Source organism: Streptomyces sp. NPDC005494, assembly GCF_042872025.1.
GTDB lineage: Bacteria > Actinomycetota > Actinomycetes > Streptomycetales > Streptomycetaceae > Streptomyces.
This window is the reverse complement of sequence record NZ_JBIAJR010000004.1, coordinates 122510-237852: the sequence shown is the minus strand read 5'-3', so window position 1 is coordinate 237852 and position 115343 is coordinate 122510. Positions and strand designations below refer to the sequence as shown.

Annotated in this window: 92 protein-coding genes (1 of these 92 cut by a window edge); 43 read left to right on the top strand and 49 right to left on the bottom strand. The window is 71.1% G+C overall.

What is annotated here, in order from left to right; genetic code table 11:
• On the top strand, positions 1-1026 hold the 3' portion of the coding sequence (locus ACFYQ6_RS14840; protein ID WP_388763183.1) for an activator-dependent family glycosyltransferase. 255 nt of this gene lie to the left of the window's left edge; the window shows 1026 of its 1281 coding nt (coding positions 256-1281); its start codon lies off the left edge, out of view; the stop codon is at positions 1024-1026.
• A gap of 5 nt (positions 1027-1031) precedes the next feature.
• Positions 1032-2000 carry an SRPBCC family protein gene (locus tag ACFYQ6_RS14835; RefSeq protein WP_361576297.1) on the top strand — a complete coding sequence of 323 codons (969 nt, stop codon included), beginning with the start codon at positions 1032-1034 and terminating at the stop codon, positions 1998-2000.
• Here the strand turns inward: ACFYQ6_RS14835 and ACFYQ6_RS14830 are convergent.
• Positions 1990-2313, bottom strand: a complete 324-nt coding sequence (locus ACFYQ6_RS14830; protein WP_361576300.1) for a muconolactone Delta-isomerase family protein — start codon at positions 2311-2313, stop codon at positions 1990-1992. The two genes, ACFYQ6_RS14835 and ACFYQ6_RS14830, sit on opposite strands and share 11 nt — an antisense overlap.
• Before the next feature lie 143 nt (positions 2314-2456).
• On the opposite strand from ACFYQ6_RS14830, the gene rfbB reads away from it, so the two are divergent.
• Both rfbB and rfbD read left to right on the top strand, forming a co-directional pair.
• Positions 2457-3452, top strand: coding sequence for a dTDP-glucose 4,6-dehydratase (gene rfbB / locus ACFYQ6_RS14825; protein ID WP_361576303.1), 996 nt, complete (start codon positions 2457-2459; stop codon positions 3450-3452).
• Positions 3449-4300 (top strand): dTDP-4-dehydrorhamnose reductase, encoded by an 852-nt coding sequence (gene rfbD, locus ACFYQ6_RS14820; protein ID WP_361576306.1) that lies wholly within the window; start codon positions 3449-3451, stop codon positions 4298-4300. Before rfbB ends, rfbD begins: the two co-directional genes overlap by 4 nt.
• A 64-nt stretch (positions 4301-4364) precedes the next feature.
• Here rfbD and ACFYQ6_RS14815 read toward each other — a convergent pair whose 3' ends face one another.
• The 7 genes from ACFYQ6_RS14815 to ACFYQ6_RS14785 all read right to left on the bottom strand — a co-directional run bounded on the left by ACFYQ6_RS14815 (position 4365) and on the right by ACFYQ6_RS14785 (position 11943).
• The gene (locus ACFYQ6_RS14815; protein WP_361576309.1) at positions 4365-5666 is read right to left on the bottom strand and encodes an activator-dependent family glycosyltransferase; all 1302 of its coding nucleotides are present in this window, start codon (positions 5664-5666) and stop codon (positions 4365-4367) included.
• A gap of 67 nt (positions 5667-5733) precedes the next feature.
• Positions 5734-6171, bottom strand: coding sequence for a MarR family transcriptional regulator (locus ACFYQ6_RS14810; RefSeq protein ID WP_361576312.1), 438 nt, complete (start codon positions 6169-6171; stop codon positions 5734-5736).
• Positions 6172-6223: 52 nt separating this feature from the next.
• Positions 6224-7537 carry an activator-dependent family glycosyltransferase gene (locus ACFYQ6_RS14805; RefSeq protein WP_361576315.1) on the bottom strand — a complete coding sequence of 438 codons (1314 nt, stop codon included), beginning with the start codon at positions 7535-7537 and terminating at the stop codon, positions 6224-6226.
• A gap of 100 nt (positions 7538-7637) precedes the next feature.
• Positions 7638-8432, bottom strand: coding sequence for an SDR family oxidoreductase (locus ACFYQ6_RS14800; protein ID WP_361576318.1), 795 nt, complete (start codon positions 8430-8432; stop codon positions 7638-7640).
• 91 nt (positions 8433-8523) lie between these two features.
• Positions 8524-9747, bottom strand: a complete 1224-nt coding sequence (locus ACFYQ6_RS14795; protein WP_361576321.1) for a nucleotide disphospho-sugar-binding domain-containing protein — start codon at positions 9745-9747, stop codon at positions 8524-8526.
• A gap of 89 nt (positions 9748-9836) precedes the next feature.
• Positions 9837-11021 (bottom strand): class I SAM-dependent methyltransferase, encoded by a 1185-nt coding sequence (locus ACFYQ6_RS14790; RefSeq protein ID WP_361576324.1) that lies wholly within the window; start codon positions 11019-11021, stop codon positions 9837-9839.
• A gap of 103 nt (positions 11022-11124) precedes the next feature.
• Complete coding sequence (locus ACFYQ6_RS14785) at positions 11125-11943, bottom strand: NAD(P)H-binding protein (protein WP_388763178.1); 819 nt, start codon at positions 11941-11943, stop codon at positions 11125-11127.
• 198 nt (positions 11944-12141) lie between these two features.
• Here ACFYQ6_RS14785 and ACFYQ6_RS14780 point away from each other — a divergent pair, with 198 nt between their 5' ends.
• Positions 12142-12927 carry an SDR family NAD(P)-dependent oxidoreductase gene (locus ACFYQ6_RS14780; RefSeq protein ID WP_361576329.1) on the top strand — a complete coding sequence of 262 codons (786 nt, stop codon included), beginning with the start codon at positions 12142-12144 and terminating at the stop codon, positions 12925-12927.
• Positions 12928-12986: 59 nt separating this feature from the next.
• On the opposite strand, the gene ACFYQ6_RS14775 is transcribed toward ACFYQ6_RS14780, so the two are convergent.
• The 3 genes from ACFYQ6_RS14775 to ACFYQ6_RS14765 all read right to left on the bottom strand — a co-directional run bounded on the left by ACFYQ6_RS14775 (position 12987) and on the right by ACFYQ6_RS14765 (position 15514).
• Complete coding sequence (locus ACFYQ6_RS14775; RefSeq protein WP_361576332.1) at positions 12987-13682, bottom strand: DsbA family protein; 696 nt, start codon at positions 13680-13682, stop codon at positions 12987-12989.
• Between the two features lie 66 nt (positions 13683-13748).
• Complete coding sequence (locus tag ACFYQ6_RS14770) at positions 13749-14522, bottom strand: ABC transporter permease (RefSeq protein ID WP_361576335.1); 774 nt, start codon at positions 14520-14522, stop codon at positions 13749-13751.
• A 2-nt stretch (positions 14523-14524) separates the two neighbouring features.
• Positions 14525-15514: an ATP-binding cassette domain-containing protein gene (locus ACFYQ6_RS14765; RefSeq protein ID WP_361576338.1), complete on the bottom strand. Its 990-nt coding sequence runs from the start codon at positions 15512-15514 to the stop codon at positions 14525-14527.
• 614 nt (positions 15515-16128) lie between these two features.
• Between ACFYQ6_RS14765 and ACFYQ6_RS14760 the strand changes: the two genes are divergently transcribed.
• On the top strand, positions 16129-17082 hold the full coding sequence (locus tag ACFYQ6_RS14760; RefSeq protein WP_388763173.1) for an aromatase/cyclase: 954 nt from the start codon (positions 16129-16131) through the stop codon (positions 17080-17082).
• 120 nt (positions 17083-17202) lie between these two features.
• Here ACFYQ6_RS14760 and ACFYQ6_RS14755 read toward each other — a convergent pair whose 3' ends face one another.
• Both ACFYQ6_RS14755 and ACFYQ6_RS14750 read right to left on the bottom strand, forming a co-directional pair.
• Positions 17203-18426, bottom strand: coding sequence for an acyl-CoA dehydrogenase family protein (locus ACFYQ6_RS14755; RefSeq protein WP_361576344.1), 1224 nt, complete (start codon positions 18424-18426; stop codon positions 17203-17205).
• A gap of 117 nt (positions 18427-18543) precedes the next feature.
• Positions 18544-19287, bottom strand: a complete 744-nt coding sequence (locus tag ACFYQ6_RS14750) for an NAD-dependent epimerase/dehydratase family protein (RefSeq protein WP_361576347.1) — start codon at positions 19285-19287, stop codon at positions 18544-18546.
• A 132-nt stretch (positions 19288-19419) separates the two neighbouring features.
• On the opposite strand from ACFYQ6_RS14750, the gene ACFYQ6_RS14745 reads away from it, so the two are divergent.
• The 6 genes from ACFYQ6_RS14745 to ACFYQ6_RS14720 are packed head-to-tail and all read left to right on the top strand — an operon-like array spanning position 19420 to position 26344.
• Entirely contained in the window at positions 19420-20760 is a 1341-nt protein-coding gene (locus tag ACFYQ6_RS14745) for a P450-derived glycosyltransferase activator (protein ID WP_361576350.1), read from the top strand.
• Positions 20761-20797: 37 nt separating this feature from the next.
• Positions 20798-22009: a class I SAM-dependent methyltransferase gene (locus ACFYQ6_RS14740; protein ID WP_361576353.1), complete on the top strand. Its 1212-nt coding sequence runs from the start codon at positions 20798-20800 to the stop codon at positions 22007-22009.
• 48 nt (positions 22010-22057) lie between these two features.
• Complete coding sequence (locus tag ACFYQ6_RS14735; protein ID WP_361576356.1) at positions 22058-22672, top strand: dTDP-4-dehydrorhamnose 3,5-epimerase family protein; 615 nt, start codon at positions 22058-22060, stop codon at positions 22670-22672.
• Entirely contained in the window at positions 22627-23616 is a 990-nt protein-coding gene (locus ACFYQ6_RS14730) for an NAD(P)-dependent oxidoreductase (protein WP_361576359.1), read from the top strand. The genes ACFYQ6_RS14735 and ACFYQ6_RS14730 overlap by 46 nt, the downstream gene beginning before the upstream one ends.
• Positions 23613-25082, top strand: coding sequence for an NDP-hexose 2,3-dehydratase family protein (locus ACFYQ6_RS14725; protein WP_361576362.1), 1470 nt, complete (start codon positions 23613-23615; stop codon positions 25080-25082). Before ACFYQ6_RS14730 ends, ACFYQ6_RS14725 begins: the two co-directional genes overlap by 4 nt.
• The gene (locus tag ACFYQ6_RS14720; RefSeq protein WP_361576365.1) at positions 25079-26344 is read left to right on the top strand and encodes a class I SAM-dependent methyltransferase; all 1266 of its coding nucleotides are present in this window, start codon (positions 25079-25081) and stop codon (positions 26342-26344) included. Before ACFYQ6_RS14725 ends, ACFYQ6_RS14720 begins: the two co-directional genes overlap by 4 nt.
• 76 nt (positions 26345-26420) lie before the next feature.
• Here the strand turns inward: ACFYQ6_RS14720 and ACFYQ6_RS14715 are convergent, their stop codons facing one another.
• Entirely contained in the window at positions 26421-26858 is a 438-nt protein-coding gene (locus tag ACFYQ6_RS14715) for a nuclear transport factor 2 family protein (RefSeq protein ID WP_361576368.1), read from the bottom strand.
• A gap of 175 nt (positions 26859-27033) precedes the next feature.
• Here ACFYQ6_RS14715 and ACFYQ6_RS14710 point away from each other — a divergent pair, with 175 nt between their 5' ends.
• Positions 27034-27810 carry a cyclase family protein gene (locus tag ACFYQ6_RS14710; RefSeq protein ID WP_388763169.1) on the top strand — a complete coding sequence of 259 codons (777 nt, stop codon included), beginning with the start codon at positions 27034-27036 and terminating at the stop codon, positions 27808-27810.
• Positions 27811-27869: 59 nt separating this feature from the next.
• Positions 27870-28592, top strand: a complete 723-nt coding sequence (locus tag ACFYQ6_RS14705) for a class I SAM-dependent methyltransferase (protein ID WP_361576374.1) — start codon at positions 27870-27872, stop codon at positions 28590-28592.
• A gap of 19 nt (positions 28593-28611) precedes the next feature.
• On the opposite strand, the gene rfbA is transcribed toward ACFYQ6_RS14705, so the two are convergent.
• The gene (gene rfbA / locus ACFYQ6_RS14700) at positions 28612-29493 is read right to left on the bottom strand and encodes a glucose-1-phosphate thymidylyltransferase RfbA (RefSeq protein WP_361576377.1); all 882 of its coding nucleotides are present in this window, start codon (positions 29491-29493) and stop codon (positions 28612-28614) included.
• Positions 29494-29622: 129 nt separating this feature from the next.
• On the opposite strand from rfbA, the gene ACFYQ6_RS14695 reads away from it, so the two are divergent.
• Positions 29623-30732, top strand: a complete 1110-nt coding sequence (locus ACFYQ6_RS14695) for a DegT/DnrJ/EryC1/StrS family aminotransferase (protein ID WP_361576380.1) — start codon at positions 29623-29625, stop codon at positions 30730-30732.
• 44 nt (positions 30733-30776) lie between these two features.
• Here ACFYQ6_RS14695 and ACFYQ6_RS14690 read toward each other — a convergent pair whose 3' ends face one another.
• Entirely contained in the window at positions 30777-31151 is a 375-nt protein-coding gene (locus ACFYQ6_RS14690) for an antibiotic biosynthesis monooxygenase family protein (protein WP_361576487.1), read from the bottom strand.
• 121 nt (positions 31152-31272) lie between these two features.
• Complete coding sequence (locus ACFYQ6_RS14685) at positions 31273-33336, bottom strand: transcriptional regulator (RefSeq protein WP_361576383.1); 2064 nt, start codon at positions 33334-33336, stop codon at positions 31273-31275.
• 762 nt (positions 33337-34098) lie between these two features.
• Here ACFYQ6_RS14685 and ACFYQ6_RS14680 point away from each other — a divergent pair.
• The 3 genes from ACFYQ6_RS14680 to ACFYQ6_RS14670 are packed head-to-tail and all read left to right on the top strand — an operon-like array spanning position 34099 to position 36929.
• Positions 34099-35391 carry a beta-ketoacyl-[acyl-carrier-protein] synthase family protein gene (locus tag ACFYQ6_RS14680; RefSeq protein ID WP_361576386.1) on the top strand — a complete coding sequence of 431 codons (1293 nt, stop codon included), beginning with the start codon at positions 34099-34101 and terminating at the stop codon, positions 35389-35391.
• Between the two features lie 41 nt (positions 35392-35432).
• Complete coding sequence (locus ACFYQ6_RS14675) at positions 35433-36623, top strand: ketosynthase chain-length factor (RefSeq protein ID WP_361576490.1); 1191 nt, start codon at positions 35433-35435, stop codon at positions 36621-36623.
• A 45-nt stretch (positions 36624-36668) separates the two neighbouring features.
• Positions 36669-36929: an acyl carrier protein gene (locus ACFYQ6_RS14670; protein WP_361576389.1), complete on the top strand. Its 261-nt coding sequence runs from the start codon at positions 36669-36671 to the stop codon at positions 36927-36929.
• A gap of 323 nt (positions 36930-37252) precedes the next feature.
• Here the strand turns inward: ACFYQ6_RS14670 and ACFYQ6_RS14665 are convergent, their stop codons facing one another.
• The gene (locus ACFYQ6_RS14665; protein WP_361576392.1) at positions 37253-38086 is read right to left on the bottom strand and encodes a DUF4397 domain-containing protein; all 834 of its coding nucleotides are present in this window, start codon (positions 38084-38086) and stop codon (positions 37253-37255) included.
• A gap of 106 nt (positions 38087-38192) precedes the next feature.
• A complete protein-coding gene (locus tag ACFYQ6_RS14660) occupies positions 38193-38801 on the bottom strand; it encodes a sigma-70 family RNA polymerase sigma factor (RefSeq protein ID WP_361576395.1) in 609 nt (202 codons plus the stop codon).
• 159 nt (positions 38802-38960) lie between these two features.
• Here ACFYQ6_RS14660 and ACFYQ6_RS14655 point away from each other — a divergent pair, with 159 nt between their 5' ends.
• On the top strand, positions 38961-39950 hold the full coding sequence (locus ACFYQ6_RS14655) for a MerR family transcriptional regulator (RefSeq protein WP_361576398.1): 990 nt from the start codon (positions 38961-38963) through the stop codon (positions 39948-39950).
• Between the two features lie 115 nt (positions 39951-40065).
• Here the strand turns inward: ACFYQ6_RS14655 and ACFYQ6_RS14650 are convergent, their stop codons facing one another.
• A complete protein-coding gene (locus ACFYQ6_RS14650) occupies positions 40066-41562 on the bottom strand; it encodes a cryptochrome/photolyase family protein (protein WP_388763165.1) in 1497 nt (498 codons plus the stop codon).
• A 183-nt stretch (positions 41563-41745) separates the two neighbouring features.
• Positions 41746-42642 carry an SDR family oxidoreductase gene (locus ACFYQ6_RS14645; RefSeq protein WP_388763163.1) on the bottom strand — a complete coding sequence of 299 codons (897 nt, stop codon included), beginning with the start codon at positions 42640-42642 and terminating at the stop codon, positions 41746-41748.
• 166 nt (positions 42643-42808) lie between these two features.
• Between ACFYQ6_RS14645 and ACFYQ6_RS14640 the strand changes: the two genes are divergently transcribed.
• Positions 42809-43459, top strand: a complete 651-nt coding sequence (locus tag ACFYQ6_RS14640) for a DUF4383 domain-containing protein (protein WP_361576407.1) — start codon at positions 42809-42811, stop codon at positions 43457-43459.
• A 177-nt stretch (positions 43460-43636) separates the two neighbouring features.
• Here ACFYQ6_RS14640 and ACFYQ6_RS14635 read toward each other — a convergent pair whose 3' ends face one another.
• Positions 43637-44242 carry a lytic polysaccharide monooxygenase gene (locus ACFYQ6_RS14635; protein WP_361576493.1) on the bottom strand — a complete coding sequence of 202 codons (606 nt, stop codon included), beginning with the start codon at positions 44240-44242 and terminating at the stop codon, positions 43637-43639.
• Between the two features lie 403 nt (positions 44243-44645).
• On the opposite strand from ACFYQ6_RS14635, the gene ACFYQ6_RS14630 reads away from it, so the two are divergent.
• The 7 genes from ACFYQ6_RS14630 (at position 44646) to ACFYQ6_RS14600 (ending at position 62889) form a co-directional block, all read left to right on the top strand.
• Positions 44646-45455, top strand: a complete 810-nt coding sequence (locus tag ACFYQ6_RS14630; protein ID WP_388763161.1) for a calcium-binding protein — start codon at positions 44646-44648, stop codon at positions 45453-45455.
• 828 nt (positions 45456-46283) lie between these two features.
• Entirely contained in the window at positions 46284-47810 is a 1527-nt protein-coding gene (locus ACFYQ6_RS14625; protein ID WP_388763159.1) for an FG-GAP repeat domain-containing protein, read from the top strand.
• Positions 47811-48153: 343 nt separating this feature from the next.
• Positions 48154-49671 carry a VCBS repeat-containing protein gene (locus ACFYQ6_RS14620; RefSeq protein ID WP_361576416.1) on the top strand — a complete coding sequence of 506 codons (1518 nt, stop codon included), beginning with the start codon at positions 48154-48156 and terminating at the stop codon, positions 49669-49671.
• A gap of 23 nt (positions 49672-49694) precedes the next feature.
• Positions 49695-53342 carry a LamG domain-containing protein gene (locus ACFYQ6_RS14615; RefSeq protein ID WP_388763157.1) on the top strand — a complete coding sequence of 1216 codons (3648 nt, stop codon included), beginning with the start codon at positions 49695-49697 and terminating at the stop codon, positions 53340-53342.
• Between the two features lie 138 nt (positions 53343-53480).
• Positions 53481-60344, top strand: a complete 6864-nt coding sequence (locus ACFYQ6_RS14610; RefSeq protein ID WP_388763155.1) for a polymorphic toxin-type HINT domain-containing protein — start codon at positions 53481-53483, stop codon at positions 60342-60344.
• Complete coding sequence (locus ACFYQ6_RS14605; protein WP_388763153.1) at positions 60341-60817, top strand: hypothetical protein; 477 nt, start codon at positions 60341-60343, stop codon at positions 60815-60817. The genes ACFYQ6_RS14610 and ACFYQ6_RS14605 overlap by 4 nt, the downstream gene beginning before the upstream one ends.
• Before the next feature lie 794 nt (positions 60818-61611).
• Complete coding sequence (locus ACFYQ6_RS14600; protein ID WP_388763151.1) at positions 61612-62889, top strand: prolyl oligopeptidase family serine peptidase; 1278 nt, start codon at positions 61612-61614, stop codon at positions 62887-62889.
• A gap of 343 nt (positions 62890-63232) precedes the next feature.
• Here the strand turns inward: ACFYQ6_RS14600 and ACFYQ6_RS14595 are convergent, their stop codons facing one another.
• From ACFYQ6_RS14595 to ACFYQ6_RS14550, 10 genes are all read right to left on the bottom strand, one after another.
• On the bottom strand, positions 63233-64024 hold the full coding sequence (locus ACFYQ6_RS14595) for an alpha/beta fold hydrolase (RefSeq protein ID WP_388763149.1): 792 nt from the start codon (positions 64022-64024) through the stop codon (positions 63233-63235).
• 460 nt (positions 64025-64484) lie between these two features.
• A complete protein-coding gene (gene dmpG, locus ACFYQ6_RS14590; RefSeq protein WP_203183079.1) occupies positions 64485-65498 on the bottom strand; it encodes a 4-hydroxy-2-oxovalerate aldolase in 1014 nt (337 codons plus the stop codon).
• Positions 65495-66439: an acetaldehyde dehydrogenase (acetylating) gene (locus ACFYQ6_RS14585; protein ID WP_203183080.1), complete on the bottom strand. Its 945-nt coding sequence runs from the start codon at positions 66437-66439 to the stop codon at positions 65495-65497. Before ACFYQ6_RS14585 ends, dmpG begins: the two co-directional genes overlap by 4 nt.
• Positions 66436-67242 (bottom strand): 2-keto-4-pentenoate hydratase, encoded by an 807-nt coding sequence (locus tag ACFYQ6_RS14580; RefSeq protein WP_388763146.1) that lies wholly within the window; start codon positions 67240-67242, stop codon positions 66436-66438. The genes ACFYQ6_RS14585 and ACFYQ6_RS14580 overlap by 4 nt, the downstream gene beginning before the upstream one ends.
• Entirely contained in the window at positions 67239-67559 is a 321-nt protein-coding gene (fdxA, locus tag ACFYQ6_RS14575; RefSeq protein ID WP_069737871.1) for a ferredoxin, read from the bottom strand. Before fdxA ends, ACFYQ6_RS14580 begins: the two co-directional genes overlap by 4 nt.
• 7 nt (positions 67560-67566) lie before the next feature.
• The gene (locus ACFYQ6_RS14570) at positions 67567-68571 is read right to left on the bottom strand and encodes an NAD(P)/FAD-dependent oxidoreductase (protein WP_203183082.1); all 1005 of its coding nucleotides are present in this window, start codon (positions 68569-68571) and stop codon (positions 67567-67569) included.
• A gap of 186 nt (positions 68572-68757) precedes the next feature.
• Positions 68758-69606 carry an IclR family transcriptional regulator gene (locus ACFYQ6_RS14565; RefSeq protein WP_176735262.1) on the bottom strand — a complete coding sequence of 283 codons (849 nt, stop codon included), beginning with the start codon at positions 69604-69606 and terminating at the stop codon, positions 68758-68760.
• A 20-nt stretch (positions 69607-69626) separates the two neighbouring features.
• A complete protein-coding gene (locus ACFYQ6_RS14560) occupies positions 69627-70586 on the bottom strand; it encodes a catechol 1,2-dioxygenase (protein WP_086672932.1) in 960 nt (319 codons plus the stop codon).
• Positions 70583-71968 (bottom strand): M20 family metallopeptidase, encoded by a 1386-nt coding sequence (locus ACFYQ6_RS14555; protein ID WP_388763144.1) that lies wholly within the window; start codon positions 71966-71968, stop codon positions 70583-70585. Before ACFYQ6_RS14555 ends, ACFYQ6_RS14560 begins: the two co-directional genes overlap by 4 nt.
• Positions 71969-72083: 115 nt before the next feature.
• A complete protein-coding gene (locus ACFYQ6_RS14550) occupies positions 72084-73331 on the bottom strand; it encodes a Rieske 2Fe-2S domain-containing protein (RefSeq protein ID WP_202591917.1) in 1248 nt (415 codons plus the stop codon).
• A 161-nt stretch (positions 73332-73492) separates the two neighbouring features.
• Here ACFYQ6_RS14550 and ACFYQ6_RS14545 point away from each other — a divergent pair, with 161 nt between their 5' ends.
• Positions 73493-74986 (top strand): AMP-binding protein, encoded by a 1494-nt coding sequence (locus ACFYQ6_RS14545; protein WP_388763142.1) that lies wholly within the window; start codon positions 73493-73495, stop codon positions 74984-74986.
• A 106-nt stretch (positions 74987-75092) separates the two neighbouring features.
• On the opposite strand, the gene ACFYQ6_RS14540 is transcribed toward ACFYQ6_RS14545, so the two are convergent.
• The 7 genes from ACFYQ6_RS14540 to ACFYQ6_RS14510 all read right to left on the bottom strand — a co-directional run bounded on the left by ACFYQ6_RS14540 (position 75093) and on the right by ACFYQ6_RS14510 (position 82830).
• The gene (locus ACFYQ6_RS14540) at positions 75093-76040 is read right to left on the bottom strand and encodes an alcohol dehydrogenase catalytic domain-containing protein (protein ID WP_388763140.1); all 948 of its coding nucleotides are present in this window, start codon (positions 76038-76040) and stop codon (positions 75093-75095) included.
• The gene (locus tag ACFYQ6_RS14535; protein WP_069737878.1) at positions 76040-76894 is read right to left on the bottom strand and encodes an alpha/beta fold hydrolase; all 855 of its coding nucleotides are present in this window, start codon (positions 76892-76894) and stop codon (positions 76040-76042) included. Before ACFYQ6_RS14535 ends, ACFYQ6_RS14540 begins: the two co-directional genes overlap by 1 nt.
• Before the next feature lie 38 nt (positions 76895-76932).
• Positions 76933-77781 (bottom strand): alpha/beta fold hydrolase, encoded by an 849-nt coding sequence (locus ACFYQ6_RS14530; protein WP_069737879.1) that lies wholly within the window; start codon positions 77779-77781, stop codon positions 76933-76935.
• A gap of 106 nt (positions 77782-77887) precedes the next feature.
• Complete coding sequence (locus tag ACFYQ6_RS14525) at positions 77888-78667, bottom strand: SDR family NAD(P)-dependent oxidoreductase (RefSeq protein ID WP_086672556.1); 780 nt, start codon at positions 78665-78667, stop codon at positions 77888-77890.
• 78 nt (positions 78668-78745) lie between these two features.
• Complete coding sequence (locus tag ACFYQ6_RS14520; protein WP_069737881.1) at positions 78746-79528, bottom strand: enoyl-CoA hydratase/isomerase family protein; 783 nt, start codon at positions 79526-79528, stop codon at positions 78746-78748.
• Positions 79529-79539: 11 nt separating this feature from the next.
• Complete coding sequence (locus ACFYQ6_RS14515; RefSeq protein ID WP_158100828.1) at positions 79540-81855, bottom strand: CoA transferase; 2316 nt, start codon at positions 81853-81855, stop codon at positions 79540-79542.
• Between the two features lie 111 nt (positions 81856-81966).
• Positions 81967-82830 carry an IclR family transcriptional regulator gene (locus ACFYQ6_RS14510; RefSeq protein WP_176735259.1) on the bottom strand — a complete coding sequence of 288 codons (864 nt, stop codon included), beginning with the start codon at positions 82828-82830 and terminating at the stop codon, positions 81967-81969.
• 452 nt (positions 82831-83282) lie between these two features.
• Between ACFYQ6_RS14510 and ACFYQ6_RS14505 the strand changes: the two genes are divergently transcribed.
• The 6 genes from ACFYQ6_RS14505 (at position 83283) to ACFYQ6_RS14480 (ending at position 88916) form a co-directional block, all read left to right on the top strand.
• Complete coding sequence (locus ACFYQ6_RS14505; RefSeq protein ID WP_069737884.1) at positions 83283-84269, top strand: ABC transporter substrate-binding protein; 987 nt, start codon at positions 83283-83285, stop codon at positions 84267-84269.
• A gap of 143 nt (positions 84270-84412) precedes the next feature.
• Positions 84413-85426: an ABC transporter substrate-binding protein gene (locus ACFYQ6_RS14500; protein WP_069737885.1), complete on the top strand. Its 1014-nt coding sequence runs from the start codon at positions 84413-84415 to the stop codon at positions 85424-85426.
• The gene (locus ACFYQ6_RS14495) at positions 85423-86328 is read left to right on the top strand and encodes an ABC transporter ATP-binding protein (RefSeq protein ID WP_079149589.1); all 906 of its coding nucleotides are present in this window, start codon (positions 85423-85425) and stop codon (positions 86326-86328) included. The genes ACFYQ6_RS14500 and ACFYQ6_RS14495 overlap by 4 nt, the downstream gene beginning before the upstream one ends.
• The gene (locus ACFYQ6_RS14490) at positions 86325-87158 is read left to right on the top strand and encodes an ABC transporter permease (protein ID WP_388763135.1); all 834 of its coding nucleotides are present in this window, start codon (positions 86325-86327) and stop codon (positions 87156-87158) included. The genes ACFYQ6_RS14495 and ACFYQ6_RS14490 overlap by 4 nt, the downstream gene beginning before the upstream one ends.
• Before the next feature lie 65 nt (positions 87159-87223).
• On the top strand, positions 87224-88195 hold the full coding sequence (locus ACFYQ6_RS14485) for a zinc-binding alcohol dehydrogenase family protein (protein WP_388763133.1): 972 nt from the start codon (positions 87224-87226) through the stop codon (positions 88193-88195).
• Positions 88110-88916 carry a helix-turn-helix domain-containing protein gene (locus tag ACFYQ6_RS14480; RefSeq protein WP_388763132.1) on the top strand — a complete coding sequence of 269 codons (807 nt, stop codon included), beginning with the start codon at positions 88110-88112 and terminating at the stop codon, positions 88914-88916. Before ACFYQ6_RS14485 ends, ACFYQ6_RS14480 begins: the two co-directional genes overlap by 86 nt.
• A gap of 161 nt (positions 88917-89077) precedes the next feature.
• Here the strand turns inward: ACFYQ6_RS14480 and ACFYQ6_RS14475 are convergent, their stop codons facing one another.
• The 5 genes from ACFYQ6_RS14475 to ACFYQ6_RS14455 all read right to left on the bottom strand — a co-directional run bounded on the left by ACFYQ6_RS14475 (position 89078) and on the right by ACFYQ6_RS14455 (position 95763).
• Entirely contained in the window at positions 89078-90613 is a 1536-nt protein-coding gene (locus ACFYQ6_RS14475) for a carboxylesterase/lipase family protein (protein WP_388763130.1), read from the bottom strand.
• Positions 90614-91220: 607 nt separating this feature from the next.
• Positions 91221-92750 (bottom strand): UDP-N-acetylglucosamine 1-carboxyvinyltransferase, encoded by a 1530-nt coding sequence (locus tag ACFYQ6_RS14470; RefSeq protein ID WP_361576428.1) that lies wholly within the window; start codon positions 92748-92750, stop codon positions 91221-91223.
• Positions 92751-92900: 150 nt separating this feature from the next.
• Positions 92901-93101 (bottom strand): DUF4236 domain-containing protein, encoded by a 201-nt coding sequence (locus tag ACFYQ6_RS14465; protein WP_145808341.1) that lies wholly within the window; start codon positions 93099-93101, stop codon positions 92901-92903.
• Positions 93102-93338: 237 nt separating this feature from the next.
• On the bottom strand, positions 93339-94004 hold the full coding sequence (locus tag ACFYQ6_RS14460; protein WP_388763128.1) for a GNAT family N-acetyltransferase: 666 nt from the start codon (positions 94002-94004) through the stop codon (positions 93339-93341).
• A gap of 130 nt (positions 94005-94134) precedes the next feature.
• Positions 94135-95763, bottom strand: a complete 1629-nt coding sequence (locus ACFYQ6_RS14455; RefSeq protein WP_388763126.1) for a PucR family transcriptional regulator ligand-binding domain-containing protein — start codon at positions 95761-95763, stop codon at positions 94135-94137.
• A 573-nt stretch (positions 95764-96336) separates the two neighbouring features.
• Here ACFYQ6_RS14455 and ACFYQ6_RS14450 point away from each other — a divergent pair.
• The 5 genes from ACFYQ6_RS14450 (at position 96337) to ACFYQ6_RS14430 (ending at position 104146) form a co-directional block, all read left to right on the top strand.
• A complete protein-coding gene (locus tag ACFYQ6_RS14450; RefSeq protein ID WP_388763124.1) occupies positions 96337-97797 on the top strand; it encodes a purine-cytosine permease family protein in 1461 nt (486 codons plus the stop codon).
• A 143-nt stretch (positions 97798-97940) separates the two neighbouring features.
• Complete coding sequence (locus ACFYQ6_RS14445) at positions 97941-98447, top strand: nucleoside deaminase (RefSeq protein ID WP_388763122.1); 507 nt, start codon at positions 97941-97943, stop codon at positions 98445-98447.
• Positions 98444-99787: an amidohydrolase gene (locus ACFYQ6_RS14440; protein ID WP_361576443.1), complete on the top strand. Its 1344-nt coding sequence runs from the start codon at positions 98444-98446 to the stop codon at positions 99785-99787. Before ACFYQ6_RS14445 ends, ACFYQ6_RS14440 begins: the two co-directional genes overlap by 4 nt.
• Before the next feature lie 304 nt (positions 99788-100091).
• A complete protein-coding gene (gene acnA, locus ACFYQ6_RS14435) occupies positions 100092-102809 on the top strand; it encodes an aconitate hydratase AcnA (RefSeq protein WP_361576445.1) in 2718 nt (905 codons plus the stop codon).
• 107 nt (positions 102810-102916) lie between these two features.
• On the top strand, positions 102917-104146 hold the full coding sequence (locus ACFYQ6_RS14430) for an ROK family protein (protein ID WP_361576448.1): 1230 nt from the start codon (positions 102917-102919) through the stop codon (positions 104144-104146).
• A 195-nt stretch (positions 104147-104341) separates the two neighbouring features.
• On the opposite strand, the gene ACFYQ6_RS14425 is transcribed toward ACFYQ6_RS14430, so the two are convergent.
• The 5 genes from ACFYQ6_RS14425 to xylA form a co-directional block, all read right to left on the bottom strand.
• Complete coding sequence (locus ACFYQ6_RS14425; RefSeq protein WP_361576451.1) at positions 104342-105721, bottom strand: GH1 family beta-glucosidase; 1380 nt, start codon at positions 105719-105721, stop codon at positions 104342-104344.
• An 8-nt stretch (positions 105722-105729) separates the two neighbouring features.
• Positions 105730-106587 (bottom strand): carbohydrate ABC transporter permease, encoded by an 858-nt coding sequence (locus ACFYQ6_RS14420; protein WP_361576454.1) that lies wholly within the window; start codon positions 106585-106587, stop codon positions 105730-105732.
• 5 nt (positions 106588-106592) lie between these two features.
• Positions 106593-107564: a sugar ABC transporter permease gene (locus ACFYQ6_RS14415; RefSeq protein WP_361576457.1), complete on the bottom strand. Its 972-nt coding sequence runs from the start codon at positions 107562-107564 to the stop codon at positions 106593-106595.
• Between the two features lie 11 nt (positions 107565-107575).
• Complete coding sequence (locus tag ACFYQ6_RS14410) at positions 107576-108838, bottom strand: ABC transporter substrate-binding protein (RefSeq protein ID WP_388763119.1); 1263 nt, start codon at positions 108836-108838, stop codon at positions 107576-107578.
• Between the two features lie 147 nt (positions 108839-108985).
• Entirely contained in the window at positions 108986-110155 is a 1170-nt protein-coding gene (gene xylA / locus ACFYQ6_RS14405; RefSeq protein ID WP_388763117.1) for a xylose isomerase, read from the bottom strand.
• A gap of 268 nt (positions 110156-110423) precedes the next feature.
• On the opposite strand from xylA, the gene yicI reads away from it, so the two are divergent.
• The 4 genes from yicI to ACFYQ6_RS14385 all read left to right on the top strand — a co-directional run.
• Positions 110424-112658 carry an alpha-xylosidase gene (gene yicI, locus ACFYQ6_RS14400; RefSeq protein ID WP_361583765.1) on the top strand — a complete coding sequence of 745 codons (2235 nt, stop codon included), beginning with the start codon at positions 110424-110426 and terminating at the stop codon, positions 112656-112658.
• Positions 112659-113114: 456 nt separating this feature from the next.
• The gene (locus ACFYQ6_RS14395; protein ID WP_388763115.1) at positions 113115-113504 is read left to right on the top strand and encodes a DUF4189 domain-containing protein; all 390 of its coding nucleotides are present in this window, start codon (positions 113115-113117) and stop codon (positions 113502-113504) included.
• Positions 113505-113645: 141 nt separating this feature from the next.
• Positions 113646-114269 carry a histidine phosphatase family protein gene (locus tag ACFYQ6_RS14390; RefSeq protein WP_361583771.1) on the top strand — a complete coding sequence of 208 codons (624 nt, stop codon included), beginning with the start codon at positions 113646-113648 and terminating at the stop codon, positions 114267-114269.
• A gap of 715 nt (positions 114270-114984) precedes the next feature.
• The coding region (locus ACFYQ6_RS14385; RefSeq protein ID WP_388763113.1) for a tachylectin-related carbohydrate-binding protein at positions 114985-115343 on the top strand (359 nt) is incomplete at its 3' end.

Below are 115343 nucleotides of genomic sequence, written 5' to 3'. Positions count from 1 at the left end.
TCCTGGGAGGAGCAGCTCGGCTACGAGAGCGTCATCGTCCCCGCCCTCAACTCCCGGCTCAATTCCGACACGCTGATCGATGAGCTGGTGGCCCTCGCCCGGCACTGGCGGCCCGACCTCGTCATCTGGGAGACGCTCTGCCTGGCGGGCCCGGTCGCGGCCCTCACCGTCGGCGCGGCCCACGCCCGGCTGGTCTCGGGACCCGAACTGGCCATGCAGCTGGGCACCCGGCGCACCTTCCTGCGGCTCGCCGCGGAGCAGGAGCCCGAGCACCGAGAGGACCCCACCGCGGAGTGGCTGAACTGGACCCTGGAACGCCACGGCGCCGAGGCCCGGTTCGACGAGTCCGTGCTCACCGGCCAGTGGACCGTCGACACCCGGCCCGCGAGCCTCCGCGAGGCCCTGGGCGTGCCCACCGTCCCGGCCCGCTACATCCCGTACAACGGACGGGCCGTCGTGCCCCGCTGGCTCCGCGAACAGCCGCTGCGTACCCGGGTCTGCCTCACCCTCGGGGTGAGCATCGACAGCGGCTACGGCCTCTGGGACCTCGACACGGTCCTCATCGGCATGCTGGGCGCGCTCGGCGAACTGGACATCGAGGTCGTCGCCGCCCTCTCCGACCGGCAGCGCGCGCATCTGCCGCCGCTCCCCGACACCGTACGGGTGGTGGACCGCGTCCCCATGCACGACCTGCTGCCGACCTGCGCGGTGGTGGTGCACCACGGCGGCTACCAGACCAAGGCGACCGCCGAGTTCCACGGCGTCCCGCAGGTCCTGCTCACAGGCTGGGAGTGGGTGACCGAGTCCATGGGCGCCGACTACGAGAAACAGGGCAACCTCCTCTCCCTCCCGCTGCGGGAGTTCACCGCCGACCGCTTCCGCGAGAAGGTCGCACGGGTCCTGTCGGAACCGTCGTTCGCGGCGCACGCCCGGCGGCTGCGGCGGGAGATCGAGGAGATGCCGACACCCAACGAGGCCGTCGCCGCGATCGAGCGGCTCACGGCCCGGCACCGGAAGGAACGGTGAAGAGCATGACGCCCACGGACCTGATGACGGAACTGGCGGGGTACCTGGAAGCCGACGCACCCGAACTGAGCCTGTCCCCGGCGGCCTTCACCTCCCCCGAGCTGTGGCGGTGGGAACAGGAACGGGTCTTCGCCCGCTCCTGGCTCCTCGTGGCCCACTCCGGTGAACTCGCCGCGCCCGGGTCGTCGGTGACCCTCGCGCCCGCCGGCCGGCCGTTCACGGTGTCCCGCGCCGACGACGGGAAGCTGCGCGCCCGGTCGGCCCTCGGCCCGCACCGGCCGGACCCGGCGGTCGAGGAGTGGCAGGGGTTCGTCTTCGTCAACCCTGATCCGGACGCCGAGCCGCTCGCCCCGCACCTGAGGCGGACCGGCGAGGAACTCGACGCCTATCGGCTGCCCGAGATGGTCCCGGTCGCGAGCTGGACCGAGGAATGGCGGTGCAACTGGAAGATCGCCGTGCAGAACGCCCACGAGAACTACCACGCCATGGGGCTCCACCCCACCACCGTCGCGCTCATCACTCCACCCGGCGGGGCGATGGAGGTGCGCACCGAGTCCCGCTGGGTGACCCGGCTCCTCAGCCCTTTCCGTGAACCGCTCCCGGCCACCGCGCTGCCGCTCTCCGCCGAACAGCGCGCCACCATGTACAACTGTGCCGTCTTCCCGTGCGGCAGTCTCGCCGCCTTCGGGGACTCCGTCATCTGGATCACGATGATTCCGCTGGCCATCGACCGCATCGAGGTCCGCGGCGGGGTGCTCGTGCATCCGGCCGCCCTGGAGAGCCAGGACCGCGACGCGCTCCGCGAGCAGAACGAGGAGAGCGCCGCAGTGGTCAACCGGGAGGACCGGCTGGGAATGGAGGCCGTGCAGCGGGTCGTGGGCTCCCGGTTCGCCGGGCGCGGCCATCTCTCCCCGAAGGAACCCGGCGTCCTGGCCTTCTACCGCAGTCTCGCCCGCGCGCTCGTCACCCGCTGACGTCCCCCGATGCGGCGGCCGCATCCTCGAAAGCCCTCGGGTCGAAGCCGCCCACCCCCGCCAGCGGGATCACCTCGAACCGGAGGTGCGGGCTCAGAGGGTTGCCGTACAGCAGGGAGTTGAGCTCCTCGTGCGACTCCACCTCGTAGATCAGCAGGCCGCCCGAGGCCCCGACACGGATCCAGTTGTGCACGATGACCCCCTTGTCGACCAAGCTCCTGACGTACGCGAACCCCTCCGGCAGTCGGCGGCGGAACTCGTCGGCTGTGATTCCGGTGGGCGACTGGGTGGCGAGGACAGCGAACAGCGCCATTGTTCCTCCGGCGACTCGGGATCTCGACGCTCGAGTCTCGGCCGCCCCGGTCACCGACGGGTCGACTCCCGGTGGAGCCGACGGCGGACCGCGACCAGGGAGCGTCGTCGCAACCTCCACCCGCACCGGCCAGGCTCCCACCCGTGAATCTCCTGGTCACCGGAGCGGCCGGCTTCATCGGCTCGGCCTACGTCCGCACCCTGCTGTCCGAGGATCCGGCCGTCCACGTCACCGTGCTGGACCGCCTGACCTACGCGAGTAACCTCGACAACCTCGACACCCGCCACCCCCGGCTGCGGTTCGTCCACGGCGACATCTGCGACCCCGACCTCGTCGACCGGTTGACGGCGCGGGCCGACCAGGTCGTGCACTTCGCCGCGGAATCGCACGTGGACCGCTCCATCGCCGGAGCGGAACCCTTCGTCCGCACCAACGTCCTCGGAACCCAGACGCTGCTCGACGCGGCCGTCCGCCACGACGTCGGCCCCTTCGTACACGTCTCCACCGACGAGGTCTACGGCTCCATCCCCGAGGGATCCTGGACCGAGGACTCCCCGCTCAGCCCCAACTCCCCCTACGCGGCCTCCAAGGCCGCCTCCGACGTCCTCGCCCTCGCCCAGCACCGCACGCACGGGCTCGACGTACGGATCACTCGCTGCTCCAACAACTACGGTCCGCGCCAGTTCCCTGAGAAGCTGATCCCGCTCTTCGTCACCCGCCTCCTGGACGGAGAGCAGGTCCCGCTCTACGGCGAGGGCACCCACGTCCGCGAATGGGTGCACGTCGAGGATCACTGCGCCGGCGTCGACCTGGTCCGCACCCGGGGCCGGGCCGGGGAGGTCTACCACCTCGGCGGCGGCACCGAGCTCACCAACCGGGAGCTGACCGGACTGCTCCTCGACGCCTGCGGCGCCGGTCCGGACCGCATCCGGCGGGTGCCGGACCGCAAGGGACACGACCTGCGCTACGCCCTCGATGACACCAAGGCACGCGCCGAACTCGGCTACCGGCCCCGGCATGCCTTCGCCGACGGCCTCGCGGCCACCGTCGCCTGGTACCGGGACCATCGCGGCTGGTGGGAAGCGCTCGCCCACCGGCTGCGCGGCCCGCTGGACGGTGCGGCCCGGGCCCGGGGATGAGATGGCTGGTCACCGGCGCGACCGGCCTCCTCGGCCACGAGGTGACGGCGGCCCTCGCGGCCCGGGGAGCGGACGCCGTCGGCCTCGGCCGACGCGACCTCGACGTCACCGACCCCGCCGCGCTCGCCGCCGCCTTCACCCGGCACCGCCCCGGAATCGTCGTCAACTGCGCCGCATACACGGCCGTGGAGGCAGCCGAGACAGCAGCGGACCTCGCCTACCGCGTCAACGCCGACGCCCCCCGGCACCTGGCCGGCCTCTGCGCCCGCCACGGTGCGCGGCTCCTGCACGTCTCCACCGACTACGTCTTCCCCGGGGACACCGACACCCCGTACCCCGAGGACCATCCCACCGCCCCCCGCAACGTCTACGGACGCAGCAAACGCGCGGGCGAACGAGCCGTCCTCGACCTGCTGCCGCGGCACGGAGCAGTAGTCCGTACCGCCTGGCTCCACGGAGAGCACGGACCCAGCTTCGTCCGCGCCATGACCGGACGGGCAAGCGGCCGGGGGCCCGTGGACGTGGTGGCCGACCTGGTGGGCCAGCCGACCTGGGCGGCCGACGTCGCCCGGGCCCTGATCGCCCTCGGGGAGGCCCCGGGGGCGAGCGGCGTCTTCCACGCCACCAACGCGGGCCGCGCCAACTGGTACGAGCTGGCCCGCGAGGTGTTCCGGCTGACCGGCGCCGACCCCGACCGGGTACGGCCGGTCTCCGCCGAGGCCTTCGGCGGGCGTGCGCCCCGGCCCCGGTGCACGGTCCTCGGCCACGACCGCTGGCACGAGGCGGGCATCCCGGCGCCCCGGCCGTGGCGCGAGGCACTCGCCGAGGCGCTGGGACGGACCGGCTGACTCCGGACGGCCGGGGCACCCGTGCCGGGCCGCGCCGGGGACCCGGACGAGGCCCGGCCGCGGCTCAGTCCCGCGCGCGGTGCAGTGCCGTCAGCCTCTCCAGCTCCGGCACCAGTTGGGCGGGTGTGGGCGCGGCCCGCATCTCGTCCCTGAGCCGGGCCGCGTTCCTCGCGTACGAGGGATCGTCCAGCACCCGGACCACCAACTCGCGCAGCTCCGCCGGGCGCAGCGGCCCCGTCCCGGCCGTCCGCACCCCGGCCCCGGAGCGCTCGATCAGCTCCGCACGCGGGTGGATGTCCCACAGGTCGTTGGGGACGACGACCTGAGGTACCCCGTGTGCCAGCGCGTTCTGCGCGGTGCCGAAGCCACCCTGGTGCACGATCGCCGAGCACGACGGGAGCAGCGCGTCGAGCGGGACGAAGTCCACCACCCGCACGTTCCCGGGGAGCCGCCCGGCCTCGGCCAGCTGCCCGGCGTCGAGGGTCGCCACCACGTCCGCGTCCAGCTCGCCGAGGGCCGCGAGCAGATCCGGAACGGAGGCCTGGTCGCCACCCATCACCTCGCGGAAGGACAGCCCGAGGGTGAGGCAGACCCGGCGGCGGGACGGGGGTTCGCGCAACCACTCCGGCACCGTGGACCGTCCGTTGTAGGCGACGTGCCGAACGGGGAGCCACGCCAGTGCGGTGGGCGAGCGGAGAGAGGCGGGGGCCGGGTCGACGGTCCACTGGCCGGTGACCAGGTCCTCGGTGAAGGCGCCGCCGTGACGCGCCGCCGTCCACCCCAGCCATTCGGCGAGCGGATCCTCCCGCAGCTCCGGGGCCCGCCGGGAGAGCGAGGCGAGGTGCCGCTCGCGCATCGTCCCCACCAGGTCGAGCCCGTACAGCAGGCGGGCGTGGGCCGCCCCGGAGGCGCGGGCAGCGATCGCCCCGCCCATCATCAGGGTGTCCCAGACCACCAGGTCGGGGCGCCACCGCCGGGCCAGCCCCACCAGGTCGTCGACGGTCTCGTCGGCCGAGAAGTTCTGGAAGATGGCCGAGGTCATCACGGTGAACAGACCGTCGAGGAAGTCCGGCGTCAACTGCTCCGGGCTGTTCTCGGCCATCCGCATCAGTTCCTGGGCGTCCGGCGGCTCCGCGAGGCGCTCGGCGGCCTTCTCCTGGCGTCGCCGCAGCTCCTCCACGGACTCGTCCTGGGCCAGCCGCGGCCCGACGGGGGTCGCGGGCAGCCCGGCGGCGGTGATCGTGTCCATGAGGTCGGGCTGGCTGGCGACGCGCACCTCGTGTCCGGCGGCGCGCAGCGCCCAGGCCAGCGGAACCTGAACGAAGAAGTGAGGTGAGGCGGCCAGGGTTACGAACAGCACACGCATGGCGGCGATGCTAGGAGCCGGGGCTCGACAAGGCCTCGACTCCCGTTGGTACGCGGCCGGGTGGCGGTCAGCGGGCCGGCAGCCAGGCCTCGTCGTCGGTGGCGTGTGCCAGGACCCGCTGGAGGAGACCGCGCAGGGCCTCCGCCTCCTCAGGGGCGAGGTCGCCGAGGAGTTCCGCCTCGATCCGCTCCAGGGGCCCGTCGATCCGGGTCAGCAGATACTGCGCGGTGTCGGTGATCTCCAGTCGGCGCGAGCGGTCGTCGGCGCCCGGCCGGCGCCGCACGTGCCCCGCTTCCACGAGGCCGTCGACCACCTTGTGCACCGACTGCCGGGCTATGCCCAACTGCCGTGCCAGCTCCGCCATCGTCAGCTCGGGTTCCAGGGAGAGCAGCGTCAGCAGTCCGTACTGGCGCACCGTCAGGTCGTAGGGGGCCAGCCGCTCGTCCACCCTGCGGGTGGCGACGGTGCTCGCCACGGCCAGGAGATAGGGGATGTGTGCCCGCAAGGAGGTGTCACCTCGGCCGTCGGAGAACGGATCCTGTCGGTCCGACGGTATGTCACGCACCGCGGGGAGGGCCGGTCCGACGTTCGCCGGCCAGCCGTTCCAGCACCGGGACCACCTCCGCGGGGGACGGCGTCCGCTGCATCTCGCCGCGGACCCGGGTCGCTGCCCTGGCGAACGACGGGTCGTCCAGCACCCGACGCACCATCGCCCGCAGCCCGGAGGGTGTCAGCTCCTCGGGTGGGCACGTCAGGGCCACCCCCGCCGACCGGGCCCGCTCCGCGCGCGGGGTGTTGCACCACATCCGGGAGGGGACGACGACCTGCGGCACGCCGTGGGCGAGGGCGGTCAGGAAGGTGCCCGCCCCGCCGTGGTGGATGATCGCCGCACAGCTCGGCAGCAGTTCGTCCAACGGGACGAAGTCCACCACCCGGACGTTCGGAGGGAGCGGGCCCACGGCGGCCAGCTGCTCGGCGTTGAGCGTGGCCACCACCTCCACGTCGAGATCGGCCACGGCCTCCAGCAGCCCGCCGACCGAGGCCTGGTCCTCGCCCACGACCTCCCGGAAGGAGACGCCGAGGGTGAGGCAGATCCGGCGCCGCCCGGCGGGCTCGTCCAGCCGCCAGGGCACTCGGGTCGTGCCGTTGTACGGGACGTACCGGACCGGGACGCGGGGGAGCAGTACGGGCAGGGCGAGGGAGGAGGGCACCGGGTCGATCGTCCACTGGCCCACCACCATCTCCTCGTCGAACCCCCGGCCCGGACCCTCCAGGCCGTGCCGTTCGAGGACGTGCCCCAGCCACTCCTCCAGCGGGTCGTCCCGCAGCTCCGGCGGCAGCCGGTCGAGCACGGACCGGTACCGGTCGCGCAGCAGCCCGACCAGGTCGAGCCCGAACATCAGCCGGGCGTGCGCGGCGCCGACGGCCCGGGCGGCGACCGGGCCCGCGTAGGTCATGGTGTCCCAGACCACCAGGTCCGGTCTCCAGTCCCGGGCGAGGGCCACCAGGTCGTCGATCATTCGGTCCGGCACCGTGTTCCGGTGGACCAGGGGCGTCCAGGCGGCGAAGACCCCGTGCAGGTGATCGGGGGTCAGCCGCTCGGGCCGGACGTCGCCCGGATCGAGGGTCCGCAGCCAGGCGTCGTCGCGCAGCTCCTCGGCCAGACCCGTGTCGTCCGGGTTCATCCTGGCCGCGACGTGCAGTGGTTCTCCGACCGGTACCGCCGTCAGACCGGCCCCGGTGATGTCATCGGTCACGTCCGGCTGGGTCGCGACCCGCACCTCGTGGCCGGCCGCGCGCAGCGCCCAGGCGAGCGGGACCTGGGCGGCCACATGGGTGGCGGCGGCGAAGGGCTGGAACAGGACGCGCATCGGCGCTCCCCTCTCGGATCCGGCGGACGGCCGGACGGGCGGGCGTGGGACGGGTCGGGCGGGACCGGGCGCCGTCACGCGACGGGCGGGACCGGAGCCGTCACGTCAGCGAAAGGCCCCCGTCCACCGGCACCACCGTCCCGTTGGCGAAGGCGGCCTCCGGCCGGGTGAGCTGCACGATCCACCAGGCCATCTCCTCGGGGCGGCCGACCCGCCCGCCAGGTGTCCGGGCGGCGATCCCCTTCAGGAAGTCCGCGTACGCCGGGTCGGTCCCGTCCGGATCCTGGCCGCCGCTGACATCCGTCACTCCAGGGGCGAGCCCGACGACCCGGACGCCCCGCGGGGCCAGTTCGACGGCCCATGTGCGGGTGAGGAAGTCGAGCCCGGCCTTGGCGGCGCCGTACAGGCCGTTGTCGGGCCAGGAGCGCAGGCCCAGGGCGCCGGACGAGCCGATGTTCACCACCGTCCCGGACCGTTCCGCCAAGGGCTCCAGGGCGGCCCGGGTGAGCAGGACCGGGGCCAGCAGGTTGGTGTGGATCTGCCGTTCGGCCTCGGCCCGGTCCAGCGCGGACAGCGGGCGGTACCCCATCGCCGCCGCGTTGTTCACCAGGACGTCGACCCCGTCGAGGAGGTCCACGGCCGTCTCGACGATTCGCTCGGGGGCGCCCGGCTCGGTGACGTCGGCGACCAGGCACAGGATGCCCGGATGGCCCTCGGCGGTCGCGTCGAGGGTCTCCCCGGTGCGTCCGACGACGAGCACCCGGTCCCCGCGCGTGGCGAACGCGCGGGCCGTGGCCCGGCCGATGCCGGTGCCGCCTCCGGTGATGACGATTCCGCGTGCGGCACCGGCGCCGGGCCGGTCCTCGCGGTCGATTCCTTCGGTACGCGTGGTCATGCCCTGCAGGATCGGAGGCGGACCTCGCAGGCGTCTCGACCCTCGCGCACCGGGAACCAACGGCGGGCTCCCGCCGGTGAGTGACCGGTCCTCAGCCGCCTTCCGCCAGCTCCTCCAGCCGGGTGGCGAGCTCGGCGGGCGGCGGGGTCTCCGCGACCTCCTCGCGGATCCGTCCCGCCGCGGCCCGGAAGGAACCGTCTGTGACGAGCCGTTCCACGGCGGCCCGGATCGCGCCCTCGTCCGCGAGGTGGCCCGGGACGTGGAGCGCGGTCCCGGTGGCGGCCACGCGCTCCCCGGTCACCCGCTGCTCCGACGCGAAGGTCGCGATGAACTGCGGCACCCCTGCCCACAGGGCCGTCAGTGTGCTGCCGCTGCCCCCGTGGTGCACGACGGCGGCGGAGCCCGGCAGCAGCGCTGCCAGCGGCACGTTCTCCACCACGCGCACGGGGGACGGCACCGGGCCGAGCGCGGCCACGTCCCGCGGGGTCGCGGTGAGGACGACCTCGCAGTCGAGCCCGTCCAGGGCGGTGACGATCCGCGGCAGCAGGTAGGAGTCGGGCCCCGAGACGGTGGACAGCGCCGTGGACCAGGTGACGCAGACCCGAGGTGCGGCCGGCGGCCGGGCGGTCCACCCGGGGGCGGGCCCGGCCCCGTTGTAGGGGACGTAGCGTACGGGGAGCCGCTCGGCGCCGACCGGCACCTTCAGGGACGGCGGGTTGGGGTCGACGACCCGCTCGATCATGTCCAGGCTGAACGGACCCAGGCCGTAGCGGTCGAAGGAGCCGCTGTGGTCGGTGGGGACGATCCGCATGTGCTCGGGGTCGTGGGGGCTCGCCGGGCCCCAGAGACAGAGCGCTGAGGGGACGCCCACGACGCCGGCCGCCAGCAGCCCCTCCAGGCTCCCCGGGTCGTGCAGGACCAGATCGGGCCGCCAGTCCCGGGCGTACGACACCGCCGCGTCGAAACTCCGGGCCGCCGACGCGGCGAGCTCCGGTGCGATCTCCCGCTCGAAGTGCCCGACGTCGAACGCGTCGAGCCGGTCGAGCCGTTCGCCGGTCAGCGGGTGCGGCGGGAGCCACGGGTACGGCCAGATGCCGTCCGTGGCCTCCGCGTGGTACTGCAGCCGCAGCCGCAGTACCTCCTCCATCCCCCCGAGGACCGGTACGGGCACGAGCCCGGCCCGCCCCACCGCGGCGGCCTGCGAGGGGGCGCACAGCACCCGGACCTCGTGTCCGGCCGCCTGGAGCGCCCAGCCCAGCGGCACCATCGCCGCGTACTGCGTGGGCCAGGTGGACACGGTGAACAGCACGCGCATGCGCGACCCTCCTCCCTTCGCCCGGAGGCCGGCGTCACGGCCGGCGTCACGGTTCACGTGGCGGCCTCCCCGACGGCTCTCGTGGCGGTTCACTTGGCGCCGAGGGCGGTCCACACGTCCGCGTCCATCCATGAGGGGAGGGTGTCCTCCCCGTTCGTCCCCTTCTCCACGAAGACGATGTTGTGGTAGGCGTGCACCCCTGTGACGGTGCTCTGCGTCGGCGTGGGCCGGGTGACGGAGGGCTCGCGGTGCTCCCGGTGGTGCAGGTCGTCGATCAGTTCCTTGACGAGCCCGAGCGAGGTGTCGGGACCCGCCACCCCGCCCGCACTGCCGCCGAAGTCGGTGAAGTAAGCGGTCTGGAGGTCCTCGATCACGTAGAGCCCGCCGGGACGCACGTACGGGAAGAGGGCCCGGAACGAGGTGCGCACGTGCTCGTTCACATGACTGCCGTCGTCGATGACGATGTCGAACGGGCCGTGCTCCCGGGCCAGTCCGGTCAGGTACTCGGGGTCGTTCTGGTCCCCGACCAGTGCCGTCAGCCGGGGCTCGGTCAGCGCCGTCTTGTCGTAGAGGTCCAGGCCCAGGACGGTGCCCCGGGGGAAGTAGCGCTTCCACATCTTCAGTGAGCCACCGCCGAGATCGTCGTCGAAACCGCCGATGCCGATCTCCAGGATCCGCACCGGCCGGTCCCGGTACGGGGCGAAGTGGCGCTCGTAGTGGGCCGTGTACCAGTGGAAGCTGGCCCACTTGTCCGAGCCGTAGCGGATCGACAGCTCACCGAGGTCCGGGCAGCGCCCGGTGCAGCCCGCCATCAGGGTGGCGGTCGCCTGGGCCGCGGCGCGTAGCACCGTGTTCATCTCGGCGAGCAGTTCCCGCACCCGCTCGGGGTCCTCAGGCGTCGGCACGAAAGAGTTGTGGAAGTCCCCGGTGCGCTGCGAGTCCGCCGGCCCGAAGAGCCGGCGGACCAGTCCCGCAGCCGTGAAGGTCACCCGCGAGCGCACCCGGGCGGAGTCGTCGCCGATCACGCGGATGGCCTCGTCGCGCACCATACGCAGGGCGACGGAGTGCCGCTCCCCGCCGTGAGTGACGTCCAGGGCCACGTCGACGGGGGCGGTGTTGACCGGCTCCGGGGAGCGGAACAACACCTCCGCGACGAGGACGCGTGCCACGTCGGTCAGACCGGCGTCCTTCAGCACGGCGTCGATCTCGTCGTCGGAGCCTGCTCCGGCCCGGACCAGCCGTCGGATCAGGGCGTTCTGTGCGACATCCACCATGAGGGCGTTTCCCATCGGTCCGCGAAGAGGGTCGCGACCCACGGTCGGCGGACCGCCTGGAAACCCGCTCGACCGCCGCTGAACACCGGCCGGGCGCGGACCGTCAGAAGTCCGCCCGGTGGTCGGCCACCCACTGGGCGAAGGTGCGGGCCGGCTGTCCCGTGACCTGCTCGGCCGTCGGGCCGACCGGGACGTCCACCGGGTCCTGGAGCAGCCAGTCGACCGCCTCCGGGGGCATGCCCTGCCGCAGCCACAGGGTGCGGGCCCCGTCCGGCGTCAACTCCTCGAAGCGGATCTCACGCCCGAGGACCTCGCCGAGGACGCGGACCTGCTCGGTCTTGGCCAGGGACTCCGGGCCGGAGAAGCAGTACGCCTTCCCCGCGTGCCCGTCCTCGAGGAGCGCCGACACCGCCACATCGGCGATGTCCGCCTCGTGCACGGGGGTGCTGCGGGTCGAGCCGAAGGGGGCGCGTACCACGCCCTCGGCCCGGATCGAAGGCGCCCACCAGTCCAGCAGGTTGGCCATGAACTCACCGGGCCGTACATGGGTCCACTCGAGGCCGGAGGCCTCCACCGCGCGTTCCACCGCGGTGTGGTGGTCGCCGCTGTAGTCGCCGTCGGCGTACTCGGCGGCCACGGAGGAGAGCACCACGATCCGCCGCACCCCCGCCTTCGCCGCCCGCGCGGTGAACTCCTCGGCCGTCCCGGGCAGCGGGAAGAGGTAGGCCCGGTCGACCCCGGCGAGGGCCGCGTCGAGGCTCCCCGGATCCGCGAGGTCGCCGCGGACCACGTCCACGCCGTCCGGCAGGGAGGCCCGCGCGGGCGTGCGGGTCATCGCACGCACCGGCACTCCCTTCTCCAGCAGTCCCGCCACCACGTGTCGGCCCACGTTCCCCGTGGCACCCGTAACCAGTACGGTCATCGTTCTCTCTCCTTCTTCCTGAGTGTCGTGTTCGGCCGGCACGCGCGGCGGGACCGGTCCCGGACCCGCCGACGTTTCCGGTGGGTTGTCTCGAACGGCTCGAACCGCGGTGAACGCGGTCGTTCCACCGCCTGTCGAGCGCCTGTTGCCACCCTCGGGCCGGGCAGGCACATCCGATGTCACGATCCGGGAGGGACCATGAGCGGCACCGCAGGACGGACCGCAGTCATCACGGGGGCGACCAGCGGGATCGGCCTCGCCGTGGCCCGAGCGCTCGGCCGGGACGGGCTGCGGATCTTTCTCTGCGCCCGGGACGCCGACGCGGTGGCCGCGACCGTCGAACTCCTCCGCGAGGAGGGTGTGGACGCCGACGGGAAGAGCTGCGACGTGCGCTCCACCGAGCAGGTGGACGCCTTCGTGCGCGCCGCCGTCGACCGGTACGGCCCGGTCGACGTCCTCGTCAACAACGCCGGACGCAACGGCGGCGGCCCCACCGCGGAGCTGACGGACGAGTTGTGGCTCGACGTCGTCGACACCAATCTGCACAGCGTGTTCCGGGTGACCCGGGCCGCGCTGACCGCCGGAGGCATGCTGGAGCGCGGCCGGGGCCGGATCGTCAACATCGCGTCCACGGGCGGGAAGCAGGGCGTGGTGCTCGGTGCCCCCTACTCGGCGTCCAAGCACGGTGTCGTCGGCCTCACCAAGGCCATGGGCCTGGAACTGGCCAAGACCGGCATCACCGTCAACGCGGTCTGCCCCGGGTACGTGGAGACCCCGATGGCGGAGCGGGTCCGCGCCGGGTACGCGGCAGCATGGGACACCACGACCGACGCGGTGCTCGAACGGTTCCAGGCGAAGATCCCCCTCGGCCGGTACACCACCCCCGAGGAGGTGGCGGGCCTCGTCGGCTACCTGATCACCGAGACCGCGGCACCGATCACCGCCCAGGCGCTCAACGTCTGCGGCGGCCTCGGCAACTACTGACCCGGGGAGGCCGGAGACCTCCCCGCGCCCCACCCGAAGGCCCGCCCGTGCCGGCCCGGTCACGCCGGATCGACGTCCGGTCCGGTCACGTCCGGGTCCGGATCGGCGGGCCGTCCCCCCAGCGCGTGGAACCCAGGGGTCCCGGCCACGAGGAGCGTCCCGTCCCACAACCGCCCGGCGTCCTCGCCCTTCGGTACGCGGGAGATGACGGGCCCGTGGAAGGCCAGCGGCGGACCGGAGGGCTCCGAGGGCTCCCCGACGGCCACCACCGGTGTCCCGGGCCGGGGGCCGAGCAGGCCCAGGGCCTCCTCGTGCGAGGCCCGTAGCTCCTCGTCGTAGACGGTCGATCCGCCTGCCGCCGCCAGCTCCGGCGGCAGGCCCGCATGGGCCAGGGCGAGGGCCGGGTCGTTGATCCACTTCCTGGCGGTGCTGCCGTGCTCCCCGGGGGGACCGAGGTGGGACCAGAGGGAGGCGTGGAAGCGGCCCAGGGCTTCCTGCCCGTGGTGGCGACGGACGGCGGTGCCGATCCGCACCGGGATCATCAGGTACCCGTCGGGGTCGCCCTCGGGGTCGTCCTCCCGGCCCTCGTTGAGGAGGGTGAGGCTCATCAGGTGCCAGCGCAGTTCCAGCGGCCGGACCCGGGCGACCTGCCGCAGCCACCGGGCGGTCAGCCAGGTGTACGGGCAGGCGGGGTCGAACCAGACGTCCACGGTGCGGGGTCGGGGGCGGGGGCCGCCCAGGGCTACTGCCGGCACGGTGCGGTGCTCCTTCTCTGTGGGGACCCGGAGGCCGGTGAGCGGGCGGGTGCGTCGGACGGCGTGTCACACCGAGGCGTTGCGCATGCCGCGGATGCCCGCGACGACCCCGAGCACCGCGACGGCCGACGCTGCGAGGAGCCCGTACAGCACGTTCGCCTCGGCGAACCGGCCGTCGAACAGCGCGCGTTCGGCCTCGACGACGTACGTGGCCGGGTTGATCCGGCTCAGCACGTAGAGCCAGGTGGGCGCCGAGGCCTGGGTGATCGGCAGCAGGACGCCGGAGAGCAGCAGCAGCGGGAAGAAGATCATCTGCTGCACGCCGTAGAACAGGGTCTGCTGCTTGCGGGAGTGGAGCGCCAGGGTGAAGGAGAGGGCGCCGATCCCCACCCCGAAGACGGTGAGCAGGGCCAGACCCGCGAGCGCGCCGAGCGGGTGGAGCCGGAAGTCGGTCGGCAGCAGCAGGACCAGGATCAGCAGGGCCTGCGCCAGCAGGATCACGACCTCCTTCAGCGCCCGCCCGACGAGCATCGACGCCCGGTTGAGCGGGGTGACGAGCATGCGCTCGAACGCCCCCGAGGACATCTCGTTGAGCAGCGAGGCCCCGGCCCCGGCGGTGGCGGAGAGGGCCAGCAGGACGAGCATCCCCGGCACGAACCACTGCCAGGGGGAGCCCGTCCCCGTGCCCCCGCCCGCCGGGCCCGTGCCGGAGAGCAGCGGGGCGAAGAGGGCGAGGAAGAGGAAGGGGAGGAGCATCGTGAAGAGGAGCCCGGCCGGCTGGCGCAGCTCGGGCCCCAGCTCACGGGCGAACGCGGTGCGGGTGTCGTCGAGCACCTTCATGGTCAGGCTCCGTCCTGCGTGGTCGTCGGGGCGGTGGCGTCGGCGCTCTCCCGCAGGGTGCGCCCGGTGAGGCTCAGGAAGACGTCGTCGAGGGTGGGGCGGACGAGCCGGGCGGTCAGCGCCCGCACCCCGGCCACCTCCAGGTTCCGCAGCAGCACGGGGAGTTGTGTGTCTCCGTGGGGGGTGCGGATCCGCACCTCCGTGCCGTCGGCGGTGACTTCGTGGACGGTGGGCAGGCCGCGGGCCAGCTCGACGGCCCGTTCGGCGTCGGCGCGGTCGGCGGTCCCCAGGGTGATGCGGTCGCCCGCGAGGTCGGCCTTGAGCTTCTCCGGGGAGTCGTCGGCGATCACCCGGCCGTGGTCGACCACCATCACCCTGCGGGCCCACAGGTCGGCCTCCTCCAGGTAGTGGGTGGTGAAGACGACCGTGGTGCCGAGTTCCTTGTGCAGCCGCAGCACGTGGTCCCAGATGTTGGCGCGGCTGTGCGGGTCGAGTCCGGTCGTCGGCTCGTCGAGGAAGAGCAGGGCCGGCTCGTGGACCAGGGCCATCGCGATGTCCAGGCGGCGGCGCTGGCCTCCCGAGAGGGTGCCGACCGTCCGCTTGGCCAAGCCGTCCAGTTCGAGCGCGGTGACCAGCCGTTCGGCCCGGGAGCGGGACTCCGCGCGGCTCAGGCCGTACGCGCGGCCCTGGGTGACCAGCTCGTCGCTGACCCGGAAGTTGCTGCCGGCGCTGTTGCCCTGGCCGAGGTAGCCGATGCGGTGGCGGACCCCGGCCGGGTCGGTCCTCACGTCGTGGCCCGCGACGACGGCGGTGCCGGAGGTCGGGGGCAGCAGGGTGGTCAGCATGCGCAGGCTGGTGGTCTTCCCGGCGCCGTTCGGCCCGAGGAAAGCGACGACGGAACCGGCTTCGATGTCGAGGTTCAGGCCGCGCACGGCCTCGACGGTCTCTCCTTTGGTGCGGAAGCTGCGGGTGAGCCCGCGTGTGTGGATCATGGGTTCTCCCGTACGGAGTTCGGTGGGCGGATCAGGGGAGGGCGCGGCCCGCGCCCGCTCCGGCCGGCTCGGTACCGGGGCAGGCTGAGGGAAAGCCAGATGCCCTGGGCTCTTGACTTCTTCGAGCTTAGAAGCGTTAATGACGTCTTTGTCAGCCTGGTTGACGGTCTCGATCTGGTCTTCGAACCACCGCCCGTACAGCTGTCCGTGCTGCCCGCGCGCGGCGTTCGCCCGGTCCCGGTCGCCGCCTCCTTGACGAAGGAGAGACACCCCCGGGCGGTCTCCTCGCCCCGTCGAACCGCTTCGTCCGGGGAGCCCGTCGACGCCCGTACCAGCGTGACTCCACCGTCCCGCCAGCGAGCGCACCCAGGCTGGGGGCAGACAAGGCGTTCGGCCACGGACCGGACGTGAAGGCGGGGGCGAGGAGCCCCGGGCGCCCGGACCTGTTTCGCCGCGCCCCTCGGCCGCTCGCCGGGCAGCTGACCGGCGGCTCCCCCTCCGTGCCCCGGTGCCCCCGGCCCCGCCTAGCCGTCGTCGAGCCCCTGACCAGCGTGCGCACGGAAGCTGACCGCGCTCAGGACCAGCCGACCCACAACCGCGTTGGACGGAGGACCATGCCAGACCCCCGAACCACCCACCACACCGAGCACACGGTCACGGTGGCCGCACCCGCCGGCCGTGTCCACGACCTGATCGTCGATGTCGGCCGCTGGCCGGAGACCTTCCCGCCCACGGTGCACGTCGAGTACGTCGAACGCGGCGCGACGGAGGAGGTGATCCGGATCTGGGCCACAGCCAACGGTGAGGTCAAGAGCTGGACCTCGCGCCGCCGACTGGACCACGACCGCCTACGCGTCACCTTCCGCCAGGAGGTCTCCCAGCACCCGGTGGCAGCCATGGGCGGGGAGTGGATCGTCGAGGCGCTCGACGACACCCGGACCCGGGTCCGCCTGCTCCACGACTTCCGGGCCGTCGGCGACGACCCCGGCCACGTCGAGTGGATCGAGCGGGCGATCGACCGCAACAGCGGCGCCGAACTCGACGCGCTGCGCGCCGCGGCCGAACGGGCCGAGGATCCCGGAGGGCTGACCCTGACCTTCGAGGACACCGTCGAGGTCCCCGGCGGCCTCAAGGAGGTCTACGCGTTCGTCGACGAGGCGGACCGCTGGCCCGAACGGCTGCCGCACGTGGCCGGAACCGTGCTGGAGGAGGACGTCCCCGGTGTGCAGACCCTGGAGATGGAGACCCTGGCGCCGGACGGCTCGACACACACCACCCGTTCCGTCCGGATCTGCTTCCCCGACGAGCGGATCGTCTACAAGCAACTGCGCACCCCCGCGCTGATGACCGCCCACACAGGACGCTGGCTCTTCGAGGAGGACGCCGACGGGGCCCGGGTCACCTCCGTCCACACCGTCGTCCTCAACGAGGAGGCCGTCCCGGCCGTCCTCGGGCCGGACGCCACCGTGGCCGATGCCCGCGCCTTCGTACGGAACGCCCTCAGCCGCAACAGCACCACCACCATGGAACACGCGGTCGCCCACGCCCGAAAGGCCCGCTCCCACTGAGGTCCGCGACTTCAGGGGCACGCGAGCCCGCGAGACCGAACGGGAGGGCCGGGGAATCCCCGGCCCTCCCGTTCCGTCGGTCCTGCCGGTCGCCCGGAAGCCGGCCGGGCCCCGCCCGTGTCAGTCCTTCGGGCCGCCCAGGGCCGCTTCGGACAGCCAGTCCACCGCGTCGGGATACGTGAACGGGTGCATGAACGCACCCGCCCTGACGTCCCGGGAGAGCCGCGCCAGTGGGTGCGACCCGGAGTAGGAGGCGCCGCCTGTCACCGTCACGCAGTCCGCGACGATCTCCGGCGCCAGCCGGTTGACCATCAGTTTGGCCCGCTGGAAGTCGAACATCATCCGCCGTCCGCGTTCCAGCGGATCACCGTCGAACCCGTAGGCCAGATGGTCGGCCGCCACCAGGGTGCCCGCCACCGTGGTCCGCAGCGCGTGCAGCCGGGCCTCGATCTCGGTGAGCAGCGTGCGGACGCCCGCCCCCGGCGCCCCGCTCCGGCGGGTCAGCTCCGCCACCACGTGGTCCCGGGCGGCCTGGGCCACGCCCACGTAGATCCCCAGCATGGTGATCGAACTGACGGTCTGCCCGGCCAGGGCCGCGTCGTCGCGCTCCCCGACCGGACCGCGCAGGAACACGTCCTCCTGCCGGACCGGGCAGTCCTCCAGGAGGACGTCCACACTGCCGGAGGCCCGCATGCCGAGCCCGTCCCAGTTGTCCAGGACGCTGAGCCCCGGCGTCCGCCGGGACAGGACGGCGGCGGCCGAGCAGGTCACACCTGCCACCTCCACCTGTGCCGACACCACGAAGTCGGTGGCGATCGGCGCCATGCTGGCCAGTGTCTTGCGGCCCGACAGGAGCCAGCCGCCGTCCGGCGCCGGGTGCAGCCGGGTGACCACCCGCCCGCCGCCCGAGTCCTTCACCGTCGTGCACACCACCGCCTCGCCCGAGCCCATGCCACGCAGGAGCCGCCCGGCCAGGGCCCGTGCCCGCCGGTCCCCGTGCCGCCACTCGTGGGTGAGCGTCAGGCCCCGGCTGAGCTGCATGTGCAGGGCGAGCGCGGTCGACGCGTCCGCCTCGGCCACGGTCGTCAGGGCGAGACAGACGTCGTGCAACGAGGAGACGCCGAGCCCTCCCAGCTCCTGCGGCACGGTGGCCCCGAGCACGCCGCTGCTCCTGAGCCCCTCGAACACCCCGGCCGGGAAGGCGCCCTCCCGGTCAGCCTGCCGGGCGCCCTCCCGCATCCGTGGAAGGTGCTCGTTCAGCAGCGCGAGCAACTCCCGGCCCGAGGCGGTCCCCGGGTCGCGCAGATCCGTCGTGGTCGCCTGGTCCCTGTCGTACGCCGCCATCGCGTCCCCGCTTCCTTCAGTCGGCTCCCGTCGCCCGGTGCGGCCGGGAGGACCCGATGATGTCCGTGGCGGTTCGACGACCGTTGGAAGGCCGCTGCCTCCCCGGTCCACCGCCGGTCACGCGCCCGTCTCGCGGAGGTAGCGGTCGAGGGCGAGCCGGTGGTAGCCCGGCCCGAACACCGAACCGGCCGGCTCCGGTACGAGGGCGCGGAGCCTGGCCACCGAAGGACAGTGCGAGAACGCACTCTCGCCCCCGCCCATCACCTCCTCCTCGGCATCGAGCCCCAGTCGCTGCTTGATGTGCGCGACGAGGTCCAGGACGTCCACGCAGTCGCCGGAGGCCACGTTCACCGTCTCGTCGCGCACCCCCGAGGCCAGCAGGCGGTCGACCAGCCCGACGAAGTCAGCGACGTGCAGCAGATCGCGCCGCGCCCCCGGATGAACCCGGACCCGCCCCGCGCGCACCTGCGACACCAGGGCGGGCACCAGTCGGAAGTCCGGTCCGTGCGGCCCCAGTACGTAGGAGAGGCGCAGTACGAGATGGGCCACGCCGGACTCCCGGACGGTCGACTCCAGGGCGAACTTGTGGCGGCCGTAGCGGGTCGTCGGGACGATCGGGTCGTCCTCGCGTCCCCGGCAGCGGGGGCCGCCATACATGCTGGCCGTGGAGAAGAAGACCAGCAGCTCGCCCCGGCTCCGGCAGCGCGCGATCGTCTCCCGTACGAGTTCCGCCTCCCGCTCGTGCTCGGAATCCGGCAGGTGCTGTCGCGGAACGCCTGCCGCCAGCACCGTCACCCCGGGGTGCGCCTCTCGCAGCGGCCACAGGTGCCGGGCGATGAATCCCTTGCCGATGATGTCCATGACCGCGTCACCCTAGGGGGCCGCCGGCGCGCTCTCCTCGTGCCCGGCTCGACGCCGTCTCCGGCCGGTGACAGGGGAATTCGAGAGGGGGTCGAGGAGGCCTGCCTAGCGTTCCGGCCCATGGTGGCGAGCATGACCGACAGCACACTGGGACGCGTCCTGCTGACTTTGCGCGGCGTCCAGTGGATCCTGGGCACGAAGGGAGACCCGTACGCACTGCTGCTGCGCGCGGCCGGGGACGACCGGGCCGAGCTCGGTCGGCGTGTCCGAGAGCGGGGGCCTCTGTACTGGAGCAGCGCCGAGGCCTGGGTGACGGCCGACCACACCGTGGTCGCCGCGGCGCTGGCCGACGCACGTCTCACCCCCCGGCCACCCGGCACCGGCGCCCCGCCAGGGGTCCCGGACGGGGAACCGGCTCCGTGGGACGTACCGGCCCTGGGGGAGGCTCTTCCGCTGGCCGGACTCCCGGCGGCGCTCGACCGGGAGGAGTACGAACGGCTCCGGGCCGTGTCGGCCCCTGTGCTCGGCGGGCCCGCGCTGCGCCGCCGGCTCGGGCCGGCCGTCCGGGCGTACCGGCACCGGGCGTCGGCGGTGGGGGAGTGTTTCGACCTGATGGACGACGTGGTGCGGCCCGCCACGGTGGACGCCTCACGCGTCCTCCTCGGCGTGCCGGAGGACCGGGCCGAGCGCTTCGCGGAACTCTGCGGGGACCTCGCCGGCGTGTTCGACGCCACGCTCTGCCCCCCGCGCCTGGACACGGCCCGCCGGTACCGCGCCGCCCTCCCGGAACTCCTGTCCCTCCTCGCCGAGTCCGCGGGAGCGAAGGAACCGAGGCGGACGCGAGGCACGGAGGCCACGCAGGCAACGCGGGAGACACGCGAGAAGCCTGGGACACCGGGATCACCGGGCCCTCTGGGGATCCTGGGCGCTCCCGAGGACGTCCTGACCCTGTCCGCCCTGCTGGCCCTCGTCGGTGCCGACGCCGCCGCCACGCTCACCGGTAACGCCGTCGCTCTCCTCCTGGACCACCCCGATCAGTGGCGGGCCCTGTGCGAGGACCCCGGCCTCGCGCCCGCAGCCGTCGCCGAGACCTTGCGCCATTCACCCCCCGTCCGCCTGCACCGGCTGTACGCGCGCCAGGACCTGGACCTCGCGGGGACCAGGGTGCCGCGGGGCGAGGAGGTCGTCCTGCTGACCGAGGCGGCCGGGCACGACCCGCGCCGCCACGAGGACCCGGACCGGTTCGACGTCCACCGGCCCGCCCACGACCGGCACGCCCTCCCGGAAGACGGCCACGCCGGCGCCCTCGTCGGCCCCGCCGTGCGCTTGGCGGCCGAGGCCGCGCTGCGTGCGCTCGCCGCCGAGATACCCGGCCTGACCAGGAACGGCGAGGTGCTGCGCCGCCTCCGCTCCCCGCTCACCGGTGGCTTGTTCCGCTTCCCCGCCGCTCGCCAAGGAAACGTCCGGCGGTAGTTCCCGCCCCGGACCTTATGAACCCGAGGAAGGCCCCATGTGCCGTGTCTGCAAAGGACCCGTCCGTCCGTTCTTCGACTTCGGGCGCCAGCCGCTCTCCGACGCGTTCCTCGACCCCGACCGCGTCGACGACGAGTTCTTCTACCGCCTCGCCGTGGGCAGTTGCGAGTCCTGCGGCATGACCCAGCTCCTGGACGAGGTCGCCCGGGACCGGATGTTCCACGAGGCCTACCCGTACCACTCGTCGGGCTCGGTCCACATGCGACGCCACTTCGAGCAGACCGCGAGCCGGATCTCCCGTGAGCACCTGCGCGGCCCCGACCCGTTCGTGGTGGAGATCGGCTGCAACGACGGCGTGATGCTGCGGGCCCTGGCCAAGGAGGGCGTCCGGCACCTGGGCGTCGAGCCCTCCGGCGGGGTCGCCGAACTCGCCCGCCTGCAGGGGGTGCGGGTCCTCACCGAGTTCTTCGAGGAGGCGACCGCGGCCCGGATCGTGGCCGGGAACGGCCCGGCCGACCTGGTCTATTCGGCCAACACCATCTGCCACATCCCCTACCTGGACTCCGTCTTCCGGGGCCTCGACACCCTGCTCGCACCAGACGGCGCCTTCGTCTTCGAGGATCCCTACCTGGGCGACATCCTGGAGCGGACGTCCTTCGACCAGATCTACGACGAGCACTTCTACTTCTTCACCGTTCGCTCCGTCAGCACGGCCGCCGCCCGCTTCGGCTTCGAGGTCGTCGACGTCGAACGGCTGCCGGTGCACGGCGGGGAACTCCGCTACACCCTCAAGCGGACGGGTCGGGCGGTGCCGAGCCCGGCCGTGGCCGCGCTGCTCGCCGAGGAGGACCGCAAGGGGGTCGGCACTCCCGAGTCCTTCGCGCACTTCGCCGCCGGGGTCGAACGGATCCGCACCGAACTGACGACTCTTCTGCGGGAGTTGCGAGCCGGCGGCAAACGGATCGTCGGCTACGGCGCCACGGCGAAGAGCGCCACCGTGACGAACTTCTGCGGGATCGGCCCCGAGTCGATCGACTGGGTGTGCGACGTGACCCCGGCCAAGCACGGGAAGCTCATGCCCGGCTCCCACATCCCGGTCCGCCCCACCGAGGCGCTCACCCACCCCTACCCCGACTACGCGGTGCTGTTCGCCTGGAACCACGCCGAGGAGATCATGGCGAAGGAGCGGCTGTTCCGGGAGTCCGGGGGGCGCTGGATCGTGTACGTGCCCGAGGTCCGCGTCCTCTGACCGCCGCCGGCCACGCCGGCCCCACCCCAAGCAACCGAGGACGGTGTCATGCAGTCGCGACAGCTCGCCGTGGACGGAGCGTTCGAGTTCCGGCCCAAGGTCTTCACCGACGAACGGGGCCTCTTCGTCTCCCCGTTCCAGGAGACGGCCGCCCGACAGGCCCTGGGACACCCGCTGTTCCCCGTGGCCCAGACCAACCACAGTCTCTCCCGCCGCGGCACGATCCGCGGCGCCCACTACACCCTCACGCCGCCGGGCATCGCCAAGTACGTCTACTGCGCGCGCGGCAGGGCCCTGGACATCGTCATCGACGTCCGGCTCGGCTCGCCCACCTACGGCCGGTCCGAGACCGTCCTGCTCGACCAGGAGGACTTCCGCGCCGTCTACTTCCCGGTCGGCGTGGCGCACGCCTTCGTCGCCCTGGAGGACCGGACAGTCATGTCGTACATGCTCTCCGGGGAGTACGTCCCCGAGAACGAGCTGGCCCTCTCGGTCTTCGACCCGGTCCTCGAACTGTCCCTGCCGTCGGACCTCGAACCGGTCATGTCGGAACGGGACCTGGCCGCACCGACCCTGGAGACAGCGGAGAAGTCCGGCACCCTGCCGGAGTACCGGCGTTGTCTGGAGCTCGAACGGTCGCTGTGCGGCGGCCCGGCCCGGTGACCGCCGGCCGGGAACCCGCCGTCGCCGTGTTCGGCGCGACGGGCTGCGTGGGCCGCGCCGTCACGGCCGCGTTCGTCCGGGCCGGCCGGCCGGTCGTCGGAGTGGCCCGCCATGGTCCCCCGCCCCCGGGCGGCGATCGTTTCCTCGCCCTCGACGCGGCGGCCGTCGACCCCGGTGAACTCGCCGGTCTGCTCACGGCGGCCGGGGTGGACACCGTGGTCAACGCGACCGGCGGCTGGGTCACCGGTGAGGCCGAGAACGAGCGCGTCCACCTGCACCTGGTGGAGAACCTGCTCGCCGCACTCGCCCGGACGCCCGGCAGGACCAGGCTGGTGCAGATCGGGTCCGTCCACGAGTACGGCCCGCTCCCCGCGGGCACGGCCGCGTCGGAGACCTACGGGCCCCGGCCCGTGACGGCCTACGCGCGCAGCAAACTCGCCGGGGCCGACGCCGTGCTCCGCGCCACCCGCGAGGGTCTCGTCGACGGGGTGGTGTTGCGGGTCGTCAACCTCTGCGGCCCGGAGGCGGCGGATGCCGGCTTCCTCGGCGCCGTCGTGCGGCAGCTCCGGGACGCCACCCCGGAGCGGCCGGCCGAGCTGACCGTCGCCGAGGCCCACCGGGACTACCTGGACGTACGGGACCTGGCCGAGGCCGTCCTCGCCGCCACGACCGCTCCGGTGACCGGGCAGGTGATCAATGTGGGCCGGGGCGAGGCCGTACCGGTAGCGCACCTGGTGGACCTGCTCGTCGCCGCGGCCGGGCGGCCCCCGGGCGCCGTCCGGCTCAGGTCCGCGCCCGTCGACTCGCGGGGCGGCGACTGGACCCAGGTCGACGTCGGCCGGGCGATCCGGTCGCTGGGCTGGCGGCCGGCGGTCGAACTGCCCGAATCGATCGAGGACATGTGGGACGCGTCCCGCGAAGGCCACCCGGTGGAGCACTCATGACCGAATTCCTCACACGCGCGGCGCCCACTCCGTTGCGGGTCGCCGCGTCGGCGTACGCCCGCGACGGCGGACACACCCCGCACACCGCGTTCCATGAGTGGTACGCCGGGGCCGCCGCCCGCACCTTCACCCAGGTGGAACGGGTCCCGCTCGACGCCCTCGCCGGCTGGGAGACCGACCCGGGGACCGGCAATCTGCGCCACCACACCGGCGGGTTCTTCACGGTGGAGGGCCTGGAGGTACGGATGCCGGCCGGGCCCGTCCCGGCCTGGAGCCAGCCCATCATCAACCAGCCCGAGGTGGGCGTCCTCGGCATCCTGGTCAAGGAGTTCGACGGGATCCTGCACTGTCTGATGCAGTCCAAGGTCGAGCCCGGCAACGTCGGCGGCGTCCAGATCTCACCGACCGTCCAGGCGACCCGCAGCAACTACACGGGCGTCCACGGCGGCCGTCCCGTCCCGTACCTGGACCGGTTCCGCGATCCCGGCTCCCGGGGCACCCTCGTCGATGTACGGCAGTCGGAGCAGGGCTCCGCGTTCCACCACAAACGCAACCGGAACATGGTCGTCGAGGCCGAAGGGGAGGTGGAGGTGCACGAGGGCTTCCACTGGCTGACCCTGGGGCAGCTCCACCGGCTCCTCGCCGAGGACGACGTCCTCAACATGGACGCCCGTACCGTCCTGTCCTGCTTGCCCTTCGCGCATGCGGATCTCGCCCGCGAACTCGGCCCGCCCTCCGACCCGTTCCAGGCGGCCCTCATCCGCTCCTGCGACCCGTCCGCCGGGGCCCGGCACCCGCTGGGCGCCGTCCTCAGCTGGATCACCGAGGCCCGCACCCGCACCGAGGTCCAGGCCCGGCGCGTCCCGCTCGCCGGGCTGCCCGGCTGGCACCGGACCCCCGAGCGGATCTCCCACGAGTCCGGGGCCTTCTTCGACGTCATCGGTGTCCGTGTGGAGGCGGGCGGCCGGGAGGTCGCCCGGTGGTCCCAGCCCATGATCGAACCGCACGGCACCGGCGTCGTCGCCTTCCTCACCCGGTCCATCGACGGAGTGCTGCACGTCCTCATGAACGCCCGCGTCGAGGCGGGCTACATGGACGTGGCGGAACTGGCCCCCACGGTCCAGTGCACCCCCGCCTCCTACGCGCACCTGCCGAGGAGCGCACGGCCGCGCTACCTGGACGCTGTGGAGAAAGCGGACCCCGCGCGGGTCCGCTTCCGGTCCCTGCTCTCCGAGGAGGGCGGACGCTTCCACCACGCGCGCAACCGCTACCTGATCATCGACACCGACCTCGACGTCCCCGCCGACGATCCCGACTACCGGTGGATGACCGTCCACCAGCTCGTCGAACTGCTGCGGCACAGCCACTACCTCAACATCCAGGCCCGCAGCCTGGTGGCCTGCTTGCAGAGCCTGTTGACGCCGGGCGGACCGGCACCGACCACGGAGAGGAAGGCCCGGGTATGAACGCGGAGAACGTACGGCCCGTCACCAGCTGCCGGGTGTGCGGCGCGGCGGACTGGCAGGACGTGGTCTCCTTCGGCGATGTGCCGCTGGCCAACGCCTTCCTGGCACCCGCCGACTCCTACGAGGACGAGGCCGCCTACCCGCTGGGGGTTATCTCCTGCCGCTCCTGCCGGCTGATGAGCGTCACCCACGTGGTCGATCCCGAGGTGATGTACCGGACGTACAGCTACGTCACCTCCGACTCGGAGACCATCACCCGCCACATGGAGTTCGTCGCACGCACCTGCCGGGAACGCGCCGCGCTCGGCGCCGGGGACCTGGTGGTGGAGCTGGGCAGCAACACCGGCCAGCAGCTCGCCGCCTTCGCCCGCGACGGCGCCCGGGTGCTCGGCGTGGACCCCGCCCGCAACCTGGCTGCCGTCGCCAGCGAGAACGGCGTTCGTACCCTGCCGGAGTTCTTCACCGAGACCACCGCCGGGGAGGTCCACCGCTCCCAGGGACCCGCGCGGCTCATCCTCGGTCGCCACGTCTTCGCCCACATCGACGACCTCGCCGGGGTGCTCGCGGGAGTGCGCTCGCTGCTCGCCCCTGACGGCGTCTTCGCCATCGAGGTCCCCTACGCGGTGGACCTGCTGGAGAAGTACGCCTTCGACACCATCTACCACGAGCACCTCTCGTACTTCCTGCTCAGCACCCTCGACACCCTCTTCACCCGGCACGGACTGAGTCTCTTCGACGTGGAACGGCTCCCGGTGCACGGCGGCTCTCTCCTGGTGCTCGCCGGCCGTCCCGAGGCCCGGCGGTCCGTCACCGGCGCCGTCGGCGAACTGATCGCGGCGGAGGACCGGGCCGGACTCCACGGCGACGCCGCCTACCGGGAGTTCGCCCGGGGGGTCCGGTCCGTCCGCGAGGAACTGCCCGTCCTTGTCCGCTCCCTGCTCGCAGAGGGCAAGCGGGTCGCGGGCTACGGCGCGTCCGCCAAGGGCACCACGATCCTCAACATCTGCGGCCTCGGCGCCGACGAGGTGGCCTACTGCACCGACACCACCACGCTCAAACAGGACAAGGTGCTGCCCGGCACCCACATCCCGGTCCGCAGCCCCGGCCACGCCAGGCACGACCCGCCCGACGTCTACCTCATGCTGGCCTGGAACTACGCCGACGAGATCCTGCGCAAGGAGGCGGAGTTCCTGCGGGCCGGAGGCCGGTTCATCCTGCCCTTCCCCGAGCCCGCCGTCGTGTCCGCCGACACCGTCCGCTGACCGGTACCCCTCCGAGGCACGCGAGAGGCCCGGGGGAACGTCACCCGACGTTCCCCCGGGCCTCTCGCCGTCCGCCTCAGGGCCGGTCGTCGCGGGTCACGTACCGCTCGCGCACGCGCCACCGGCCGTCCTCGACGGTCAGGACGTCGTCGCACACGCACATCAGGAGCAGCCGCGGCGCCTCGTCCCGCCGGGTCGCGACGACCTGCACGTACGAACGCACCCGCACCGAACCGTCCGGCTCCGGATTCTCCGTCGCGGCCGTGGTCAGCAGATGCCTGCGCACCTCGCCGTCGGCGGCGAGCGCCGCGTGCGCCGACCGGACACCCGCCGCCAGGGCGGCGCGCCCCCGGACGGGTTCAGGCGCCGACGGCGGCGCGAAGACGCCGTCCTCGGTGAAGGTGGCGGCCCAGGCCTCGGCGTCGCCCGAGTCCAGCAGGTGCATCTGCCGGGCGTAGAACCGCTGGATGTCGGCGCACAGCGACGCGTACGCCGGGCTGATGGTCTCGCTCACGGAGCTCCCTCCTCGCCCGCCGGGTCGCGGGCCGCTTGCCGCCGATGCTCGCGTGGCCCCATGGAACCGGACTCGTACGCGAGCGGGCCCGGGACTCCAGCCCGCCTCCACCGCGCCTCCGGTCCCGGCCGGAAGCATGCCGACCTCGAACCGGCCCCGACCATGGAGGTGCGCCGTGAGGCTCATCGACCTGTCCTCGGCGGTGGACGCGGCGCTCTGGGAACCCGACCCCGTGGAGCACCACGTCCTCACGCCCCGCGAGGGCGCCCTGCACATGAGCGAGGAGATGCGCGCCCACTTCGGCATCTCCTTCGCCCCCGAGGAGCTGCCCGACGGCGAGTTCCTCTCCCTGGACCGCCTCACCCTCACCACCCACACGGGCACCCATGTGGACGCGCCCTCCCACTACGGCTCACGCGCGGGCTACGGCGACGGCGTACCCCGCCACATCGACCGGATGCCGCTGGACTGGTTCCTGCGCCCCGGCATGGTGCTGGACCTCACCGACGCGCCCACCGGCGTCATCGGCGCGGAGCGGCTGGAGAAGGAGTTCGCCCGTGCCGGGCACACCCCGGAACCGATGGACATCGTCCTGCTGCACACCGGGGCCCAGCGTCACCGGGGGACCGAGCGGTACTTCACCGAGTTCGCCGGCCTCGACGGGCCCGCCGTCCATGTGCTCCTCGACCTCGGCGTCCGGGTCATCGGCACCGACGCGTTCAGCCTCGACGCCCCGTTCGGCGACATCATCGCCCGCTACCGGGCCACCGGCGACCGTGACGTGCTGTGGCCCGCGCACATGATCGGCAGGGACCGCGAGTACTGCCAGATCGAACGCCTCGCCAACCTGGAGGCGCTGCCGCCGTACGGCTTCCAGGTGTCCTGCTTCCCCGTCAAGATCGCCGGCGCGGGCGCGGGCTGGACCCGCGCGGTCGCCCTCGTCCAGGACTGAAACCGGACGGCCTTCCCGCTACCCGCGCCCGGACCCGGGCCCCTACCCGAAGGAGGCCGATGTTCGGCCACGATCTGGCGGACGTCTACGAGTTGGTCTATCGCGCGCGAGGCAAGGACTGGGCGGCCGAGGCCGCCGAGACCACTCGCCTCATCAGGAACCAGCTGCCCGCCGCGGAGTCCCTGCTCGACGTGGCGTGCGGCACCGGCGCCCATCTGGAGGCCTTCGACGGCCTCTTCACCCACACCGAGGGCCTCGAACTGTCCCAGGCCATGCTGGAACGCGCGGCAGACCGGCTGCCCGGAGTGCCGCTGCACCAGGGAGACATGCGCGCCTTCGACCTGGAACGCACCTTCGACGCGGTGGTCTGCCTGTTCACCGCCATCGGTTATCTGCGGAGCGTCCCCGATCTGAGGTCTGCCGTCGCCGCCATGGCCCGCCATCTGAGGCCCGGTGGGGTGCTGGTCGTCGAGCCCTGGTGGTTCCCCGAGCGGTTCCTCGACGGGTACGTGGCCGGTGACCTGGCGAGTGACGAGCACCGGACCGTCGCCCGGATCTCGCACTCCACCCGGGAGGGCCGGACCACCCGGATGGAGGTCCGGTTCGTCATCGGCGAGGCCGGCGGGATCAGGGAGTTCACCGAGGTCGACCTCCTCACCCTGTTCACCCTGGACGAGTACCTGGCCGCCTTCGCCGACGCCGGATGTCCCGCCGAGTACATCCTGCCCGACTGGACGGCACGGGGGCTCTTCGTCGCGCGCCGCCCCCGGGACGGCCGGTGAGCACACCGTCCCGAAGGGATCAGCCGGCGACCGGGTGCTCGCCGGCGATGGCCATGACGTACCGGCCGTAGTCCGAGTTCCCGAGCCTCGCGCCGAGCCGGTGGCACTCCTCGGGGCCGATGAACCCCCGCCGGAGCGCCACCTCCTCGACGCAGGCGATCCGTACCCCCTGCCGCTCCTCCAGCGTCCGTACGTACTGGGACGCCTGGAGGAGCGACTCGGGCGTCCCGGTGTCGAGCCACGCGAAGCCCCGGCCCAGCTCCCGCAGCCGGGCCCGCCCGTGCTCCATGTACATCCGGTTGAGATCGGTGATCTCCAGCTCGCCGCGCGCCGACGGGCGCAGAGCGGCGGCCCGTGCGACCACGTCGTTGTCGTAGAAGTAGAGACCGGTGATCGCCCGGTTCGAGCGGGGCTTGTCCGGCTTCTCCTCGATCGACACGAGCCTTCCGTTCCCATCGGTCTCACCGACCCCGTAACGCTCCGGATCGTGTACCTCGTAACCGAAGAGAAGGCATCCTTCGAATTTCTCCCGCTCCTGTCTGAGTACCTCGGAGAAGGAGTGGCCATGGAAAATGTTGTCGCCGAGCACCAGGGCTACGGAATCGTCCCCTATGTGCTCCGCACCGATGACGAATGCCTCCGCTATCCCGTTCGGATCCGGCTGCTCCGCGTACTCGACACAGAGCCCCAGATGGCTTCCGTCGCCGAGCAGCCGCCGGAAAAGTGGCAGGTCATGAGGGGTGGAGATGATGAGGATGTCCCGGATGTCCGCAAGCATCAGCACGGAGAGCGGATAGTAGATCATCGGTTTGTCGCCGACCGGCAGAAGTTGTTTCGAAACGGCCAGCGTAATCGGATACAAACGGCTTCCCGTACCTCCGGCCAGAATGATTCCTTTCATGGAGGCGATGCTATCCGCGGTTTATCGGGGGCCACAAGGACAAGGATCCGGGATCGAGGTGCAATCGAGCCGTACACGAGTCGGGTCCGCTGAGATCGGGGCTCATCCGAGCGGAAATGGAGAATGCCTGTGACCATTCGTGTATGGGGATATCTGGACGAGTACGCGGCAGAGCGTGAGGAGATTCTTGACGCGGTGGACACCGTCTTCGGCTCCGGTCGGCTGGTCCTCGCCGACAGCGTCCGGTCGTTCGAGGAGGAGTTCGCCGCCCGGCACGGGGCCCGGCACTGCGTCGGCGTCGACAACGGCACCAACGCGGTCAAGCTCGGCCTGGAGGCCCTCGGCGTGGGCCCCGGGGACGAGGTGATCACCGTCTCGAACACCGCTGCTCCCACCGTCGTCGCCATCGTCGGCGCAGGCGCGACCCCGGTCTTCGTCGACGTGCGTGAGGACTACCTCATGGACGTCTCCCAGGTCGAGGCGGCCCTCACCCCGCGCACCCGCTGCCTGCTCCCGGTCCATCTCTACGGCCAGAGCGTCGACATGGCCCCCCTGGAGGAGCTGGCCGCGCGCCACGGGCTGTCCGTCCTGGAGGACTGCGCTCAGGCCCACGGCGCCCGCCACCACGGCCGCCCCGCCGGGACCATGGGCACGGCCGCCGCCTTCTCCTTCTACCCGACGAAGGTCCTCGGCGCGTACGGCGACGGTGGCGCGGTCCTCACCTCCGACGAGGAGACCGACCGCAGGCTCCGCCGGCTGCGCTACTACGGCATGGAGGAGCGGTACTACGTCACCGGGCTGCCCGCCCACAACAGCCGCCTCGACGAGGTGCAGGCCGAGATCCTCCGCCGTAAACTCCGGCGGCTCGACCGCTACGTGGCGGCCCGTCAGGAGATCGCCCGGCGGTACGCCGACGGACTGGGCGACACCGGACTCGTCCTCCCCGAGACCGTCCCGGGCAACGAGCACGTGTACTACGTGTACGTGGTGCGGCACCCTCGCCGCGACGAGATCATCGCCGCGCTCAAGGCACGGGACATCGAACTGAACATCAGCTACCCCTGGCCGATCCACACCATGGCCGGCTTCGCGCACCTCGGCCACGGGGAAGGCTCGCTGCCCGTCACCGAACGCCTGGCCAGTGAGATCTTCTCGCTGCCGATGTACCCCTCGCTGGCCCCGGAGACGCAGGACAGGGTCGTCGAAGCCCTCCGGGAGGTCCTCAAGACCCTGTCCTGAACGGGTCCGCCTCGCGGCGACCCCTCACCACGCGGGACGGCGGCTCAGGCCTCGCGCGCCTCGGCCGCCGTCACCGAGAGGCGGGCGGTGAACAGGCCGTTCTCGCTCCGGCTCAGTGCCCGCAGGGCGGCGGCGTGGGGACCGAAGCCCGGCTGCCGCACCGCCCGCCGGAACGAGGCCTGGTCGGTCCACACCGCAAGGTTCACGTAGCCGGCCGGATCGTTCACCTCCCGCAGCAGGCTGTGCCGGACGAACCCCGGCTGCCGGGCCATGAACGCCGAGGTCCGGGCGAAGGCCTCCTCGAACTCCTCGGGAACCCCGTACACGGTGAACCGGTTGACGAAGGTCACCTCGGGATCCGGCCCGGCGTGACCGTCCCCGGTGACCCCGTCGGGCTCCCGCTGCTCGCCGCTCCGCATGGACAAGGCCACCCCTCCGCTCGTCGTATCCGTCCGCCATCTACGGACGCGTGCACGGGAGCCTGGCAGCGACCCGTGGAGAACATCTCGACTCCGGCTGACCGCCCGCACTCGAACCCTGTCACCGGGCGCCCACGTCCTCGGCCACCGGAGGCGCCGCCAGCGTGTCCTCCAGGCGCTCCTTGGCGTACGCCCGGGTCAGCCGGTCGAAGACGTAACGGCCGATGCCGTCCGCGCGACGATCCGTGGCCAGCAGGTGGTTGTCGACCAGGACCTCCAGGACGGACTCCAGGTCCCGGACCGGACGACTGAGCAGCTCCGCCGCCTGCGCGGCGGTGAAAGGCGTCTCGCCCAGCATGCTGAGCAGCCGGAACGCCCCCTGCTCCTGGTGGCTGAGGCCCTCGTAGCTCGCCGCGAACCGAGAGCGCACTTCGAGCTCGCCGAGCCTGGCCACGTCGAGGATCCGGGGGGTGGCCTCCAGCCGGTCGGCGAGCGCCGCCAGCGAGAGCCCCGGCCCGGCCGCGAGCCGGCCGCCCACACAGCGCAGGGCGAGCGGGTGACGGCCCAGCAGTTCCACGATGCGGTGCGCCGCCTCCGGCTCCCGGTCCACCCGCTGCCTGCCTGCGAGGACCGCGAGGATCTCCAGGGCCTCCTCGGCGGACGGCGCGCTCAGTTCCACCCGCTCGGCCTCCACCAGGGCGGTCATCCGCCTGCGCCCTGTGACGAGCAGCGCGCAGCGCGGGTCCGCAGGCAGCAGGTGGCGGATCTGGGCCGAGGACGCCACGTCGTCGAGGAGCACCAGCACCCGACGCCCGGCCGTGCGGGACCGGAACAGCGCACCGCACTCCTCCAGGCCCTCCGGGATGCGTGAGGGCGGGACCTCCAGGGCTCGCAGGAAGCCCAGGAGCACCTCGGCGGGGTCACGCGGCTCGGCGGAGGAGCCACGCAGGTCCGCGTAGAGCTGCCCGTCGGGAAAGTGCGGGCGGAGGGTGTGCGCCAGATGGACCGCCACCGCGCTCTTGCCGATGCCCGGCGGTCCGGTGACGACCCCGATGTGGGCCGCCGTACCGTCGCCGAGAGGCCGGCCGGGCTCGCGCAGCGCCCCCTCCAGCTCCTTGAAGACGTCCTCCCGGCCGACGAACCCCGCCAGCCCTGCCGGGAGTTGGGCCGGTGTGCCGACCGACTCGCGGGCGGCGAGAGGCGAGGGGAGCTGGGCGGTGACCCGGGGCGCGGTGCCACCGCCACCGGAGGGGAGGGGGGCGGTCGGAGCGGGCGGGACGGCCGGGAGCAGCGAGCCCGGCGCGGGGGCCGCCGGGCCGGGGTGCTGCGGCGGGGGAGCGGGGTGCGCGGCGCCTCCCCCGGCCGGGGCCTTCGTGTGCGTGAGGCCGGGAGCTGCCGGAACGGGGTCACGGGCGGGGGAGGGCGCGAGGGTGGGAGCGGGCGGCGCGGCGGGTGCCGGCGCGGATCTCGGCCGCCGCGGTAGCTCCTCAGGCCCCCGGGGTGAGTCGGACAGCAAGGTGTGCTGGAGACCGGCGAGTTCCTTGCCGGGTTCCAGACCCAGTTCGTCGATCATCTTCTGCCTCAGGCTCTGGTAGACCTCCAGCGCCTCGTGCCGTCGCCCCGACCGGTGGAGTGCGACCATGAGCAGGCCGTGGAGGTGCTCGTGCAAGGGATGCGTGAGTACCAGCGCCTTGAGTTCGCTGATCAGTTCGCGGTGCCGGCCGTTCTCCAGGTCGGACTCGATCCGCAGCTCGAGGATGCGGAAGCGAAGTTCCTCCAGCCGGGTCACGTACGAGAAGAGCCGCCCCCCGGTCTCGACGTCGGCGAGTGCGGGCCCGCGCCACAGGGCCAGGGCCCGCTCGAAACATGCCAGAGCCGCCGCGGAATCGCCCCGCTGGAAATGCTCCTGCCCTTCCTCCGCCAGTCGCTCGAACAGACTTACGTCCAGACTCGACGACGGAATGGTGAGGCTGTACCCGCCCGGCTGAGTCTGCAGCAGGTTCCCGAGCCCCTGCTTGAGAAGGAGCTTGCGGAACTTGTAGATGTAGGTTTGCAGAGTCGTCACCGCGCTCGGGGGTGGCAGCTCGGGCCACAGCTCGTCGATGAATTCGGACGCCTGCACCACGGTGTTGTGCCGCAGCATCAGCAGGGAGATGACCTGACGCGGCTTGGGGGCGGTCGGCATGATGTTCCGGCCTCCCCAGCGGATTTCGACGGGGCCTAAAAGTCGGAACTCCAAGATGTTTCCTCCCGTTTCCGCAGGGTCGCGCTGTCTGGTTCGTCCCCGCACCCTGCGCGCGCCTTGCCGTCGGCCGATCACCTCGGCTTCACGTTAGATCCTTGAAATCGACTGGTCAATGTCCGGGCGACGGCCTACGAGGCGGCCGTAGAATCCTCGAGGGCCGAAAGAATGTCCACTTTGCCGTACCTTGACTCGTGGTCCAGGGAAAGTTCCCGTAAAGCCGATCTCGTCGAGGACTGGCGGAGATTCGATCCCGACCGCACTGTCCGCCGGGCGCCTATTCAACGGTTTCAACTGGCGGGTTGCTGCCTCCGGCATAGGCCGCGCGCGGACGCGTGAGGGCATCCCTTTTCGCCACGGACGGCGGTTGCGTCGCGTGTGGTGGCCGCCTCCCCGTGCCGCCCGCGGCCCCCGGAGGCGCCTGCGAGCAAGGTGGAACGGCCGGTCCACGCCCGCTCATCCACCCGGCTCCAGCATTCCTCGAGCGCGAGTCGAGCGCCGGAGCACCGTCACGGCGGCGTCCCCGTCCCCCGTCCGACACCCTCCCGGCGCTCCTGTCAAGCCTCTTCGCGCCCCTCCAATCGCCATTGAGTTGAATGCGAGTTATTCGGCGCACGATCACTCCGTGGAAAGTTCTGATGTGGGCGACACAGTTCCCTGCTGTGTAATGGGCAGGAAAAAGGGAACCGCTGGAGAGGGGCACGGATGAATACAACAACGAATCGCCGTGTGGTCATCACGGGAATCGGAGTCGTGGCTCCCGGTGCCATCGGCGTGAAGCCGTTCTGGGACCTCCTGACGGCGGGCAGGACTGCCACCCGCGCCATCACCACTTTCGATGCTGCCCCTTTTCGTTCCCGTATCGCAGCGGAATGTGATTTTGACGCCGCGGCGGAAGGGCTCACCCCTCGGCAGATACGCCGGATGGACCGGGCGGCGCAATTCGCGGTCGTCGCCGCGCGGGAGGGGATCGAGGACAGCGGAATCGACCGTGAGGCCCTCGACGGTGCCCGGATCGGTGTGGTGATCGGTAGTGCCGTCGGCTGCACCACGAGCCTGGAGAACGAGTACGCCGTCGTCAGCGACAGCGGCAGCCGCTGGCTCGTCGACCACGCCTACGCCGTGCCCCACCTCTTCGACTACTTCGTGCCCAGTTCCATCGCCGCCGAGGTCGCCCACGACCGCATCGCGGCGGAGGGGCCCGTCTCCCTGGTGTCTACCGGCTGCACCTCCGGCCTCGACGCGGTGGGCCGGGCAGCCGACCTGATCGCCGAGGGCGCCGCAGACGTCATGATCGGGGGCGCCACCGAAGCGCCCATCTCCCCGATCACCGTGGCCTGCTTCGACGCGATCAAGGCCACCAGTCCCGACAACGACCGGCCGTCCGAGGCCTCCCGGCCCTTCGACCGCACCCGCCGGGGCTTCGTCCTCGGCGAGGGCGCCGCCGTCTTCGTCCTGGAGGAGAGGGAGCACGCCCGCCGCAGGGGCGCCGAGGTGTACGCCGAGATCACCGGCTTCGCCTCCCGCAGCAACGCCTTCCACATGACCGGACTGCGTCCGGACGGCAAGGAGATGGCGGAGGCGATCCGGGTCGCGCTCGCCGCCGCCCGTACCGGCGCGTCATCGATCGACTATGTCAACGCCCACGGCTCGGGAACCCGGCAGAACGACCGTCACGAGACCGCGGCCTTCAAGGCGAGCCTGGGGGAGCACGCGTACCGGACCCCCGTCAGCAGCATCAAGTCGATGATCGGCCACTCGCTCGGCGCCATCGGCTCCCTGGAGATCGCTGCCTGCGCCCTCGCCATCCGTCACGGCACGGTCCCGCCCACCGCCAATCTGCACGAGCCCGACCCCGACTGCGACCTGGACTACGTCCCCCTGGAGGCACGTTCCCTGCCGGTCGAGAACGTCCTCACGGTCGGCAGCGGATTCGGCGGCTTCCAGAGCGCCATGGTGCTGGCCGGACCCGACGCAGCAGGCCGGGCGGTCGCGTGAGCACGGGCACGGGTACGGGTACGGACACGGTCGTCACCGGGATGGGGGTGCTCGCCCCCACCGGCCTCGGCCACGCCGCCCACTGGGAGAACACCCTGCGCGGCGCCTCGGCCATCGGCCCCGTCACCCGCTTCGACGCCGGTCCCTACCCCAGCCGCCTCGCGGGCGAGATCGCGGACTTCGTCGCCGAGGAGCACCTGCCCAGCCGGCTCCTGCCCCAGACCGACCACATGACGCGGATGGCCCTCGTCGCCTCCGACTGGGCGCTCGCCGACGCCGGGGTCGAACCCGGCCTGATGCCGGAGTACGGGGTGGGTGTCGTCACCGCGGCGTCCGCGGGCGGTTTCGAGTTCGGCCACCGGGAGCTGCAGAACCTGTGGGACCGGGGGCCCGAGTACGTCAGCGCCTACCAGTCCTTCGCCTGGTTCTACGCCGTCAACACCGGCCAGATCTCCATCCGGCACGGGCTCCGCGGCCCCGCCGGAGCGATGGTCACCGAACAGGCCGGCGGGCTCGACGCCCTCGGACAGGCTCGCCGTCAACTCCGCGGCGGACAGCCGATGGTGCTCGCCGGAGCTGTCGACGGCTCCCCCTGCCCCTGGGGCTGGGTCGCCCGGCTGAGCAGCTCCCGGATGAGCAGGGAGTCCGACCCCGCCCGCGCCTACCGGCCCTTCGACACCGACGCCGCCGGGTACGTGCCCGGAGAGGGCGGCGCCCTGCTCGTCCTGGAGAGCGAGGAGGCCGCGCGGGCCCGCGGCGCGCGCCACCGGTACGGCCGGATCGCGGGCTACGCGGCCACCTTCGACCCCCCGCCCGGCTCGGGCCGCCCCACGAACCTCGCACGCGCCGCGCGGGCCGCCCTCGACGACGCGGAACTCACCCCGGGGGAGGTCGACGTCGTCTTCGCGGATGCGGCGGGCACCCCTAAGGAGGACGCCGCCGAGGCCGACGCACTGCGGTGCCTCTTCGGCTCCGGAGGCGTCCCGGTGACCGCGCCCAAGACGATGACCGGCCGACTGAGTGCGGGCGGCCCGGCCGTCGACGTGGCGACGGCACTCATGAGCCTGCGGGCAGGGGTCATTCCCCCGACCGTCCATGTCTCCCGGCCCTTGCCGGACCACACCCTCGACCTCGTGACGACTCCGCGCCGGGTCCCGCTCGCCACGGCGCTGATCCTGGCCCGGGGGCATGGGGGATTCAACTCGGCCCTGGTCGTGACGCGCCCTGGCTGATCCGACCCGCCCTCCCGCACCCTCACCCCGACAGGAGACACCGTGATGAAGGACCGACTGACCACCGACAGGCTCATGGAGATCATGCGCGAGTGCGCCGGCGACGGCGACGAGGTCGAGACCGGCCGGCACCCCGAGGACATCGAGTTCGCCTCGCTCGGGTACGACTCCCTGGCCATGCTGGAGACACTGAGCAGGCTGGAGCGCGAGTACGGCGTGGCGATCGACGAGGAGGACTTCGCCGGAGTGACGACCCCGGCCGAGCTGACCGCACTGGTGAACCGCGTCCTGGCCGTGGCGGTCTGACCCGGGGCGGCCCGAGCGGCCACCACCCGGCCGGCGCTCCTCCCCTCAGCCAGGTCCCTACCGGTTCGGCTTTCGGGTTGCCACCTCGACCGGAATCAGGCGTATGCCCACTTCGTGCCGGCCATGGCGGGGTCCGTCGACCGAGTTGGCAGTGAGGCTCTTCCGACCCGAGGTCGGAAAAGCCTCACTGCCCGAGAGGAGCCCGAGAGACTCCTTCACACCTCACCTCGCGTCGCGTTTGTGCAGGTTAGGAGTGGTGTGGCGCATGCTGCTCCCTCCACGTGGCTCACTGCGCCCTCCAGTGTCGCGGCCGTCGCGCTGCGTCAGCCACGTCGGCCGGCGACCTGGCGGGCCACCATGACGCCCGTCAGGGTGATCGCTCCGGCTGCCGCGGCCCAGGCAAGCCACTCGCCGCTGGAGTTCGGCGTGACGGCGGCACCGCCGCCGGCGTTCACCGCGCCGGTCATCGTTTCCACGCCGCTGAACGTCTGGGTGGCCAGGGCCAGGTTCTTGTCCTCGGCGCTGCCCCAGGCGTAGACGACGTTGCTCGTGCCCTCCTCGAGGTTCAGTTCGGCCGGTCCGATGGCCACGGTGTCCGTTCCGGCGAGGACGACGTCGGCCTTCACGGTGCCCGCGTCGACGGCCGCGGTGTCCCCGTCGGGGTTCGTCAGGTCGGTGAAGACAGGCTGACCGCCGGCGCGTACGTCCACGGCGGGCGCGGCCGCGACGTGGCGAACGGTCAGCCGGGCCTTGCCGGCGTCCACCTTCGAGACGTCGTCGGTGAACGCCGTCAGCTGGGGCTTGCCGTCGGCGGAGAGATGGGCGGCGACCGTGGCGTTGCCGCCTTCGGGTACCTTCACCTCCTTCTCCAGTGCCGGTGCGCCGTCGGGGCCCTGGCCCGCTTCGAAGATCTGGATGTCGTAGGTACCCGCGTCGAGGGACTGCGGGCCGGTCACCGTGCCGGGCTCGAAGTCACTGAGCAGCTCGTCGCCGTTGGCGTAGACGTCGACCGTCATTCCGGGGATGCCGTGGAAGACGGACACCATGGCTTTGTCCTGCGCCTGGGCGGGGGCCGCCAGGGCGGGTGCGGTCATGCCGAGGGCCAGGGCGCAGGCCCCGGCGGAGGCGGCGACGGCGATGGTGGTCCGGGAAGTCATGGGAATCATCTCTTCGTGGGGAGTTACCGCCTGCTGCGGTGTCTCATAGGTGTTTCGCGCGGACGCGGCGACCTGGATGCGCCGAAGCGGCGTTTCTTCGACGCGGTCACACGCCGGTGCCGCGTGCGTCGTCCTGGTCGACGCACGTACGCAACCGATGCAGGCCGCGGCGGGTGTGGCTCTTCACCGTGCCCAGCGGCACTCCGGTGCGTTCCGAGATCTGGGCCTGCGTCAGGTCCTCGTAGAACGCCATGCGCAGCACCTCGCGCTGAGCGCGCGGCAAGCGGGACATGGCCTCGACGAGCAGCACGCGGTCGAGTACCTCCTCCGGTGCATGCCGGACGGGCCGGTCGGGGGCGGCGTCCTGAGCCGCCGACTCGACCACGGCCAGCCGCCGCCCCCTGGCCGCGAGCGCGTCGACGATCTTGCGGCGGGTGATGCCGACCAGCCAGGCGCCCAGCGCGCCCCGCTCGGGCCGGAAGCGGTGCCGTCCGCGCCAGGCACCGATGAACACCTGCTGGGTGACGTCCTCGGCCTCATGTGTGTCGCCCAGGGACCGGGTGGCCATGGTGTGAACCAGCGAGCCGTAGCGTCGGTAGACGGCTGCGAACGCTTCCTCGTCGGCCCCGACGAAGCCGCGGGCCAGTTCCTCCTCGTACCGCGTTCCCCTCACGGGCGGGACGAGGGTGGTGGCCGGTGGCGGGTGCGCATTCATGGCCGTTCCTCCTGCCAGGCGTCCTGCGGGGTGGAGGGCCGTCCGCCGAACGGTGGGTCCGCCGGTCCGGCTCGTGTCGCCACCCTGCGCGCACGTTCAGTCTTGGACGCACAAACGACGCAGGCAACATGCGTCGTTCATGCGTCGTAAAGTGGGGATATGGGCGTGCAGCGGGAGAGCGGTGCGAACCGAGCCGGTGACGCCGGCGGCCTGACCACCGGCGAGGTGGCCCGACGTCTGGGGGTGGCTCCCACGACGGTCCGCACATGGGACCGCCGGTACGGGCTCGGGCCGGACGCGCACACGGGTGGCCGGCACCGGCGCTGGACGGCGGCCGACGTGGCGAAGCTGGAGCGGATGTGCGCGTTGACGGCGACCGGGCTGCCGCCGGCCGAGGCGGCCCGCCTCGCGCGCACCGAGGAGCCACCGGCGGCGGCTCCGTCTCGGCCTGCTGCCGGGCCGGGAGGGGCTCTGGCCCGCCGAAGCCGGGCGGGGAACGGTCTGCGGCTCGGCGACGTACGTCAGGAGTGCAGAGGGATCGCCCGTGCGGCCCTGCGTCTCGACGCCGCCGCCCTGGACGAACTACTGCTCGCCGCGATCGACCAACACGGACTGGTCGCCGCCTGGACCGAGGTGATCGTGCCGACGCTCCAGGCGGTCGGACGTAAGTGGGAGACGTCGGGGGAGATGTACGTCGAGGTCGAGCACTTCCTGTCCTGGCACGTCTCCGGCGCGCTGCGGCGGGCCACGCCCCGCACGGTCGCGGACCGCCCCGGCGCCACCGCGGTGCTCGCCTGTGTGCCGGGGGAGAATCACACGCTGCCGTTGGAGGTGCTGTCCGCGGCACTGACGGAGCGCGGGGTTCCGGTGCGGATGTTCGGCGGTGCCCTGCCCGTCGAGTCGCTCGTCGCGGCGGTGCGCAGGACCGGGCCGGCCGCGGTGGGCCTGTGGGCGCAGTCCCGCACCACCGCCAGCCGGCCGCTGGCCCAGCACGTGGCCGCGATGGAGTGGGGCGTGCGCGGAGCCCGTCGCAGGCCGGTCGTCCTGACCCTGGGCCCTGGCTGGGCGGGGCAGGCAGTCGCCGGTCTCGCGCGTCCGTCAGGGCTCGCCGAGGCGGTCGCCGCTCTGGAGTCGTCGGCGTCGTCGTAGTCCTGTGGGCGACGGACACCACCGGGCACCTGAGGCGGGACGGATGCGCTGATTCCTGCCCCGTTTGTGCGCCGGGGCCGGACGGACGTCACCTCGACGGCCCGCCGGAGCGCCATTACGGCGGTGTGTCGCCCCGCGCCTGTTCCTGTTCGCGGACCTTCGCGAGATCGGTGAGCCGGTCGAGCTGCCGCACCGGCTGGGCGGTGCGACGGTTGCCGGCCAGCCGCTTCCGGTGCCGGTCGAGAAAGGTCCAGTAGCCCGCGGTGTACGGGCACGCGTGCTCCCCGGTCCGGTCGCCCGGCCGATAGGCGCAGGGACCGCACAGGTCGCTCATGCGGTTGATGTAGGCGCCGCCCGAGGTGTAGGGCTTGGTCGTCATGCGTCCGCCGTCGGCGTACTGGGACATGCCGACGACGTTGGGCAGCATGACCCAGTCGTAGCCGTCCACGAAGCAGCGGTGGAACCAGTCCGTGACGGCGGCCGGGTCCCAGCCCCGCTGAAGAGCGTGGCTGCCGAGGATCATCAGCCGGGGGATGTGGTGGGTCCATCCCGTGTCGCGCACCTGGGCCAGGACCGTGCGCAGGCAGTTGGCCCGGACGGCGTCCGCGTCCAGGTCGTTCCACCAGCCGGGCAGCGGCGCGGTGTGCCGGAGCTCGTTGGAGCGCCGGTAGTTCTCGCCGAAGTACCAGTACAGCTGCCAGACGTACTCGCGCCAGCCGGCGATCTGCCGCACGAAGCCTTCCACGCTGTTCAGTGGCGCCCGCCCCGCACGCCACGCCCGCTCCGCCTGCTCGACACATTCGGCGGGATCGAGCAGACCGAGGTTGAGCGAGGAGGAGAGCAGGCTGTGGCTCATGACCGGGTCGGAGGCCAGCATCGCGTCCTCGTACGGTCCGAACGTGGCGAGCCGGTGCCCGACGAAGCGCCGCAGGGCTCGTCGCGCCTCCGCCCGGGTCGCGGGGAACAGACGGGGCCCGTCCCGTCCGACGAAGGAGACGTCCCCGTCGCGTTCCCAGCGGTCGAGGTCGTGGCGGACCTCTTCGTCGATGCCGTCCTCCCGCGGCCGGTACGGAGGGCCGATCCCGAGGGAGGCGGTGTCGCGGGGCGGCGGCTCCCGGTTGTCGTGATCCGTGTTCCACCGGTCTCCCGCCGGTCGACCGCCGTCCATGAGCAGGTCGTGCCTGAGACGGACCCAGTGGTAGAAGTCCTCCTGCCGCAGGCGCTTTCCGCCGTGGCCGTCCGCCCACCCGGCGAAGTCCGCCATGGGTACGAGGAACCCCCGTGCAGGGCCCACCGTCACGCGCGGGAGGGCCCGCACCAGGCGGAGCGCCGCGTGCGAGGTGGGGTGGTGGACACTGATCGGGCGCCCGTGTGCCGCCCGGTCGAGGCCGTCGCGGTAGGTGTCGGCACGTACGTAGGTGACGCGGTCGCCGAGTTCGGCCGCGCGGTGTCGCATCGCGGACAGCACGAGATGGGCCTTGGCCCGGTGGAACCGGCGCCGTCGGAACACGGAGCGGGCCTCGATCATGAGCAGAGGGGTGTCGCGCCCCGGCCGGTCCTCGTCCGGGGTGAGGAAGTGGGGGCCGAGCTGGTCGCCGAAGAGCCAGTGCACGAGAGGTCTCTCCTCAGTCGCGGCCACGGGCGGGCTGAAGCGCGCGAGCCCGTCGGCAGGGTTGACGATCGGTTCCGGACGACCGAGCGTGTCGTGGTCGTACGGGCACTTCCTGGCCGGCGCCGGTGGCCGATGTGCTGCTCACGCCGATCCGGCGGCTGAGCGGCCGGCGCGGTCGAACACTCACGCCGGCGGACCATCGTGGTGCGCCGCCTGGCCGGCCCGGCCGCCGACGCCGAGAAGTCCTGTCGCCGAGAAGGGCTCCGCCTCCGCGAGCCGTGGCAGCTCACGTCGCGACATCCAGGTGACGACAGGCGGCATCGCGGCCCGCACGAGCTGGGCCGAGCGCAGCCAACGGGGGACGTACACGGACGCACGGCGACGCTCGACGGCGGCGACCAGCCGCGCCGCAACGTAGGTGACCGGGAACACCTTGCGCGCCGGAGCCGGCATGTGCCGGCGCAGCTCCCTCAGCACCGCGTGCTCGTCGGCGTCGCGCACCATGTCGGTGTCCGTCCAGTTGATGTAGGCGATCCCCACGCCCACCCGGCGGTGAGCGACCTCGGCCCGCAGCGCGTGGGCGAAGGACTCCACTCCCGCCTTCGACGCGCAGTAGGCGCTCATCATCGGTGCCGCACCGATCGACGCGAGTGACGCCACCTGCAGGAGGTAACCGTGCGTGTCGACCAGGTCGGGCAGGAACGTGCGCGCGGTGATCGCGCTGCCGACGAGGTTCACCTCCACGACGCGGCGCCAGACGGCCGGATCCGACTCCATGAACGGACCACCCTCCGCCACTCCCGCGTTGGCGACGACCACCGAGGGAGGCCCGAGCCGGGCACGGATCTCGGACCTGACCCGGTGCATGCCGCGGTCGTCGGTGACATCCACCTCCCAGCACGCGGAAGTCCCCGCCGGCAGCGAGTCCCTGACCCGGGCAAGTGTGCGCTCCTCCCGGCCCAGCAGCGCCACCCGCGCACCCCGCTCGACCAGTACCTCCGCGATCGCCGCCCCGAGGCCGCGCGCGGCCCCGGTCACGACGGCGACGCGACCGTGCAGGGGCTTGCGGTCGACCGGCATGGTGAATTCCTTTCCGCGGTGGCACCTGCCCGGCCCACGCTAGACGGCTCACGGTCAGGGGGCATGTCAGCCGCTCCCGAGGGGCCGGCCCGCTCCGGTACCGGACTGCCGGGATCGAAAATGCCCCGCACGCATCCAAAGCGGGCACGCGAGCCGAAACGGCATCATGGAACTCAAGGACGAACTGCCCGTCGATCACCATCTGGCCACCGTCTACCGCTACGGCGCAGGCTTCTGCGGCGTCGTCCTGCTGGTCTTCGCGGGACTCGGCTTCGCCGACGCACTGAGCCCGTTCGACACGGCCGGCGACACCATCGCCGGCATGACCACCAACGTCGGCCTCAGCGCCGTCTCCACCGTCGTCGGTATCGCGCTGCTCGCCGGCGCGGTCATCGGCGGCAACTTCGCCTCCGTCCTCAACATGACGGTCGGATCGCTCTTCGTGCTGAGCGGCTTCGCGCACATCTTCGTCCTGGACCGTCCTGCCAACGTCCTCGACTTCGGCATGACCAACGTGATCTTCAGTTTCGTCATGGGGTTGCTCATCGCCACGTTCGGGATGTACGGCCGGGTGTCCAGCAAGCTGACGCACGACAACCCCTACTGGCAGCGCCGGCACCCGGATCAGGCGGCACGCGAACGCGAGGCGGCCCCCGCCCTGCCGTACGCAGGACGGGGGCGGTGGAACGCGGTGAGCAGCACGGCCGAACCACTTCGCCGGCCCACTGAGACCCCTCCGGTGGAGGGCTCGATCACCGATGCCGCGCACGAGGAGCGTCCGGGTCGGTCGGTCGGCCCGGCTCAGGGCACTGCCTGAGAAGTCCCGCAGGTGCAGCCGGGTCCCCTCCTGACGTGCGTACACGTCAGGAGGGGACCCGCATGACCTTCTCCCGGAGCTTTCAGACGTCGCGGAGGACCCGTGCGGGGCTCGGCCGGACGGACGGTGCGTCGGGGGCGCCGGCCGGGACCGGTGCCCTGTACGGCGCTCCTGGGCTCAGCCGAAGTTCACGTCGCTGCACCACATGTAGGCCTGGTCGAGGTGCGAGGCCTGCCAGATCACGAACACGATGTGGTGTCCGGTGTAGCCGGAGGTCTGGACGGGGAACGTGATGTTCTGCGTCGGCGCGTAGCTGCCGGTCTGCGTGATGAAGTCAAGGTTGCCCCAGCCCAGGGTCTGGGTCTTGGGATCGAAGCCCTGCTTGCTCACGTAGACCTTGAAGTAGTCGGCACCGTGGGACGCCTGGTCGTACAGGTGCACCGAGAAGTTGTTGCCGATCGTGGTGGTCTTCCACGCCCCCGGCTTGTCCAGGCTGGCGTTGCGGGACAGGTTGTTGCTGCAGAGCGTCCCGTCGGGGGTCTTCGCCTGGAACTGGCCGCCGAGGCCGTCGCGCAGAGCGCTCATCCAATTCCACATGGTGTCGGAGTTGGCCTGCCAGGCCTGCCAGCACATGGGGTCCTGCGTCTGCATGGCCGGGTCCATGTGGTTGCTGCCCCACGTCGACCAGCACTGGTACGCGCGGGTGGCGGGGCCGACGATGGTGCCATGGGCCTGGGCGGGGGTCGACCAGGCCAGCGCGCCGGCGACGACGGCGAACAGCATGACGAATGCCTGGAGGGGCCGACGGAGGTAAGACCTCGAACGCCCGGTCAACGGAATCTTGTTGTGCATGTGGGGGGACTCCTTCCAGTGGCAAGGCTGTGATGGGAGCGCTCCCAACGGTACGACTTTCACGTGAACTGTCAATGAAACAAACCAAGTTGCTCGTAAAGGGGCGGGGCCGTGGGATGTGCCGTGAGCCTCGGAAGGCGGGCCCTCGCCGTCATGTCGGGAGAGGGACCGGCTTGCCATGACACCGCGTCGGTTTGCGCTCTTGCGGATCCGGACCGACCGAGGAGACTGCCTTCATCCCCCGGTCCACTCCGTACCCGGCAGCACCACGCCGAACAGGTCCGAGCGGCCGCGGGCAGATCGGTCCACCGTCACTCCCCCGGGATGAGGTCTCATGAACCGGAACCGAGCCGTCGTCAGCACCGTCACCGTGACCCTGTTATCAGCCGGCCTCGCCGTCGGCCCCGCCTCCGCAGCGGCTTCCGCTTCCGCTTCCGCTTCCGCAGCCGTCTCCGTCTCCGCCTCCGAGGCGAAGGCGCGCGTCGGGGGCGACTGGGAGACCCAGTCGATCGTCTTCGCCGCCGCCGCGGGGCAGACCAACGACCTCAGCATCTACCCGATGTACACCAGCGACGGGATTCGCCGGATCGGCTTCAGGGACGTGGTACCGCTGGAACCGGGCGAGCACTGCGCGTACTCCAGCGCCGAGGACACCACCGCCGTCGTCTGCGAACTGCCCGCCGACAGCGCACGGCCCGACAGGATCGACGTCCTCCTCGGCGACGGCGACGACACGATCGCCGCCTTCACGCCCGGAATGAACACGGTCAGCGGGGGCGCGGGCGACGACGAACTGCACGCCCACACCGCCCGCACGGTGCTGGGTGACGCGGGGGACGACATGGTCATGGGGCCCGCCACCCTGCACGGCGGGGACGGCATGGACCACCTGATGGGCGACGGCGAGAACCAGCGGATGTGGGGCGGCCGAGGCGACGACATGATCGAGGGCTACGGCGGTGACGACACCGTGTACGCCGGTTCCGGCGACGACCACGTCATGGGCGGGGACGGCCGGGACGTCCTGCTCGGCGGCTCCGGCGACGACATGGTGCACGGGGAAGGCGGCGACGACTTCGTCTGGGGTGGAGCCGGGAAGGACGCCCTCGACGGCGGGGACGGCCGCGACATCGTCCTGCCATAACCGCCCCTCACTGCCCGAAGACCCCGCAGACCCCGAAGACCCCGAGGAGCCCGAGGACCCCCAAGACCCCGGAGGCCCCGGAGACTCCGAAGAGCCCGAAGGACCCGAGGACCCCGAGGCGCCGAAGCGGGGTTGCCCGTGACGGTGGCGGCGACCTCGGGCCCGGACGATGCCGTGAAGCGGGCAGAGGCCGAGCCGAGTCCCTCCGGTCACGCGCCGCGGTGCGCTCCCTGAGCGGCTTCCTGGCGAGGCCCACCCGCCTCCTCCCGACGCGTGCTCATACGTAGGAGGCTCGCAGCTGCGGATCCCGCCGGGTACGCGGCCGACGGCCGGGGCCGGGCGGACCTCCACCGCGCCGCAGTTGACGCCCGCCACTGAGGTCACCCCGCACCGGGCCTCTGTGCGGGGCGGCCTGCCCGCGATAAGCGTTCTGCTGATCCGCCTGTGCGGCCAAGCCCTGAGTGGGTTCGGCCGCACTGTGTCGTGCCGATCCAGGTGGTGGCGTCGCTGTGGCGAAGCCATGACCCTCGGGTGAATCAGCTGTGACGGAGTCGTGATTGTTACCGATGAGTTGATGTCGGACATGTGTTCTTGTGCATTCCCTGTGACGCGTGGCAGAGTCCCGTGAACCTCGGTCAAACATGTGAACTGCCGTACCAGTCCTATGGACTTTGTGACGTGCGGGACCTTGTCGTGGCGTGCAGCGCAGCAGGCCGGCCGGAGGTGACAGTCGGGGAGGCTGCGGACGTTCGATGAGCGTCGTGGCAGGGGGCGGGGGGCTTGATGATGGTTCGCGCGGGCAGACGGGGCGGCCGCGTCGTGGCCGGTATGACACTGGTGGCAGCCTTCACGCTGCTCGGTCCGGGAGCGCTGCCGGTTCCGCAGGCGGTCGCCGCCGCGGGCTGCGCCGGAGTGCAGCACGACTTCAACGGGGACGGGATCCGCGACACCGTCGTCGCCGACCCCGAGGCCACGGTCTCGGGCAAGGAACGTGCAGGCCAGATCCACATCGTCTACGGGGGAGGCAAGGGAACGTTCCTGTTGTCGCAGGACTCCCCGAACGTCTCGGACGGCGCCGAGACCGACGACCGTTTCGGCTTCTCCTACGCCGTGTACGACGCCAATCTCGACGGCTGCAGCGACATCGCGGTGGGCATCCCGTTCGAGGACATCAACGTGGCGGAAGGCCCCGTCAAGGACGCGGGGCTCGTCCACCTCATCTACGGCTCGCCCACCGGCATCGCGTCCGGAGGACTCGGCACCATCGGTTTCCGGCAGGGAGCCGACGGCAAACTGGGTGGCGGCTACGAGGCGGAGGACTGGGTCGGATACGCCGTCGCCGCAGGCACATCGGCCAGCGGCATCCCCTTCCTCGTCATCGGAGCGCCCGGCGAGGACGGTGCCGAAGGCAAGGACATGGGGATGTTCCACCATGTCTACGGCACCGGGTACGACGTGGCCCACGTCGCGCAGGACTCGGCGGGCGTCTGGGAGGATCCCGAGCCCAACGACCGCTTCGGCGCGTCGATCGCCGCGACGGACCGCCACTTCGTCGTCGGCGCCCCCGGCGAATCCATCGCCACCACGTCCCAGAACGTCGAGTTCGCCGGGGCTGTCATCGCGTTCCGGCCCTCGATCAACACGGACGGCATCCCGGCCCCGCTCTTCGGCATGGGCCAGGGCCGCAGCGGCACCGGTGACACCACCGCGCAGACCGGAGACCAGTACGGCCTCTCCCTGGGGATGGCCCCCTACCGTCCCGCCGGGGCGACCGCGAACAACGACTCGCTTCTCGCGGTCGGCGTTCCCGGTGAGGATCTGGCCGCCACGGTCGACGCCGGAGCCGTCCACACGTACCACATCAAGGCGGACGGAACCCTCCAGCCCCTCAAGTGGATCGACCAGAACCAGCCCGACGTCGAAGGCTCGGCCGAGGCGGGCGACTTCTTCGGGCAGCGCCTCACCGCGGCCAACACCGCCCCGACCGCCACAGGCACCGCGGCGACGATGCGGCTCGCCGTGGCGGCGCCCGGCGAGGAGCTCACCGAGGAGTACCCGGAGGAGGGCGGCGTCCACATCCTCCCGCTGCTCGGCGAGCCCGGAGCCGGTGACAGCTGGATCTCACCCGGCGACGGCGTTCCCGCCCTCCGCGCGCCCCGCATGCTCACCGGCATGGGCCTCGGTTCGAGCCCGACGTCGCTGTACGTCGGCGTCCCCTACGGCCCCGCAGGGAACAAGGCCGTCCACGCGTTCCCCTGGAACACCCCGAACGGCGGCGCACCCACGCAGACCTGGCGCCCCGGTGAAGGCGGTATCCCGGCCGACGCCGTCGCCTTCGGTGTCCGGCTGAGCTGATACCCGGCGCGGGCGGGGTGCACGGCACATGCCGGTGTGCACCCCGCGCGGCAGTGACCCTCGGAACCGGTGCGGCGGTGAATGCCGTACGGCCGGGTGCCGCCCGCCCGGCCTTCTGCCGTCGCGTGTTCCCGCGCTGTCCGGGGCCGCCACGCCTTCCACACCCATGAGCGCCGTACGACTCCGTCGCGAGACGGCTGTCACCACCATGCCCGAAGCCGTTTCGGGGACCTCCGGCCGACGGCGAGCCGGAACGATCAGGGGAGGAACCATTTCTGTGACCAGTCCGATGCGCCCACCGCGGCGCACGGCCAGAGGAAGAACAGCGCTTGCCGCAAGTGCCGTGATCCTGACCGCATTTGCCCTGGGTTTCGGCCCGGGGGCGCCCTTCACGGCGCCCGCCACCGCCCTGGCCGCCGGATGCTCGGGCGTGGACTCCGACTTCAACGGGGACGGCGTCAGGGACACCGTGATCGCCGACCCCGAAGGGACGGTCAACAACGTCCCGGGGGCCGGTCTGATCCACATCGTCTACGGCGGCGACAAGGGCAGCACGCAACTGTCCCAGGAGACGCCGAACGTTCCGGGGGGCGCCGAGCCGGACGACCAATTCGGCTTCTCCTTCGCCGTCTACGACGCGGACGCCGACGGGTGCAGCGACATCGCCGTCGGCATCCCGTACGAGGACCTCGCCGCGGACGACCTCACGGTTCGCGACGCGGGTCTGGTCCAGATCGTCTACGGTTCGGCGGCCGGACCCGCCGGCGGGAAAGCTGTCAAGGAGCACTCCCAGGGTGCGACCTCCTCGCTCGGCGGTGGGAGGGAGACGGGCGACTGGGTCGGTTACGCCCTGGCCGGCGGAAAGACCGCGGCGGGAACCTCGTACCTGATGATCGGCGCCCCCGGCGAAGCCCTGGGGACGGTCGAGGACGCCGGCGTCTTCTTCTACCTCTCCGCCGACGCGGCGACCGCCGTCGGCATCAACCAGGACACGACCACCGCCGGAGCGGTGCCGGGGACGATGGAGGTCGACGACCGCTTCGGCTCGTCGTTCGCGACCACCCCGACCCACTTCGCCGTGGCCGGGCCGGGCGAGGCGATAGGCGACGTACCGTTCGCCGGCGGTGTCGCGGTCTTCAGCCACACCCTCGTGTCCGGCCTCCCCAAGCCGTTGGTGGGGCTGTCCCAGGACATTGACGGTATCCAGGGAGCTGAGGAGGCGGGCGACGCCTTCGGTACCGCGCTCGCCATGGTCCCGTACCGGCCTTCGGGCGCCACCTCGACGACCGAGGTCCTGCTCGCCGTCGGCATCCCGGGCGAGGACCTGTCCACGACGGTCGACGCGGGAGCCGTCCAGGTCTTCCGCATCACGGCCTCCGGAACCTTCACACAGGTCTACTGGCTCGACCAGAACACCGCGGACGCCGAGGAGCAGACCGAGGCCGGGGACTTCTTCGGACAGCGGCTCGCCGCGGTCAACACCGCCCCCAACAGCACCGCTTCGGCCACCACCGTCCGGCTCGCGGTCGGCGTGCCGGGCGAGGAGTCCTCAGAGGAACACATGGAGAAGGGCGGAGTGCAGATCTTCCCGCTCGTCGGCGCGGCCGGCGCCTCCGACGCCTGGATCGACCCGGGCTGGGGCATCCCGGGAGAACCCGCGCCCCGCCAGCTCGCCGGAATGAGCCTGGGCGCCACCCCGTCCGCCCTGTACGTGGGCATGCCCTACGGGCCCGCCGCGGAACACGCCGTCCACTCCTTCAGCTGGAACGTGGCGTCCGGCGGCACGCCCACCCGCACCTTCAAGCCCGGTTGGGACGGCGTCCCCACGGGCGATGTCGCGTTCGGAGCCGTGACCCGTTGACGAACGACCTGGAGAACAGACGCATGTCCAGACGCATACGACGCGGCCCGGTGCTGCGTGGCGCGCTCGCCGCAGTGGTGGCGGGCGCTGTGATGACCGGGATCCTCAGCGCCCAGTCGGAGGGTCCCGCTCCCGACGAGGCCTCCGAGCCGTCGATCGCCGCGGCGGGCAAGCCGGTACAGAGCGAGGCCGAGGCACTGACCGTCGCCAAGAAGAGCGGCCAGAAGGTCGAGATCCTCGGCATGCGCACCTCGCGCCGGGAGATCTACGCCGAGCCGAACGGCACGTTCACGGCCCGCGAGTACACCGACCCCGTCCGTACCTTCCAGGAAGGTACGTGGGTCGACATCGACCGGACCCTCGTACGGCACGCCGACGGCTCGGTCTCGCCGAAGGCCGCGGCGGTCGCGCTGTCCTTCTCGGACGGCACCGCCGGCAAGCCGTTCGTCACCATGAACCAGGCGGGCCGCGAGATGGCCCTGACCTGGCCGTACGGGAAGCTTCCCGCACCCGCGCTCGACGGGGACACGGCCACGTACAAGGACGCCCTCCCCGGCGTCGACCTCACGGTGCGCGCCGAGGCGGACGGCTTCGGCCACCTCCTGGTGGTCAAGACCCCCGAGGCCGCGGCCGACCCGAGGCTGGCCCGGCTCGACCTGGGTCTGAAGACCGACGGCCTCAAGGTCGAGGAGGACGCCTCCGGCGCCATCAGGGCCGAGGACGCGGCCGTCGGCGGAACCGTCTTCGAGGCCGGCAAGCCCGTGATGTGGGACTCGGCCGCGGTCAAGGAAGCCGCGGCCAAGGCCCAGGGCCCCAAGGCCGTGTCGAAGGCGCTCGCCGCCGCGGCCGCCGATGCCGCACCCGCCCCGGCGGTCGCGCCGAAGGCGGCCCTCACCGGCCCCGGCGGCGGTGGCCGGACCTCGCCGCTGGGCGTCGAGGTGGGCAAGGGCAAGCTGTCCCTCGTCCCCGACCAGAAGCTGCTCCAGGGCGACGACACCGTCTTCCCGGTCGTCATCGACCCGATCCAGCGCACCACCTCGCGCAGCGCGTGGACCGGCGTGATGTCCGGAAAGCCGGGCGAGCAGGACTGGAAGTACTCCGGCAGCGCCGGTGTGGGCAAGTGCCCCACCGACTACAGCCCGGTCTCCTGCAACGGAGTGGGGGTGCGCCGGACGCTCTTCACGATGCCCATGTCGTTCTACAAGGGCAAGCAGATCCTCGGCGCGACGTTCTCCGCACGCGTCGAGCACATCTACAGCGCCTCGCCGACCGCCGAACCGATCCGGCTCTACCGCATCGGCGGCAAGAACTACAGCATCACCTCCTCGTCCAGCTGGTCCAACACCTCGGACGACTGGACGGACCACATCGGCACCGTCGACAAGGCCATCTCGCCGACGAGCTGTTCCAGCCAGGCCAACCTGCACTTCGAGGCGGGCGCGACCGGTGAGCTGACCACCGAGGTCAAGACTGCGGCGGCCGAGGGCTGGTCGTCCATGACGCTGGGGCTGCGGGCCGCCGACGAGTCCCGGCTGCCCGAATGGAAGCGGGTCTGCGGCAACGCCTACCTGTCGATCAGCTACAACAACCTGCCGCGGAAGATCACGACGCTCTCTCAGAACCCGGGCGGCATCTGCACCAGCGGTGCCGGCCGTCCGTACTCCGAGGTGCCGCCGCAGCTGCAGGCCGTGGCCAGCGACCCCGACCACGGAAACGGCGTGACCGACAAGGTCAAGGTCGAGTTCAAGGTGGACTGGACGGACCCGGTCACCAAGGAGGCGAAGACATACTCCTACCTCACCCCGTCCTGGCTCGCGCCCACGTCCGGAACCAAGTTCACCCACACGGTGAAGTCGTCCATCCCGCAGAACACCGTCATCTACTGGAGCGCGCGCGCCTACGACGGTGACGGATACGGCCCCTGGAGCTACGACGGGGACACCGTGCGCTGCGAGTTCATGTACGACAAGACGCTGCCCGGCAAGCCGAACGTGCTGTCCAAGCAGTACCCGTCCGACACCGTGTACCACGACGGCGTCGGCACCTACGGCTCCTTCACCTTCGCCCCGAACCCGAACGACTCGGTGCCCGACACCGACGTCGTGAAGTACCGGTACGCGTTCGATGGCACCGCCACCCCCGCCACCACGGTCAACGCCGCCACACCCGGTGGGCCCGCCACCGTGAGCTGGATGCCCACCCGCTCCGGACGCCACTGGGTCGACGTCATCGCCGTCGACAAGGCCGAGAACCCCAGTACCAAGGCGCACTACGAGTTCCTGGTGACCGAGGGCACCCCCGTCGCCGCCCAGTGGAACCTCGCCGACGAGCCGTCGAGCACCGAGGCCCACGACGAGACGGGGGCGTTCTCCGCGAACACGGGCACCGGTGTCACCTTCGGTGTGGAAGGCCCCGGCGGCAAGGCCGACTCGGCCGCCCGCTTCGACGGCACGGGCGCCGCGTACGCGGACGTCAACGAAACGGTGCTGGACTCCTCGAAGAGCTTCAGCGTCAGCGCCTGGGTCCGCCCGAACGGCACTCCCACGCGTGACATGGCGGTCGTCAGCCAGGACGGCACGGGCGAGCCCGGATTCACCCTCGGCTACGACCAGGTGGCGGGAACCTGGGCGTTCTCCGTCCCGGTGACCGACGTCGACACCCTCGGCCAGTGGAAGGCCGTCGCCACCGGCGTCAGCGTCGTCCCTGACCAGTGGGTGCTGCTGACCGGCGTCTACGACGCGGCCAAGTCCGAACTGCGCCTCTACATCAACAAGGACTCCAAGGGCACCGTATCCCGCCGTTCGGTGTGGAAGTCGTACGGGCCGCTGCAGATCGGCCGGACCACGGCCAAGAGCGGCTACCGGGACAACTTCTCCGGTGACCTCGCCGAGGTCCGCGTGTTCGACCGCGTCCTGCCCGCCGCCCAGGTGGCGGAGATGATGACGGTCAAGCCGACCCGTATGAACTACTGGCAGCTCGACTCGGCCGCAGCGGGAGCCTCCGCGGACACGGGCGCGGGCCAGAAGCTGACCCTCGCGGGCAACGCGTCCATCTACAACGCGCCCACGGACGACCCGTACTTCGAGGGCCCGTTCCCGATGGTCGGCGCGGGGCACCTGGTCCTCGACGGTGACGGGGACTACGCGTCCACGGCCACCGCACCCGTCACCGGCACAGCCAGCTTCACGGTGACGGCCCGCGTACAACTCACCTCCCTGGACGCGACCGAGCCGCAGACCGTGCTGTCGCTGCCGGGCCAGACAGCCAACCGGCTCGCGGTCCGCTACCGGCCCGCCGCCGACGCGGAATCGTCCTCGACATGGGAGCTGGCCGTCGCCGAGTCCGACTCGGCGACAGCACCGGTGAAGACCTTCACCGACGACCAGACGCTCCCGGACGTCGACATGGCCGGCCAGCATCTCGCCGTGGTGTACGACGCGTTCGCCAACGAGATCCGGCTGTACGTCGCCGGACAGCTCGCCGACATCGCGCACGGCACCGACGACACCCTCTGGGGCGCCACCGGCGCTCTGCAAGTGGGCCGTTCGGCCCTCGGCGGCGGCAGCGAGTACTTCGCGGGCGCCATCGACGAGGTGCGCGTCTACACCGGGGCAGCGGACATGACAGCGATCCGGCAGATGGCCAACGGGACACCGCTCCCGAACATGTGATCCAGGCGGGCGGGTGTGCCGGTTCCGGACAGAACCGGCACACCCGCCCGTTTCAGTCCCATCCCTCACTACGTGCGGAGACACGTGATGGCATTCAGAAGCCGGTTGCTGAACCGGCGCATGCCCGGGAGGTTGCTCATGGCGACCATCCTGGGCGTCACCCTCGCACTGACCGGAGGCGCGGTCCAGGCTGTGCCATCGGTGCCGGGGCAGGAGGGGCGCGGACGTCCCGGTGTCCAGGACTTCGGCGACCCCGTCGAGGGCACGATCGCGCAGGCGAAGAAGCGTCCGGCCGATCCCGCGAAGAAGGCCGCGGTAAAACGGCTGGACGAGGCCGTCTGGCCGACGGGCGGCAGTGCCGAGGTCGCCGTGGCCACCACGTCGCTCGTCGAGAAGACCGTCGGCGGCCTGCCCGTCACGGTCGCAGCGGTCATGCCCAAGGCATCCGGGGCCGCGAAGCGTCCCGTGTCGCCGGCCGGCCCCGCGGAGGTCTCGGTCGAGGTGCTGCCCGCGAAGCGTGCCACTGCCCTGGGCGCCGGGGCGCTCCTGCGCATCGGGCGCACGGACGCGGCGCAGAAGAGCGCGAAGGTCCGTCTGTCCGTGGACTACTCGGCGTTCGCCGACGCCTACGGTGGTGACTACGGGGCCCGTCTGCGTCTCGTCCAGCTCCCCGCGTGTGCCGCCGTGGCGACCCCCGGCAGCGCGGCCTGCCCAGAGCAGCCCAAGCCGCTGGCCACGGTGAACAGCGCCGAGGACCGGACCGTCTCGGCGGAGGTACAGGCCGCTGCGGCACCCGCCTCGGGCACCCTGGCGAAGGCGGCCCCGAGCACGGCGCCGCTGGTGGCCCTGGCCGCCGGCCCGTCCTCCTCACAGGGCAGCTACAAGGCGACCGCCCTGGCCCCGTCCGCCAGTTGGAGCGTCGCCACCTCGTCCGGCGGATTCAGCTGGAACTATCCGCTGCGCACGGTGCCCACGCCCGGCGGGCAGTCGCCAAGCATCGGGCTCGGCTACTCCTCGCAGTCCGCGGACGGCCGCACCTCGGCCACCAACAACCAGGGCTCCTGGGCGGGTGAGGGCTTCTCCTACGACCCCGGGTACATCGAACGCCGTTACAAGCCCTGTTCCGACGACGGTCACTCGACTTCCGGCGAGCAGTGCTGGGCCTTCGACAACGCCACGATCATGCTCAACGGCAGCTCGTCCGAGCTCATCAAGGACGACAAGACCGGCGCCTGGAAGTTCTCCTCCGACGACGGCACCAAGGTCGAGAAGCTGACCGGGGCGACGAACGGCGACAACGACGGCGAGCACTGGAAGGTCACCACCGCCGACGGCACGGAGTACTGGTTCGGACTGAACCGCCTCCCGGGCTGGACCGACGGCAAGGAGACCACGGACTCCACCTGGACCGTGCCCGTCTTCGGCGACGACTCCGGCGAGCCCTGCTACAACGCCACGTTCACCAGCGCCCACTGCAAGCAGGCCTGGCGCTGGAGCCTGGACCACGTCAAGGACACCCACGGCAACGTGATGTCCTACTTCTACGCTCCCGAGACGAACTACTACGCCCTCAACGGCAAGACGGACGTCAACGGCACCGCCTACCACCGCGGCGGCTACCTGAAGAGGGTCGACTACGGCCAGCGTGACGGCCAGGTCTACGCGGCGAAGGCACCCGCCCGCGTTGTCTTCGACGTGGCCGAACGCTGCCTGCCCACCGCCGACTTCGACTGCGCGGAATCCAAGCGGACCAAGGCGAACGCCGCGCACTGGCCGGACACCCCGGTCGACCAGGAGTGCAAGGCGGCCACCAAGTGCACCGTGGGCCAGACCTTCTGGACCACGAAGCGCCTGACCGGCATCACCACCCAGATGCGCAAGAGCGCCACCGAGTACCAGGACGTGGACGCGTGGACCTTCACCCACCTGTTCACCGACAACGGTGACGACTCCAAGACCCTCTGGCTGTCGAAGATCGACCACGAGGGCCGCGTCGGCACGGCTGCGAAGCTGCCGACGCTCGAACTCTACGGCGAGCAGCTCGTCAACCGCGTCGACGCCGTCGGCGACAACATCGCGCCGTTCCACCGCTTCCGCCTCGCCGCAGTCCTGAGCGAGACAGGTGCCCAGCTGGACGTCAACTACGCGGCGACCGACTGCACCAAGGCGTCCCTGCCCAAGCCGGGCGAGTCGACCAAGCGCTGCTACCCGGTGAAGTGGGCCCCGCCCGGCACCGTCGAACCGATCACGGACTGGTTCCACAAGTACGTCGTCGCCGAGATCGTCGAGACCGACCGCACGGGCGGCGGCGACAGTCTCGTCACCCGCTACGACTACCAGGGCGACGCTGCCTGGCGTAAGGCGAAGCCGGACGGCATCACGGAGGACAAGTACCTCACGTGGGGCGGCTGGCAGGGCTACGGCAAGGTCAAGGTCACCAGCGGCAGCGCCGACAAGCAGACCTCGCGGATCGACTACACCTTCCTGCAGGGCATGGACGGTGACAAGGATCCCGCCGGCGGCACCCGTTCGGTGAAGGTCAAGGACTCCACGGGCGTCGAGTACACCTCGTCCGAGGAGTTCACCGGGCACCAGCTCGAAGCGCACACCTACGACGGGACCAAGCTGGTCTCCAAGGTCATCAGCGAGCCGTGGAAATTCAACACGGCCACCCAGACCCGTGACTGGGGCACCTCGCACTCGGTGCTCGTCCGCTCCGACACGGAGCGCGGCTACAACCTGCTCTCCGACGGCACCTGGCGGGCGACGAGAAGCACGATCAAGTACGACACGGCGAACGGAACGGGCCGCGTCCTGGAGGTCGAGGACCAGGGCGACGTCTCCACGGCCGCCGACGACACCTGCGCCCGCACCTGGTACGCCGACAACACGGCCGCCAACCTCCTCACCCTGCCCTCGCGCAGTGAGGTCGTAGGCGTCAAGTGCTCGGTGACGCCGGACCGAAGGACCCAGGTCCACGCGGACGAACGCACGTCCTACGACTACAAGGCCTTCGGCGCGGCACCGACCAAGGGTGACGCCACGACGACCGAGCGCCTGACTTCGCACAACGGGACCACGGGCACCTACCAGGTCACCGGCACGACGGCCTACGACGCCTTCGGTCGCCCCACGTCCCAGAAGGACGCGAGTCAGGCGGAGACGAAGACCGCGTACACGGACGTCAACGGTCTCATCTCGCAGACCAAGAGCACCAACGCGCTGAACCACGTCACGACCACCGACTACGCCCCGGCCTGGGGCATGTCGGCCGGCCAGACGGACCCGAACGGCAAGCGGACCGACCTGGCCTACGACGGTCTGGGCCGTCTCACCTCGGTCTGGTTCCCGGACCGCGCGAAGACCCAGACCCCGTCCATCAAGTACTCCTACAACGTCCGTCGTGACAAGGTCGTCGCGATCAAGACGGAGAAGATCGAGAACGACGGCTCCTACGGCGCGGAGTACCAGCTCTACGACGGCCTGCTGCGACCGCGGCAGCTGCAGACGGAGGGTCCCGGCGGCACGCGCATGGTCGCCGACTCCTTCTACGACGGCACCGGCAAGGTCAAGAAGACCAACGCCACGTACAATGCCGCCGGCGCCGCGTCGGACGAACTGCTGATCGTCCACAACGGCGAAGTCGGCCAGCAGAGCCTGCTGGAGTACGACGGCCTCGGCCGCCCGACCGCCCAGGTCATGGCGGTCTCCGGCGTCGAGCAGTGGCGCACCACCCATACCTACGACGGTGAGCGCACGACGATCGATCCGCCCGAGGGCGGCGTACCCACCACGACGGTCACCGACTTCGCGGGCAACACGAAGGAGATCTGGCACTACCGGAGCGACGCCCCGAACCCGCTGGCCGGCTACGACGTGACCAAGTACACCTACACGCCGAAGAATCAGCTCGAAACGGTCACGGACGCCAAGGGCAACGTGTGGCGGTACGAGTACGACCAGCTGGGCCGCCAGACGAAGGCAGTGGACCCCGACACGGGGACATCGACCACGGCGTACGACACCCTCGACCGTCCGGCGTCCACCACGGACAGCCGGAACAAGAAGATCTCGACGCTCTACGACAAGCTCGGCCGTACCCTCTCCACGTGGCAGGGGGAGGCCACCACCGGAACCCGGCTCTCCGAGGTCCGCTACGACAAGGCAGGGCTGCTGGGCCAGGCATGGGCCAACATCAGCTACCTCTCGCCGACCGAGTCGTTCGGCACCGTCATCCAGACGATGGACGACTTCTACCGGCCGACGAAGACGAACTACGTGGTGCCCGCCTCCCAGGGCTCGCTCGCGGGCACATACACCTTCACGGCGGAGTACAACCGCGACGGCACCCTCCAGTCGACCGGGATCCCGGCCACGGGTGACCTTCCGGCAGAGGTGTTGGTCAACGGGTACGACGATCTCCAGCGACCCACGACACTCACGGGCTCGACGCCGTACGTCACACGGACCGTCTACTCCAAGGAGAGCCACGTCCAGCAGCTGGAGCTGTCGGCCGGCACCGGGAAGAAGGTCTGGCAGACCTTCGACTACGAGACCGGCACGGACCGGCTGACCCGCTCCGTGGTCGACGTCTACGGTGCGTCCGCTCCGGCGAAGGAGTCCACCTACTCCTACGACCAGGCGGGCAACGTCCTGTCCATCGCTGACACGGCGAACGCCGCTTCACCCGACGTCCAGTGCTTCGCGTACGACAGCCGGCAGCGCCTGGCCGAGGCGTGGAGCCCTGCGTCGAGCGCCGCGGACGCCGCAGGCAGCGGCACGCTCGGCTCGCCGGCACCGCTGGAGGGCACCGGTCCGAAGGCCTGCCAGGCGGCCCCCGGAGCATCCCCGCTGGGCGGACCCGCTCCCTACTGGAAGTCGTACGTCACCGATGCCATCGGCAACAGGACGTCCGACACCTCGCACGACACGGGTCTCGACGAGACCCGCGACGTCACCCGCACCTACACCTACGGGGGAGCAGGAACCCTCGGTGACGGTCCTCACCAGGTCACCAAGGTCGTCGAGAAGACGCCCACCGGCGACCGCCAGTCGTCGTACGAGTACGACGACACGGGCAACACCACCAAGCGCACCATCGGTGGCGACGCCCAGGTCCTCGAATGGAACGACACCGGCAACCTGGCCAGGGCCACGGAGGCGAGCGGAGCCGAGACCACCTATCTGTACGACTCCGACGGCAACCGGATCCAGCGCAAGGACCCGTCGGGCACGACGGTGTACCTGCCCGGCGTCGAGCTGAAGCTGTCCGCGGACGGCACCAAAAAGGAGGCCACCCGCTACTACTCGCATGCCGACCAAACGGTCGCGGTCCGGACGAACGACGGCACCTTGTCGTTCGTGGCGGGCGACCACCACGGCACCGGCGAGCTCGCGATCGACGCCACCACCGGTGCGGTATCCCAGCGCCGCTTCGATCCCTTCGGCGTCGACCGCGGCAAGGCGACGGGCACGTGGCCGGGCGAGAAGGGCTACGTCGGCGGGACGATCGACTCGTCCACCGGGCTGACGCACCTGGGGGCACGCGAATACGACGCGGTCATCGGGAAGTTCATCTCCGTCGACCCGGTCATCGACTACACGCAGCCCCAGCAGATCAACGGCTACGCCTACGCCAACAACACCCCCGTCACCCACGCCGACCCGAGCGGCATGGCCATCCCTGAGTGCCTGCAGGGCCTGATCGAGTGCCAGGGCGGCCTTCCCGTCAGCAAGCCGGGCTCCACGTTCAACGAGGAGAAGGCGGTCGACCAGGCTTCCAGCGCGCTCTCGGGGGCCCAGGGGCAGCAGTCCGCGGCCAAGCAGCGCATCAAGTCCGCGGCCAAGGCCCTGGTCAAGATCGCCAGGGACATTCTGGGTGTGGACGCGGCACTCGACTGCGTCTCCAGCGGCGACATGGGCGCCTGCGGCGAGACGCTGCTCAACATCGCGGGAAGCTTCGCCGGCGGCCTGGCGGGCAAGATACTCGCCAAGTACGGCGCTCCGTGGAACTGGGCCAAGGGGGCCAGACTCGCCAAACGCGTGGTCAATCTCGTGGGCGACCTCGTCGGCGGGGCCAAGGACTACTGGAACGCCAGCAAGGCCGTCAGCAAGGCCAAGGACGGACTGGCCAAGGCGACGGACGCCCTGGCCGCGGCCAAGAAGAAGGCGGCCAACGCCCTCAAGAAGGGCGAAGGCGGTTCCTGTCCGATCCGGCCGGGTAACCACAGTTTCCTGCCGGGTACGAAGGTGCTGCTCGCCGACGGCACCATGCAGCCGATCGAAGGGATCGAACTCGGGGACGAGGTCGTCGTCACCGATCCCGAGAGCAGTGAGACGACGGTCCGGGACGTGGTGGCCACGATCACGACCGAGGACGACAAGCACTTCGTCGACCTGACCGTCACGGGCGGCTCCGGTGTTTCGGAGTCCCTCGTGTCCACGACCACGCATCCGTTCTGGTCGGTGTCGGAAGGGGACTGGGTCGAGGCCGGGAGCCTGCGTGCCGGCATGACCCTGCGGACGCCGGACGGCGACACGGTCGCCCTCGAAGGCGTGCGTCACTTCGACAAGCGCCAGCGGACCTACGACCTGACCATCGCGGGTATCCACACCTACTACGTGGTAGCCGGACTGACGCCGCTCCTGGTGCACAACTCGGGCGGAGAGCTCGGCGAGGGGGAGATCCACCTCTGGCGAGGCGTCACGGGCCGTGAGCGTGACAACATCCACAAGACCCGTACGTTCAAGAGCACCCAGGGGATCAAGTACTTCTCCTTCACGGAGAAGGGAGCGGCGGAGTACTCGCGACGGGCACACGCCGCGTACCCCAAGGAAGGCACCTACACGATGATCCGGACCAAGGTGAAACTGTCGGATCTGCCAGAATCGGCGCGCATGGCCTACACGGCGGACGTCGTCGACGGTGGAGTGGCGCTGCAGGACGATGTGCTCCCCAAGCTGAGCAGGCCGCAGATCATGCCGACCATGAGCTGCGGGTGAGGACGATGAGATTCGTGGTGGCGGCGTCGTCCGACGCGATGGTCCAGGAATGCCGCAGGGCCCTGGGACACGTGCCGGGAACCGCGTTCCGTACCGGCTCGGTTCCCGAGACCGGCGCGGGCTGCGACGCCGCAGTCCTCAACTCACCCCTGGCACATGAGCGTTACGGGGGCGTTCCGAGGATCGGGAGCGTCCAGGTCCTGCTCAACCAACGGGGCGACGGCGCACCGGAGGTGATTCTGGCGACCGCACCGATGGCTGCGAGGGCCGCAGCCCCCGACCCCGGTGACGACCAGATCGCGAGCCACGTGTCACAGACGCTCGACGCGTGTGTCGCGGCGTTCGTGGAGGCGTTCCCGGACCGGGCCGGCGAGGCGTGCGTTCTCCTGCACCTCGAAGGAGCCGGCATCGACCGCGAGGACATCGCGGTGACACTGAAGGGGCTTCTGCGCTTCCTCCTCGAACGGGAGTAGGCAGAACCGTGCACCGTGTCCGGGCCCGTCGGAACTTCCGGCGGGCCCGGACCCGTCGTGCGGGGGAGCGTGGGACGAGGCGGGCGGAGCGCCGCTCAGCAACCGTGAACGCCGGAGTGGGAACTCGAGCGAATCGATCGTAGAAGTCCCAGAGGTGCCGCCCGCGATCCCTCCTGACTCGCTGAGCAGCAGGTCAGATGGGGCGTGGGCGGCACCCGTACATCAGATGTCCCGGAAGAGAGCAGTCGCTCAGCTGACCTGCAGGAACGCTCGACCATCAGCCTCTGACCTGGGCAAATGGCCTTTCGGTTGTTTCACGCTTGTGCCCCTTGATGCGGCCGAAAGTCCCAGGAAAGTCCCAGAGGGCTCCCGAGGAGACCAGGCGTTCTTTCCAGGTCATGCGGGCTGTGCCGCGCGGCGTTTGCCGGTGTGGCGGCCGCGGCAGCGGGGCGCAGCAGACAGCGGCGGCAGGAAGACCTGCCGGAGATTCGTTTTTCCCGCGCCGCGGTCCGCTGAGCGGAACACAAGCGTCGCGCCCCTGTCGAGCGAGTCACATGATGACTCCCTCGTCGCTCCGGCCTCTCAGGAAGTTCAGCACGATCCGCTGTTGGGCAGCGCATTTCCTGCCTGACGAACCGCCTCGTTCGAGCACCCCTTTGCCAGCTGTTCCCGCTTGAGCTGTTCTCGCCTCAGCTCCAGTCGGACGAGGCCGACCCTTCTCCCACTCGACGGCGGCCGTGCTCGGTTCGGCACACAGGCCGCGATAGAGCCTTCGCACCCCTTGAGGAGTTCGCATGGCAACACACATCAGCCGTCGCACCATCCTGGCCGCCGGCGCCGGCGCCGGTGCCGGCATGCTGTCTTTGCCCGGCGTCGCCGCGTACGCCGTCGACCGTGCGCCCACCAGCGTGAGATTCACCCTGAACGCCCAGGTGCTCGATGGTGGCGAACAAGTCACCTCGATCACCCTCGAGACCGCCCGGCTCGGCCCGATCGACCCGGCCGGTCTGACCACCGGCACGTTCGGCGTGCACGCCAAGGCCACCCGCCCGTTCGCCCTCACCCCCGACGACAGCAGGCTCGCGTACGACCTCGACCGCACGGTGACCGCTGTGCGGCTCGACCGCGAGGGCAACCTCGTGCTCGAACTGGCTCATGGCGAAGGCCAGTCAGGGGCGAGCACGCTCGGCTACCTCGCGAGCGAGGGCCGCAACGTGATGCTCGACCTCGTCTACACCCTCACGCAGCGGGCCCCGATCGCCCTGCGCAATCACCGGTCGATCACCATCGGCACCTTCGTGCAGAACCCTCAGCTCTCGGACCCCGAAGTGGACGCGTTCAGCTCCCACATATCCGGCTCGGGGATGAAGTACCGGCTGTACTCGCCCGCCGATTCCCGCTACTCGCGACGCGGCAAGCGCCCGCTGATCGTCTGGCTGCACGGCGGAGGTGAGGGCGCCTCACTGCCGAACGACTACTACGACAACGAAGTCACGCTGCGAGCCAACCGCGGCGCCCTGGGCTTCGCCACCCCCGAGGCACAGCGCATCTTCGACGGCGCCTATGTCGTCGCCCCGCAAAGCACCTCCTACTGGATGGAGGACGGTCCCCGCTTCGCCCCTCTCATTCACGAGATCATCAGCGACGTCACGCGCGGGAACCACATCGACCGCGACCGGATCTACGTTGCCGGCTGCAGCAACGGTGGCTACATGAGCATGAAGATGACCACCGTCCATCCCCATCTGTTCGCCGCCTCCGTGCCGATCTGCGGCATCGTCACGGCCTTCCCGCCCGGGAGCGCCCCGCTGCTCCCCGACAGCGAGCTGGCGCAGATCACCACGCCCAGCTGGCTTGTCGCCTCCAACGACGACCTCACCGTGGACCCGCAGGCCAACACCGCCCACGCGCACCATGTGATCCCCGGCTCGCTGATGACGCTCTACGACCACGTCGACTGGAACGGCTACCGGTTCGTCGGCCACTGGTCGTGGATCTACGTCGCCCGCAATGACCCCAGTACCAAGGGAACCCACATCTGGCAGTGGATGGCCGCCCAGCGTCGGCACTGAAGGCGGACCTCCCCGGGCAGAACCACCGCCGGCCGGCACCATGCAGGGAGGTATCGATGAGCGAAGTAGATGATCCGGTTACTTTCCGGGCGTCATCGTCGCGGGATCCTCGCTCTCTGCGGGCGTCGCCGGATCGGCGCTGCTGATCACCCGGGAACTGCTCGCGACGCCCGCCGCCGCGGCCACGGAGCCCTGAGGGCCCACGGCACGGCTTCCCTCGCTCCTTCGCGCACGCGTCGCTGGTGCTCCGGGGCCGCCGCCATGGGGGCGACGACCCTCGCGATCAGCAGGCCTGCGGGGAAATGTGGTGTCCCCTCCGATGGGGCGCGCTCGTCCTGCCGGGTCAGCCGCGGCCGGCCCACTCCAGGACGGTAGCGGCGAACTCCTGCGGCACCTGCTCCGGCGCCGCCGCGTGTCCTGCGGACAGCACTCGGGTCGGACAGCCGATCGCCGCCGCGAACTTCGTCAGGGATGGCATGGAGTACCCGTCGTCGGGGGCGCAGACCGCGAGCGTGCGCGCGGTGATCTTCGGCAGGCGGGGTTCCATGGCGTAGCGGCGTACCGCCTGGTGGCCCTCCTCGACACGGTCGAGGACGGTCAGCGCGTCGATGACGTACCGGCCCAGGGCCGCCTCCTCGCCCGGCTGGTAGAAGCCGCGCCGGTTGTCCCACAGCTGCCGCAGGTGCGTGCCGTCCGGCGCGGGGTCGACATGGTCGACGCGCCCGCGGGAGCCCCGCTTCTCGTCGTCGACGAACGACGTCGCCGAAAGGAGGAGGCTTGCCACGCGGTCCTGGAATCGGGCTGCCACCTCGACGGCGACCACTCCGCCGGTGTGGTGCCCGACCAGGTGGAAGTGGTGCAGGCCGAGCGCCTCGATCAGGTCGCCGACGCCGTCCGCGAAGCGTTCGATGGTGTGCTGCCCCTCGGGCTTCGCGGACGCTCCGTAGCCCAGGGTGTCCATCGCGATCGCCCGGTACCGGGCACCGACCAGGGGGAGCACGTCGAGGTACTCCGTCCAGGAGCGGGGCGTCTGGTGGAGCAGCAGTACGGGCTCGCCGTCGCCGGTCTCCACGTAATGCAACTGGCCGAAGCGGCTGGGCACATAGCCCTTCCGCAGCGTGTTCGTGTCCGTCATGCGGGAGTCGCTTTCGTCACAGGGCCGGCAGCACCGAGGCGCCGACGGATTCGATGAGGTCGGTGGGCTGGGCGTACGAGCCGACGTGCTGCAGGAACACCCCCTGCACGCACGCCGTCGGCATGCAGGGGGACGGTCCGCTCCCGGCTGCGCGACCCGCAGCCCGCGGTGCCGCTGCACACGGTGGCGAGCGGACCACGCAACCTCCGGCTCGCCGGTGAGGCGACCGATGGCGTGATCCTGCGCCGGACCCGTGAACGCGCACTCGTCACCGTTCATGAGCGCACGCAGCACCGTAAGGCCCTCGCGCAGCGCGGCGGTCATGCTCCGTAGCAGGCCGGCCCGACCACGCGCTGTCGAAGCCGAGCGCCTCCGCCCTGCGCACCGTCGCCACGATCCTTGTCGGCGCGGTCGCAGGGCGGGATACGGATGTCGGCCTTCAACCGGGTTGCCGACCAGCTCACTTGGCGTCGCGCGCCGTCAGGTCGAGCGCGATGTCCGTGATCATGTCCTCCTGGCCGCCCACCATGCCGCGGCGGCCGACCTCGACGAGGATGGTGCGGGTGTCCAGGCCGTAGCGGGCGGCTGCCGCCTCAGCGTGGCGCAGGAAACTGGAGTAGACGCCCGCGTAGCCGAGGCTCAGCGTCTCGCGGTCCACGCGCACTTCGCGGTCCTGGAGGGGGCGGACGAGGTCGTCTGCTGCATCCATCAGGGGGAAGAGGTCGCAGTGGTGCTTCCAGCCAAGGAGGTCCGCGACCGCGACGAAGGCTTCGAGGGGGCAGTTGCCCGCGCCCGCGCCCTGGCCGGCGAGGGAGGCGTCGACGCGGGTGACGCCCTCCTCCACGGCCACGACCGTGTTGGCGACACCGAGGGCGAGGTTGTGGTGGGCGTGGATGCCCAGCTCGGTGGCGGGGTCGAGGACTTCGCGGTAGGCGCGGAACCGGTCGCGTACACCGTCCATGGTGAGGCGGCCGCCGGAGTCGGTGACGTAGACGCAGTGCGCGCCGTAGGACTCCATCAGCTTGGCTTGGCGGGCGAGCTCGGTGGGCTCGGCCATGTGGGACATCATCAGGAATCCGGCGACGTCCATGCCCAGCTCCCGCGCGGCGGCGATGTGCTGGGCGGCGATGTCGGCCTCGGTGCAGTGCGTGGCGACGCGCACCGAGCGGATGCCGAGCGCGTGGGCCTGCTTGAGGTCGTGGATGGTGCCGATGCCGGGGAGGAGGAGCGTGGTGGGGACGGCGGTGTTGGTGGCGTCGACGACGGCCTCGATCCACTCCCAGTCGGTGTGCGCGCCGACGCCGTAGTTGACGCTGGAGCCCGCGAGGCCGTCGCCGTGCGCGATCTCGATGGCGGCGATCCCGGCGGCGTCGAGGGCGGCCGCGATGGAGCGTGCCTGGTCGGTGGTGTAGCGGTGGCGGACGGCGTGCATGCCGTCCCGCAGGGTGACGTCCTGGACGTAGAGACTGGTCACTTGGCGGCCTCCGTCGCGTGGTGCGCGGCCATGCGCTCGGCAGTGCGCAGCGCGGCCGACGTCATGATGTCGAGGTTCCCGGCGTAGGCGGGCAGGTAGTGTGCGGCGCCCTCGACTTCGAGGAAGACGGACACCTTCAGCGCCTCGCCGGTGCCGGAGGGGGCGAGGGAATGCAGTGGGTCGCCGGGGCGGACCGTCTCGTATTGAACCTTCTGCTTGAGGCGGTAGCCGGGCACGTACGCCTGGACGCGGCCGACCATCTCCTCGACCGACGCCGTGACGGCCTCCTCGGCGCAGGCGGAGACGACACAGTGCACGGTGTCCCGCATGATCAGCGGGGGCTCGGCCGGGTTGAGGACGATGATCGCCTTGCCGCGGGCGGCGCCGCCGACCTGCTCGATGGCGGAGGAGGTCGTCTCCGTGAACTCGTCGATGTTGGCGCGGGTGCCGGGGCCGGCCGAGCGCGAGGAGATCGAGGCGACGATCTCGCCGTAGTGGACCGGGGTGACCGCGTCGACCGCGGCGACGACGGGGATGGTCGCCTGGCCGCCGCAGGTGACCATGTTGACGTTCGGGGCAGCCAGGTGAGCGTCGCCGTTCACCGATGGGACGACGTACGGGCCGACGGCCGCCGGGGTCAGGTCGATGAGGGTGCGGCCGAGGGGGCGCAGGACGTCCTCGTGGTGGCGGTGGGCCCCGGCGGAGGTAGCGTCGAAGACGTACTCCACGTCCGCGAACTCCGCCATCTTCACCAGGCCCTCGACGCCCTCGTGCGTGGTGGCGACCTTCAGACGGCGGGCGCGGGCCAGACCGTCGGAGTCCGGGTCGATGCCGGCCATCGCCGCGATCTCCAGCGTCTCGGACAGCCGGAGGATCTTGATCATCAGGTCGGTTCCGATGTTTCCGGAGCCGATGACGGCGGCCCTGGTGCGGGTACTCATGCGGTGTGTCCCTCCTTTGCGAACTGCACGCTGATACGGCCAAGTTGACTGATCCGGGCCTCGAAACGGTCGCCGGGCGAGGCGGCGGCCATCGGGCCGAGCGCCCCGGTGAGCACGACGTCACCCGCCCGCAGCGGGTCGCCCGCCGCGGCCAGCGTCGAGGCGAGCCAGGCGGCGGCGTTGAGCGGGGAGCCGAGGCAGTCCGCGCCCGTGCCCGTGGAGACCGGTTCCGCGGCGCCCTCGCGCGTCATCGTCATCCGTACGGCGCGCAGGTCCAGGCCCGACAGCGGCACGGGGGTGCCCCCGAGCACGTACAGGCCGCTGGAGGCGTTGTCAGCGACGGTGTCGACGATGGTGATGTCCCAGTCGGCGTTGCGGCTGTCGACGATCTCCAGGGCGGCGAGTGCGAAGTCGGTCGCCCGGATCACGTCCGCCACCGTGCACTCCCGGTGCGGCAGGTCCGCTTTGAGTACGAGAGCGACCTCCGCCTCGACCTTGGGCTGGATGAGTCGCCCGGCCGCGACGGTGCCGCCGTCGGGTACGGCCATGTCGGCGAAGAGCGTTCCAAAGTCCGGCTGGTCCACGCCGAGCTGTGCCTGCACGGCGGGGGAGGTCAGTCCGATCTTGCGTCCGGCGATGCGACGGCCCGCTGCCAGGCCGCGCTCGACGTTGAGGCGCTGAACGCCGTACGCGCTGTCGATGTCGCCCCGGGGGAGCAGGGACCGTACGGGAGTGCAGGGCTCGCCCGTGCGCTCGGCTGCCAGCAGGGCGTCGGCTGCCTTCGCCACGATCGCGGCGCTCATCGGGCGCTCACCAGCGGTGTGTCGACGCCCACAGGACCGAGTGGCGTCGCTCCGCCGGGGGAGCCGAGGGCGCTGTCGCGGCCGGGGAGGATCTCCGTGAAGAAGCGCCTGTTGTCCTCGCGGAAGTCGGGATCGGCCTTGCGGTCCACCGTGATCGCCTGTTCGGGGCAGGCGACTTCGCAGGCGCCGCAGTCGATGCACTCCACCGGGTTGATGTAGAGCTTGCGCTCGCCCTCGTAAATGCAGTCGACCGGGCACTCCTCCATGCAGGACCGGTCCATGATGTCGACGCAGGACGCGCCGATGACGTACGCCATGGTGTGTTCAGTGCTCCTTCTCGGTGGAGTGGCCGGGGAACAGGGCAGCTCCCGGGTCGATGACGGTGGCCGCGTTGTTGACGGCGGTGGCGGCTTCGCCGAAGCCGACCGAGATGAGGCGGACCTTGCCGGGGTAGTCGGTGATGTCGCCCGCCGCGAAGACCCGTGGCAGGTTGGTCGCCATGTGGGTGTCGACGGCGATCTTCCGCGCCTGGAGGTCGAGTCCCCAGTGCTGCAGCGGGCCGAGGTCGGCGAGGAAGCCGAGCGCGGCGACGACGGTGCCGGCCGGGACGAGGCGGATCTCCTTGCTCGTGCGGTGCCGGATCTCGGCCTGTTCCACCCGGTCGGTGCCGGTGAGCCGGCTCACCTCGCTGTCGGTGACGATCTTCACGCCGAGTGTGCGGACCTTCTCGACGGACGCCGCGTGGGCGCGGAAGCGGGCGGTGCGGTGCACGAGGGTGACCGAACGGGCGATAGGTGCCAGGAGGGCCGCCCAGTCGAAGGCGCTGTCACCGCCACCCACGACCACCACGTCCCGGTCCGCGTGAACGGAGGGGTCCGGCACGAAGTACTCCAGTCCGCGGCCGAGGAATTCCTCTCCGGCGGGCAGCGCACGCGGAGTGAACGTTCCCACTCCACCGGTGATGACGACGGCCCTGGCCCGTACCGTCGCCCCTTGGTCGCTGCGGACGACCGGCATGCCGTGGGCGTCGTGCGTCAGCTCGGTGGCCCGGTGGCCCAGGAGGTAGCGGGGGGAGTAGGGCTCGGCCTGGCCCACGAGAGCGTCCACCAGGTCGCGGCCGCGAACGGACGGGAAGCCGGCGATGTCGAAGATCGGCTTCTCGGGGTACATCGCGCTGATCTGCCCGCCGAGCTGCGGCAGGACGTCCATCACGGTCACCGTCAGGCCGCGGAAGCCGGCGTAGTAGGCGCCGTACAGACCCGCCGGACCGGCGCCGATGATCAGGACGTCGGTGCTCAGGACGCCGGTTTCGTCGGTGAGTTGGCTCATGTCGGTGAGCCTAGGAACGAGGGGCGGTTCTCCCTACGGAGTCGTTCCGGTGAGCAGGACGCGGCTGGTCAGGGGCGTACGGCGAAGGCGTCGCGGCACCGGAACACGGCGAGGGGCCCGCCGTCCGGCGGGCCCCTTCGTGCTCGTGTGAGGTGGCGCGGTCTCGTGCTCGTGCGAGTGGCGCGGCTAGGCCAGTGACCGGCCGATGCCCAGCGCAGCAGTCCGTAGTGCGGTCGCGTGCCCCGCCGCGTCCATCCGGTAGGTGGGTGCGGTGATGGACAACGCGCCCACCAACGTGGTGCCCCCGGCGAACACCGGGACGGCCAGGCTCGCGTACCCGAGCCGGATCTCCTCGGACTCCAGAGCGATCCCTTCCTGGCGGATGACGTCGAGCTGGGCGCGGAGCCGCCCCGGTGAGATCACGGTGTGCCGGGTGAGCGGCTTGAGGCCGCTGCGGATCACGTCGACGAACAACGACGGCGGTGAGTGCGCAAGGATCGCCTTCCCGGTGCCCGTGCAGTACAGGGGAAGCCGTCCCGCCACCCGTGACTCGGCGTTCAGCCCGCGGTGCGGGAAGATCTTGTCCAGGTAGACGACGTCCAGGCTGTCGTGGATGGCGAAGTGAATCGTCTCCCGTGTGATCAGGAGAAGGTCCTCCATGTACGGCTGAACGGCTTCGCGCAGAATGCGCTGGCGATGCACCCGCTGCCCGAGCTCGAACAGGCGCAGACCGAGCCGGTAGTCGCACCCTTCCCGCTCCAGAAGCCCCCAGGTGACGAGCTCCTGGGCCAGCCGGTGCACCGTGGCCTTGGCCGCCCCCGACCGGCGCACCAGCTCGGCGAGCGAGAGAGCGGCGTCGTCGGAGGTGAAAGCCTCCAGGATCGGACGGACCTTGCCCAGGACGGAGTTCATGGGGTCGGCACCGGCCGCCGCGGCGGCCGCGTCCGAAGCGGCCTCGGATTCCAGCGCCGCTGGGCGCGCGGAGAACGAGCAGGCGTGGGGCGCTGGTCCGGCGAGGAAGCGCTGACCCGACATCGCCACGTCGGCCGGCGCCTTCATGCCGGCTGCGCCGGGTCCGCGTCCACCGGGTCGATGACCGCGACGCCCATCCCGGTGAGCCACTCGGGCATCGGCTCGTACGCAAGACGCCGTGCGGGCGCATGGCCGAGGGCCGCGGCCATCAGCAGCCACGTCCGCAGTTCCTGTGCGCCGTTGCCCGCGGCCTTCTCCAGTTCCTCGCTCGTGAAGTCGGTGATCCGGTGGGCCTCGCCGCGTTCGAGAAGGGTCAGGAACTCGTTGTCGAACTCCGGGGTGAGGGAAGCCTCGGCGGCCCGGATGATCTCGCGGCGACGGGCGTCGTAGTCCTGCCAGTTCTCGCGGCCGTTGAGCCATGCGCCGACCATGAACTCCTCGTCCGTGCCGTGCGGTTCGCGCCAGTTCGGCCAGGGCAGACGGTGGGAGAGCCCACCCGAGCCGACCACGGCGACGCGCCGGTCGCCGGGGAAGGCGAGTACGGCGTCACGAATGGCGCGCCCCAACTGGTCGCACCGCTCAAGGGTCGGCAGCGGATGGGCGAAGACGTTCACCACCAACGGAACGATCTTCACGTCCAGCCCGTCCAGCAGGTACTGGATGGCGTGGGATTGTCCGTGGTCGATCTGGAGCCGGGCGGAGAACGCCGGATCGAACCGCCCGCTCTCCACCAGTGAGTCGGCGATGTGCTGAGCCAGGGGCACGTCCACAGGCTGGGGCCCCTTCGGAGTGCCGGACTCACCACTGGCGATGCATTCCCCCACGCCCAGCGTGAACGGCGGGATCAGATCGAGCCAGAAACCGCGGAAGTGGTTCGAGCCGATGAGGACAACTGTGTCGGGACGGGTCCGGGCCAGTTCGTCGCGGGCCGCGCGGAGCGCGTCACGGAAGCGTTCGGCGCGGTCCTTGTGGAGGGTTTCCTCCCAGTGCGTGTTCATCAGCGTGCTGTGGGAGGCCCCCACGCCGAGCACGATCTCGCTCATGCCGATACTCCTTCCGGCTCCACGGCGGGCCCGGACTCCACGGCGGAGTCGCACTCCGCGTGTGAACGGGTGACGGTGTCGACCGCCGTGCGGATCAGATGGCGGGTCAGTTTCTGCATCTCCCGTACGGAGACGGTGTTCATACCGCGGGCGAAGTCGATGTCGAAGGGCGCCTCGGTGACCTTCGGCATGCCGACGCGGACAGTCGGGATGCCGCGCCCGCGGAGGATGTTGGCGTCGGTCGCGCCGCTGTTGCCGTTCACCACCTCGTGCGGGCGCCCTTCGAGGGCTTCCCATCCGGCGACCGCGCTGCGGAAGATCCAGCTCTCCCGGCTGGTGGTGGTCCCCGGGATGGCCAGGATCATCTCGACCGTGGCGTCGAGCCCCGGCATCGCGCGCTTCAGGTCCGCTACGGCCGCGATGAACTCACGCTTCGCCTGCACGGGCGTCGTCTCCGGGGTGATCCGCAGGTCGACCCGCAGGGTGCAGGCCGCCGTGGTCACCGCGGCCGTACGTGGCCAGCCGCCCCGCACCGACGACACGATGCCCTGCGGGGCGACCGTGCCAGTGGTGTGCCGCTCCGCGTACTCGGCGAACCACCGCTCCAGGTGCCGTACGACGTCGCCGGCGCGGCTGATCGCGTTGTCGTACGGGAGCCGGTGGCGCGAGCCCACGTAGGTGTGGGTGCCGTGTACCGTCACGTCGAACCAGACCAGCCCGACCTCTTCCCACGACACGGTCCACCCCGGCTTGGCGATGACCGCGTAGTCGGTGTGGAGTCCCTGCTCGAGCAGGAACGAACAGCCCACCCCCTGACCGGTGTTGAGCCGGTCGCTCCCCGGCCGGGCGTTGGTCGGCATGCCGCCGGCGCCGAACGCGGCCACCAGGTCCCCGGTCAACGGTACTCCGGCCAGCGCGATCGCTTCTGCGGCCATCATCACGCAGGCCGCGTGTCCCTTGGGGTTGGAGGCGCCGAGGCCGGTCACCAGGTCGTCGTAGACGGTGGCCTCGGAGCGCATGTCCTCCCGCAGCGCCGGCCCGATCCACGGCACGTCCTCGCTCTCCTCGCCCACCGTGAGGGTGTCGATGGGCGCGTACAGCATCAGATCGGGCCCGGTGCCGTCGCCTTCGAGTCGCGCCCAGGAGTTCGCCTGGCGTGCGTCGATCGGCTGGCAGGCTGCTCGCAGACCCACCGATGCGAGGCTTTTCGTGATGTGTTGGGCCAGGGGGCGTTCGTCGCCCGTGGGGCTCGAGACGCCGACCAGGCCGACGACCAGCTCACGCAGCCGCTCTTCGGTGACATGTCGCCATGCCTCCGTCACCCAGCTGCGGCGCCGGTCGGTGAGCCCCGAGAGCCCGTCGGGCTCGTTGTCGCCGCTCATTGGTTGACCCGGTGGACCTGGGTCATCGTCGTCCGGGCGAAGCGCCTCTTCGCGCGGGGGAGTGCCACCGCGACGGCGACACCGAGGAGGATCTTGAACAGAGTGCGGGCCATGATCAGGCTTCCCTTTCCGTGGTGTCCATGGCGGGGCCGGTGACGCCGGCGGCAGCGAGCTTCTTGCCGTACTCCTCCTCGCTGAGGTTGCGCCACGAAGTCAGCGACACGTCCGGGCGGTAGAGCTTCTCCGGAGGGGCGTCGGTCACGTCGACCATCCAGGCGTCCTGACCGGAGAACTGGCCGTGGAACAGCCAGCGGACGGCTCCCAGGTACTTGGCGTAGAAGCGGAGCGTGTCCCAGCCCTGCGTGAAGTTGACCATCACGCCGACGTACTGGTGGTTTTCCGCGTCGACCGGAACGTAGAACTCGTAGTGGATGAACTTGGGGTACGCGATCCGCAGCACGCCCGGCATCGACAGGGATGCGAAGCCGGGGAACTCCTGGGCCTCGATCACCGGGTCGACGGCGTCGGTCTTGCCGGTGTTGCCGAGGTTGAACGTCTCCTCCGGCGGCCGCTTCTTCCACCACCGCTTGTTAGACCAGCGGCCCACGCCCGGGAAGTCGGCCTCCCAGTAGACCTCGTCCTGGACGCGGTAGATCCAGCGGTCCTTCGGCACGATCCGGGTGATGTTCCACGTCGGCATCGGCTTGAACAGCCGCCACAGGGCCGTCCGGTGGAGGTACTTGGCGTGTCCCTCGTCGAAGCCGTTCTCGCAGGCGAAGCGCCAGTTGCCGCCACGCGGCTCGATGCGGCCGCCCATCACGAAGGCGTTCGACACCAGCTCCTCGGGAAGCTGCTCGTCGATCGGGTGCGGTTCCTCCTCGGCGACCGGCATGTACACCCAGACCATGCCGAGGCGCTCCTCGACGGCGTACGTGCGCACACCCAGCTTGCCCGTGAGACGGCAGCCGGGACCGTCGGTGATGACCGCGGACAGTTTGCCCGTGGGCAGGTCGAACGTCCAGCCGTGATAGGGGCAGCTGACAGTGCCGGGGAACTGCTGGTTGCCCTCGGACAGCGGGACGCCGCGGTGCGGGCAGCGATTGTGCAGCGCGTACACCTTTCCGCTGTCACGGATCAGCGTGATCTTCTCGCCGCAGAGGGTGAACGGCTTCGGATCGCCGGTGATGTGGCTTGCCCAGGTGACCGGGTACCAGTAGCCGCGGAAGCCTGACGCCGCCGCGTCGTAGTGGGGCCAGGACGACCAGTCCTGGCGGCCGATCTTGTCGGCGGATCCGCGGCGCGCCGGGGTGGACTCTCTCGCGGCGGTCTTCTTCACCGCGGGGGGACGTTCGCTCGTCGTCATCTCGTCGTGACCTCCAGCTCCAGTGGGTCTGCGGCACGAGCATCCGGCGAGACGCTGCGCCTGCCTATGAACCTGTTCCGGTGAGCGGACCATGGCGGCGGCGGACCGGTCAGCGAACCACTGCTCTTGATCATCCGAAGGCAGGCGAACAGCATCCGTTCATGAACCGCATGACAATTCCCGGCCTGGTCGACGCGGCGGCCGCAGACCACGGCGAGCGGGCCTTCCTCACCGTCGACGGCGTCCGTCGCACCTACGCGCAGACGCGAACGGCCGCAGCCACGATGGCCGGCGCGCTGGCGGACCGAGGCTGTCGGCCGGGGGACCGGGTCGCCACGCTGCTCTCCAATCGCGTCGAACTCGTCGATGTGGTGCTCGGATGCGCCTGGCTCGGTGCGGTCGTGGTCCCGCTCAACACGGCACTGCATGGCCGGCTGCTGCGGCACGCACTGGACGAGTCGGAAGCGCGGTTCCTTTACGTGGAGGAGGACCTGGCCGCGCGTGTGGGCGAGGTGGGATACGCGGGACAGGTATGGGTGGCGGGTTCGTCGTCGACGCCCGTCCACGGCGTCGCGCGTGCGCTCGACCCCTACCCCTCCCGTCCCGGTGACACGGCCGCCATCCTCTTCACCTCCGGCACCACCGGTCCCTCCCGCGGCGTGCGCTGCCCGCACGCCCAGTTCGTCTGGTGGGGCCGGAACGTGGCCGACTCACTGCGGCTGAACACCGACGACACCCTCTACACGTGCCTGCCCCTGTTCCACACCAACGCGCTCCACGCGCTGGCACAGGCGATGACCGTGGGGGCCTCGGTGGTCGTGGACCGCCGGTTCTCCGCGTCCAGGTACTGGGCGCGTGCCGCCGGGGCTCGGGCCACCTGCGTGTATGTGCTGGGCGCCATGGTGCCGATGCTGCTCGCGCAGCCGCCTGGGCCCGACGACCGGGCGCACCGGGCCTGGCGCGGGCTCGGCCCCGGCACGCCCGGCGCGCTGTGGGACGTATTCCGAGAGCGGTTCGGCGTGACCCTCGTCGACGGGTTCGGTTCCACGGAGACCAACCTGGTCATCGGCTCCGTGCCGGAGGACTGCCGCCCCGGTTACATGGGCACGGTGCGCGACGGCTTCGAGGCGCGGATCGTCGACGCGGACCTCGCGTGCGTGTCGGACGGCACGCCCGGGGAACTCCTCGTCCGCACCGACCGGGAACATGCTTTCGCCACGGGTTACCTGGGCGATGCGGCCCCGGCTCCGGGCGCGTGGCGCCGCACCGGGGACCGTGTGGTGCGCGAGCCCGACGGCTGGTTCCGCTTCGTCGACCGCCTCAAGGACTGCATCCGGCGCCGTGGCGAGAACATCTCGTGCTACGAGGTCGAGAACGCGCTGCGGGCGCATCCCGACATCGCCGAGGCAGCCGCGTTCCCTGTCCCGTCCGCACTCGCCGAGGACGAGGTGATGGTGGCGGTCGTCCCGCGCGCCGGCCGTGTGCTCGATCCGGCGCAGGTGGCGAGGCACTGCGCGATGGAGCTCCCCGCTTTCGCGGTGCCACGGTATGTGGACGTGGTCGCGGCGTTGCCGCTCACCGAGACGGGAAAGGTACGCAAGTCCGTGCTGCGGGGGCGGGGGGTGACCGGGGAGACGTGGGACCGGTGCGGGTAGAGCGCGTACCGGCAGGGTGCGGGGCATGGGCATGTTTCGGGGGCGTGGGAACCCCGACCGGTTCCCACGCCCCCTCACCCGGGCGACGACGCACAGCCCCGAGCTTTCACCCGGGCAACAACACCGCCCGCCCCCGCACCCGCCCGCCGCGCAGGGCGTCGAGTGCCGTGGAAGCGTCCGCCAGCCCGAACTCCTCGACAGTCAAGTGCAGTTCACCCTCAGCGAGCCGCCGGACCAGGTCACCGGAAACCTCGCGGGCCCGGCGCTCCTGGCGGATCATGTTCACCGGCACCAGTGCCACCTCGTCGAGCAGCCAGCTCGGCAGATCGAGCTCCACGCCCGAGCCCGCCACATACCCGATGACCACAGCGCGTCCGCCCTGCCGCACCCACCGGCTGCGGCCGACAAGGCCGGCGCCGCCGAGCGTGTCGACGAGCAGCGAGGCCGACCGGTCCCGGGCGAGACCCGCCGCGTCCTCCAGCGTCACGGCCTCCGCGCCCTTCGGCACGTCGGCCAGCTGGTCCTCCCGGCCGACCACACCGGTCACCCGCGCGCCCGCGGCCAGCGCCTGCTGCGCCACCATCGCGCCCACCGCGCCGGCGGCGCCGACCACGACTACGTCCTCGTCCGGGCCGATCCGGGCGACGTCGTGCAGAGCCACGTACGCGGTCGTGGCGGGGACGAAGAAGCTCGCTGCCACAGCGGGGGCGAGTGGAGCCGCGAGCGGGGTGACGGCCTTGCGCTTGACGCTGACGCGCTCCGCCCACGTGCCGTCGCGCAGGAGGCCCAGGCCGCCACCGCGCAGCACGACCTGCGTGCCCGGTGTGAGGCCGGAGTCGGCGTCGGCCTCCAGGACCGTGCCCGCCCCCTCGACACCGCCGACGTACGGCAGTGCGGGCTTCAGCTCGAAGTCGCCGGTGGCGACGGTGGCGTCGAGGTGCGAGACGCCGCCCGCCGTGACCTGGACGAGGACCTCGCCCGGTGCGCGGACGGGCTCCGGGACCTCGTCGAGGACCGGAGCGGCGCCCCACGCGTGGAACCGTACGGCCCGCATCAGCCGGCCGCCTTGGCGATGAATTCGAGGCTGATGGGGTTGTAACGTTCGGCCTGCTCGTGCTGCGGCCAGTGCCCGCAGTCCTCGAACAGTTCAAGGCGTGAACCGCGGATGCCCTCGTGCAGCGCCGTCGCCTCGGGGGTGTCGCCGAACGGGTTCTGCCGTCCCCACACCACCAGCGTCGGCTGGGTGATCCGGGCCAGGTGCTCGGGGCGCAGCAGGTTGCGCTGACGGCGTTCCATGTCCTGGAGGGAGAGGAGGTTGTCGACGCCCGCGACGAACTCCGGCGTGTGGTAGATCGCGTGCCGGACCTCGACCAGTTCCTCGGTCGCGGAGGCGTCGTCGGCCATGAGCAGCCGCATCCGCTTGCGGGTCAGGTCGATGTCGTCGGAGGTGACGGCCTTCTTGGTGCTGGTGCGGATGCGGTCCATGACCTCCGGGTTGGCCACGGTGCCGCCCGAGCAGAGGAGCTGGAGGCTGCGAATCCGCTCGGGGTGTTCGATGGCGGCGCGGGCGCCGACCCAGCCGCCCAGGGACTCGCCCACGACGTGCACGCTGTCGACACCGACAGCGTCCAGGTAGTCGAGGAGGTGAGTGACGTAGTCGCCGATCTCGTACGGCTTGTCGGGCTTGCCGGTGTAGCCGTGGCCGAGCATGTCGATGGCGTGCAGGTCGTAGGCGGCGTGCGCGGTGATGTTGCGCGCGAACGCCTCCAGGTGGCCGCTGGTGCCGTGCAGGAAGACGACGGCCTGGGCGTCCGGGTCGCCGGCGCGCAGGGTGCGCGTGGGGACGCCGGCGGCGTCGACGTACTCGACGCGGAAAGGGGTGGGGCTGATCTCGGTCCAGATGGACATGTGCACTCCGTAAGACGGTCGGGGAGAGTGGGAAAGCTTCAGTTCCAGGAATCGAGGAAGCCGCTGACCACCGAGTGGTACGCCTCGGGGCGTTCCTCCTGGAGGTGATGGGAGGCGTGGTCCATCACGTGGAGGTTCCCGCCGGGCACCATGCGGGCGAGCATCAGCGGGTAGTCCGGGGTGAGGAACGCGTCCTGCATGCCCCACATGAACAGCGTCGGAGCCTGGATCCGGCCCAGCTCCTCGGTGAGGTCCTGCCAGTCGCCTCGCGGCGAGTCGGACATGGCCGCGAGCGCGCGCTCGCCTTCGTCGAGGCTCTGCTCGTAGCGCAGCGTCAGCGTCTCCTCGGGGAGCTTCGCGCCGTCGTACCACTCCAGCTTCGTGATGAGCTGCCGCATCTTCTCCCGGGTCGGGCCCTCGCCGCCGTAGTAGACGTCCCGGGCCGTGCGGCCGCGGTGGCCGTTCTCGGGAAGCGGGGCGAGCGGGCCGTAGAAGACGGGCATGCTGCCGGTGATGACGAGGGACCGGACCCTGTCCGGGTACTTCGCCGCGAGATTGAGGGCGATGGTGCCGCCCCACGAGTTGCACACGAAGTCCGCGCGGTCGACGCCGAGCGTGTCGAGGAGACCGACCGTCTTCGTCGCGTGGTGGTCCCACATCGGGCCCTCGATGCGGGACTTCTCCGATTTGCCGTACTGGTGGATGTCGACGAGCAGACAGCGCCGGTCAGCCGCGAACAGAGGCGCGACGGGCCCGAAATCGCTCCAGGCGGTGCATCCGGGTCCGCCACCGTGGAGGAACACCGTATCGGGCCCCGATCCGAGGTCGTGGTAGTGGTAGCGGATGCCCGCGCCGTCCGCGTAGCGGCTCTCCGGTGCTGGTGACATGCGAGTCCTTCCGTACGAATGCGGGGGTACGGTGTCGAGCCCATCACCGCGCCGGGCGTGGGCCCAGCTCCTCGGTCCGCTCAGTGAACCCCTCCCGCTGGGCGGCTCACTGGGCGGTGTATCCGCCGTCCACGTGCACCACCGCACCGGTGGTGAAGGACGATCCGGCGGCGAGCAGGGGAAGCACCGCGTGCGCGATGTCCTCGGGCCTGCCCCACCGGCCCAGCGGCACCTTGGTGGTGAAGGCGGCCTGGGCGGCGGCATCGCTGGAGGTGTCGCCCTCGTTCATGGGCGTACGCACGGGGCCGGGGGCGACGCAGTTCACGGTGACGCCGGTTCCGGCGACCTCAAGGGCTACCGACCGGGTGAGCGCGGCGACCGCGCCCTTGGTGGCGGCGTATCCGCCACGCTCGGGGGCGCCCGTCGAACCGAGCACGGAGCCGATCGTGACGATGCGGCCATGACCGGTGTCGAGCATGCCGGGCAGGACCGCGCGGATCGCCAGCCACGTCCCCATGACGTTGGTGTCGAGAGCGGCTCGGAAGTCGTCGGGCGGCAGGGCGAGGACCGAGCCGCGGGCCAGGCGTCCGGCTGCCGTCACCAGGCCGGTGACCGGCCCCCAACGGTCCGTCGCCAGGCCCACGGCCTCGGCCAGCGCCTCCGGCTCCGTGGTGTCCGCGACGAGCGAGAGGTGCGTGTTCCCGTGAGTGCGCCCGAGCCGGTGCCCCGCCGTGCGGCACCGTTCCGCTGAACGCCCGGTGACCACGACGGGCCTCCCGGCGCGGGCTACGGCCTCGGCGACCGCGAGGCCGATCCCGCTGGTGCCGCCCGTGACGAGTACGGGCCCGGCCTGTGTGGCTTCCTCGATGTGGTGTGTGGAGGTCATCCGGCGAGCATGCGGACCGGCCGGGGGCGCGCCAACGCGGGTGGTCCGGCCACCGGACCGCCCGCGTCGGGCCTGTCGTCACCGCCCGGTGAACACAGGCGCCCGCTTGTCGAGGAATGCCTGAAGCCCCTCCGCCGCGTCGGCCGTGCCGGTCAGGTCGGCGACGCCTCTCTCCTCTCGTTCCAGTGCCTGTTCGACGGGTAGCCCGTATCCCTCGTCGACGACCCGTTTGAGCAGCCCGATGGCGGCCGTGGGTTGCGCGGCGAGCCGACGGGCCCGTTCGGCCACCATCGTGTCGAACTCGGCCTGCTCCACGACGAGATCGACGAGTCCGAGCTCCAGGGCGCGCTGCGGCGTCAGGCTCTCCCCCTCGATCATCAGCCGCTTCGCCATGTGCGGGCCGACCAGCCGGGGGAGGCGCTGACTGCCGCCGGCCCCGGGGAACAGGCCGAGCCGCATCTCCGGGAAGCCGAACGTGGCCTCCGACGACAGGACCCGCAGATCGCAGGCGAGTGCCAACTCGGCTCCTCCGCCGAGCGCGTGGCCGTTCATCGCCGCCACGACCGGCTTGGGCGCCTGCTCGATCACCCGCTGTACGTCGATCCAGCGGCGCATCTTCGCCTGGTTCGCCACCGAGAGGTCCCGCATCACGGCGATGTCGGCGCCCGCGATGAAGAACCGGCCCGTGCCGGTGATGACGACACAGCGCACTTCAGGCTCGGCGGCGAGCGGCCGCAGGAGGGTAAGGAACTCCTCGATCATGGCCGGGTTCACGGCGTTCGCCTTGGGCCGGTTCACGCGGATCGTAGCGACGGCGCCGTCACGCGTCACGTGCAGTACGGAGCGCTTCTCCTCAGACATCCTGGCCTCGCTCATTCGGTCACTCCCTCGGCGGCCAGCGCCACCAGCTGCTCGTCGTTCAGGCCCAGCAGTTCGCGCAGCACCTCGTGCGTGTGCTCGCCGAGGAGAGGCGCGGGACGGTCGAGCCCGCCGGGTGTCTCGGCAAGCCGCGCGACGATGCCCTCGTGCCGGACCGGCCCGGTCAGGGGGTGGTCCAGTGTGGGATAGAAGCCGCGGGCGGCCAGCTGTTCGTCGGCCTCGACAAGGTCCTGCCCGGTCGCCACGACTGCTGCCCCCACCCCCTCGGCCTGGAGCAGTTCGGCCAGCTCGTGACCGTCCTGCCGACTCGTCCACGCGGCGAGGGCCGCGTCGATCTCGTCCTCGTGCGTGCGCCTGACATCCACATCGCCTTCGGCGCAGGGGAGACCGGCGAGGTGCGCCAAGGTGCGCCACTGCGCTTCGTCCGTCACCGACACCGCCACCCATCGGTCGTCCCCGATCACCGGATACACGCCGTGCGGCACCGCATGGGGTGAACGGTTCGGGTGTGCAGGGGTCCGGGGATCGGGCGCGCCGGTGCCGAGGACGGGTTCCAGGGCCGCCGGGCCCATCGTCGCGGCCATCGCCTCCAGCTGTGACAGGTCCACGTGTCCGCCGGCGCCCCGGGCCAGCAGGTCGAGCGTGGCGAGCACCGCGGAATTGGCCGCGATCATGTCGCCGAGCCCGAACGTCAGGCCCTGTGGCGGGCCTCCCGGATCGCGGGTCTCACTGGACAGGCCCGACATCGCGGCGAGCGTGTCGGCGAACGTCACGGCGTTGCGCCAGGGCCCGGTCTGCCCGACTCCCGCCATCGACACCAGGATGACGTCCTCGTTCAGTGCGCGCAGCGAGGCGTAGTCCATGCCCCATCGGGCGAGCACGCCCGGGCTGAAGTTCTCCACGACGATGTCGCAGTGCGGGACCAGCTCGCGCAGCAGCCGGCGGCCCTCCTCGGTCCGCAGGTTCAGGGCGACGCCGCGCTTGTTGCGGTTGAAGTTGAGGAAGTAGCCACTGTCGTCGGGGTCGGAGCCCTGCCGTAGATGCATCGACGGCGCGAAGCGCGTGGGGTCCTGGCGGTGCCGCGACTCGATCTTGATGATGTCCGCACCGTGTTCTCCGAGCTGCTTGGTCACGTAGGGTCCGGCAAGCACCCAGGTGAGATCGAGGACCCTGACCCCTGCCAGAGCCTTAGACCGCGGCCCCCCGTCACGGCCGCGCGCCTTTCCCGGCCCCGACGTGGGCCATGGGGCTTCGCCCGCAGCGACCTGCCGGAGCGCGGACAGAGTAACCGGCCGGGGCAGCGCCGCCCACGGAAACCCGGCGTCCTCGACGCCGCCGTCCGGCAGCCCCGCACCGGTGATGGTGACGAGAGACGCGCGATCGCGCAGTTGCGGGTTGGCCGTAAGCCGCTCGGGCGGTGCCACCTCCGCCCATGGCAGGGCACGCTCCCTTGCCTCGGCGGCGAGCGCCGCCGCCGGGCGTCGCGCCGCGAACCGCTGCACGACAGCGTCCACGTGGGCGCGCTGCCGCCATCGGAACGCGGCGTCCTGCCAGTGCTCGTCGAGAAGGTCGTCCGCTTCTCCCCCCTCGGCCATCCATGCCAGCAGGCCTGTCCACATCCGGTCGCTGCCCGAGTAACCCCCGGCCACGTACCCGTCCGCGGCGTCGAAGATCCGGTGGGCGACGTGCTCGTACACCCCTCCGTTGCGTACGGGAAATCGTCCGGCGTGGATCCACGCGAGCGCGGCGGTCTCCAGCGTGGCGGCGGTGGCCTCCTGCACGGAGACGTCCACCAGCTGAGGGGTGCCCGACACCACGGCCAGCAGTGCCCCGATCGCCGCGTGCGCCCCGGCGGTCTGCAGTGCCTGCTCACGCGGTGGCGGCTTGGGCTGCCCGTCAGGGCGCCCTCCGAGCCAGGTCATGCCGCCGGCCGAGGCCAGGATCAGATCGTCACCGACCCAGTCGCGGCGCGGTCCGGTCAGCCCGAAGGGTGTCACTACCACGTGCACGGCGTGCGGCCAGCGGGAGGAGCCGTCCCGTCGCAGTCCGCGCAGCCGTGCCACGGGTCCGCTCTCCAGAACTATGTCGGCAGCCGCCGCAAGCGCGTCCAGTTCCGCCGCGTCGCGTACCGGCGTCCAGCGCTTGCCCGCGTGCCAGTGGGCACGGGCCGCCGGGCCGAGACCCGCGCCCGAATCGGTCCGCACGACGTGGGCTCCGAGCCCCACGAGCAGCCGGGCACCCTGGAAGGCGAGCTCATCGGTCAGATCGAGCACGCGCAGCGGCGTCGCATCCGGTTCCGTTACCACCACGGCTTCTCCTCCCATGTCCGCAGCCTTTGCGGCACCTCACGATCACCGTGGGAGGAGAAGCGGGCCACCACCTTGTTCCGCTGGCCGGACCGGGTCCGCTGCCGTGTGCCGTCAGCTCGCGACGGCCCGCACGGCGGCCGGCCGGCGTTTCGGTGTCCGCGCCGCGCGAGCGGGGTCGTACGACGTCTTCTGCGCGACACCGCGCCCGATGCTCTCCGCCGTGGCCTGCACCGCCGCGAGGTATCGGTCCACCGACACCTGCGCGACCGGCCCGGTGACCGAGAGTGCCGCGTACTGCGACCCGGGCAGCGCCACCGGTACGGCGAGACTGGCGTACCCGGCCCTGACTCCCCCGATCTCCAGCGCGTATCCCTGGCGTGCCGCCGTGGCCAGCCGCTGGGCCAGCACCCCGGGGTCCGTCACGGAGCGGGCGGCCAGCACCGGGAACCCGGCACGGGCGATGTCCGCGACCCGCTCCGGCCCGTCCGGGGCCAGGGCGAGCAGCAGCTGACCGGTGGCCGTGCAGGATGCGGGCAGCCTGCCGCCGACGTACGAGTGTGTGAGCACGTTGGCCTCACCGGCGATCTTCTCCAGGAAGAGCACATGGGTGCCGTCGAGGATCGCCAGGTGTACGGCCGTGCGGGTCCGGGTGAACAGGTCGGTCATCAGGGGGCGGGCCACGCTGCGCAGGACGGCGGACGCGGGTACGCGCTGTCCGAGATGGAAAAGCCTGATGCCGAGTTCATACGTGTCACCGTGCCGGTCGAGCAGCCCCCATTGCACCAGTTCCTGGGCGAGGCGGTACGCCGAAGCCTTGGGCACGCCGGACCGGCGGCTCAGCTCGCTCAGCCTCAGCCGGCCTGCCCCCGACTCGAACGCGGCGAGGAGCAGCTGAGCCTTGCCCAGGACGGAATTCGGAGGCAGGACGTCCTCGTCGTCGTACGACTCCATCAGCATCCCCTTAATTCGTCGCATGGCGGTACAGGCCATTTGACGTGCAGCAACGCCATGTTGCATAGAGGGGAAGATAACCATCGGGCAACGGACGTCGTGACGTTCTCCTTCCGGGGCCGGTCGGCGCCCTGGGCGCACCGCCCCGGGTCGTTCGGGATGTGCGCGAAGAGCAGCGACTCCAGTCCGACGAGCGCCATCCCACGGTCAGCAGCTCAACCGGCAGGAAGTGGTCGGTGGCGGCCACCAGCGCCGTCGCCACCACCGGCGCTCGTGGCTCAGCGGCGCCTGATGTACCTCCGAGGAGTAGGCATGAGTGCTCCTCGCCGCTCGCCTGCGACCGGTGGAGCGTACGAAGCGGCACATGCTGCCTCGCCCATGCGGTCCGCCAGGTGGGACACCGTGCTTTCCGTCGGCCTTCCGGGATGTCAGGTTTCCGCCACCTCGACATCACTTCGACCCGGAGGTCGTTTCCGATGTTCCGTCTCCACCGCACGACCGGGCGCTTGGCGGCCGCCGGGCTCCACTCGCTCGTACTCCTCCTCGCCACCGCCTGCGGCGCCGGTACCACCGATTCGGCGGGTTCCACGGGCGGCGGGAGCCCGACCGTACGAATCGCCCTCGGCGTCGACGCCTCGTACGCCCCGCTGTATCTCGCCGCCGAGCGTGGCATGTTCAAAAAGGCCGGCCTCGACGTACAACTGATGAAGGTGGAGGGCGGACCCGCCGCCGCCCAGGCGGTCACGGCCGGTTCCGCACAGATCTCCGCCAACGCCGACTCCACCGCACTGCCGCAGATGGTGAGCAACCCGCGTCTGCGTGCCTTGGGCGTCTTCCAGTCGTCGGGCCGCTACCTCAAGGTCGTTCTACGCGAAGGCATCACCGCACCGCGCCAGATCAAGACCATGGGCTCGATCCAGGGCCTCGGCTTGTACGCGACGCACGAGTACCTGCGGCACCACAGCATCGACCCCGACTCCGTGAAGATCCAGCAGAGCGCGCCGCAGGAGATCCCCACCATGCTCCAGCGTGGCGACATCGACGGCTATATCCTCTTCGACCCCTGGGTGAGCAAGGGCGTCGAGGCGGGGGGACACATCGCCGGCTCCATCGGCGACTTCGGCGTGACGTACAGGCAGTGGCTTCTCGCGGACGACAAGTGGCTGAAGGACAACCAGGTACTCGCCGGGAAGGTCTTCAAGGTGGTCGCCGAGGCCGACCGGCTGGTGGCGAAGGACCCGCACGCGGCAGCCCTGGCAGCGCACGAGCAGGCCCAGCTGCCGGTCGCGGGAACACAGAAGGCGCTCGGCGAGATCTCGTTCGAGTCCCGGGCTCTGACGACGGCCGATGTCGCGTCCTCGCGCCGGATCGTGGACTTCCTCCTGGAGCAGCACCTCGTCAGAAGCGCTCCTGAACTCGACACGGTACTTCTGCGCGGTTGGTACGACAGGTATGCCGGATGACCGGCTCAGACGAATCATTCCCCGGCCGGTCCGCTGAGCGGACCGCCGTGCATGCACCTGCCCTCCGACCGGCAGTAGCGTGCGCCAACTCCCCAGCCAGTAACCCGATGACCTGCCGAAAAGCGTCCCGATCCGAGGTGGCCATGAATACCGCGTCTCACCCGAACACCCGCCCGACAGGGCGCATCACCGGCTCCGCTCTCCTGACCGCCGCACTGTTCGCGGCAACCGCGTGCGGCGCGGGCACCACCGACGCGGGGGCCGGTTCGGGCTCCGGCGGGGCGGGTGAGCACCTTCGCATCGCGGTCGGTGTCGACGCCTCGTACGCGCCGTTCTTCGTCGCCGGTGCCGAGGGTCTGTGGGCCAAGCACGGGGTGGATGTCGACCTCGTACAGTTCGCCAAAGGCGGGGAAGGCGTCGACGCCCTCAATGCCGGACAGGTCCAGATGGCGGGGAACTCCGACGCCACCACCATCGGGCTGCTCGGACAGAACCCGGACCTGCGCTCACTCCTCGTGTACGAGGACTCCGGGCGTTACCTCAAAGTCGTTCTGGCGCCCGATGTGAAGTCACCGTCCGAGATTCGCAAGATGGCCGTGGTGCCGGGCCTGTCCGAACTGGCCGCCACGCGTTTCCTGGAATCGAAGGGCATCAAGCCGGGCTCGGTCGAATTCGTCACGGCCGACCCCGCCGAGATACCGGCCCTCACCAAGAAGGGCGATGTGGACGCTTACGTCCTGTGGGAGCCGTGGCCGGCCAAGGGAGCGGAACTGGGCTTGCGAATCCAGGAGACCACGGGCGACTACGGCCTCAGCTACCAGCACTGGCTGCTCTCGACCTCTTCCTGGCTCAAGGACCACAAGGACGTCGCCGCCAAGGTGGCCGCGGCCCTCGCGGAAGCGGCCCGGAAGACCGAGAGCGATCCACAGGCCGCCGCACAGGCCACCCAGGACGCCGCGAAGATACCCACCGCTCAGACCGTGAACGCGGTGAAGGAGATCGACTTCGCCGTCCGCGACTTCACGGCCGAGGACCTGAAGGGCTATGAGGACACCGCCCGCTTCTACTCGGACACCGGCAAACTCAAGGCCCGCCCCGACGTGACCCGCGCCGTCCAGCGAGGCTGGCTTTCCGACAACACAGAGGTGTCCCGATGACCGAGGCGACCAAGGGGATCGAGAAGGAGACGGCACCGGCAACCGACGTCGGAGCCACCACCGGGACCGGCCCGCGCAGTGAAGCGGCGGCCGGACGGGGCGCGGCCCTGCGCGTCGAAGGAGCGGGCATCTCCTTCGGTGACTTCCGGGCCGTCCAGGGGATCGACCTGGACATTCCAGCCGGCGAGTTCCTCTGCCTGCTCGGTCCGAGCGGCTGCGGCAAGTCGACGCTGCTGTCTTCCATGGCCGGCTTCGTCCAGCTCAGCGACGGGTCGCTCACCGCGAACGGCGTCCCCGTCAGCGGCCCCGACCCCGAACTCGGCATGGTCTTCCAGAGCAGCGAGGCCCTCTTCGACTGGATGACGGTGCACCAGAACGTCGCTTTCGGGCCTCGCATGCGCGGCCGCAGCCGCACCGAACAGAACCGGGTGGCCGACGAGTTCCTCGGACTGGTCGGCCTGCGCCACTGCGCGGACCGCTATCCCGGCCAGCTCAGCGGCGGTATGCGCCAGCGCGTCCAGATCGCACGAGTCCTCGCCAACGAACCGGGTGTCGTCCTCATGGACGAGCCCTTCGGCGCGCTCGACGCGCAGACCCGGCAGGTACTGCAACAGGAGACGGCTCGCATCTGGCGGGCGTCCGGCTGCACCGTCGTCTTCGTCACCCACGACATCGACGAGGCGATACTCCTCGCCGACCGGGTCGCGGTCATGACAGCGGGCCCAGCGGCCTCGATCAAGTCCCTGTACACGGTCGACCTGCCGCGTCCGCGTGACGAGTCCGGCCCCGCCGCCCGGCGCCTGCGCGACCGGTTGCGGGAAGACATCGGAGAAGAGGTCCGCAAGGCCATGCGCGATCAAGGACTCGACGACCGTTTCGACCGAGAGGCGAAGGGCGCATGACGATCACCACAACCGAGGCTTCGGCCCCGCCCCGCACACGCACCCGCGCGCGCCGTACCCCTGGGGTGAGTGGCGGACAGGGGCTGCGCACCCTCGGCCTGTACGGCTTCGCCGTCCTCGTCGGCCTGGGTGTCTGGCAACTCGTGGCCATGAAGTACGGCCCTTCCCTCGTCGCCTCCCCGAGGGAGACCCTGTCGGCGGCCAAGGAACTGGCGTCCGACGGCACTCTGGGCAATTCGGTCATCGCGTCCAGTCGCCGCATCCTTATCGGCTGGGGCCTCGGCGTCGTGGTGGGTGCCCCGGTCGGCCTGCTCGTCGGCCAGATCAGGATCGTCCGCCAGCTCCTGGAGCCGTACATCGAGTTCTTCCGCTTCATCCCGCCGGTCGCCTTCGTGACCCTGGCCGTGGTGTGGCTCGGCATCGGTGAGACGTCGAAGGTGGTACTGATCTTCTACACGGCCGTCTTCATCGTCACCCTGAACACCAGCGCGGGCGTGATGGCCGTCAACGAGTCCAAGCTGCGGGCGGCGGCCAGCCTCGGAGCGAGCCGCCGCCAGATTCTGCAGCGCGTCGTGCTGCCGTCCACCGTTCCCTACATCCTCACGGGCGCTCGCCTGGCCATGGGTAACAGCTTCCTGACGATCGTCTCCGCCGAGATCGTCGCCGCCCAGGTGGGCCTCGGTTCCCTGATCTGGACCTCTCGCAATTACGGCCGCATCGACTGGGTCTTCGTCGGCATCATCACCCTCGGAATCCTGGGTCTCGTCTACGACCGTGTGCTGCGCCTGGTCGCGATGCGTGTACTGCGCAAGTATGGCGTTAACGTGTAAAGGGGGAATGGTGATCAATGGGGGAGGCGCAGTGACCAACGGGGGAAGATCGGAGAACACAGCACGTGAGCACTTCCTCGACCACATCGCGCACGCTGGTCCTTGAGCAGTTCGGTACCCTGCCGCGGCTCGAGGAGCGGGCCGTGCCCGAGCTGCAGCCCGGGCACACCCTCGTCCGGGTGGCGGCGGCCACCGTGGCCCACCTGGACCTGAACATCCTCGACGGCCGGTTCGGCATCCTGCCCGAGTTGCCGTTCGTCCCCGGCACCCAGGGCAGCGGCTATGTAGTCGCGTCGGACACGCACCCCGTGGGCGCCCTGGTACGGCTGCGCGGTGAAGGGCTTGGGCTCAGCCGGGACGGCGCCTGGGGCGAGCACGCGCTCGTCCGCGACGCCGCCGTGGAGCCCATGCCCGAGGGCACTGACCCCGCCCTGGCCTGCATCTACTTCTCGCCGGTCGGCACCGCCTGGGCGACCGTCCACTCGATTGCCCGGGTACGGCCGGGGGAGCGGGTGCTGGTCACCGGCGCGTCCGGCGCGGTCGGCGCCATGGCCGTGCAGCTCGCGGCGCGCGCCGGCGCGGAGGTGATCGGCGCGGTCGGGCGTCCCGCGAAGCTGCCGCACGTACCCGGCGTCGCCAAGGCACTGCTCGCCTCGGACCTCTCCGAGGAAGCGATCGGCGGCAAGGCCGACGTACTGATCGACACGGTCGGCGGCTCGATCCTGCGCCACGCCCTCACCCTGGTCCGCCCGCGAGGCCGAGCCGCTCTCCTCGGCTACACGGCCGGCCGAGAGCTCACGCTGGACCTCGCGGACTTCTTCCTCGCCGACGTCTCGTTGCTGCCGGTGAACATGATCTCCCGCGGGGCGGAGGTCGCCCCCGACGTGTTGCGCCTGCTGCCCGATCTGTCGACGGGCGCGTTGTCGCTGCCCTACGAGAGCTACGCGATGGATGCCCTCGGTGAGGCGGTGGGGCGGCTGCGCACGGGTGCGGCGGTCGGGAAGATCGTGCTCCGGATGGGGAATGCCGGACACTGAATTCCCCCCGAGCGGGAGGGTTCGCGGCGAGCACGGGGCCCGGCCGGTGAAGTCCGGCCGGGCCTCGAGCGTTCGGCGCCGACTGGGTCCCCCGGTCCCGTGCTCATGGGCCCCCTCACGCACCCGGGTTTCAGTGGTCGTCGCAACACCCCAGATGAAGGGTGCGACGGACTTCGAGATCCGGAGGCACGGGAAGCCGCAGGGAAGGCAGGAGCCGACCCGCGAGCGGGCGGCATACTTCCAGCTCATGCGACAGGGCTGCAGCAGCAGGCAAGGCTGCCGGATCGTCGGTATCGACGTGCGGACCGGAAGGAAGTGGCGCAACGGCCGCCACGCTTACAGAGACAATGACAAGGCGGCGCCTTCGATCTATCAGGAGGCGCCGCCTTCGTTGAGTCCGTCGTCCCGCTGTCCGGGCGAGGCCGGCCGCATCCCCATCGCCGACCGGCTACGGGAGAAGGCCGGCGTCCGCGCCGATGCCCGCAGAGCTGGACCGCAGCCCTCCACTATCAGTCGCGAGATCCGCCGCAACCGGCACCCGCCCAGTGGCCGATGCCGGTCTTGCGCCGCCAGGCCCGCGCCGATGTCCGCAGACCTGGCCCCGAGCAGATCTGCCAGGATCGGCGGTCCCGGGTTTCAACGGCCGGAGATGCACGCGGCCCCCGAGACGACTACCAGGCCCTCCGACCTGTCCACCCCACCCACGAAGGTGCACAACTGACCGCCGTCCCCGCCGAACTCGACGGCCATCCAAGCAAAACGCTCGGCTGGGAAACCCAGCCGAGCGCCTGCCCTGAATTGCTCGCGGCCTGATCAGCACGGCCACGTGTTGCGACGATCCCCAAGTACCGCCCGCGAGACGGGCCCGTGGCGCCGCCGGTCTCAGGACTGGGAAACACCGGCCTGCGCAGCAAGTTGGTCCGGGTTGACGGGAAGCCAGTCGTAGCCGAGGGTATTCCAGAAGGCGCACTGGCGACGCGCCTCGAAGACATCGGTCTTCAGTGCCCGGCTGGCGCCACCCGGCAGCAGGGACATGTACTTCCCGGCCCGCAACGAAGGCCAGGCGGCGAGTCCCGGAGCTGCGGGATTCCCGTGCTTCACGAACGAGCCCCAGTAGCGCACCATCTCCCTCGACAGCTGCTGCTGCCCGGGAGACAGCAGCTTCGAGGCCGCCGAGGGCAGCAGGTACGGCATCTCGCTGGCATGCGAGGCCCCGGGGTCGAAGCCCGGCGGCAGGGTGCCGAGGACGGGCGGGTGCGGGTCGTCGAACTCGTAGAAGTACGTGCGTGGTTGCAGACCGGCGAACTGACCCGCGAGATGCTGGTACTGGCAGCCGCCGAGCCCGTAGAAGACGCTGCTGTCGCCCCAGAGCGCGGCGAAGGCGTAAGTCCCGGTGTACGCGTCACCGTAGGCGTCGAACGGGTAGTGCGCGAGTACGGCGGGGGCCTTGGCCCCGAACTCGATGCGGACCGCCTGCTCGTACTGTGCCTTCGTGGCGTGCGCGAACGGCAGCGCCCATGGGCGCACTTCGTCACGCGTGCTTCCGATGAGAAGGGGGACGTTCGCGGCTCTGCCGGTGCGCACGGCCTCGCTCGGCGGGAGGGGAAGTTCGGGCCCTCCGGACACGGGCAGCGGTCCGCTCAGGACGCCGCCCACGAAACCACCGCTGGTGGCCAGCAGTTCTCCGGCCGGCTTGGCCCGCAGGCAGGAGAGGGGGGCCGGGGAGGCGGAGCAGCCGGCTGCCGCAGCGTACTTGTTGCCGCGGGCGACTGCCTGGGCGGCGGTGTGGCTGGGGCAGCCGCCGCTCTGGATGATCGCTCCCGAGAAGAGACCGCGGGCCGGCGGCGAGGCGAGGAGTGCGCAGACGGAGTGGCCGCCGGCGGATTCACCAGCGATGGTCACGCGGCTCGCGTCCCCGCCGAAGGCGCCGATATTGCGCTGCGTCCACCGCAGGGCGGCCTCCTGGTCGAGCAGACCGTAGTTGCCCGCGCCCTGCCTGCTCAGCCCGGGCAGGTCGAGGAATCCGAACACGCCGAGGCGGTAGTTGATCGTGACAACCACGACGTCGTTGGCCTCGGCGATCTGCGAGCCGTCCTCGGAGTTGCCCGAACCGAAGGAGAAGCCGCCGCCGTGGATCCAGAACATGACCGGCAGTGGCCGCGCTGTCCGGTGGGCCGGGGTGTACACGTTCAGGTACAGGCAGTCCTCACTCATCCCCGGACCGCCGTCACCGCCGAACTGCAGGCAGCGGGGGCCGCTGGTCATCGCAGGCCGGGTGCCTGTCCAGGAGGAGGCGGGAGCGGGAGGCTGCCAGCGTCCGGGGCCGACCGGTGGCGCGGCGTACGGGATACCGAGGAAGCGGTCGACTTCCTCGGCCGACGTCCCTGCCACCGCTCCCCTGTCGGTGGAGATGGTCAAGGAGTGTGGGAGGGCTGACGCGGGGACAGCCGCTATGAACGTCAGCAGGGCGAACAGGCTTGTCAAGCCGGCCAGCCCTCTTCGAACAGTAGCGCGCACGGAGTCTCCTGAGATGCTGGAGCAATGGGGCAGCCATGATGGGGCTCGTGCAGCAGGTGGACGACGTTCCCGTTCCGTTCAACGGACCCTCGGCGGTCGCCGCCGGTGCTTCTGCTGTCGGAAGTCGCGGGGCGACCTGGGCGGCGCGGCCAGAAGGACGGGATCGGGGCTCCGCGGCTCGGGCGCCGACGGGGAGCGAGCGCTACCTCAGGACCCGGGCCGCTGGAGCGCATCTCCACGTCGACCCTTTCCCGGCGCCGTCCGGCCATGACGCTCCGGGCCCCGAGGTGTCACACCCCGATCGGAAAGAATGCCCTGACCAGCGGTTCCTACTGGCCCACTCCCCGCGACGTCTTTTCGATGACTCATCACGTGAAGATCGCGGTGCACGGAAGTCGTCGCTCCTGGTTCAAAGTCCCAGAAAAGTCCCAGGGACTCCGCCACACCCCGCCTCAACTTGCATTTGTGCAGGTCAGAAGGGGTGTGACGGGGCCATTTTTGCGGGCTTTCAGATGTCCCGGAAGATCTCGATCTGCGCCCCCACCGAGTTCAGCCGCTCCGCCAGCTCCTCGTACCCCCGGTTGATCACGTACACGTTGCGCAGGACCGACGTCCCCTCCGCCGCCATCATCGCCAGCAGCACCACCACCGCCGGGCGCAGGGCGGGCGGGCACATCATCTCGGCCGCACGCCAGCGGGTCGGGCCCTCGACCAGGACGCGGTGCGGGTCCAGGAGCTGGAGCCGGCCGCCCAGGCGGTTGAGGTCGGTGAGATAGATCGCGCGGTTGTCGTAGACCCAGTCGTGGATCAGGGTCTGGCCGTGCGCGGAGGCCGCGATGGCCGCGAAGAACGGCACGTTGTCGATGTTCAGCCCCGGGAAGGGCATCGGGTGGATCTTGTCGATGGGCGCCTCCAGCTTGGAGGGACGGACCGTCAGGTCCACCAGCCGGGTGCGGCCGTTGTCCGCGGCGTACTCCGCCGTGCGGTCGCAGTCGACGCCCATCTCCTCCAGGACCGCGAGCTCGATCTCCAGGAACTCGATCGGGACCCGGCGGATCGTCAGCTCCGACTCCGTCACCACGGCGGCGGCCAGCAGGCTCATCGCCTCGACCGGGTCCTCGCTGGGGGAGTAGTCGACGTCCACGTCGATCTCCGGCACGCCGTGCACCGTGAGCGTCGTCGTGCCCACGCCGTCGACGCGAACGCCGAGCGCCTCCAGGAAGAAGCACAGGTCCTGGACCATGTAGTTGGAGGAGGCGTTACGGATGACGGTCGTGCCGTCGTGCCGGGCGGCGGCCAGCAGGGCGTTCTCGGTCACCGTGTCGCCGCGCTCGGTCAGCACGATGGGGCGGCCCGGGCGGACCTGGCGGTCGACCTGCGCGTGGTAGAGCCCGTCGGTGGCGGCGATCTCCAGGCCGAAGCGGCGCAGCGCGATCATGTGCGGCTCGATGGTGCGCGTACCGAGGTCGCAGCCGCCGGCGTACGGCAGGGTGAAGCGGTCCGTGCGGTGGAGCAGCGGGCCGAGGAACATGATGATCGAGCGGGTCCGGCGCGCGGCGTCCGCGTCGATGGCCTCCAGCTCCAGCTCGGCGGGCGGCAGGATCTCGAGGTCCACGCCGTCGTTGATCCAGCGGGTACGCACGCCGATGGAGTTGAGGACCTCCAGGAGACGGAAGACCTCCTCGATGCGCGCCACCCGGCGCAGCACGGTGCGGCCCTTGTTGAGCAGCGAGCCGCAGAGCAGTGCGACGCAGGCGTTCTTGCTCGTCTTGACGTCGATGGAGCCGGAGAGCCGGCGTCCGCCGACGACCCGCAGGTGCATGGGGCCGGAGTAGCCGAGAGACACGATCTCGCTGTCGAGGGCTTCACCGATGCGGGCGATCATCTCAAGGCTGATGTTCTGGTTGCCGCGCTCGATACGGTTGACGGCGCTCTGACTCGTGGCGAGCGCCTCGGCGAGCTGACTCTGTGTCCAGCCACGGTGCTGACGGGCGTCACGGATGAGCTTGCCGATACGTGCGAGGTAGTCGTCTTCCATGCCTGCACGCTATCTCAGATATGAGATGAAGATCGTGCCGGGGGTGTGCGAGTCGGGTAACAGCGCTGTGCCGGACCGCGGGTGGAGGCCTGATTCGAGGATCAGGCGCACCCGGCGGCCCGGCGTGTGGTGTTCCGCCGATCGGGTGAGTCAGCTGCGGCGGCTGCGCTTGGTCGTCTTGCGCCAGCCGAAGGGGCCGGGCAGGTCCATCGACGTGGTGCGTCGGCCGGTGCTGCTGTGGGTCCGCTTCGGGCCGTGCCGTCCACCCGTCGTGACGGACCACGAGCGTTTGTTGATGTTCAGCCGGACGCCCGGGAGAATCTGAAAGCTCTTGCGGAATGTGAGCGGCATCTGTGCCTCCTCTGTCTGAGGTACGGGTATCCCGAAGCAGCGGGGTCATGCGCGGGAATTCGTGCTACTCCGAAGCGGCGCGGCGTGCGCCGGAATCCGCGTATCCCGAAGTGGCGGAGGGCATGCGTGGGGACGCCTGCGAACGCGCTCGCCGTTACGCAGCCCGGGAACGTGTACGGACGCGTTCGCCGGAACGCACCGGTAAGCGCCGGTACTCCGCATCCTTCTGACGGTGCGTCAGCCAGCCGGGTCCGGTCCCCGCAGCGCGTTGGCCAGTGGCGCCGCCACCTGCCATCCTGTCGACTCGTACAGGGCGCGGCCCTCCGGCGTGGATGCCAGGAGGCCCGTCGTGGCGCCCCGCGTGGCGGCAGCTTCGGCGAGGGTGTGCATGATCACCCGGCCGAGCCCGCGGCGCCGGTGTGCGGGATGGGTCTCCACCTTGTCGACGACGGCGCCGGTGCTGGTGACCGCCGTCTGGCCGCGTGCGGCGGCGGTTCCGTCGGATGCGTGCACCCGCACGTGGACGACGCCGGAGTCGGTCCACGTGCGGAGCCGGTAGCCGCCGGGAAGGGGAGGCGGGGTGTGGGCGCGCGGGCCGCGCAGCGTCGTGGACATCAGGAAGCCGGGCGGGTCCGGGAGGGACCAGCCGGGTGCCGTCCAGGACGCCAGGGACTTGGCCGGTACGAAGGCCTTCACCCGGACGCCGGGCCCGGTGGTGCTTCCGGTGAGCTCGCGCACGGTCGCCTCGTCGGCGGTGGGCAGGACGTGGCTCGTGGTGTGCCCGGGGTGGCCGAGGTGCACGGTGTAGCCCCACGGCCGCCGCACCGGCTCGGCTGCGCCGCGTGAGAGCGCCCAGCCGTGGACCCATGCGTGTACGGCCTCGGAGGTGCTGGTGAAGTGCACGGTGCCTTCTCTGGCGGGCGGGTGGTCGGCATCGAAATGTACCGGTCGTGCCACGTGCGCCGCCGCTGCCGGGTCGGAGCGGCACCCGGGACGGGCCTCCGGGCCGTCGCCCCCTGCGCCCTGGGGTGGCCTACCTGATTCCGAGCGCCAGGCAGAAGTCCACCCGGTCGTGCAGGGTGGCCAGGCTGTGACCCGTGAGCTGTTCGACGCGCTGGAGGCGGTAGCGCAGTGTGTTGACGTGGACGTGGAGCTGCTGTGCACACCGCTGCCAGGAGCCGGACGCGTCGAGGAACGCGCTGAGGGTGCCCACGAGGTCGCTGTGGTGCTCGGCGTCGTACCGCTCCAGCACGCCGATCAGCCGCTCCCGGTACATGAGGCGGACCTCGTCGGGGACAGCGGCCAGCAGCATCAGGTGCGAGGAGAGCGCCTCGGTGCCCGCGACCCGCACGGGGCCTGTGCCGAGCCGGGCGACGCGCTGGGCGTGCCGGGCCTCCTCCAGCGCACGGCGCAGCCCGTCCTGCCCCGTCGAGGGCCCCGATACGCCGATCGCCGCCCAGCCGTGCGCGAGAAAGGGGCCGAGCCTGCGGGCGGCCTCAGCGAGCAGGCCGGAGAGTGCGTCGTCCCGGCCACCGCTGCCGGAGGCCGGGACGAACATCAGGTGGCCCTCCGCCGCCGCGAACGGAGCCGAGCAACCGGGCACCTGCTCGTGCACGTCGTCCAGGATCACCGCGGCGAGCTCCGTGCCGTACGGACGGCCGGTCGTGGTGACGTACGCGACGGCCGGCCGCGCCTCCAGGTCGAGCCCGAGGCTGCGCAGGCGACCCGCGGCGGGTTCGGTGCGGCCCTCGCGCAGGAGGTCCACGGACTCCCGCAGCAACCGTTCCTCGATGCGCCGGCGCTCCTGCCGGGCGACCCCGTCCAGGGCGAGCAGCGCGCACACCTCCGCGGCGGCGTCCGCGATCCCGGGCGCCCAGTCCCGGTGGTCCCCGGCCGCGGCCAGGTAGCCCGCGGGCGGGCGGTGGGCGACGGGGGACTGCACGGGCAGGAAGGTGAGGTGCCCGCCGCCCGGCAGTGGCTGTACGGAGGGGAAGGCGCCGGCGGCGAAGGCCGCCCGCAGGCACCGCCGGAGATGATGGGGTGACACGTCCGGCACGGCACCCGCGGTGGGCCGCCCCGTGGCCGAGAGCACCGCGCAGTGCACGCCGGTGGACCGGGCCAGCACCTCGACCAGGCCTTCCGCGCCGGCTCCGGACGCCATGCTGGCCACCAGCCCGCGATGGAGTCCGGCGCCGGGGGAGCGGCCGACGGGGCCGGCGAGCACGGCGAGCACGGTCTCGGTGAGCGCGGCGTACGACACGTCGTCACCGACCGCCAGCAACGGCAGCCCCTGCCGCTCGCAGGCGTCGGTGAGCGCGCCGGGCAGCTCGCCGACGGCCGCCGATCCGGCCACCAGGGCCGCGGCCCCCGCCGATGCGAGCGCCGCGACGAACACGTCGGCGTCCCGGGGATCCCGGTACCAGGTGGTGGAGGTGAGGACCAGCTCCCCGCCGTCCAGGTAGCGGCCGGGGTCGGGCAGATCGGTGGTGTAGACGCCGGTGACCCGGCGGTCCCGTCCGGCAGGGAGCAGCGGGGTGAGGCCGAGGCCGGGTATCCCGAGGAGTTCGGACAGCAGCACCTGGTTCCTGCCTGACGGGAGAGGCGCGGCGGGAACGGCCAGGCCTCCCGTGGGTGTGTTACGGGCGTGCACACCGCTGGGCACGGGGTTTGGAGAATAGTACGGGGTCACCCTCCCGCCCCGGCCCTTCGTCTGGAGGGCCGTACCGGTCCGCCCGCCGTTCGCCGGGGGTTCACTGAGGGACATCGCAGGACCCGGCAGCGACCCTTCGCCGCCCGGTCCGTGCGCCCTCGCGGGACACCGGAGTCCGCGCGCCGCAGCCGAGCCCACCCACGTCCCCGCAGGACCGCAGCAGCACCGCACCACCTGCGTTTTCGCAGGGCCGCAGCAGCACCGCACCACCCGCGTCCCCGCAGGACCGCACCACCTGCGTCCCCGCGGGGCCGCAGCAGTACTGCACGACCCGCGTTCCCGCGGGGCCGCACGACCCGTGTCCCGCAGGGGCCGCAGCAGCACCGCACCACCTGCGTCCTCGCAGGGCCGCAGCAGCACTGCACCACCCGCGTACCCGCAGGACCGCACCCCTCGCGTCCCCGCAGGACCACAGCAGCACCGCACCACCCGCCCTGAGCCGCATGTCCCCGCGGCCTCGACGCCGCTTCCGACCCGGTCGGTCCCGGCGTCCGGCCGCACTCCCGTCGCCCCTGAGGAGATCCCGTGCGCGCCGAACCGCTGCCCACCAGCCCACCCTCCGTCACCCCGCCCCCCACCGACGGCCGTGCGCCCGCGCGGGACCGGGGGCCGGGGGCGCCCCTGCTCGGCGTCGAGCGGGCCGGTGCCGAACCCGTGCCGGTGGACCGCCGGCATGGCCGGCCCCGGTCGCTGTTCACCCTGTGGTTCGGCGCGAACGTGCAGTTCGCGACGCTCAGCGTGGGCGCCCTCTCCACCTCCGTGTTCGGCCTCGACCTGCTGCCCGCGGTCTTCGCGATCGCTCTGGGGACCGTGCTCAGCGCGGTGATGGTGGGCCTCTTCTCCACCCGCGGCCCGCTCACCGGCGTGCTGCAGCTCATCCAGACAAGAGGGCCGTTCGGGTGGCTCGGCGCGCTGCCGTCGGCCGCGTTCACCGTCGTCAACGGTGTCGGCTGGTGCGTCGCCGACACCCTGCTCGGGATGTTCATTCTCCGTGACCTGACCGGCCTGGGGTTCGCTCCCGCGCTGCTGCTCATGGCGGCGGCGCAACTGACCGTGGCGGTCCTCGGCTACCGGATGATCCACGCCGTCGAGCGCGGTCTCGCGCTCGCGCTGGTGGTCGTCTTCGCCGTGGTGTCGGTCTACGGATTCGGCGCGGCCCACGCGACCGCGCCGACCGACCCCTCCGGCGGCCCCACCGCCGCGTTCCTGCTGGTCACCGCGGTCACCGCGGCGCGGGGTCTGGGCTGGTCGGCATACGCCTCCGACTACAGCCGCTACCTTCCGGCCACCGTGCGCCCCCGCCGGGTGTTCCTCGCGGCGGGCGGCGGGAGCGCGCTCGCCGGGGTGTGGATCGGTTCGCTGGGCGCGGCGATCGGCACCGTGGCCGCCGTCGACAACCCCAGCACCATGGTCAGCGGCCTGCTCCCGCACGTCCTCGGCACGATCGTCCTGGGCGCACTGCTCCTCTCCACCCTCGCGTCCACCGTCATCGACCTGTACTCGGGTGCGATGGCCGCGCTCGCGGCGGGATTCGCCCTTCCCCGCTGGGTGTCCGTCCTGGCCGTCGGCGGCCTGGGCACCGTCCTGTCGTGGTACGCCGGGCACGGCGACTTCGCGGCGCAGCTTCAGGACTTCCTGCTGATGACCGGCTACTGGCTGGCGCCCTGGGGTGCGGTGCTCATCACGGCGTACTGGTGGCGGGAACGCGGTCTGCACGACACGGCCCGGCTGTACGACTCCCGGCACCGGTTCGGCTGGGGGCTGCCGTCGGTACTGATCGCCCTGCTCGCCGAGATCCCGTTCATGAACCAGTCCCTGTACACGGGACCGCTGGCCGCCGCCCACCCGGCCGTGGGGCCCTTCGGGCTGCTCGTGGGATTCGTCGTCTCGGCCGTCGCGTACGCCGGGCTGACCGCCTGGCGCCCCACCCCGCCCGGCGGCCTCCCCGCCCCCGCCGCACCCGCCGAGGCCCTGCCCACCACCTGACCCGTATCCGCCCTCTCCGCCCCGATCCGCCCGCCGCCCCGCCAACCCCGTACCGCCCGCCGACCCCGTACCGCCCGCTCCGGCGCCCGCGCGCCCGTCCGCTCCGCGCGCCCGTACCGAACCCCACGAACCGAGGAGATCCCTTGAACCCCGCGGCCCCCGCCCCCCTGACCCCCGACGAGGAGGCGTTCCTCATCGCCGCCATCGACCTCGCCGCCCGTTCGCGTGAGGACGGCAACCACCCCTTCGGATCCCTGCTGGTCCTGGACGGAACCGCCGTCCTGGAGGCCGGCAACACCGTCACCACCGGCCGGGACGCCACCGGCCACGCGGAGACCAACCTGGTCCGGCTGGCGACGGGCGCGTACACGCGCGCCGAACTCGCCCGCGCCACCCTGTACACCAGCACCGAGCCCTGTGCGATGTGCTCCGGCGCCGTCTACTGGAGCGGGATCGGACGCGTCGTCTACGCCCTCGGTGAGGACGAACTCCTCGCCCTCACCGGCGCCGACGAGGAGAACCCCACCATGGCGCTGCCCTGCCGCACCGTCTTCGCCTCCGGTCAGCGGCCCGTGGAGGTCTCCGGACCGCACCTGCACGACCGGGCCGCGGCGGTCCACGCCGGCTTCTGGACGGGGGCCGGAGCATGACCGCCCGTCACCCCCGCACGCTGATCCGCAACGGCATCGTCCTGCCCTGCGAAGGGCGCAGGGCGGTCCTCGACCCGGGATCGGTCCTGATCGAGGACGGCAGGATCACCGCCGTGGGCCCGGTCGCGGACCTGGACGCGGCGGCCGCCGACGCCGTCGTCGTGGACGCCACCGGGCACGCGGTCATCCCCGGACTGCACAACACCCACCTGCACTCCGGACTACTGCGTGGCACCGCCGAGTCCAAGTCGCTGTGGGACTGGCTGCGCGACTACGTCGACCCCGCGCACAAGGCCCTCACCCCCGAGATCGCCGAGGCCGCGTCCCTCCTCTGCTACACCGAGTCGCTGCGCGCGGGGACCACCTCGGTCATGGACATGTGGCGCCACATGGAGGGTTCCGCGCGGGCCGCCGAACAAGTCGGCATCCGTGCCACCCTCGTCCCCTATGTGGCGGACCTGCCCGGTTACGACTACTTCGAGACGCTCGACACCAACCGCCGACTGCTGGAGGAGTACCGCACGCACGCCGGGGGCCGGGTCCGGTCCTGGGTGGGTCTTGAGCACCTCTTCTACTGTTCGGAGGAGGCGTTCAAGGCAGCTGCGGCTCTGGCCGACGAATTCGACACGGGCCTGCACACCCACTCCTCGGAGACGACCTGGGAGGTGGAGGAGTCCCTGCGGCTGACGGGCCGCCGGCCGATCGAGGAGTTCCACCACCGGGGCATCCTCGGCCCCCGCACGGTCGTCGCGCACTGCGTCTGGCTCGACGACCACGAACTCGACCTCCTCGCCGGCACCGGGACGGCGGTCGCGCACTGCCCCTGCTCCAACATGAAGCTCTCCTCCGGTCCCGCCCGCATCAGGGACATGCGCAGCCGCGGCATCACGGTGGGGCTCGGCAGCGACGGCGAGAAGGAGAACAACAACCTGGACCTGCTGGAGGAGATGAAGTTCGCGTCCCTCCTGCAGAAGCTGACGACCCTGGACCCCACGACCGGCGACCCGTGGGACGTCCTCGCCATGGCCACGCTCGACGGTGCCCGGGCCCTCGGCCTGGACGGGGAGACCGGCTCGCTCGAAGCGGGGAAGAAGGCCGACGTCGTGACTGTCGACCTGCGTGCCCTGCACACCACCCCGCTGCTGCACGGACCCGACTTCAACGCCGCCGCCCACCTGGTCTTCTCGGCCGGTGCGGCGGACGTGGCCGACGTATGGGTGGACGGCCACCGGCTGGTGGAGGGCGGCCGGGTCCGCAGCGTCGACCCGATGACCGTCCGCGACCGGGCCCAGAGCGCCGCCGAGGACCTCTTCCGCAGGAGGGCGGCGCTCACCGCGTGACCCCGGAGGCGTGACGGCCGTGCTCCGGCCGGTGCGATCACCGTACGAGCGGGTAGGCGGCCCGGGTAGGCCGCCTACCCGCGTCGGTGCGGCGCAGGACACGGGTGCCCGGGCATGACCGCGCGGCGGCGATGTACTAGAGTTATCTCGACATCGAGATATCTGCCGAGGCGCACCGCAGCCGCCGCACGGTAAGGGTTACCTAACTAACCCTTACCTTAGCGGATGGTGGGGGCCGCAGGCGGCGCCGGCCGCACATGAGGCGCGGCGCGGTTGAACGCGCACATTGAAGAAGGAGACTGTCGTGTCGGCGAACAGCTTCGACGCCCGCAGCACGCTGCGCGTGGGCGACGAGTCGTACGAGATCTTCAAGCTGGACAAGGTCGAGGGCTCCGCGCGCCTCCCTTACAGCCTGAAGGTGCTGCTGGAGAACCTGCTCCGCACCGAGGACGGCGCGAACATCACCGCCGACCACATCCGGGCGCTGGGCGGATGGGACTCGCAGGCCCAGCCCAGCCAGGAGATCCAGTTCACGCCGGCCCGCGTGATCATGCAGGACTTCACCGGCGTCCCCTGTGTCGTGGACCTCGCCACCATGCGTGAGGCGGTCAAGGAGCTCGGCGGCGACCCGGCGAAGATCAACCCGCTGGCCCCGGCCGAGCTGGTCATCGACCACTCCGTCATCGCCGACAAGTTCGGCACCAACGACGCGTTCGCCCAGAACGTCGAGCTGGAGTACGGCCGCAACAAGGAGCGCTACCAGTTCCTGCGCTGGGGCCAGACCGCCTTCGACGAGTTCAAGGTCGTCCCCCCGGGCACCGGCATCGTCCACCAGGTCAACATCGAGCACCTGGCCCGCACGGTCATGGTCCGTAACGGCCAGGCGTACCCCGACACCCTCGTCGGCACCGACTCGCACACCACCATGGTCAACGGCCTCGGCGTGCTGGGCTGGGGCGTCGGCGGCATCGAGGCCGAGGCCGCGATGCTCGGCCAGCCGGTCTCCATGCTCATCCCGCGCGTCGTCGGCTTCAAGCTGACCGGCGAGCTCCCGGCCGGCACCACCGCCACCGACCTCGTGCTGACCATCACCGAGATGCTCCGCAAGCACGGCGTCGTCGGCAAGTTCGTCGAGTTCTACGGTGAGGGCGTCGCCGCCACCTCCCTCGCGAACCGCGCCACCATCGGCAACATGTCGCCCGAGTTCGGCTCCACCGCCGCGATCTTCCCGATCGACGACGAGACGCTGAAGTACCTCCGCCTGACCGGCCGTGACGCACAGCAGGTCGCGCTCGTCGAGGCGTACGCCAAGGAGCAGGGCCTCTGGCTCGACCCGGCCGCCGAGCCCGACTTCTCCGAGAAGCTGGAGCTCGACCTCTCCACGGTCGTCCCCTCCATCGCCGGCCCGAAGCGCCCGCAGGACCGCATCGTCCTGGCGAACGCCAAGGCGAAGTTCGCCGAGGACGTACGCAACTACGTCACCGACGACATGGAGGCCAGCAAGGAGTCCTTCCCGGCCTCCGACGCCCCGGCCGTGTCCCCCAACGGTGTTCCGTCGAACCCGGTCCCCGTGACCGCCCCCGACGGCACCACCTACGAGCTGGACCACGGCGCCGTCACGGTCGCCGCGATCACCTCCTGCACCAACACCTCGAACCCGTACGTCATGGTCGCCGCGGCGCTCGTGGCGAAGAAGGCCGTCGAGAAGGGCCTGACCCGCAAGCCGTGGGTCAAGACCACCCTCGCCCCGGGCTCGAAGGTCGTCACGGACTACTTCGACAAGGCGGGCCTGACCCCCTACCTCGACAAGGTCGGCTTCAACCTCGTCGGCTACGGCTGCACCACCTGCATCGGCAACTCCGGCCCGCTGCCGGACGAGGTCTCCAAGGCCGTCAACGACCACGACCTGGCCGTCACCTCGGTGCTCTCCGGCAACCGCAACTTCGAGGGCCGGATCAACCCCGACGTCAAGATGAACTACCTGGCGTCCCCGCCGCTGGTCGTCGCGTACGCCATCGCCGGATCGATGAAGGTCGACATCACCAAGGACGCCCTCGGCGTCGACCAGGACGGCAAGCCGGTCTTCCTCGAGGACATCTGGCCCTCCGAGGCCGAGGTCAACGACGTCGTGGCGAACGCCATCGGCGAGGACATGTTCAACAAGTCCTACCAGGACGTCTTCGCGGGTGACGCCCAGTGGCAGGCGCTGCCGATCCCGACCGGCAACACCTTCGAGTGGGACTCCGAGTCCACCTACGTGCGCAAGCCCCCGTACTTCGAGGGCATGACGATGGAGACGACCCCGGTCGAGGACATCGCCGGCGCCCGGGTGCTCGCCAAACTCGGCGACTCGGTCACCACCGACCACATCTCCCCGGCCGGTGCGATCAAGGCCGACACCCCGGCCGGCAAGTACCTCACGGAGCACGGCATCGAGCGCCGTGACTTCAACTCCTACGGCTCGCGCCGTGGTAACCACGAGGTCATGATCCGCGGCACGTTCGCCAACATCCGCCTGCGCAACCAGATCGCGCCGGGCACCGAGGGCGGCTACACCCGCGACTTCACGCAGCAGGACGGCCCGGTGTCGTTCATCTACGACGCCTCGCAGAACTACCAGGCCGCGGGCACCCCGCTCGTCATCCTGGCGGGCAAGGAGTACGGCTCCGGCTCGTCCCGTGACTGGGCGGCCAAGGGCACCGCGCTCCTGGGCGTCAAGGCCGTCATCGCCGAGTCGTACGAGCGCATCCACCGCTCGAACCTCATCGGCATGGGCGTCCTGCCGCTGCAGTTCCCGGAGGGGCAGACCGCCGAGTCCCTCGGCCTGACCGGTGAGGAGACCTTCTCCTTCTCCGGCGTGACCCAGCTGAACGACGGCACCACGCCGCGCACCGTCAAGGTCACCACCGACACCGGTGTGGAGTTCGACGGCGTCGTCCGCATCGACACCCCCGGTGAGGCGGACTACTACCGCAACGGCGGCATCCTGCAGTACGTGCTCCGCAGCCTGATCCGCAAGTAAGCACTCAGGAAGTGAGCGAGGGCCGCACCCCCCGGGTGCGGCCCTTCGCCGGTCAGGGCCTCTCGTCCGGGCCACGCCGGACGAAAGGCCCTAGGCTCGAAGGTCAGATGAAGAACAACCTCGCCGCGCCGGCGGCCAAGGCCGGACACGAGTCCGTGCGGCGTCACAACCTGAGCCTCGTCCTGCGGACCGTCCGGGACGAGGGCGAGGTCACCCGTGCGCGGGTGGCGAGCCTCGTGGGCCTCACCAGGGCCGCCGTCTCCTCGCTCGTGGAGGAGCTGCTCGCGCTGGACTGCGTCAGCGAGTCCGGCAAGACCTCCAGCGGCTCGGCCGGGCGCCCCGGCACCGTGCTGAAGCTGTCCCGGACCGGTCCGGCGGGCCTCGGGGTGGAGATCAACATCGACTACGTGTCCGTGTGCGCCGTCGACCTCACCGGCACCGACCGGGTCCGGGTCACCGAGCACACCGACCACCGGGGCGTCCCGGCCGCCGAGGTGCTGGCCCACGCCGCCCGGCTCACCAACCGCGTCATCGCCTCCACCCGGGAACAGGAACTCCGAGTGGCCGGAGTCGAACTGGCGCTGCCCGGCCTCGTCTCCGGCGGTGTCGTACGGCAGGCCCCGAACCTCGGCTGGAGCAGGGTCGCGGCCGAAGGGATCTTCGGGCAGGCACTCAGCACCCTGCGCCCGGCCGGGCGTGCCCTGCCCGTCGGCTCCGACAACGAGGCCAACCTGGCGGCCTTGGCCGAGCTCTGGTTCGGCGGCCTCGGGGGCGTACGCACCTTCCTCTATCTCACCGGTGAGATCGGCGTCGGCGGCGCGCTCGTCGTGAACGGCGAGATGCTGCGCGGAGCGCACGGTTTCGCGGGCGAGATCGGGCACATGGTCGTCGACCCACAGGGCCCGCTCTGCCGCTGCGGCGCGCACGGCTGCCTGGAACAGTACGCGGGCCGCGCGGCCCTGCTGCGTGCGGCCGGGATGGACCCGGCCACGGGCGTACGCGGCATCGCCGAGCTGGAGCAGCGGGCCGCGTCCGGCGAGAGGCGGGCCGTCACGGCGCTGCGCGACGCGGGGGACCGGCTGGGTGTGGTGCTGGCCGGCGCGGTGAACCTGTTCGACCCGGAGGCGGTCGTCCTCGGCGGGATCTACCGCACCCTGATGCCCTGGCTGGAGGAGTCCGCCGACGCCCAGCTCACCGCGCGGGTCGTCTCCGGGCGATGGCACGAGAACGGCAGCCGCCTGCGTGCCTCGTCCCTCTCCGGCGACGCGGCGCGCGGAGCGGCGGCCCGGGTGGTCCACGAGGTCCTGGAGAACCCGGCGGCGCACGCGGTGCGCTGAGGGCCGGGGCCGTGGACGCCTTTCCCGTTCCGACGGTCAGGGCGGTCCGGACGGTCCTGACCGGGACGGCGAAGGGCCGGGACGGCGAAGGGCCGGGACGGCGAAGTGCGGCCCACCGGCAACCGGTGAGCCGCACTTCGGCCGGACGCGGGATCAGACCTCGAAAGCCTGCTCCGCGCCGGTGAGCCGGAACGGTCAGGCCTTGTGGGCCGCGATCAGCTGCTGATACCAGCGGTAGCTGTCCTTCGGGGTGCGCTCCAGGGTGTCGTAGTCGACCCGGATGATCCCGAACCGCTTCGCATAACCCAGCGCCCACTCGAAGTTGTCCAGCAGCGACCACACGTAGTAGCCGCGCACGTCGACACCCGCGTCCATCGCCGCACGCAGCGCCGTCAGGTGGGTGCGGAGGTACTCCACCCGGTCCGCGTCGTGGATGGAACCGTCGGCCTCGACGCTGTCGAACTCCGCCGAGCCGTTCTCCGTGATGTGCACCGGCGGCAGGGCCTCGCCGTACGTCTGCTTCAGCGCGGTCAGCAGATCGGTGAAGGACTCCGGGACGACCGGCCAGCCCATCGCCGTCTTGCGGACGTCGGGGTAGTTCCCCTCCGCGTACCGGTTGTCCGTGGCCACACGCAGCGCCGGGTCCGCCTCGCGGTGCGGGGCGGCGGCGACCACGATCGGCCGGTAGTAGTTGATGCCCAGGAAGTCCATCGGCTGGGAGATCAGCTCCAGGTCGCCCTCGCGGCGGAAGTCCTGGCCGGTGATCAGCTCGCCCCAGGTCTCCTCCTCGGTGGCCGGGTAGCGGCCCGCGAGGAGAGGCTCGGTCCACACCAGGTTGTGCTGGGTGTCCGCGCGGACGACCGCGGCGAGGTCGGCGTCCGACTCGGTGGCCGGGACGTTGCGGTCCAGGTTGAGGGTGATGCCCGCCTCGCGGACACCCGCCGCGCGCAGCGCGTTCATCGCGTGGCCGTGACCGACCAGCAGGTGGTGCGCGGCGGCCAGGGCCCCGCGGCCCTCCTGCGCGCCCGGCGCGTGCCGGCCCACGGAGTAGCCGAGGAACGCGCTGCACCACGGCTCGTTCAGGGTGATCCAGCGCGGCACACGGTCGCCCAGGTGCTCCGCGACGATCGCGGTGTACTCGCCGAAGCGCTCGGCGGTCTCACGCGAACGCCAGCCGCCCTTGTCCTCCAGGGCCTGCGGCAGGTCCCAGTGGTAGAGCGTGGCGGCCGGCTCGATGCCTGCCTCCAGGAGCGAGTCGACGAGCCGGGAGTAGAAGTCGAGGCCCTTGGGGTTGACCGCCCCGCTGCCCGTCGCCTGGATCCGGGACCAGGCGATCGAGAAGCGGTACGACTCCACGCCCAGGTCGCGCAGCAGCGCCACGTCCTCCGGGTAGCGGTGGTAGTGGTCGCACGCGACGTCACCCGTGTCGCCGCCGTCCGTCCTGCCGGGCGTGTGGCTGTAGGTGTCCCAGATGGACGGGCCGCGGCCGTCTTCCTCCACGGCGCCCTCGATCTGGTACGAGGCCGTGGCCGCGCCGAAGACGAATCCGGGCGGGAAGACCGGGAAGTCACTCATGGAAACCCTTACTTGACCGAGCCACCGGTGATGCCGGCGGCGATGTACTTCTGGGACAGGACGAGGAGGACGGCGGCCGGCACCGCCGACAGCACCGAGGCGGCCATGACCGAACCCCAGTCGCCGACATGCGCGCCGATGTACTGGTAGATGCCCAGTGTGATCGGCTTGACGTCGTCGGTCGTGTTCAGCGTGAGCGCGAACATGAAGTCGCTCCACGCGTACAGGAACGAGAAGAGGCCGGCGGTGATCAGCGAGTTGCGGCTCATCGGCAGGACGACCTGAACGAACGTACGGATGCGACCGGCGCCGTCGACCTCGGCCGCCTCGATGACCTCGCGGGGGATCGACACCATGAACGAGCGCATCAGCACGATCGCGAACGGGATGCCCAGGGACGCGTCCGCCAGCATCAGCCCGAAGTAGGAGTTGACCAGGCCGAGGTCCACGTACGCGCTGTACAGGGCGTTCGCGATGACGATGCCCGGCACCATCTGGGTGATCAGCGTGCCGAAGACGATCGTCTTGCTGCCGCGCAGCTTGAACTGCGCCAGGCCGTAGGCCGCCGGCGCGGAGATCGCCAGGCAGATGGCCACGGCGCCGAGCGCTACGGCCAGCGACGTCAGGAGGTTGCCGCCCTGCTCGGTGATCGCGGAGGTGAAGCCGGAGAAGTCGATGCCCGTCGGGACAGGACCCACGTCGACCAGGCTCGCGTCCGGCTGCAGCGCGGTGTTGATCATCCAGTACAGCGGGAACAGCATGACCGCGAGGACGACGACGCCGAAGACGGTCGCACCCCAGCGGCGCTTGGGCCGGTGGACGGTTGCGGGAGCCGGGGCGGCGGGGATCTGGGTGGTGGTCGCCATGCCGGTCACTTCCCCTCGTTGCGGTTGACCCGCAGGTAGAACACCGCGAAGACGGCGGAGATCAGGATCAGGATGTTGCCGACCACGGCACCGGCCCCGAAGTCCATCTGGACGAAGGAGTTCTGGTACGTGAGCGTGCCGAGCGTCTGGGTGGAGTCGGCGGGGCCGCCGTCGGTGAGGGCGAGGACCAGGTCGAGGATCTTGACCGTCGACATGAAGCCGAGCACCAGCACCACGGTGATGACGGGCTTGAGCATGGGCAGGGTGACCGAGCGGAACGTACGCCAGGCGGACGCGCCGTCGAGGGCCGCGGCCTCGTTCAGCTCCTTGGGGACCTCCTGGAGGCCGCCGTAGAGGATCACCATGTTGAACGGGATGCCGATCCAGATGTTCACCAGGATCACCGAGATCAGCGCCATGCTGGTGCTCGTCAGCCAGGGCGTGTCACCGGGGAGGCCGACGGTGCCCAGGAAGCTGTTGAGGACACCGGTGTCCTGGTCGAAGATGCGCCGCCACACGATGCCGGAGACGACCATCGGGACCAGCCACGGCAGCAGGATCAGCGAGCGCAGGATGCCGTTCAGCGGGAAGCGGCGGGTGAAGAAGACGGCGAGCGCCAGACCGATGCAGAACTGACCGACGAGCGACCCGATGGTGAAGAGGATCGTCTGCCACAGGGCCTTGCCGAACAGCCCGTCCTCGAAGACGTTGCTCCAGTTGTCCGTGCCGTTGAACGGCGCCTCGCCGGTGAAGAACGTGGACGGCGAGTAGTCCTGGAAGCTCATGACGATGTTGCGGACGAGCGGGTAGCCGAAGAACAGCGCCATGAAGATCACGGCGGGGGCGATGAACCCCCACTGGGCCAGCGACTTGCGGCGCTTGGCGCTCCGCGGGTTCACGGGCTTCTTCACCGCGCCGGCCGCGGGGGCCGTCGGGCCGGCCGGCAGCGCGGTGGCCGAGGCTGTGGTGGATGACATGGTTCGTTACCTCAGTTCCCGCTCGTGACCTGCTGCTGGGCACGCTTCAGAGCGGCCTTGCTGGACTCGCCGGTGAGCGCGGACTGGAAGGCGCTCTGCAGGGCGAGCGACACGGACGACCACTGCGCGCCGACCTTCGCGGTGCGGGAGCGGGCCGTCGAGACCTGTCCGGCCAGGGCCGCCAGCTCCGGGGCCTTCGTGCGCCACACGGCGGCGGCCTTGGTGTTCGCGGGGACCATCCAGCTGTTCAGGGCGTAGGTTATCTGCTCCTGCTCGCCCGCCATACAGCCGATGATCTTGGCGGCCGTCTTCTCGCGCTCGGTGTCGCCGGTGTTGGGCACGGTCAGCACGCCGCCGCCCAGCGGACCGACCGAGTCGTCGCCCGCCTCGGGCACGGGGATCTCGGCGATGCCCCAGTTGAGCCCCTTCTTGGCGTTCAGGGTCTCGACCTGCCACGGGCCGTTGATCATCATGGCCGCGTTGCCGGCCATGAACTGGTCGTTCACGTCGGCCTGCGTCCAGTTGACCGTGGACTTGGAGAGCGAGCCGTCCTTCAGCAGCGCCTTCCAGTAGTCCAGGGCCTCGGCCACCTCGGGGGTGTCGAGCTTCGACTCGTCGCCGCCGTTGGACCACATGAAGGGGGTGAACTGGAAGACGCCGTCCTCCGCGCCACCCGCGCTCAGGGCCAGCCCGTACTGCTTGCCCTTGGTCAGCTTCTTCGCGGTCGACTGCATCTCGGCCCACGTGGTGGGCACCTTCAGGCCGGCCTTGTCGAGGGTGTCCTTGTTGTAGAACAGCGCCAGGGTGTTCACCGTGCGCGCGGCCCCGTAGTACTTCCCGTCGAACGACCCGAAGTCGACGATCCCCTCGGGGATGTCCGTTGTGGTCAGCCCGAGGTCCTTCAGCGGTATGAGCCCGCCGGCCTCGGCGAAGGTCGGCATCTCCGACGCGTCCAGCTGGAGGACGTCCGGCAGCGACTTCGACGAGGCCATGCGCAGCGCCTTCGTCATGAGCTGCGCGGCGGGCACGCTCTGCTGCTCGATGGTGATCCCGAGCTGCTTGCTGCAGCGCTTGAGGGTGTCGCCGTCCCAGCGGTGGTACGACTCGTCGGTCGAGGAGTTCATGACGGTGTAGACGTCCTCGTCCCGCTGCTGGCCGCACCCCGAGAGCACGGTGCCGACGACGATCGCGGAGACGACGGTGAGGGGGACGACGATGCGCCTGGTGCGGCGGCTGCGGCCTCGGATCCGTCCGTCCGGGGAGGGTTCTGTCACGGTGGTGCCCTTGCGGTGAGAGGGTGGCCGGCCCCATGGGAACGCTCCCACGGGGTTCTCGTCAAGCCCCTGCGCGGATCCGGCGGTGTCACGGCGGTGAGGGGCGGGGGTGTCCGGCGGTGGGCCGTCGGACACCCCGGGGGTGGGTCAGCGGACGCCGAGGAGGTGTTCCATGGCGAGCTGGTCGAGGGCTTCGAAGGCCATGGAGCGTTCGGCGGCCGCGGTGGCGTCGAAGTCCTCGTAGGCGGTGCGGTCGGCGAGGAGGGCCTTGAGGCCGTCCTCGGCGGTGGGCTTGGCGAGTTCGTCGAGGCGGGAGGCGGTCAGGGCCTCCTGGACGGCGGGGTCGGCGCGGAAGGCGAGGGCGCGTTCCTTGAGGATGAGGTAGTTGCGCATGCAGTTCTTCGCGGACTCCCACACGCCGTCGATGCCGTCGGTGCGTACCGGCTTGAAGTCGAAGTGGAGGGAGCCCGTGTAGTCGGAGGTCTCCAGGAGGTCCACCAGCCAGAAGGCCTGGCGCAGGTCTCCGGCGCCGAAGCGGAAGTCCTGGTCGTACTTGATGCCGGACTGGCCGTTGAGGTCGATGTGGAAGAGCTTGCCGGCCCACAGGGCCTGGGCGATGCCGTGGGGGAAGTTCAGTCCGGCCATCTGCTCGTGGCCGGTCTCGGGGTTCACGCCGACCATCTCGGGGCGTTCCAGGCGCTCGATGAACGCCAGCGCGTGCCCGATGGTGGGCAGGAGGATGTCGCCGCGGGGCTCGTTGGGCTTGGGCTCGATCGCGAAGCGCAGGTCGTAGCCCTGCTCGGTGACGTAGTCGCCCAGCAGGTCGAAGGCTTCCTTCATCCGGTCCAGGGCGACGCGGACGTCCTTGGCGCCGCCGGACTCGGCGCCCTCGCGCCCGCCCCAGGCGACGTAGGTCTTCGCGCCGAGCTCGGCGGCCAGGTCGATGTTGCGGATGACCTTGCGCAGCGCGAAGCGGCGTACGTCGCGGTCGTTGGAGGTGAAGCCGCCGTCCTTGAACACCGGGTGGGTGAACAGGTTGGTGGTGGCCATCGGGACCTTCATCCCGGTGCGGTCCAGGGCGTCCTTGAAGCGGCCGATCAGGCGGGCGCGCTCGGCGTCGTCGGACCCGAAGGGGATCAGGTCGTCGTCGTGGAAGGTGACACCGTGGGCGCCGAGCTCGGCGAGCCGCTCCACCGACTCGACCGGGTCCAGCCCGGGACGCGTCGCGTCACCGAACGGGTCGTTGCCACGCCAGCCCACGGTCCACAGACCGAAGGTGAACCTGTCCGCGGGAGTGGGGGTGAAGCGGTTCGACATGGGGCTGCCTCTTGTCGACATGGGCCGGGCCGGCTGCGCTGCCGTCCGACCGATTTGTTGGCTGGCAGTACTAATACGGCATCCTGGCGTTTCTTTCTAGACCATCCCTGTGACATCAACGTCACATAGGGGCATCACGGCCTTCTCGCAGGGGTCCGGACGGCCCAGGCGGGGCGGCCCTCGGGGCCCGGAAGGCATCGTCGAAGCGCTTCGAAAAATATTTGTTTTGTGTACGATCAAAATCAGGAACCCACAGGAACGGACCCCCATGAAGTTCACCGACGGCTTCTGGCAGATGCGCGAAGGTGTGCACGCCTCGTACGCCACCGAAGTCCGCGATGTCCGCCTCGACGACGACCGACTTGCCGCCTACGCCTCCGTCAAGCGGGTCGAGCGTCGCGGCGACACGCTGAACGCCCCGCTGATCACCGTGGACGCCTACGCCCCGGCCGAGGGCGTCATCGCGGTGCGCCTCACGCACCTCGCGGGCAAGCGCCGCAAGGGTCCCGATTTCGAGTTGCCGGGTGCCTCCGCGCGGTCCGCCGCCACCACACGCACCGAGGGCACCGCCGCGGAACTGACCAGTGGCCCGCTCACCCTGCGGCTGCCCACCGAGGGTGCGTTCGGTCTGGAGTTCCTCGACGCGGACGGCCAGGTCCTGACCTCCGCCGGGCGCAAGGGCAGTGCCTTCGCCACCGCCGACGGCAGCCACCACATGTTCGCCCAGCTCGCCCTCGGCGTGGGCGAGACCGTCCACGGGCTCGGCGAGCGCTTCACGCCGTACGTGAAGAACGGCCAGGTCGTCGACATGTGGCAGGCCGACGGCGGCACCAGCAGCGAACAGGCCTACAAGAACGTCCCCTTCTACCTCTCCTCGCGTGGTTACGGCGTCTTCGTCAACCACCCCGGCAAGGTCTCCTTCGAGGTGGGCTCCGAGGCCGTCGGCCAGGTGCAGTTCAGCGTCGAGGACCAGACCCTCGAGTACTTCGTCGTCGCGGGCCCCACGCCCAAGGACGTCCTCACCCGGTACGCCTCCCTCACCGGCCTCCCGGCCCTCCCGCCGGCCTGGTCGTTCGGCCTCTGGCTCACCACGTCGTTCACCACCTCCTACGACGAGGCGACGGTCAACTCCTTCGTCGACGGCATGGCCGAGCGCGGCATCCCCCTCAGCGTCTTCCACTTCGACTGCTTCTGGATGCGCGAGTACCAGTGGTGCGACTTCGAGTGGGACCCGGCGGTCTTCCCCGACCCGGAAGGCATGATCGCCAGGCTCAAGGCTAAGGGCCTGAAGATCTGCGTCTGGATCAACCCGTACATCGGGCAGAAGAGCCCGCTGTACGAAGAGGGCGCGGAGAAGGGGTACTTCGTCCAGACCCCGGACGGCGACGTCTGGCAGTGGGACAAGTGGCAGGCCGGCATGGCGCTGGTCGACTTCACCGACCCCGAGGCGACCGCGTGGTTCCAGAGCAAGCTCAAGGTGCTCCTGGACCAGGGCGTCGACGGCTTCAAGACCGACTTCGGCGAGCGCATCCCGACCGAGGTCGTGTGGCACGACGGCTCCGACGCGGAGCGCATGCACAACTACTACACGCACCTCTACAACAAGGCCGTCTTCGAGCTCCTGGAGAAGGAGCGCGGCGCGGGCGAGGCCGTCCTCTTCGCCCGCTCGGCCACGGCCGGCGGCCAGCAGTACCCGGTCCACTGGGGCGGTGACTGCTGGTCCTCCTTCGAGGCCATGGCGGAGTCCCTGCGCGGCGGGCTGTCGCTGAGCCTGTCCGGCTTCGGCTTCTGGAGCCACGACATCGGCGGTTTCGAGGGCACCCCCGACCCGGCCGTCTTCAAGCGCTGGCTCGCCTTCGGCCTGCTCTCCTCGCACAGCAGGCTGCACGGCTCCTCGTCCTACCGCGTGCCGTGGGAGTTCGGCGACGAAGCGGTCGACGTGGCCCGGCAGTTCACCCGGCTCAAGCACCGCCTCATGCCGTACATCTACGGCGCCGCCGTCGAGGCCCACCGCACGGGCGTCCCGACGATGCGCCCGCTGCTCCTGGAGTTCCCGGAGGACCCGACCGCCCGCACGGTGGACCGCGAGTACCTGCTGGGCCCGGACGTCCTCGTCGCGCCCGTCTTCACCGAGGACGGCCAGGTCGAGTACTACGTGCCCGAGGGCACCTGGACCCACCTGCTGACCGGCGACACGGTCACCGGCCCCGCCTGGCGCCGCGAGACCCACGGCTTCGACAGCCTGCCCCTGCTCGTCCGTCAGGGCGCGGTGCTCGCGCTGGGCGCGGACGAGTCCCGCCCGGACGGCGACTGGCTCGACAACCTCGAACTCCGCGTGTTCGCCCCGGCGGGCACCGGTGACTTCACCCGCACGGTGACCGTCCCCGACCACACGGGCGCGGTGGCTGCGACGTACGAGGTGGTCCGCGAGGGCGGCGAGGTCCGTGTCACGGCGGACACCGACCGGCCGTACACGGTCACGGTCGTGGGGGAGAAGGACTGACGGCCGCGAGTCCCTGATCCCCTTCCCGCCGGACACCGGACCGATCCGGTGTCCGGCGGGAAGCGGACGAGTGACGGCCACCCGGGCACTTCCGCACGCGCTTCCCCTTGGGGACAATCGCACTCGGTACGGGCACTTCTCGACGGGGTGCCGCCATGGCCGGGACGCGCGGCCCGGCCCGAATTCGGGGGAGTTCGGATGGCTGACACGACGGGTGTGTTACGCACGGGACACGGGCCGGCCAACGGCGCCACCCCGGCACCGTCCCGCACGGGCGGCAGGGGAGGGCACCCACCGGGGAGGGCCGCGGCTCGGGCCGTCGTGGCAGTCCTGGCCCTGGTGCTCGGATCGATGTGCCTGAGCGGTTGCGGGACGTCCGGCGGCGGCTTCAGAGCCGGACCCCTGACGAGCCCTTCCGGTAGTTCGTCCGCTCCCGCGGAGGACTTCACGACACCTGTGACCGAGGACCCCACCGAACGGGAAGTGCCCACCGCCGACGCACCCGGCGCGGACCCCGACCCCGCGCCCGCCGCCCCGCCTCCACCACCGCCGGACCGCTACGGCGCCATAGCGGTGGGCCGGGACGGCAGCAACGGCGAGTCGTGGGACTACAGCTCCCGGAAGGCCGCCGAACAGGGGGCGTTGAAGCGCTGCCCGGGCTCCGGCTGCAAGATTCTCGCGTCCTTCAGCAACAGCTGCGGCGCCGTCGTCCACAACGCCGCCACCAACCACTACTGGGGCGGTCACGGCGCCACCCGCGCCGAAGCCGAGGCGGACGCGAGGGCGCGTGCGGGCGGAGGCCGGACGCTCGCGTGGGCGTGCACCACGCGGTACAACACGGACTGAGGGCCACCGGGGCGCTCCGCCGTACGGAGTCCACCCCGGGGCGTGCCGCTCCGTGCCTGGCCGGTGGAATGCGATCGTGGGCCGTCGGGTTGGAACCAGCGGCACATATGTACGAGTACGGCACACAGAGCGGAAGTTCCCATGGGCGAGTTGATCCTGATCCGGCACGGCGAGACCGAGTGGTCCCGGTCCGGGCAGCACACGAGCTGGACCGACCTGCCCCTCACCGAGCTGGGCGAGCGTCAGGCCCGTGCCCTCGTGCCGCTGCTCGCGGAGCGGGAGATCGGGCTCACCCTCGTCAGCCCCTACCTGCGCGCCCGCCGCACCGCCGAACTGGCCGGTCTGCCCGCGCCCCGCGAGACACCTGACCTGCGGGAGTGGGACTACGGGGCGTACGAGGGCGTGACCACCGTCGACATCCGCCGCACCCGCCCCGACTGGAACCTCTGGACCGACGGCGTCGCGCCCGGACCCGAGGAGCACCCGGGGGAGAGCCCGGAGGAGGTGGGTGCGCGCGCGGACCGGATCCTCGCGGAGGTCAGGGCGGCGGCCTCGCGCCTCGGGGAGGCGGACATCGCCCTGGTGGCCCACTCGCACTTCCTGCGCGTGCTCACCGCCCGCTACCTGCGGCTGACCCCCGCGAGCGGAGAACTGTTCCAGCTCGCCACGGGCGCCGTCTCCCGCCTCGGCACGGAGCACGACAAGCCGGTCGTGACGGCGCTCAACATGGCACTGCCGCAGCGGCTGTTCGACGCCATCAACTGACGGGCCTCAAGGGGCGGTTCGTGAGTTCACACCGGTCAAGCTTCGCCGGCCGGTGTCCGTACGGGCCCGGCGAGGCATCCGCCGCCAGTGGGGGACATCGCGGCCACAACGTGCTGGACAAGTGACCGCCTACGGGGAGTATCCACAGGCCACCGGCAGTCTGCCCTTCCGTTCGCACCGAGCGATATGCCTCCAAGAGGCGTATACAGGAAGAAGGGACGCGCGTGCACGGAACCTATGCGCTGCCGGGGGAATCCTCTGGCGACCGAAAATCCGTACACCGGAAACCGGCAGACGGCCAGGGCCAGTCCCGAAGCACCTGCCGACCATCCCGGAAGCCCGCTGCGTGCTGGAGCCCGACAGACGCAGGTCGGTGGCCACCGCCCACCGGGTCAGGTGACTTGAGAACAGGACAGCGGCGAATCCAGGGGTAGCGCTGACACAGTTGGTGGCATCCCGCAGCACATCCGAGGAAGCCCGGGACGATTCCGGAGAAGGCAACCTGTGGCCCGCCTCAGGGGCGGCAGCGGCGCGTGACCCTGCGATGAGAGATCTGCCGCGGTCACGTTCGTACACCCGTGTCGATCGGCACGACGCGTCCTTACCTACTCGCCCCGCCGGGCGGGAAATCCGGCCACGGCGAAACGAGACTCCGGGACCCCACCCCGTGCCAGCTGGTTGTACAGGGTGTCTCGGTGAACGAAGCGGAGGAGTCATGGCAGACGACACCACGCTCGCCATCTACGGCATCTCCCCTGAGGGTGCGCTGCAGTGGTACCGCCACAACGGGCGGTCGGACGGCACCAATCGGTGGACGGCCGGAGGGGGCGGGAACAACGTCAGTGATGGGTGGAACATCTACAGCACCGTATTCAGCGGCGGTAACGGCGTGATCTACGGCATTACGCCTGAGGGTGCGCTGCAGTGGTATCGCCACGACGGTTACACGGACGGCACCAATCGGTGGACGGCCGGGGGAGGCGGGAACAACGTCAGTGATGGGTGGAACATCTACAGCACCGTATTCAGCGGCGGTAACGGCGTGATCTACGGCATTACGCCTGAGGGTGCGCT

What these genes read in the sequence shown, in the direction of transcription:
- ACFYQ6_RS14835 (WP_361576297.1), top strand. Translation starts at nt 1,032, where the DNA reads ATGACGCCCACGGACCTGATGACGGAACTGGCGGGGTACCTGGAAGCC.
- ACFYQ6_RS14830 (WP_361576300.1), bottom strand. Translation starts at nt 2,313, where the DNA reads ATGGCGCTGTTCGCTGTCCTCGCCACCCAGTCGCCCACCGGAATCACA.
- rfbD (WP_361576306.1), top strand. Translation starts at nt 3,449, where the DNA reads ATGAGATGGCTGGTCACCGGCGCGACCGGCCTCCTCGGCCACGAGGTG.
- ACFYQ6_RS14815 (WP_361576309.1), bottom strand. Translation starts at nt 5,666, where the DNA reads ATGCGTGTGCTGTTCGTAACCCTGGCCGCCTCACCTCACTTCTTCGTT.
- ACFYQ6_RS14805 (WP_361576315.1), bottom strand. Translation starts at nt 7,537, where the DNA reads ATGCGCGTCCTGTTCCAGCCCTTCGCCGCCGCCACCCATGTGGCCGCC.
- ACFYQ6_RS14800 (WP_361576318.1), bottom strand. Translation starts at nt 8,432, where the DNA reads ATGACCACGCGTACCGAAGGAATCGACCGCGAGGACCGGCCCGGCGCC.
- ACFYQ6_RS14795 (WP_361576321.1), bottom strand. Translation starts at nt 9,747, where the DNA reads ATGCGCGTGCTGTTCACCGTGTCCACCTGGCCCACGCAGTACGCGGCG.
- ACFYQ6_RS14790 (WP_361576324.1), bottom strand. Translation starts at nt 11,021, where the DNA reads ATGGTGGATGTCGCACAGAACGCCCTGATCCGACGGCTGGTCCGGGCC.
- ACFYQ6_RS14785 (WP_388763178.1), bottom strand. Translation starts at nt 11,943, where the DNA reads ATGACCGTACTGGTTACGGGTGCCACGGGGAACGTGGGCCGACACGTG.
- ACFYQ6_RS14780 (WP_361576329.1), top strand. Translation starts at nt 12,142, where the DNA reads ATGAGCGGCACCGCAGGACGGACCGCAGTCATCACGGGGGCGACCAGC.
- ACFYQ6_RS14770 (WP_361576335.1), bottom strand. Translation starts at nt 14,522, where the DNA reads ATGAAGGTGCTCGACGACACCCGCACCGCGTTCGCCCGTGAGCTGGGG.
- ACFYQ6_RS14765 (WP_361576338.1), bottom strand. Translation starts at nt 15,514, where the DNA reads ATGATCCACACACGCGGGCTCACCCGCAGCTTCCGCACCAAAGGAGAG.
- ACFYQ6_RS14760 (WP_388763173.1), top strand. Translation starts at nt 16,129, where the DNA reads ATGCCAGACCCCCGAACCACCCACCACACCGAGCACACGGTCACGGTG.
- ACFYQ6_RS14755 (WP_361576344.1), bottom strand. Translation starts at nt 18,426, where the DNA reads ATGGCGGCGTACGACAGGGACCAGGCGACCACGACGGATCTGCGCGAC.
- ACFYQ6_RS14750 (WP_361576347.1), bottom strand. Translation starts at nt 19,287, where the DNA reads ATGGACATCATCGGCAAGGGATTCATCGCCCGGCACCTGTGGCCGCTG.
- ACFYQ6_RS14745 (WP_361576350.1), top strand. Translation starts at nt 19,420, where the DNA reads ATGACCGACAGCACACTGGGACGCGTCCTGCTGACTTTGCGCGGCGTC.
- ACFYQ6_RS14740 (WP_361576353.1), top strand. Translation starts at nt 20,798, where the DNA reads ATGTGCCGTGTCTGCAAAGGACCCGTCCGTCCGTTCTTCGACTTCGGG.
- ACFYQ6_RS14735 (WP_361576356.1), top strand. Translation starts at nt 22,058, where the DNA reads ATGCAGTCGCGACAGCTCGCCGTGGACGGAGCGTTCGAGTTCCGGCCC.
- ACFYQ6_RS14725 (WP_361576362.1), top strand. Translation starts at nt 23,613, where the DNA reads ATGACCGAATTCCTCACACGCGCGGCGCCCACTCCGTTGCGGGTCGCC.
- ACFYQ6_RS14720 (WP_361576365.1), top strand. Translation starts at nt 25,079, where the DNA reads ATGAACGCGGAGAACGTACGGCCCGTCACCAGCTGCCGGGTGTGCGGC.
- ACFYQ6_RS14705 (WP_361576374.1), top strand. Translation starts at nt 27,870, where the DNA reads ATGTTCGGCCACGATCTGGCGGACGTCTACGAGTTGGTCTATCGCGCG.
- rfbA (WP_361576377.1), bottom strand. Translation starts at nt 29,493, where the DNA reads ATGAAAGGAATCATTCTGGCCGGAGGTACGGGAAGCCGTTTGTATCCG.
- ACFYQ6_RS14690 (WP_361576487.1), bottom strand. Translation starts at nt 31,151, where the DNA reads ATGCGGAGCGGCGAGCAGCGGGAGCCCGACGGGGTCACCGGGGACGGT.
- ACFYQ6_RS14685 (WP_361576383.1), bottom strand. Translation starts at nt 33,336, where the DNA reads ATGCCGACCGCCCCCAAGCCGCGTCAGGTCATCTCCCTGCTGATGCTG.
- ACFYQ6_RS14680 (WP_361576386.1), top strand. Translation starts at nt 34,099, where the DNA reads ATGAATACAACAACGAATCGCCGTGTGGTCATCACGGGAATCGGAGTC.
- ACFYQ6_RS14675 (WP_361576490.1), top strand. Translation starts at nt 35,433, where the DNA reads ATGGGGGTGCTCGCCCCCACCGGCCTCGGCCACGCCGCCCACTGGGAG.
- ACFYQ6_RS14670 (WP_361576389.1), top strand. Translation starts at nt 36,669, where the DNA reads ATGAAGGACCGACTGACCACCGACAGGCTCATGGAGATCATGCGCGAG.
- ACFYQ6_RS14665 (WP_361576392.1), bottom strand. Translation starts at nt 38,086, where the DNA reads ATGACTTCCCGGACCACCATCGCCGTCGCCGCCTCCGCCGGGGCCTGC.
- ACFYQ6_RS14660 (WP_361576395.1), bottom strand. Translation starts at nt 38,801, where the DNA reads ATGAATGCGCACCCGCCACCGGCCACCACCCTCGTCCCGCCCGTGAGG.
- ACFYQ6_RS14655 (WP_361576398.1), top strand. Translation starts at nt 38,961, where the DNA reads ATGGGCGTGCAGCGGGAGAGCGGTGCGAACCGAGCCGGTGACGCCGGC.
- ACFYQ6_RS14645 (WP_388763163.1), bottom strand. Translation starts at nt 42,642, where the DNA reads ATGCCGGTCGACCGCAAGCCCCTGCACGGTCGCGTCGCCGTCGTGACC.
- ACFYQ6_RS14640 (WP_361576407.1), top strand. Translation starts at nt 42,809, where the DNA reads ATGGAACTCAAGGACGAACTGCCCGTCGATCACCATCTGGCCACCGTC.
- ACFYQ6_RS14635 (WP_361576493.1), bottom strand. Translation starts at nt 44,242, where the DNA reads ATGCTGTTCGCCGTCGTCGCCGGCGCGCTGGCCTGGTCGACCCCCGCC.
- ACFYQ6_RS14630 (WP_388763161.1), top strand. Translation starts at nt 44,646, where the DNA reads ATGAACCGGAACCGAGCCGTCGTCAGCACCGTCACCGTGACCCTGTTA.
- ACFYQ6_RS14625 (WP_388763159.1), top strand. Translation starts at nt 46,284, where the DNA reads ATGACACTGGTGGCAGCCTTCACGCTGCTCGGTCCGGGAGCGCTGCCG.
- ACFYQ6_RS14615 (WP_388763157.1), top strand. Translation starts at nt 49,695, where the DNA reads ATGTCCAGACGCATACGACGCGGCCCGGTGCTGCGTGGCGCGCTCGCC.
- ACFYQ6_RS14610 (WP_388763155.1), top strand. Translation starts at nt 53,481, where the DNA reads ATGGCGACCATCCTGGGCGTCACCCTCGCACTGACCGGAGGCGCGGTC.
- ACFYQ6_RS14600 (WP_388763151.1), top strand. Translation starts at nt 61,612, where the DNA reads ATGGCAACACACATCAGCCGTCGCACCATCCTGGCCGCCGGCGCCGGC.
- ACFYQ6_RS14595 (WP_388763149.1), bottom strand. Translation starts at nt 64,024, where the DNA reads ATGACGGACACGAACACGCTGCGGAAGGGCTATGTGCCCAGCCGCTTC.
- ACFYQ6_RS14585 (WP_203183080.1), bottom strand. Translation starts at nt 66,439, where the DNA reads ATGAGTACCCGCACCAGGGCCGCCGTCATCGGCTCCGGAAACATCGGA.
- ACFYQ6_RS14580 (WP_388763146.1), bottom strand. Translation starts at nt 67,242, where the DNA reads ATGAGCGCCGCGATCGTGGCGAAGGCAGCCGACGCCCTGCTGGCAGCC.
- fdxA (WP_069737871.1), bottom strand. Translation starts at nt 67,559, where the DNA reads ATGGCGTACGTCATCGGCGCGTCCTGCGTCGACATCATGGACCGGTCC.
- ACFYQ6_RS14570 (WP_203183082.1), bottom strand. Translation starts at nt 68,571, where the DNA reads ATGAGCCAACTCACCGACGAAACCGGCGTCCTGAGCACCGACGTCCTG.
- ACFYQ6_RS14565 (WP_176735262.1), bottom strand. Translation starts at nt 69,606, where the DNA reads ATGTCGGGTCAGCGCTTCCTCGCCGGACCAGCGCCCCACGCCTGCTCG.
- ACFYQ6_RS14560 (WP_086672932.1), bottom strand. Translation starts at nt 70,586, where the DNA reads ATGAGCGAGATCGTGCTCGGCGTGGGGGCCTCCCACAGCACGCTGATG.
- ACFYQ6_RS14555 (WP_388763144.1), bottom strand. Translation starts at nt 71,968, where the DNA reads ATGAGCGGCGACAACGAGCCCGACGGGCTCTCGGGGCTCACCGACCGG.
- ACFYQ6_RS14550 (WP_202591917.1), bottom strand. Translation starts at nt 73,331, where the DNA reads ATGACGACGAGCGAACGTCCCCCCGCGGTGAAGAAGACCGCCGCGAGA.
- ACFYQ6_RS14545 (WP_388763142.1), top strand. Translation starts at nt 73,493, where the DNA reads ATGAACCGCATGACAATTCCCGGCCTGGTCGACGCGGCGGCCGCAGAC.
- ACFYQ6_RS14540 (WP_388763140.1), bottom strand. Translation starts at nt 76,040, where the DNA reads ATGCGGGCCGTACGGTTCCACGCGTGGGGCGCCGCTCCGGTCCTCGAC.
- ACFYQ6_RS14535 (WP_069737878.1), bottom strand. Translation starts at nt 76,894, where the DNA reads ATGTCCATCTGGACCGAGATCAGCCCCACCCCTTTCCGCGTCGAGTAC.
- ACFYQ6_RS14530 (WP_069737879.1), bottom strand. Translation starts at nt 77,781, where the DNA reads ATGTCACCAGCACCGGAGAGCCGCTACGCGGACGGCGCGGGCATCCGC.
- ACFYQ6_RS14525 (WP_086672556.1), bottom strand. Translation starts at nt 78,667, where the DNA reads ATGACCTCCACACACCACATCGAGGAAGCCACACAGGCCGGGCCCGTA.
- ACFYQ6_RS14520 (WP_069737881.1), bottom strand. Translation starts at nt 79,528, where the DNA reads ATGTCTGAGGAGAAGCGCTCCGTACTGCACGTGACGCGTGACGGCGCC.
- ACFYQ6_RS14510 (WP_176735259.1), bottom strand. Translation starts at nt 82,830, where the DNA reads ATGCGACGAATTAAGGGGATGCTGATGGAGTCGTACGACGACGAGGAC.
- ACFYQ6_RS14505 (WP_069737884.1), top strand. Translation starts at nt 83,283, where the DNA reads ATGTTCCGTCTCCACCGCACGACCGGGCGCTTGGCGGCCGCCGGGCTC.
- ACFYQ6_RS14500 (WP_069737885.1), top strand. Translation starts at nt 84,413, where the DNA reads ATGAATACCGCGTCTCACCCGAACACCCGCCCGACAGGGCGCATCACC.
- ACFYQ6_RS14495 (WP_079149589.1), top strand. Translation starts at nt 85,423, where the DNA reads ATGACCGAGGCGACCAAGGGGATCGAGAAGGAGACGGCACCGGCAACC.
- ACFYQ6_RS14490 (WP_388763135.1), top strand. Translation starts at nt 86,325, where the DNA reads ATGACGATCACCACAACCGAGGCTTCGGCCCCGCCCCGCACACGCACC.
- ACFYQ6_RS14480 (WP_388763132.1), top strand. Translation starts at nt 88,110, where the DNA reads ATGCCCTCGGTGAGGCGGTGGGGCGGCTGCGCACGGGTGCGGCGGTCG.
- ACFYQ6_RS14470 (WP_361576428.1), bottom strand. Translation starts at nt 92,750, where the DNA reads ATGGAAGACGACTACCTCGCACGTATCGGCAAGCTCATCCGTGACGCC.
- ACFYQ6_RS14465 (WP_145808341.1), bottom strand. Translation starts at nt 93,101, where the DNA reads ATGCCGCTCACATTCCGCAAGAGCTTTCAGATTCTCCCGGGCGTCCGG.
- ACFYQ6_RS14440 (WP_361576443.1), top strand. Translation starts at nt 98,444, where the DNA reads ATGACCGCCCGTCACCCCCGCACGCTGATCCGCAACGGCATCGTCCTG.
- ACFYQ6_RS14430 (WP_361576448.1), top strand. Translation starts at nt 102,917, where the DNA reads ATGAAGAACAACCTCGCCGCGCCGGCGGCCAAGGCCGGACACGAGTCC.
- ACFYQ6_RS14425 (WP_361576451.1), bottom strand. Translation starts at nt 105,721, where the DNA reads ATGAGTGACTTCCCGGTCTTCCCGCCCGGATTCGTCTTCGGCGCGGCC.
- ACFYQ6_RS14420 (WP_361576454.1), bottom strand. Translation starts at nt 106,587, where the DNA reads ATGGCGACCACCACCCAGATCCCCGCCGCCCCGGCTCCCGCAACCGTC.
- ACFYQ6_RS14415 (WP_361576457.1), bottom strand. Translation starts at nt 107,564, where the DNA reads ATGTCATCCACCACAGCCTCGGCCACCGCGCTGCCGGCCGGCCCGACG.
- xylA (WP_388763117.1), bottom strand. Translation starts at nt 110,155, where the DNA reads ATGTCGAACCGCTTCACCCCCACTCCCGCGGACAGGTTCACCTTCGGT.
- yicI (WP_361583765.1), top strand. Translation starts at nt 110,424, where the DNA reads ATGAAGTTCACCGACGGCTTCTGGCAGATGCGCGAAGGTGTGCACGCC.
- ACFYQ6_RS14390 (WP_361583771.1), top strand. Translation starts at nt 113,646, where the DNA reads ATGGGCGAGTTGATCCTGATCCGGCACGGCGAGACCGAGTGGTCCCGG.